This is a genomic window from Pseudomonas sp. MDT1-17 (assembly GCF_054898105.1).
This window is the reverse complement of record NZ_JBUBVM010000001.1, coordinates 4117432-4232774: the sequence shown is the minus strand read 5'-3', so window position 1 is coordinate 4232774 and position 115343 is coordinate 4117432. Positions and strand designations below refer to the sequence as shown.

Genomic DNA, 115343 nt, shown 5'->3' with positions numbered 1-115343 from the left:
AAGGTTCTTTCGCCAGGTCGCGAAGGCTGATCGGCCCGGCCAGTAATGGGTGGCCGGCGGGCAGGGCGGCGACCAGCCGATCTTCGGTCAACACCGTCTGAATGATGGCCGGGTCGTCAATGCGGATTCGACCGAAACCGATATCGATGCGCCCGGCCTTGAGCGCCTGAACTTGCTGCAACGTGGTCATTTCCGAGAGCCCCAGTTCAAGTTCCAGGGGCTCGCCGCTGCGCAAACGGCGAATCAGTTCCGGTAGCACGCCGTAAAGCGTCGACGGTGCGAAACCGATGCCCAGCCAGGTCTTTTCACCCAGACCGATCCGTCGCGTGTTGTCGCACACCTTGCTCAGTTGCTCGAGCAGCGCGGTGGAGTGTTCATGGAAAAACCGACCGGCGTCGGTCAGCTTCAGCGGCCGCCCGCGTTCCAGCAACAACACCCCGAGTTCATCCTCCAGTTGCTGCATCTGCCGGCTCAGGGGCGGTTGGGCGATGTGCAGCAGTTCGGCGGCACGGGTGAAGTTGAGGGTTTGAGCCAACACCTGAAAATAACGCAGGTGACGCAGTTCCATGGAACCTCCAGACACAAGTCGTTTGCATACCTTAAAGGTATCAAGTCAGACCAATTCTATATTGGCTTCCGGAAAAAAGCCGTACCAGAATCGGTTCCAGAACTCCAAGAACCTGACGGGTATCGACATGCTTGCAACAGCCATTGAATCGATCGAGACGATCATCGTCGATCTGCCGACCATCCGCCCGCACAAACTGGCGATGCACACCATGCAGAACCAGACGCTGGTGATCATTCGTGTGCGCTGCGCCGACGGCATCGAGGGCATTGGTGAGTCCACTACCATCGGCGGCCTGGCTTATGGCAACGAAAGCCCTGACAGCATCAAGACCAACATCGACCGACACTTCGCGCCGCTGCTGCTGGGCCAGGACTGCACCAACGTGAATGCCGCGATGTTGCGCCTGGAGCGCAGCATCCGTGGCAACACCTTCGCTAAATCAGGTATCGAAACCGCCTTGCTCGACGCTCAGGGTAAACGCCTTGGGCTGCCGGTCAGCGAGCTGCTGGGCGGCCGCGTTCGCGACGCCTTGCCGGTGGCGTGGACCCTGGCCAGCGGCGACACCGACAAGGACATCGCCGAAGCGGAAAAAATGCTCGACCTGCGCCGTCATCGGATCTTTAAACTGAAAATCGGTGCCGGTGAGGTCAACCGCGACCTGGCCCATGTCATCGCGATCAAAAAAGCGCTGGGCGATCGCGCCAGCGTGCGGGTCGATGTCAATCAGGCCTGGGACGAAGCGGTCGCGCTGCGCGCCTGCCGGATCCTGGGAACCAACGGCATCGACCTGATCGAACAGCCGATCTCGCGCAATAATCGCGCCGGCATGGTGCGCCTGAATGCGATGAGCCCGGCGCCGATCATGGCCGATGAATCCATCGAATGCGTGGAAGATGCCTTCAACCTGGCGCGGGAGGGCGCAGCGTCGGTGTTCGCCCTGAAAATCGCCAAGAACGGTGGCCCGCGCGCCGTGCTGAGAACCGCTGCCATCGCCGAAGCCGCCGGTATCGGCCTGTATGGCGGCACTATGCTCGAAGGCGGCATCGGCACCTTGGCCTCGGCCCATGCCTTTATCACGCTGAATAAACTGGCCTGGGATACCGAGCTGTTCGGCCCGTTGCTGCTGACTGAAGACATTCTCAGCGAGCCCTTGGTCTATAGCGATTTTGAGCTGCACGTTCCGAAAACACCGGGCCTGGGTTTGAGCCTGGATGAAGAGCGCTTGGCGTATTTCCGTCGCGACAAGTCATCCACTGTCGTTCATCAAGTCTGAGGAGTGCATCATGCTATTCCACGTAAAAATGACCGTGAATCTGCCGGTCGACATGAATCCGGAAACGGCCACAAAGCTTAAGACCGACGAGAAAGCCCTGGCCCAGCGCCTGCAAGAGCAGGGCAAGTGGCGTCACCTGTGGCGCATCGCCGGGCACTATGCCAATTACAGCATTTTCGACGTCGACAGCGTTCAGGAATTGCACGACCTGCTCATGCAACTGCCGCTGTTTCCGTACATGGCGATCGAGGTCGACGCGATGTGCCGGCATCCTTCTTCCATCCGCGAGGATGACCGCTGAACCCCGCCTGTTCAGTTCGCTACGCTAATAATTACAAGATGAGGAACCCCCCAAAATGAACGTCAAGATTTCCCACACTGCCAGTGTCCCGAAGTTTCTCGAAGAGGCCAGCGGCCTGCATAACGAGGCCGGCGATGCGCGGACCAAGGCACTGATCTACCGCATCCTGCGTGATTCGGTGAACATCATCGAAGACCTGGCCGTGACCCCGGAAGAGTTCTGGAAAGCCGTCAACTACCTCAACGTGCTGGGTGCGCGTCAAGAGGCCGGGTTGGTGGTGGCCGGGCTCGGCCTGGAACATTACCTCGACTTGCTGATGGACGCCGAAGACGAGCAGGCCGGCAAGGCTGGCGGCACGCCACGGACGATTGAAGGCCCGCTGTATGTGGCGGGTGCACCGTTGTCGGAGGGTGAGGCGCGACTGGATGACGGTGTCGATCCAGGTGTGGTGCTGTTCATGCAGGGCCAGGTCAAGAACACCGCCGGCGAACCTTTGGCCGGCGCGGTGGTGGATGTCTGGCACGCCAACACCGGCGGAACTTACTCCTACTTTGATAGCACCCAGTCGGAATTCAACCTGCGTCGTCGTATCGTCACCGATGCCGAAGGTCGCTATCGCTTTCGCAGTATCGTGCCGTCGGGCTACGGCTGCCCGCCGGACGGCCCGACCCAGCAATTGCTGGATCAACTGGGCCGTCATGGCCAGCGGCCGGCGCACGTTCACTTCTTTATTTCCGCGCCGGATCATCGTCACCTGACCACCCAGATCAACCTCGACGGCGATCAATACCTGCACGACGATTTCGCTTATGCCACACGGGATGAGCTGATCGCGAAAATCACGTTCAGCGACGATCAACAGCGTGCCGCGGCCCATGGTGTGAGCGGTCGTTTTGCCGAAATCGACTTCGATTTCACCTTGCAGACCTCCGCGCAACCCGACGAGCAGCAGCGCCACGAACGAGTCCGCGCGCTCGAGGACTGATATTCTCGAAAAGTGGAGCCGGGCCACGAGATAACCTGTGGGAGCGAGCCTGCTCGCGAAAGGGCCATCAGCTTCAATATTAACGTTGACTGACACTGCGCTTTCGCGAGCAGGCTCGCTCCCACATGTCACTCCACTGACACACCCTTGCAAGCACTGCCTCGGAATGCCCAGACGCAACCTATAACAACAACGAGAGTGACCCGATGATGCAAACGCAATTATTGAGTCAGCGCAGCACCGTATTCGACCACGCCGATCCTTACGCGGTGTCGGGCTACGTCAATCAGCATGTCGGTAACCATTGCATTCTGATGCCCCGGGCCGGGCGACCGCTGGCCAGCCTCAATCACCGCAAGTTTGCCAGCCTCGACCTGTGCCGCATCAGCTATGGCGGCAGCGTACGGGTTACCTCCGGTGCGCTGGAAAGCATCTATCACCTGCAAGTGCTGCTGCGCGGCCACTGCCTGTGGCGCGGCCACGGCCAGGAACACTACTTCGCGCCCGGCGAGTTGCTGCTGATCAATCCCGACGATCCGGTGGACCTGACCTACTCCGACGATTGCGAAAAATTCATCCTCAAAGTCCCCACGCCGTTGCTGGAGTCCGTGTGCGATGAGCAGCGCTGGCGGTATCCGGGGCAGGGCGTGCGGTTTCTGGAGAACCGTTATCAGCTCGATGAGCTGGAAGGCTTTGTCGGTCTGTTGGCGATGATGTGCCAGGAAGCCGAGGCCACCGAGCAGATTCCCAAGGTGCAGGAGCACTACGCACAGATCATCGTCAGCAAGATGCTCAGCCTGATGAAGACCAATGTCAGCCGTATCAGTCTCGGCTCACAAGCGGCTACGTTCGAGGTGATTGCCGACTACATCGCGGGCCACCTCAAACAGGACATCGACAGCGAAGAACTGGCACGCCAGGCGCGGATGAGTCTGCGCTCACTGTACGGATTGTTTGAACGCAATGCCGGCACCACGCCGAAAAGCTACATCCGGCAAAAACGTCTTGAACGCGTCAACGCCTGCCTGAGCGACCCGACCTGCAACGTGCGCAACGTTACGGAAGTCGCCATGGATTACGGCTTCCTGCACTTGGGCCGGTTCTCCGACAGCTACCGCAAACAGTTTGGCGAACTACCGTCCGACACCCTCAAACGCCGCCACTGAAACTCGCACCCCGTAGGAGCTGGCGAAGCCTGCGATCTTTTGACTTTGCTTTTTAAAGGCAAGATCAAAAGATCGCAGGCTTCGCCGGCTCCTACGGGGTTTTTGCGTTCTGCACAAAACGGATACAGGTCTGCACCCAGCGGATAGTCCGCCACATCCCCCCGTCCTAGCATGGCCCTGCCTGAATAAAAACAATGGAGGCGGCGGCCATGACCCTGCGACCCGAATACCTTCACTCCCTGCTCGAAGATGACAAAGAGCAGGGCATCTATCGCTGCAAGCGCGAGATGTTCACCGACCCGCGGCTGTTCGATCTCGAGATGCAGCACATCTTCGAAGGCAACTGGCTGTACCTGGCCCACGAAAGCCAGATCCCCAACAAAAACGACTTCTACACCACCACCATGGGGCGCCAGTCGATCTTCATTGCGCGCAACAAGGACGGTGAGCTGAATGCGTTCCTCAACGCCTGCAGCCATCGTGGCGCGACGCTGTGCCGGCACAAGTCCGGCAACAAGAGTTCGTACACCTGCCCATTCCACGGCTGGACCTTCAACAACTCCGGCAAGCTGCTCAAGGTCAAGGATCCGGCCGAAGCGGGCTACCCGGCGAGCTTCAACTGCGAAGGCTCCCACGACCTGACCAAAGTCGCGCGGTTCGAATCCTATCGCGGCTTCCTGTTTGGCAGCCTGAAGGCTGATGTTGTGCCGTTGGTTGAACACCTGGGCGAGTCGGCAAAGATTATCGACATGATCGTCGACCAGTCCGCTGATGGCCTGGAAGTGCTGCGCGGCTCGTCCAGCTACATCTACGAAGGCAACTGGAAGCTCACTGCCGAAAACGGCGCCGACGGCTATCACGTCAGCTCCGTGCACTGGAACTACGCCGCCACCCAGAATCAGCGCAAGCAGCGCGAGGCCGGCGATTGCAATCCGACCATGAGTGCCGGCAGTTGGGCCAAGCAGGGCGGCGGTTTCTATTCCTTCGACAAGGGCCACATGCTGCTCTGGACCCGCTGGTCCAACCCCGAGGATCGTCCGCTGTACGAGCGTCGCGATGAATTGGCTCAGGATTTCGGCAAGGCTCGCGCCGACTGGATGATCGAGAACTCGCGCAACCTGTGCCTGTATCCGAACGTGTACCTGATGGACCAGTTCAGTTCGCAGATCCGTATCGCCCGGCCGATCTCGGTCGACCGCACGGAAATCACCATTTACTGCATCGCCCCAAAAGGCGAAAGCGACCACGCCCGTTCGAGCCGGATTCGTCAGTACGAGGATTTCTTCAATGTCAGCGGCATGGCCACCCCGGATGATCTGGAAGAGTTTCGTTCCTGCCAGACCAGTTATCAGGGCAGCGTGACCGCCTGGAATGACATGTCCCGTGGCGCCGAACACTGGATCGAAGGCGCCGATGAGGCGGCCAAAGAAATCGACCTGCATCCGTTGCTCAGTGGCGTGCGCACTGAAGACGAAGGCCTGTTCGTACTGCAACACAAGTATTGGCAGCAGACCATGCTCAAGGCCTTGGCCGCCGAGCAGTCCGAACTGATTCCTGTGGAGGCCGTGTAATGACCATCACTTATGACACCGTGCGCGATTTTCTCTTCCGCGAAGCGCGCTACCTCGATGACCGGCAATGGGACGAATGGCTGGAGTTGTACGCCCCTGACGCGACGTTCTGGATGCCGTCCTGGGACGACAACGACGAGCTGACCGAAGACCCGCAGCGGGAAATCTCGCTGATCTGGTACGGCAACCGCACCGGTCTGGAAGACCGCATCTTCCGCATCAAGACCGAACGCTCCAGTGCAAGCATTCCGGACACCCGCACCTCGCACAACATCAGCAACATCGAGCTGCTCGAACAGGCCGACGGACTGTGCAAGGTGCGCTTCAACTGGCACACCCTGAGCTTTCGCTACAAGACCGTCGACAGCTATTTCGGCAGCAGTTTCTACACCCTCGATGTGCGCGGTGAAAACACGCAGATCTTGGCCAAGAAAGTGATCCTGAAGAACGACTATGTTCGTCAGGTCATCGATGTCTACCACCTCTGAGGCGGCCGTCATGACTCATTCCATTGCATTCAATTTCGAAGACGGCGTCACCCGATTCATCGACGCCAACGCTGGCGAAACCGTGGCCGATGCCGCGTACCGCCAGGGCATCAACATTCCGCTGGATTGCCGTGACGGCGCTTGCGGTACCTGCAAATGCTTCGCCGAGGCCGGCCGTTATGATTTGGGCGAGGAGTACATCGAAGACGCCCTCAGCCCGGAAGAAGCCGAGCAAGGTTTCGTTCTGACCTGCCAGATGCGCGCCCAGAGTGATTGCGTGATTCGCGTGCCGACGTCCTCGCAGGTTTGCCGTACCCGTCAGGCCAGCTATGACGCCACCATCAGCGCCGTGCGCCAGCTGTCCGACAGCACCATTGCGCTGTCGATCAAGGGCGAGGCGCTGAGCAAACTGGCGTTCCTGCCGGGGCAATACGTGAACCTCGGGATACCCGGCAGCGAGCAGACCCGCGCTTATTCGTTCAGCTCGTTGCAGCGCGACGGCGAGGTCAGTTTTCTGATTCGCAACGTGCCCGGCGGCTTGATGAGCAGCTTCCTCACCGGTATGGCCAAGGCCGGCGACAGCATGAGCCTGGCCGGGCCGTTGGGCAGTTTCTATCTGCGCGATATCCGTCGTCCGTTGCTGCTGCTGGCCGGTGGTACGGGGCTGGCACCGTTCACGGCGATGCTGGAAAAAATCGTCGAGCAGGGCAGTGAGCATCCGCTGCATTTGATCTACGGCGTGACCAACGATTTCGATCTGGTGGAACTCGATCGCCTCGAAGCTTTTGCCGCACGAATCCCGAACTTCAGCTTCAGTGCGTGCGTGGCCAACCCGGACAGTCAGCACCCGCTCAAGGGCTACGTGACTCAACACATCGAGCCGCAGCATTTGAACGAAGGCGATGTCGATGTCTACCTGTGCGGTCCGCCGCCGATGGTCGAAGCGGTCAGCCAGTTCATCCGTGAAAAAGGCATTGCGCCGACAAACTTTTACTACGAGAAATTTGCCGCCAGCGCGGCCTGAACCGTGCTGTTGTGGGAGAGAGACATGAACAGATTTCATGAAAAAGTCGCGCTGATTACCGGCGCCGCCCAAGGCATCGGTCGGCGTGTTGCTGAACGCATGGCGGCGGAAGGTGCGCGGTTGATTCTGGTCGACCGCTCCGAGCTGGTGTTCGACGTACAAAAGCAATTGGGGCAGGGCAGCCAGGTGCTGGCGCTGACCGCTGATCTTGAGCAATACCGTGAATGCCGCCGCGTCATGCAAACCGCCGTCGAGCGTTTCGGGCGTCTGGATGTGCTGATCAACAACGTCGGCGGGACGATCTGGGCCAAGCCTTTTGAGCATTACGAAGCGCAGCAGATCGAGGCTGAAGTTCGCCGTTCGCTGTTCCCGACACTGTGGTGCTGTCATGCCGCGCTGCCGTTCATGCTTGAACAGGGGAGCGGCGCCATCGTCAACGTTTCGTCCATTGCCACGCGCAGTGTCAATCGCGTGCCGTACGGTGCGGCGAAGGGTGGGGTCAACGCGCTGACCGCTTGCCTGGCCTTTGAAACCGCCGGTCGTGGGGTTCGGGTCAATGCCACCGCGCCCGGTGGCACCGAAGCGCCGCCGCGAGCCATTCCGCGCAATAGCGCCGAACAGAGCGCGCAAGAGAAGGTCTGGTATCAGCAGATTGTCGACCAGACGCTCGACAGCAGTCTGATGAAACGCTACGGCACGCTGGATGAACAGGCGAGCGCTATTCTGTTTCTGGCCAGCGACGAAGCGTCGTATATCACCGGCATGATCATGCCCGTCGGTGGCGGCGATCAGGGCTGATCAGCTTACAGGCGACGCTGAAACGCTTTGATGATTCTGAGCGTGGCGTCGCTTGCGTTCAGGTTGTGTACCGCGTCCAGCGGATACCAGATGCAATCGAAAATTTCGTTTTGCGGGCGGGCCTCCTCCGGGTTCCCCACTGAAGCTTCGTAAACATGGTGTCGGGTGCTGCCCGTTTGCAACTCCATCAGATACAGCAACCCGTCGACCCCAAGCCCTGTCTCTTCCTCAAGCTCTCGCGTGGCGGCCTCAGCAATGGTTTCACCGCGCTCAACCTTTCCGCCGGGCAACGTCCAGCGACACCTTGGCTTGCGCACCAGGAGAATGTGCCGGTCCTGCTCGCAAATGACGGTTGCGCGTACTTTCATGTGTTACCTGATCATCGCGTGTCATAAAACGGTCATAAAAATGCGATATTTGAGCCGAGCCGTCTGTCTTAAAGGTTGGAGGGTTCGTCGAGGTTGAAAGTGCAACCGGTGGCCCAAATCCTGGCGCGACGTCTGGTCGGCACTTCAATGAATGTCGGGTGTAAGGTATTGAGGTGAATCCAGGATCATCACTGCCAAAATGGAGGTGACTATGAGCGTTCCGATGCTGACCAAAATGCACATGAACGGTTATGACGTACTCAGCGTGAACAACGGCCCGTGGCGGGTGTGCACCAAAGGTGACCGGCTTGGAGCCTTTGGCAGCAGAGAGGAAGCACTGGCCTTTGCGGCCTCTCTTCCCGGCTACAAGGCCAGGTCAAGTCGGCCTGCACGCAGCCAGAAGTCAGATTGATAGTGTTGCAGCCCCGGTTCGCCGGGGCTTTTCTTTGGTTCGTGGCCGCGCTCCTGCTAATGATCTTTCGTTCGCGTGATCATCTTGGCTTTCACTTCCTCGGCATAACCCTTCAGTCGTGCTTCATCTCCCTGAAACAAATCGCACAGCTTTTGGGCTGCTTGCGCATCCACATCATTGCCGGCCAGGCGTAGCTGCTCGGCGATGCGCAAAAGCTCTACCGCTGACCATCTCAAATCCGACGCAACGCCTTGCAGGTCACGCCGAAGTTCGTTTTCAGATTCGTTGAGCCACATGATGATCTCCTGAGAATCTCTGCTAAGAAATTTTAGTCCTATTTCCCAAGTCAGGGCGTTTTGTTCGTCTGGGCCGTTGGCGTAGCCTTCTGTCGGGAAAATGAACGGGAACGAGCAGATCCGATGTCGTAGTGAGGTAGTGAATTTTCGCTAGGGCGAGGCAACCTCAAATGACGACCACCGATGACTTTCGATTTCACGCTCATGAGCTGATCGTTGACATGGACGCGGCTACCACGGAAATGATGAAACTGATTTCCGCACATCAGCTGAGCGGCCCGGAGTGGGAGCGGGTCATTCAATGGCAGCATGAAGCGTACGAAAGATGGATGACTTATCTCAACGAGAGGTCATACCCGGATCCTGGCGAAAACAATGCCCCTCGCTGAGTGCTGTTCAGCGGATGGATGTCTGGGCAGCGACGCGCTACATTCCTCTTTTCGGAAAAAGGAAGCGTCATGCGCATGTTGATTGGGGGAGTAGGGCTGGCGATGCTGGCGGGCTGTTCGTTGCCTGCTTCTTTGGTGCCAGGTGAGCCAAATGTCAGCAAGTACAGCAACAAGGCGCCTAAAGACTACGCCGCGTGCGTTCTGCCGGCGTGGCAGCAGGAGATACCCAATGCAACCCAGTCGGCGATTTCCAACGGCTACAGGATCACGGCACCGAGCATCATCACGGCCGACGAGATCGTGGATATCGTGAAATCGAAGGATGGCAGTCACGTATCGCTTTATCAGGGGCCGCCGTGGGCGAAATCAGGGGCGCTGCGCAAGGCAGTGCGTGATTGCCTGTAAGGTTTAGTCGGTGATATCGGTCACCTGGATGATCGGGTCGTCGCTGGGCTGAGTGCTCGGACTGATTTTCTTTTCCCGACGTTCGTTCATCCAGTTGTCCACTTGAGCATTGAATTGCGCCGGCGCTTTTCGTCCGACCTTCCTTGCGAGATCAAGAATGGTCTGCTGGGCGAGAGCGTCTTCCATGCGTTTCTGCGCGGTCATCATGGCGGCATGAACTGCGCAGGGACCTGCCAGCGCCCACGCCGGCGCGGAACCTTCGAACAAAGCGCAACGCCCCCGAATCTCCCGGCAATCGAAGATGAGCTTCTGGCCGTCGATGGCATTGACGATATCCAGAATGCTGATTTCGTCAGAAGGCCGGGCCAGCTTGAACCCGCCGCGCACGCCTTCAGTGGCGACCACCAGTTTTGCCTTGGCCAGTTTGGTAAAGATTTTTGCCAGATAGTCCGGAGGTACGCCTTGCAGCTCAGCAAGGTCGCGCACGCTCGCCTCACGGGTGTCGCCGCCATTTCCCACCAAAAAAATCAGGCAATGAATGCCGTACTCAACGCCTGCGCTGTAAAGAGACATGTAGATCTCCGACTAAAGTAGTCGTAAATGTTAGCAGCGGAGACTGACCTAAGCAACGGATCAGATCCCGTGTCTAGTCTTTCCTATCTCTATAGTTATTCGTCAGCCTGTTGGTTTTCTGCCTTTACATGGACAAATCGAAGTTTTCGATAGTAACCATCAGTAAATTCGTATTGTGCCGATTAACTAGGATCAATAGAGTCGTAGTTATTCGCTCGGCAGCCGCTACCGAAGAGCGTGACCTTTTAACGAACTCATCCTTGGTCTTCTCCCCCGGAGTTAAAAATGAAACAGCACATCTTGGTTATCGGCGCAGGTTTCGGTGGCATGTGGACGGCTTTGAGCGCCACGCGCCTGTTCGACATTCATGGTCACAACGACGTTGAAGTGACTGTTCTGGCCCCTCAGGCCGAGTTGCGTGTGCGTCCGCGTTTCTACGAGCCGAATGCGCACCAACTGGCCGCGCCGATTGGCGAACTGTTTGATGCGGTCGGTGTGAAGTTCATCAAGGGCGCCGCAGAGACCATCGACGTTGCGCAAAAGCGCGTCGGCTACGTCGATGCATCGGGCAACCAGCACGTGTGCAGCTACGACAAACTCGTTCTGGCGACCGGCAGCCGCCTGGCATTGCCGAACACCCCAGGTGTGGCCGAACACGCCTTCGACGTCGACCAGATCGAACAGGCCGTACGCCTGGAAAATCACCTCAAATCCCTGGTCAACCTGCCAGAAAGCACAGCCCGCAACACGGTAGTAGTGGCCGGTGGTGGCTTCACCGGGATTGAAACGGCGACTGAAATGCCTGCGCGTCTGCGTGCCATCCTGGGTGATCGCACTGACATCGAAGTGATTATTGTTGATCGTGGCGAGAAAGTTGGCGGGTCCATGGGTGCCGAGATCGCCAAGTCGATCGCTGAAGCCAGTATTGAAACCGGCGTGAAATGGCGCTTGAAGTCTTCGGTGGTTGCAGTCGACGAAAACGGCGTGGCCTTGGCCGATGGTCAGCGCATTGATGCAAAAACCGTGGTCTGGACCACCGGTGTGCGCGCCAGCTCACTGACCGAGCAGATTCCGGCCGAACGCGATCACCTGGGCCGTCTGCACGTCGACGCGCACCTGAAAGTCATTGGCCAGGAAGACATCTTTGCCACCGGAGACGTCGCCTACGCCGCCAGCGATGACATTGGCAACTTCGCACTGATGACCTGCCAGCACGCTATCTCGCTGGGTCGTCATGCCGGCAACAACGTTGCCGCACAGATCCTGGGCGTGGAACCGACTCCGTATAGCCAGCCTAAATACGTGACCTGTCTGGATCTGGGTGCCTGGGGAGCGGTCTACTCCGAAGGTTGGGACCGCCAGGTGAAGTTGATCAAGGAGGAAGCCAAGGCGCTGAAAACCCAGATCAACACGATGTGGATCTACCCACCCGCAGCTGACCGTGTCACCGCGCTGGCTTCAGCGGATCCGATGATTCCTGTCGCCTGATACGTCGGTAGCGTCACTGTAATAACGCTGTCTGCTTAGAAAAAATCCCGCCCGGGTTCTCTTGGGCGGGATTTTTTTTGCGTCTTGAACGGTTGCGGTCGTGAAATTTAACCTGTACTTTTTCATGAAAATAAAAGTACAAAATTTCACGAGGCCTGCATGTTTCAGCAATCTACCCAGCACGTCGCCAGCTATTACGCCCACACCTGCGCAGATCGTTTGTTGGATCGAAGCCCTTTGCAGGGCGAGCAGGACACCGAGGTGTTGATCATCGGGGCCGGCTTCAGTGGATTGCATACAGCGTTGCGTCTGGCCCTGTCCGGCAAACGCGTGACCTTGCTGGAAGCCAGTCGCGTGGCCTGGGCAGCCTCGGGCCGCAATGGTGGTCAGGCCATTCTCGGTTGGTCGTGTGACATGCCGCCGTTGGAGGCGGCGCTGGGTTATGAGCGCGCGCGGCAGTTATGGGACAGCATGCGCTGGGCTGCACGGGAGTTGCGAGCGTTGCCCGCACGTCATGATTTCGATTGTGACTATAGGCCCGGTCACCTCTGGACATCGGTGATGCCGCGACGGGTGAGTCTGCTGACAGAATGGCAACACGAGGCCAGCCACAAGTGGGGCCACGATGGTTTGCAGTTCATTGCGCGCGAGGCATTGCCGGAATGGGTCGCCAGTGAACGCTACCAGGCGGGCCTGTTTGATCCTGAAGGCGGGCATTTGAATCCACTGAAACTGGCGCTCGGGTTGGCCGCCGCGATTGAACGTGCCGGTGGATGCATTCATGAACACAGCAAGGCGCTGAGTTATCGCGAAGAAGGCGATCGTTACGTGGTCACCACTGAGCACGGGCGCATTCAGGCGGACGTGTTGGTGCTGGCGTGCAACGCCTATCTGGATCGGCTTGATCCGAAACTGTCGAGTTGCGTGTTGCCTGTCGGCACCTATCAGGTGGCCACCGCACCACTTTCAGAGGAACAGGCAAGCGCGTTACTACCGAGCAATGTGTGCGTCACCGACAATCAGTTTGTCCTCGATTATTTCCGTCGTACGCCGGACAACCGCCTGCTGTTCGGCGGTGGCTGCACCTATCTGGGTGGCATGCCGAAGGACATCGCGGCCGCGACGCGGCCTTTTCTGGAGCGCGTATTTCCCCAGCTCAAGGGCGTCGAGCTGGATTTTGCCTGGGGAGGGCATATCGACCTCACCCTCAAGCGCACGCCTGACATCGGTCGACGTGGCGATCTCTATTGGCTGCAGGGTTACTCCGGGCACGGCGTGCTGCCGACATTGGCCGGGGCCCGCGCGGTGTCCGACGCGATACTTGGCCAGCCGGATGAGCTGGCGTTGTACCAGGGTTTGATCAACGGCAGTTTCCCCGGTGGAAAGTATTTGGCAGCACCGCTGGAAGCCATCGGCAAGGCCTGGTATCGGCTGCGCGACAGCCTTTGAAGCATCAATTTCTGGAAGCCTTTAGATGGACATGCAAGAAGAAATCTCGGCGCTGGCGATCCTGATCCAGGACCTGCGCAAACACAAAAAATACACGCTGAAAGAGCTGGCGGACAAAATCGGTCGTTCGGTGGGCTTTCTCTCGCAAGTCGAGCGGGGGCTGTCACGTCCCACCGTGGCGGACTTGACCGCCATCAGCGAAACCCTTGGCGTGCCGACCACTTATTTCTACAGCTTGCCCAAACCCATGGCATTGCCTTGGGTAACCCGACCGGATGAGCGACGCACGCTGTATTACGCCGACGGGATTACCGACATCCTCGTTTCTCCAAAGATGAGGGCGTCCTTTTCAATGCTTGAAAGCCAACTGGAGCCCGGCGCCAGCAGTGGTGATCGGCACATGAATGACAGCTCGGAGCAGGGTGGCTATGTCCTCGAGGGGGAGCTGACGCTGTGGCTGGATGATGATCGACCGGTGACATTACGTGCCGGCGACAGTTTTCAGCTGGCCAGTCACACGCATTGTCGCTACGGCAACCTCACGGACCAGCTCACCCGAGTGCTTTGGGTTTACACCTGATAAAAACAACAAGGAACACTAACGATGGATGCTGTCTGCTCTGATCTGGTTGCTGAGGTTCGCGCGTTTCGTCAGCGCTTTCCGCAGGTGCGTTACGTTGACCTGATTTCCCTGGATATTCCCGGGCATTTTTACGGTAAGCGCTACCCGATAGAAATGCTCGAGAAGGTCGCCGCTGGCAGCGTGCTCAAGCTGCCGCAAAACTGTGTGTTGCTGGGCACGCAGGGCGGTCTGTTCAAAATCGGCGACTACTGTTTTAACGACGGTGATCCGGATGCTCCCCGCCGACTGGTGCCCGGTACGCTCAAGCCAGTGAGTTGGGAAAACCAACCGCTGGGGCAGATGCTGATTACCTCAAGCGGTACTGAAAAGCCTATCGTCTTCGAGCCGCGCGAAGTGTTGGCGCAGGTGCTCGAGCGTCTCGGCCGAAAAGGGATTTTTCCCGTGGTCGCGTTCGAGCTGGAGTTCTATCTGTTCGATCGCCAGCTGCGTGACGGCTTGCCACAGTTCCCTCGCGATCAGCTGACGGACGATGCCGATGATCAGCCGAATATGCACATCGAACGGCTGTCGAGATTTTCACCGGTACTCGATGAAATGGTCGAGACCGCGCGGGCGCAAGGCATCGATACCACGGTGATCACTGCGGAGCTGGGCCCGGGTCAATTCGAGATCAATTTTGGTCACCTTGACGACGGTCTGCGTGCGGCCGACTGGGCGGCCCTGTTTTGCCGCAGTACACGGGGGGTGGCGCTCAAACACAACCACCGCGCCAGCTTCATGGCTAAACCCTACTTGCAGCACCCCGGTAGCGGCATGCATGTGCATGTGAGCCTTTACGACGGGGCGGGAAACAACCTGTTGGCGGCTGACAATCAGCAGGCGCTGCGCCATGCGGTGGCCGGTTGCCTTGAAGTATTGCCGCATTGCATGCCGATCTTTGCACCGAATCACAACGCAATGCGCCGCTTGAGCGGCACGGTGAACGTCGCGACGCGCGCCAGTTGGGGCTTTGAAGATCGTGACGCTTGCCTGCGGGTGCCTGAGTCGGACGCTAAAAATCTGCGCATCGAACATCGCCTGGCGGGCGCGGATGCCAATCCATATCTCGTGTTGGCGGCGATTTTGGTAGGGCTGGAGCAAGGACTTGAAAGGGGTCGTGAACCCATTGCATCCCTCAACGAAGATCGTGGCAGCGGCATCGACTTCCCGCTGGAGATGCTGGAGGCCGTGCGTTCGATGCAAAACAATGCGCAGTTGCGCGAGGGTTTGGGGGCGGAATTTGTGGATGTCTACTGCGAAAACAAGCGCCAGGACCATTTGGCATTCCTGCAGGACATCAGCGCGCGGGAGTATCGCTGGTACCTCTAAATCAGTACTTGTCGACGCTCACCCATAAAAATTGTGTGGATATTTAATGGGTTAGAGTTTTTAGTAACTAGATAGTGAATCAAGATATCTTGTTGCAGGCAGAAATATTAAGTAATATTCGCCCCGCGTTCACCACCACGGTTTATGCATTTTGAGTCCCAGGCGTCCATCAGCTGCCTGGGATTTTTTTTGCCTGAAATTCGGCACTTGCTCAATGTCAGTGGACCGCTGAGGACCTCGGAACAGGTACGCGCTCATACCTGGAAACCTCTTTGATCCAGAAACGCCGATAAGTTGTTTTATCCGGGGCCAACGGCTTGTGACTGGACCATACATGCTCGGCTTTTAAGCTGGCGCGATACACCTCCCACTCCTTCTCCTCGGCGACTTCCTTAGCCTTGCGTTCATCATCGAACCAGCCCAGTACATACACTTCGCCCTGATCGATGCCGTGCTCGATCAGTAGATAAATATCGTTCATCAGCTTTAACCCGCTGCTACTCATTCCAGGATCCCCAGACGATGGGGCATTGTCCTGACTATCGGCAAGCATTTCCGATTGTTGAGCTTTATCGATGAATGGCAAAAGCAGCGAAGCCTTTCTGCAGACGATGATCCGGCGATAAACCCAGCCGTCATAACCTAACTGGTCGAAAAGTTCGAGGAGTGCCTGCTACCGAGAGATGATCCCGTGATCAATCGCGTATTTGACCAGGGCCGCCGGTTTGTCGATGTTGAGTTTGCGACGGATGCTCAGGCGATGGGTTTCTACCGTCCGTACGCTAATGTCCAGTTCACGGGCCATCTCCTTGTTGTTCAGCCCCTGAGCCATCTTGTACAACACCTGGCTTTCGCGCGGTGTCAGCTCGTTATCGTTACTTTTATCAGCGATGAGCCGCTGGGCGATCTCGGCGCTGTAGAACGTACCGCCACTGGCAATGGCTTCGATCGCCGCAATGATTTCCCGCGACGGTGAGTTCTTCAGAACATAGCCGCTGGCACCCGCGCGAACGGACTCGCTCACGTATTCATTATTGTCGTACATGCTGAGCACCAAGACCTTCAGCGACGGGTACTGGCTGCGTAACACCCGGGTCAGCTCAAGCCCGTTCATGTCCTTGAGGCTAATGTCGACCAGCAACAGGTCCGGCTGGCAGCGCCCAACCATTTCAATGGCATCCGCGCCATTCTCGGCTTCGCCCACCACTTCCAGGGGGGCCATGACCGCCAGCAGCGCTTTGATGCCGTCGCGGACCAGGGCGTGATCGTCGACCAGGGCGACGCGGATCGGGTAGGGCAGGTTCATCGCGGGCATTCACTCATGTTGTTGTGGGGCCAGTCAGCGTTTTGCGCCGGGTACTTTCATCGGCAGCAGAACGTCCAGCTCACTTCTTCCGGGCATCGAGATCAGGTCGAAGCGTCCACCAAAATGCTCGACACGCTCACGGATATTACGCAGGCCAATGCCCGCATGACGACGTTCGACCTGGGCGACGTTGAAACCGATACCGTCATCGACCACCGTCAACCGTACGCACTCTTCAGACCCGTGCAAGGTAATGGAGACGTTTTTAGCCTGGGCGTGTCGTTCAATATTAGTCAGGCCTTCTTGCACGATGCGAAACAGCGCGACCGCTGCCCCATCGACCCAATGACAGTCGAATTCATTATCGTTGTAAGTCACCACCAGGCCGCTGCGTTGCTCGAATTCTGCGGCGAGTTGACCGATCGCCGCCGGCAGGCCCAGGGTGTCGAGCAGCGACGAGCGCAGGTCGTGAGAGAGGCTGCGAACCTCGCCAATCGCTTCCCCCAGGCGTTCCGTGGCGTCCCTCAGCGTGCTCAAGCCCTTGTCGTGTGCTTGCCCGTTATCGAGCAGATGGCTGGCCAATTCGAACTGAAATTTGATCGAGACGAGCAGCTGGCTGATGCCGTCGTGCAGTTCACGGGAAACCCGCGATCGCTCTTCCTCCTGCAAACTGACGATACGCTGAGTCAGGCGCTGAAGTTTTTTGTCGGCCAGACGATGCTCGCTGACGTTGAGCGTCATGCCGCTGGCGAAGACAAACAGCACCGCCACGAGGGCCACTGCGGCAATCGCCAGCATGGTTTTACGAATGCCTTGGGCCACTTCGTCACGCGCCTGTTGGGTCGCGCGCTCAACGTCTTCAAGGTAGATGCCGGTGCCGAGCATCCAGCCCCAACGATCCAACATCACCACATAGGCGAGCTTGTCGGTCACTTGGCCGGAAGAGGGTTTGTTCCAGGCGTAGCGTTGAAAGCCTTCGCCTGATTGCGCACTTTTGAGCAACGCCTGGATCACTGGCAAACCGTGAGGGTCCTTCATGTCCCACAGGTATTTGCCCACCAGATCTGACTGGCGCGCGTGCATCAGGCTGCGACCTTCGTGGTCGTAGACGAAGAAGTAGCCATTGATGCCAAAGCTGAGTTTGCGCAGTTCTTCCAGCACTTGTTGCTGTGCGTGTTCGTCACCGTGGCCGTCGTCGTACAGCGGTTCGATCAGGCTTTGCGCCATTTCGACGTAGTTCTTAAGTTCTGCGCGCTTGCTCGCCAGAATGCTGTCTTCGATCAGTTGCGCCTGTTGTTCACCCAGTTGCCGGTTCATCGAAATCACCAGCGCGCAGATGACGGCGATGGCCAACACCAGCGGCAGAATCCCGAGCGCGACGATTTTGTGTTTGAGCTGCATCTCTGCTCCTGTCCGGACCGAGGGAAGGCGAAGGCCCGGCATCATATGCCAAAGATACGCGTGTCCAGTAGCGGTGCTGGACGGGATGACCTGCGGCGGTGATGCCTGTCAGATGAAATGCAAAACCTGTGGGAGCGGGCTTGCTCGCGAAGAGGCCATCACATCCAACATCGATGTTGGCTGTTACACCGCCTTCGCGAGCAAGCCCGCTCCCACAGGTTTTGCATTTCAGCTGAAAGATCTGACTTGTCTACGTAGAACTACGTAGACGCCGCGTACGTAGTAACGCGGATTTATTTGTAGACGGCATGCGGGGATATTGGGCCAGCTCCGCACAGCGGACACAATTATAAAAATTACCGCCGCAGTCCACTGGCTGTGGCAGGAGACACGCTATGCCCCGTCTGGCTAAACACCTCGCCTGGTTTGCCGTGGCTGTCCTGGGAGCGTTTGCGCTAAGTGTCGTGGCCCTGCGCCGCGGCGAAGCGATCAATGCCCTCTGGATCGTAGTCGCAGCAGTCGCTATCTATCTCGTCGCTTATCGCTACTACAGCCTGTTCATCGCCAACAAAGTGATGCAACTCGACCCCAATCGTGCCACGCCCGCTGTTGTCAACAACGACGGTCTGGACTACGTACCGACCAACAAACACGTACTCTTCGGTCACCACTTCGCAGCCATCGCTGGCGCGGGGCCGCTGGTCGGTCCGGTATTGGCGGCGCAGATGGGCTATTTGCCCGGTACGTTGTGGCTGATTGCCGGCGTGGTGCTGGCCGGTGCCGTTCAGGACTTTATGGTTCTGTTCTTGTCCACCCGCCGCAACGGTCGTTCCCTCGGTGACATGGTCCGCGAAGAAATGGGCCGCGTCCCGGGCACCATCGCGCTGTTTGGCTGCTTCCTGATCATGATCATCATCCTCGCGGTGCTGGCGCTGATCGTGGTCAAGGCCCTGGCCGAGAGCCCGTGGGGCATGTTCACGGTGATGGCGACCATCCCGATCGCGATGTTCATGGGCATCTACATGCGCTACATCCGTCCGGGCCGCATCGGGGAAATCTCGGTGATCGGTGTGGCGCTGTTGCTGGGTTCGATCTGGCTGGGCGGGCAGATCGCTGCCGATCCGGTCTGGGCCAAAGCCTTCAGCTTCACCGGTGTGCAGATCACCTGGATGCTGATTGGTTACGGGTTTGTCGCTGCGGTGTTGCCGGTGTGGCTGATCCTGGCGCCGCGCGATTACCTGTCGACCTTCCTGAAAATCGGCACCATCGTGGCGTTGGCGATCGGCATCCTGATCACCATGCCCGACCTGAAAATGCCGGCGTTGACCCAGTTCATCGACGGTACCGGGCCGGTGTGGAAGGGCGGTCTGTTCCCGTTCCTGTTCATCACCATCGCCTGTGGCGCGGTCTCGGGTTTCCACGCGCTGATTGCGTCCGGGACCACACCGAAACTGTTGGCTAACGAAGGTCATGCCCGTTACATCGGTTACGGCGGCATGCTGATGGAGTCCTTCGTCGCCATCATGGCCATGGTTGCCGCGTCGGTGATCGAGCCAGGCGTGTACTTCGCCATGAACAGCCCGGCGGCGATTGTCGGTTCCGACGCTGTTTCGGTGGCTCAGACCGTCAGCAGCTGGGGTTTCGCAATTACCCCGGAAGCCCTGCAAGCGGTGGCCAAGGACATCGGTGAAACCACCATCCTCGCCCGTGCCGGTGGTGCGCCGACCCTGGCGGTCGGTATCGCGCAGATCCTGCACAGTGTCCTGCCCGGTGAAAACACCATGGCGTTTTGGTACCACTTCGCGATCCTGTTTGAGGCGCTGTTTATCCTGACCGCGGTGGACGCCGGTACGCGTGCCGGACGGTTCATGCTCCAGGATTTGCTTGGCTCCTTCGTGCCCTCCCTGAAGCGCACCGAATCCTGGACCGCCAACCTGATCGCGACTGCTGGTTGTGTGGCGATGTGGGGTTATCTGCTGTACCAGGGCGTGATCGATCCGCTGGGTGGCATCAACACCTTGTGGCCGCTGTTCGGTATCTCCAACCAGATGCTGGCGGGTATCGCGCTGATGTTGGCGACCGTCGTGCTGATCAAAATGAAGCGCCAGCGTTACGTTTGGGTCACCATGCTGCCAGCGGTGTGGCTGCTGATCTGCACCACCACTGCCGGTTTCATCAAGCTGTTCGACGCCAACCCGGCGATCGGTTTCCTGGCCCTGGCCAAGAAATACAGCGATGCCCTGGCCAACGGTCAGATCCTCGCGCCGGCCAAGAGCATCGACCAGATGCATCACGTGATCTACAACGCCTACACCAATGCAACGTTGACGGCGCTGTTCTTGCTGGTGGTCTTCAGCATCCTGTTCTTTGCACTCAAGGTCGGTATCGCCGCCTGGGGTACTAAAGAACGTACGGATAAAGAAGCGCCATTCCAGGCTATTCCGGATGCGTAATCGAGGATTGCAGCATGTTCAATGACCTCAGTCGCCTCGGTAAATACCTCGGACAGGCCGCGCACCTGATGGTCGGGATGCCCGACTACGACACCTACGTCGAGCATATGCAAAGCAAGCACCCGGACAAACCAGTGATGAGTTATGAGGTGTTCTTTCGGGAACGCCAGGAAGCTCGCTACGGAAGCAAGGCCGGGCCGAAGTGCTGTTGAGGGTCGGTGGCAGTGATGCCACCTGAATAACGAATAAAAAACCCGGCTGATGAGGCCGGGTTTTTTATTAAGTGAATTCTGTCGGACGAGCCGTTTGAGTCAGGTTGCGGGGATGGTTTCGAGCGTTTCGAGATTCAGCAGGGTGAAATAGCCACGGTCCGGCCTCCAGCCAGCCGTATCGATGTGAATCACATTGCCAAGGCTGACTGGCATAAGAAGCGGCGTATGCCCTACGACAAGCGCGCGTAGGCCATCAACGCCATGCTTTTGCATCTGATCGATCCGATTTCGAGACCACATGCAGTAGTGCTGGACCACCTGCAGCTGCCCGTTGCTTTCTGGCGATTCCAGTTCCCTGCGAAACTGTTCCCATGATGGAAATGGACAATCGGCGTGCACGATGCCGATCAGGCCTTGTGCTGTTTCGACTTCGATCGCGATAGGGAGCTTGGCGAACTGCGCCGCTAATGCTTGCTTCTCGAACAGCGGCAGATCCATGAACCATGTGCCGCCGTTGCCGATCCAGCTGTCGAGGTCGCAAGTGTCGAAACACACCACGTAATCGTCATGGTTGCCCCGCACCGGGTGGAACCATGGCTTGTCCAGCCAATCGAGGACGTCACGGCACTCTGGCCCGCGGTCAATCAGATCGCCAACACTGAACAGGCGATCTACTGAGGGGTTGAGCCCGACTGCATCCAGAGCGGCCTGCAACCGCGTGAAATGGCCATGAATGTCACCGACCGCGAAATCTCGGCCGGCAACGTTTGCGGCAAAGTGCTTCACGCGCGGCATCTCGATAGCTTCGAGCATGGGAATACCTCTCCCGCAGCTCCCCAACGGGCTGGTAGTCAGTTGAGTTTAGGCCAGGAAGTGCTGGTCGACGATTACCTAGGCGGTCAGTAGCCAGTCGTTTGCCCGAAGTGGTTGTCCTGCACTCCGGTGATGAGGTGCAGGGGCACGTGTTGCGCATCAATGGATGAGACTTCGAAGGTCTCCACTATTTGGGTGTGACGCTCACTCAGCCCGGGCGACTCTTCTACAAGAGCCTTAGCCATTCTCGCGTGGTTCGCTGCGATTTCATTGAGAGTTGACACGTTACATCTCCCGGTGACTGACCAAGCGCTTCGCTGGAGTCCTTAAACGTTAATTAAAGTGCCGCCGCGTCAGAATTATGTCGTTCTGGGGCCGCTACGAGCGTCTGTGCAATCCTTAAGCCAGGAATTGTCAATAAATTCGCGCCTCGTTTCTCATGCGACGAATGGTTGCGCGAGGTCGGCGATCCTTTTCGCATCCGCTACACCCTGTCGCCGAGGTGCAGCAGTGACACTTCCTTGCAACTGTGTGGTTAGTCAGGGGCCAAGCCGCATCGGAGGAAGGCGAGTACGCGGCGGTGTATCGGCGCGCAGGTGAAAGTCAGTTGGTGACCAACAGTTCCGGGCCGAGGTAGTCGTTGATGTGGTCGATATCGTCGTCGCCCAGACTGCCCACCGAAGAGGCCAGGCGCAGGCGCGACATCAAGTAGCGCAGCTTGGCCTCGAACAGATCGTGGCGGGCAACGAAGAGCAGCTCTTCGGCATTGAGGACGTCCGAGTTGGTGCTGGTGCCACCTTCCTTGAAGCCCTTGCGTGACGAAGTCAGTGAGCGTTCGTTGGACTCCACGGCCCGCTCCAGCGCTTGAATACGTGTGGCGCCGCTCTGTACGCCGCGATACTCACGGGTGGTGCCGGAGATGACTTCCTGGCGCGTGGCGTCGAGTTCGTCCAGGGCCTTATAGCTATTGGCACTCGCCTGGCGTGTCAACGCGCTGGTGCCACCACCGTTGTACAACGGGAAGTTTACTTCCAGCCCGATTGAGGTGTAGCGGTTGCGTTGATTGAGCTCGGAGATTGATTGGCTATCGCCCGCGGTGTAGCCGGCAACGAAATCCAGTGTCGGCCAGTGGCCTGCCTTGGCGCGCTTCACTTCTTCTTCGGCGAGGTCGCTGCTATGACGGCGCGCATGGATCAGCGGGCTATCGGTCTGAGCCTTGATCAGCCAGTCCTGCAGGTTGCTCGGTAGCAGCGGTTGCGTATTGAAGTTCGGACGCAAGGTGGTCAGGGATTCGGGGGTTTCTCCGATGTGCTCCTCAAGCTTGCGGCGCGCATTGACCAGGTTGTCCTGCGCTTCGATCAGCTCCACCGCGGCGAGGTCGCGGCGAGCGACCGACTCGTCGATGTCGGTGACGGTGCCGGCCCCCAGCTCCATGCGCCGTTTCGCCGAGGCGAGTTGCTCATCGAAGGCGCTCAGCTTGGACTTGGCGAGGACGATGGTTTCGCTGGCCAAAAGCACGTCGAAATAGCTTTCGGCGAGGCGCACCGCGGCGTCCTGGCTCTTGGCATCGAACACTGCGACGCTGTAGTCGGCACGCTGTTTACCTTGGCGGTACTCGGCCATTTTCTGTTTGTTGAACAGCGGCTGGCGCAAGCGCACGTTAGCGCCCTTGGAGTCGTAGTCGAGATCCCTTTCGACGCCGCTCTGGCGCTGGGTGCCATTGACCTTGTTGTCGTAGGCCGAGGCACTGATCTGCGGTAGCAAACCCGCCATGCCGATGGCGCGGTTTTCCACACCGGCCTCCTTTTCATGCACGGCGGCGCGATAGACGGGGCCCTGGTACTGCAACAGATCCCAGGCTTGTTTGAGGTCCATGGCGCTGGCCGGGAGGGACACCGCTAGCAGGCAGAAGAACAGGCAATGACGGTCCATTTCATTGTTCCTTGAAGGAGCTGTCGACACGTTCGAGCATCGGTTTGAGAAGATAGCTCATCATGTTGCGCTCGCCAGTCTTGATGGTGACGCTGGCGGGCATGCCGGGGCGAATGTGATTGCTGCCAAGCAGGCTCATGCCATCGGGCGTGACTTCTACCTGAGCCAGGTAGAACGGTTGCTTGCTTTCCTCGTCGAGCAGGCGGTCGGCGGAAACGGTTTTCACGCGGCCGGGTATGTTGGGCGTCTGGGCATGGTTGAAGGCGGGGAAGGCAATGTCTACGGCCAGGCCGGGGAACATCTTGTCGATCGCCTGCACGGGAATCATCGCGTCGACCTGCAGCGGTTCGTTGTCCGGAACGATTTCCATGATCTTGAAGCCGGGCTGAATGATCCCGCCGATGGTCGCAATGCTCAGGGACTGGACTATGCCATCGATCGGCGAGCGAATTATCGTGTGGGTCACTTCATAGTCCAGCGCACGCAAGCGGTCGGCCAGGGTGGTGTTTTCCTTGGCGGTGTCGGTGAGCAGCGATTCGACTTCCTTCTGGTAATCGTGCTGGCGCTGCAGGATGCGCAGCTTGATTTCGGTGGTCTGGCTACGTATGCGAGCGATGTTATTGAGGTTCTCGGCCTGGCCGGCGGAGAGGTCGGCGTTGCTGCGTTCCAGCTCAAGCAGACGGTTGCGCGGCACATAGCCTTCGGTCGCCAGCACGCGGGTGCCTTTCAGTTCCTGGTTGAGGAAGTTGATCTGCGAGGCGCGGGCGCCATAGACCTGCTGCAGTCCCTTGAGCTGCACCGCCGACGCCGCGAGGTTTTCCTGCAAGATGCTGATTTCGCCAGCGAGGCCGGCGCGCCGGGTGTCCAGCAGACGTTGTTGCAGATTCATGGCGGCCACCAAGCGGTGGTCATTCCCGAAGCGCTTGAGCAATTCGGGATCGTAGTTCACCACATCGCGGTCGTCACGTTCCGCTTCCAGGCGGTTTTCCACCGTCTTGCTGACGATGTACTGGGCGCTGACCGCACCCTGTTCGGCAGCTGCGCGCAGGGAGTCGAGGCGGACCACCTCCTGGCCTTTTTTCACTGCATCGCCTTCGCGAACAAGAATGGCCTCCACGGTGCCGCCGCTCAGATGCTGCACGGCTTTGCGATTGCTGGTGACTTTGACCGTGCCTGTCGCTACCACGCCGGCATCCAGCGGCGCCAGCCAGGACCACAGGAGGAAGCCGCCGAAGCCGGCGAGCACCAGCCATATGCCCCAGCGCATGGGTTTGCCGACGTCCAGATCCACCGGGTGCCTGGGGTCGGATTGAATCATGTCGGTGTGTTGGCTCATTTGCATGATCGGTTACTCCCGTGCTTTGACGGAGGCCAGCGGAGTTGACGCGCCTGCAGGCATCACACTGGCCTTGCGCAGTGCTGCGAATACTTCGTCGCGCGTGCCGAGCATCTGCACGCCGCCGTCGCGCAGCATCAGCACCTTATCGACGGCGCAGAGCACATTGGGACGGTGGGAAATCAGAATGACGGTGGCGCCGCGGTTTTTGAGTTGGGCCAGCGCATCGACCAAGGCCTTTTCCCCGACGTCGTCGAGGTTGGCGTTCGGCTCATCCAGCACAATCAGATTGGGTTCTCCATACAGCGCGCGGGCCAAGGCGATGCGTTGCTTCTGGCCACCGGAAAGCGGGCTGCCATCGGTGCCCAGACGGGTCTCATAACCCTGCGCTAAACGCAGGATCATCTCGTGCACTCCAGTCGTCCTGGCGGCGCGGATGACCGCGTCGCTGTCCACTTCGCCAAAGCGCGCAATGTTGTCGGCGATGGTGCCCTCGAACAGCTCCACGTCCTGTGGCAGGTAACCGAGCCAGGGGCCAAGTTCGCCCTTGTTCCAAGTGAATATGTCCGCGCCGTCCAGGCGCACCTTGCCGGCCTGTGCCGGCCAGACGCCGACCAACAGGCGGGCGAGGGTGGATTTGCCCGAGGCGGATGGACCGATAATGCCAAGGCTTTCGCCGGGGGAAAGATTGAAGCTCACCCCGCGCAGAATCGTGTTGCTGGTGCCGGGGGCACCGGCATACACATTCTCCACTGCCACCATGCCCAGCGGCCGCTGCAGCGACATGCTCGGTGGCCGGCGCGGATACTCGTTCAGCATCTCGTTCAACCGACCCCAGGCCGAGCGGCAGCCAAGCAGCTGCTTCCACGACGCGATGACTTGTTCCACCGGCCCCAGCGCGCGGCCGGTGAGGATCGAACAAGCAATCATCATCCCGGGAGTGATCTTGCCTTCGATCGCCAGCAGCGCGCCGGCGCCGAGGATCAGCGACTGCAACGTGATACGCACGAAGCGCCCGGTGCTGCTGATCAGGGCGGCACGGTCGGAGGCCAGGGTCTGCATTTCCAGAATGCGCAAATGGCTTTGGTACCAGCGCTTGCCGATCGACGGCAACATGCCCATGGCTTCGATGACCTCGGCGTTGCGCAGGTTGTTGTTGGCGTAGCTGGCGGAGGAGAGGGCGGCCTGATTGGCTTCGGCCAGCGGCTTTTGCGTCGCCTTCTCGGTGAGATAAGCCAGGCCCACCAGAATCAGCGAGCCGATCAGCGTGATCAGTCCGAGCAGCGGGTGGATCAGATAGGCGACCAGCAGGTAGATCGGCGTCCATGGCGCATCAAAGAAAGCGAACAGGCCATTGCCGGTGAGGAACTGACGCACCTGCGCGAGATCCTGCAGGGCCTGGGCCGGATTACCTCCGGCGCGGCTCAGGTTGCGCTCGAATGCTGCGGTGAAAATGCGTCGATTGAGGTCCATGTCGAGGCAGTTGCCGACCCGGATCAGCACACGGGTGCGGAACATTTCCAGCGTGGACATCAGCAAGAACAGGCCTATCACCAGAATGGTCAACATCGTCAACGTTGTGACGTTTTGACTGACCAAGGCCCGATCATAGACCTGCAGCATATAAATGGCTGGCGTCAACATCATGACGTTGATGACGCCACTGAATCCTGCTAACGAGTAAAAACTGCGGCGAAGTCGAAAAAGCGCGTCAGCCAGTTCGGATCGAATGCTCGATTGTTTGTGCATTTGATTGACCCCTCTTCGAAAAAGCCGTTTGCCCTTGCGGCGCAACAGCTAACAAACAGCAAAAAATGTAGTTCCGCAGGCAGCTGATCGATACGCAGGGTGGTCGCTCTAGGGCGAATCTCCTGCAAATCTCTGCGTTGCTTCCATAGCCAGCAGCGTAGGTGGCGTCGACACAATCTGAAATAACATTTCGCTCTAATGCTGCGACGAACTGCCTATAAGTTTTTTAAAAACAGCCAGTTGAGAGGTCAATTACCAATCGTCTGTTTTCTGCGTCGTAAAATTGACAATTTTTTGCTATGCACCTTTAGTCTTACTCATTGAGGGAACCGCCCGCCTGAAGCCTGTCAACTTTTTGGCAGCACAAGGCGCGATGATGTTCCCGAAGGAGCACACCATGTCGATTATTTCGTTCTTCTGCAGAGTGAAGGGGCTGTTCCGGAAATTCGCCTTTTCTTCAAGTTTCCATGGCCCACCCAGGGCTCGGATTCGCTCTGCCTAATCGCTCAGCGAGCCATTCTTTTCGCGAATTCCAGGCGCGCATCCCGGGGGGGGCCGTGTATTGGCTCTGCCATCCCGTGCCAACTCTCGCCAAAAAATCAACCAACACACTGCGCAAGCCAGCACCTGGCTGGGCGCGGGAGGATTTTTATCGTCCCGTGTCCTTCCCCCAAAGACATCGAGGGCAATCAAAATGGCCAATTTCAACCAGTCGGACCTGGAATTCATCCTCAAACAAATCTTCATCGCAGAGGCGCATGCCGACGGCGCCAGCCTCAGTGATTTGCTACCCAACAGTCAGGTGCCATTCGGCCTGCGTACCGTCGATGGCAGCTACAACAACCTGGTCGCCGGACAAACCGAATTTGGCGCCGCGGACAATTCTTTCCTGCGCCTGCTTGATGCTTCTTATAGAGCGGCCTATGCCGGGACCGGGTCGGTGATCGACCCGCAGCCACGGATCATCAGCAACCTGATCAATGATCAGACCGCCAACAACCCGGCCGCTGTCGCGGCGAACGGCGGTGCCGATTCGGTGATCAGCCCAGGTTTCGATGGTGTGTTTGGCACGGAAGACGACAAGCAAGTGTTCTTCATCCCCAATGAGTCGCCGGACGCCGGTCTCACCGCCGGCTTCAACTCGTGGATGACCTTCTTTGGCCAGTTCTTCGACCACGGCCTCGACCTGCTCAGCAAGAGCAGTACCGACATCGTGTTTATTCCGTTGCAGCCGGACGATCCGTTGTTCGTGCCGGGCAGCCCGACCAATTTCATGGTGCTGTCACGGGCAGTGCGTACAGCCGGCGCGGACGGAATTGTCGGCACTGCCGATGATGGCCAGCCCAACACCACCTCGCCGTTCGTAGACCAGAGCCAGACTTACAGCTCGCACCCCTCGCATCAGGTGTTCCTGCGCGAGTACGTCCTCAACGCGGCAGGTGACCCTGTTGCAACGGGGCGCTTGATTACCAACCGCGATCTGGGCGCCGATGGCAAGTTCGGCACTGCCGATGATGGCGGCGCCGAGAACGGTGGCATGGCGACCTGGGCAGTGGTCAAGGCCCAGGCCCGTGACATTCTCGGCATCAACCTGACCGACGCCGATGTGCACAACGTGCCGCTGCTGGCAACCGATGCGTATGGCAACTTCATGCGGGGCTCGAGCGGTATGCCGCAGGTGGTGATGCGCATCAGTAACGGCGCCGACGGTATCGCCGGGACGGCTGATGACGTCACGCAACTGGTCGAAGGCAACCGGGATGCTCCGATCAGTCTGGCCAGCGCCGTGAGCACCGGGCATGGCTTCCTCGACGACATCGCCCACAATGCCGCGCCGGTAGCCGTCGGCGGGGTTCTGCAGGCGGATGCTGACGCCGATATCGGCAATGCGCAGCCCGTTGGCGCGGGCGGCAAAAACCTGACCTACGACAACGAACTGCTCGACGCTCACTACATTGCCGGCGATGGCCGGGCGAACGAGAACATCGGCCTGACCGCCGTGCACCATGTGTTCCACTCCGAGCACAACCGCCTGGTCCAGCAATCCAAGGAAACCATCCTGGCCGCTGGCGATCTGGCGTTTCTCAATGAGTGGCTGGTGGACGATGTGGTCGCGATACCGACTACACTCGCCGAAATCGCAGCTTTGGTGTGGGACGGCGAACGCCTGTTCCAGGCCGCCAAGTTCGGCACCGAGATGCAGTACCAGCACCTGGTGTTCGAGGAGTTCGCGCGGACCGTTCAGCCGCAGGTCGACGCATTCCTTGCCCCCAACGGCTATGACACCTCGATCAACCCGGCCATCCTCGCAGAGTTCGCCCACGTGGTGTACCGCTTCGGTCACTCGATGTTGACCGAGACCGTCGATCGCTTCGACCCCGAATTCAATCCGCTCCTCACGGACCCGAACAACCCGGACTCGCAACTCGGTCTGATCGCGGCCTTCCTCAACCCGCTGGCGTTCGCCGGCAGCGGGGCTACCGCGGACGAAGCGGCAGGAGCGATCATTCGCGGTGTGACCCGCCAGCTCGGCAACGAGATCGACGAGTTCGTCACCGAAGCGTTGCGCAACAATCTGCTCGGTCTGCCGCTCGATTTGCCGGCCCTGAACCTGGCGCGTGGTCGCGACACTGGCATCCCCACGTTGAATGAGGCGCGGCGTGAGTTCTACGAATCAACCGGTGACAGCCAACTCAAGCCGTACATCAGTTGGGCTGACTGGGCGGACAACCTCAAGCACCCCGAGTCGTTGGTCAACTTCATCGCGGCCTATGGCACGCACGACACCATTACGGCCGCGACTACGCTGGCAGGCAAACGCGATGCTGCCCTGGCGCTGGTGTTCGGTGGTGCCGGTTCGCCGGCTGACCGCCTGGACTTCCTCAACGGCAGCGGTGCCTGGGCCAACGTAACGAAGGCCGGCAGGGATGGGGTACTGGGTACCGCAGACGACCTGACGGGTGTAACGATCACGGGCGTCGACGACATCGACTTCTGGGTCGGTGGCCTCGCCGAGCAGAAGATGCCGTTCGGCGGGATGCTCGGCTCGTCGTTCAACTTTGTGTTTGAAACCCAGATGGAGGCGTTGCAGGACGGCGACCGCTTCTACTATCTGTCGCGCGTCGCGGGCCTGAACTTCGGCACCGAGTTGGAAAACAACTCTTTGGCCAAGCTGATCATGCTCAACACCGATGTCACTCACCTGTCGAACACGGTGTTCCTGACGCCGACGTACACCTTGGAAGTGAATCAGGCTAATCAGTTCACCGGCCTTGGCGCAAACGGCGGCGCCGACCCGACGGGCGGCCTCATGATCAACGGCGTGGAAATCGTGCCGCTGGTGATCCGCGACAACCCCAACACTGTTGGCGCGGACAGTAATTATCTGCAATACACCGGTGAAGATCATGTCGTCCTCGGTGGCACCGCCGGCGATGACATCATTGTCTCCGGTGATGGCGATGACACCCTTTACGGCGACGGCGGCAACGACCGCCTCGAAGGTGGCGCCGGGAACGATGCGGTACTGGGCGGCGCGGGCGATGACATCATTACCGACTCGTTCGGCGACAACCGTCTGGAAGGCAATGCCGGTAACGATGTGATCGTGGCTGGCAGCATGCTGGCTGGAGGCAACCTGATCCTGGGGGGCGATGGCCAGGACTTCATCATCACCACCGAAGACGTCAGCACCACCTTCGGCGGTCAGGGTGACGATTTCATTCTCGGTGCCAAGACCAACCTGCCAGCCACCGGCAACGAAGGCGATGACTGGATCGAGAAAGGCACCCAGGACGGCGCGCCTGGCGATAACGCCTCGCCGTTGCTCAATGACGATGTGATCGGCAACGACATCTTTGTCGGTGGTGCTGGCTTCGACGAAATGATCGGCGAGGGTGGCGATGACATCTTTGTCGGCAGCGATGCCCAGGACAATATGGACGGCATGTCCGGTTTCGACTGGGTGACCCACAAAAATGACAGGGTCGGCGTGACCGTTGACCTGACCATGGCTACGCTGGCGCAGCCACACGGCAACGCACCCAACCAGAATAACGGGGCGTTCAATCCGGTCGGCGCCTCGCCGGCCTCGATCCTCGACCGTTTTGCCGAGGTCGAAGGTTTGTCCGGTTCGCAATTCGGCGATGTGCTCAAGGGCGATAATGTTAATGCGGTCACTATCGTCGACCACGGTGGCACCACGGGCAGTGCGCTGACCAATGTGGCGCTGATCCGTGGACTGGAGCAGTTTCTGGCCGACGCCGGTTTGCCGACCACCGGCTTTGCCACAGGCAACATCATCCTGGGTGGCAATGGCAGTGACCTGATCGAGGGCCGCGGTGGTGATGATCTGATCGATGGCGACAAATGGCTCAACGTCAGGATTGCGGTCTATGACGCCGGTGACGTCAATCATACCGGCCCCGAGATCGCCACCTTCGACAGCATGGTCGATATGATCCCGTTCATGCTCGACGGCACCTATAACCCGGGTCAGCTCAAGGCCGTGCGGGAAATCCTGCCCGGCACCTCGACAGGCGGGGCGGCTTTCGACACCGCCATTTTTTCCGGGCTTCAGTCCGAGTATGTGGTCACGCGTGACACCCGCGGCACGGACAATGTGGCGGACGATGTCTGGACGGTGACCGATACCGAAGTGGGTCGCGACGGCACCGATACCTTGCTGCATATCGAACGCCTGCAGTTCGCCGATACCCAGCGAGTGCTGGTGTCGGGGCTGAATGCACAACCAACGGGCAGGCCGACCGTCGCGGGTGGAAACGGCGGCGAGATAACAGTGGGCGACACACTGACCGTTAGCATGGCCGGTGTGCGCGATGGCAACAACATCACGGTGGGTAACCTGCAGGGTTTCGTCAACAACGCCTCGGTGTCCTACTATTGGCAGTTCGAAGCCGACCCGGGCACCGGCGTTTTCGAAGACATCATTCTGCTGCCTGCCGGTAACCTGGCATTCCAGAGCGCCGACGGCACCACCTTCAAGGTCTCGCCTGATCTTGCCGGGCTGTCACTGAGGGTCAAGGCGGTCTACCAGGATGGTCATGGCACGACTGAAGTAGTGTTCTCGCAACCGACTGCCGTGGTGGAACCCGGCGAGCTGGTTGTGCCGACGGCGCCGACACCCGTCGTCAATGCCACCGAGGGTGGCGAGGGCCTTCACATGGTCCGCTCCGACCTCAACTTCATCCTTGATCAGATCAAGATTGCCGAGGCGGACGCGGCGGGTCAGGACATTCTTTCGCTGATCCCGAATATCCGCGCCCCGTTGGGCCTGCGTGCTGTCGATGGCTCGAACAACAACCTGATGAACCTCAACGGCATCAACAACACCGAGTTTGGTGCCGCGGATAACACCTTCCCGCGCTTGACCGATCCAGTCTTCAATCCCGCGGAAGGTGTGCCTGCCGGCTTCTTCGGCCCCGGCTCGCCGGCCATTGCGGGATCGTCGTATCAGCAGACCAGCGGCTTCGTGTTTGACTCGCAACCGCGCACCATCAGTAATCTGATCGTCGACCAGACGTCGAACAACCCGGCGGCCTATGCCACGGCTTACGACCCGGGTGCGGACGGTGTGCTCAATTTCGGCGCGGAGGATAACGACGACGTGCTCAAGGATGGCACACGGATAGTCGCCAGCCCCGGCATGGATGGTCAGTTCGGTACTGCCGACGACCACGATGTGTACCTGTTCGAGAACACCACGGCGGATGCGGGGTTGTCCGCGCCGTTCAACGCCTGGATGACCTTCTTCGGGCAATTCTTCGATCATGGTCTGGACCTGCTGACCAAAGGCGGTTCGGGCACCATCTTCATCCCGCTGCAACCGGATGATCCGCTGTATGTGCCAGGCGGCAACACTAACTTCATGGTGCTGACCCGCGCGACCAACCTGCCAGGGGCGGATGGCGTTCTCGGCACGGCCGACGATATCCATGAGCACACCAACACCACGTCGCCATTCGTGGACCAAAACCAGACCTACAGCTCGCACCCGTCGCACCAGGTTTTCCTGCGCGGTTATGAGCTGACCGACAACGGCCCCATCGCGACCGGCAGACTGATCACTAACCGTGACCTGGGGGCGGACGGCAAGTTTGGGACTGCAGACGACATCGAAATCGGTGGTATGGCGACCTGGAAGGTGGTCAAGGCGCAGGCCAACGACATCCTGGGTATCCGCCTGACCGATGCCGACGTCGATAACTCGCCGCTGTTGGCGACCGACGCCTATGGCAATTTCATCAAGGGGCCGAACGGCTTCCCGATGGTCGTGATGAAGGGGGTTGACGGTCTGGGCGGCACGGCTGATGACGTCCTGGTCGAAGGCAATCCGCTTTCCCCCATTAGCCTGACCAATGCGGTGCGCACCGGTCACCAGTTCCTCGCCGACATTGCCCACAATGCAGCGCCGGTGTTCAGCAGTGGCGTGCTCGTGCCTGACGCGGATTCCGCTATTGGCAACGCAGTGCCGGCCAATCCGCACACCGGGGCCAACCTGGCCTACGACAACGAGTTGCTCGATGCGCATTACATCGCTGGCGACGGCCGGGTCAACGAGAACATCGGCCTGACCGCGGTGCATGCGATCTTCCACGCCGAGCACAATCGGCTGGTCGCGCAGACCATGGACACCGTGCTCGATTCGGGTGACCTGGCCTTCCTCAACGAGTGGCTGCTGACTCCGGTGTACGGGTTGCCCGCCAACCAGGCCGAGATCGATGCGCTGGTGTGGAATGGCGAGCGCTTGTTCCAGGCTGCCAAGTTCGGCACCGAGATGCAGTATCAGCACCTGGTGTTCGAGGAGTTTGCCCGGACCATCCAGCCCAGGGTCGACCTGTTCTTCGCACCGACCCAGGTCTATGACGTTGACCTCGATGCCTCGATCGTCGCCGAGTTCGCCCACACCGTGTACCGGTTTGGCCACTCGATGCTGACCGAGACCGTCGATCGCTTCGATGTTGATTTCAACGTGGTCGGCGATCCGAACAGTGCTGATCCTGATCAGCAACTCGGCCTGATCGCGGCGTTCCTCAACCCGTTGGCGTACGCCGCCAGTGGCGTAACGCCCGAGGATGCGACCAGTGCGATCGTGCGTGGGATGACTCGGCAAGCCGGTAACGAAATCGACGAGTTCGTCACCGAGGCGCTGCGCAGTAACCTGCTCGGCCTGCCGCTGGACCTGCCGGCGATCAATATCGCCCGAGGCCGCGACGTGGGGATTCCTTCGCTCAATGCGGTCCGCCGCGACATCTACAGCCAAACCGGTGATACCCAACTCAAGCCGTACACCAGCTGGGTCGACCTGGTGCAGCACCTCAAACATCCAGAGTCGTTGATCAACTTCATCGCGGCCTATGGCACTCATGACACGATCACGGCGGCGACCACGCTGGAAGGCAAACGCGCTGCAGCCCTGGCGCTGGTATTCGGTGGTACGGGTGCGCCGGCCGACCGTCTGGACTTCCTCAACGGCACGGGCACTTGGGCCAACGTGACGCGGGCCGGCAAGGATGGGCTGCTGGGGACTGCCGACGATCTGAAGGGTGTGACTGTCACGGGCGTCGATGCCATCGACCTCTGGATCGGCGGCCTGGCCGAAGAGAAAACTCCGTTCGGCGGCATGCTCGGCTCGACGTTCAACTTCGTGTTCGAGAACCAGTTGGAAAAACTGCAGGACGGTGACCGCTTCTACTATCTGGAGCGTACCGCTGGCCTGTCGATGAATGCCGAACTGGAAAGCAACTCGTTCGCCAAGCTGATCATGGCCAACACCTCGGCCACGCACTTGCCGGGCCTGGTGTTCTCGGACCCGGCGTTCTATCTGGAAAGGGACCAGAGCAAGCAGTACAACGATGGCCTGGGCAACGCCGATCCGCTTGGCGAGAATGGCGAACAGGTGGTGTTCCGCGACAACCCGCTGACCGCGGGGCCGGACGCCAACTACATCAAATACACAGGTGAAGAGCACATCGTGCTGGGCGGCACCAACAATGCAGACATCCTCATCGCGAGTGAAGGTGATGACACGGTGTGGGGTGACGGCGGCAACGATCGCATCGAAGGCGGTGACGGCAACGACCAACTGCGCGGTGGCGCCGGTGACGACATCATCAGCGACCGCGGCGGCGACGATAACATCCAGGGTGGCGACGGTAACGACGTGCTGCACGGTGGCAACGGCGTCAACCTGATCATTGGCGGGTTCGGTAATGACTTCATCGTGACCGGTGAAGACGCTTCCGAGGCCATTGGTGGCCACGGCAACGACTTCATCCTGGGTAGCAAAGCCAACGAACAGGACATGGGCAACGAAGGCGACGACTGGATCGAGAAGGGCACCTCGGACGGTGCACCTGGCGACAACTTCGACCCGCTCGGCAACGACCCTGTCATCGGCCACGATGTGTTCATCGGCGGTAGCGAGAACGATAAGTTCAACGGCGAAGGCGGCGACGACATCATGGTCGGCAGTCTCGGCTTCGGTGACCGTTATATCGGCGGCTCCGGCTATGACTGGGCAACCTTCAAGGGGCTCGCCCAGGGCGTGACTATCGATTTTACCGACCGTTTTTTCAATGTTCCGCCGGTGCCGGGTTCGGGTGCTTCGACGCAGGTGCGTTTCGACATCATGGAAGGTCTGTCGGGTTCGTCCCACGGTGACTTCCTGCGCGGTGACAACGAAGATGCCACCTCGCTGCCCACTGCGGGTGCAAACGGCAGTGTGTTAACCAACATTGACCTGATCGACGGCCTCGCTGATCTGCTGCCCGCCGGAGCGACGTACTTCGACGGCGGCAACATCATCCTCGGCGGTAGCGGCAGCGACCTGATCGAAGGTCGCGGGGGTGACGACATCATCGACGGTGACAAGTGGCTGAACGTACGCATCAGCGTACGGGCGAACGCTGATGGCACTGGCGCGGAAATCGCCACCTTCAACAGCATGGAGCCACTGGTGCCGTTTATGATGAACGGTACTTACAACTCGGGCCAGTTGGTCATCGTGCGGGAGATTCTGACCGGCAATAACAGCTTCGACACCGCGTTGTTCTCCGGCAGTTTGGGGGAATACGGCATCGAGATCGATGGCGACACGGTCATTGTGACCGACTCGGTGGCAGGGCGTGATGGCGTCGATCGCCTGACGGGCATCGAGCGTCTGCAGTTCGCTGACGTTGCGCAGTTGTCTGGAGTGGGCGCCGCGCAAAACAACGACCCATCGGGTCATCTGGCAATCCTCGATGCCGCCAGCGGTGTGCGTGACGAAACGCCGGTTGCTGGCCAGTTGTTGCGCGTCAGTGATCGGGCGGTACACGACGCGGACAACCAAAGCGTGACCAATCCGACCGGCGCGGTGACCGGTGGGGTGGCTTACTACTGGCAGGTCGAAACCATTGCCGGCTCGGGCGTTTATGACGACATCATCTTCGTCGCCGCTGGCGAGGCATCTCGGGCGAGTGGCACCACCTACCGGGTGACGGACGATGTGGCGGGTCTGAACATCCGCGTCCGGGCGGTCTACCAGGATGCCAAGGGCACGCTGGAGATCGTCGACTCGTCCGGGAACAGTACACCGACCGAAGGGCCGACCGTCACCGGGCTTGCAGTGCAGTACCAGCTGTTGACCGCTGACCCGGCGAGCATCATCGACCTCGATGGCCTGAGCAATCCGCACTTCACCTATCAGTGGCAGGCGAACGACGGGCTTGGCTTCGTCAACATCGCCGGCGCTACCGGTAGCACGTTCGCGCTTGGTCAGGCTCAGGTCGACAAGGAAGTGCGCGTGGTGATGGGTTACGTGGATGACTTCGGTGTGGCCGAAAGCGTTTCGTCCAACATCCTTGGGCCGGTGGCCAACGTCAACGATGCACCGACTGCAGGGCCAACCGTCACCGGGCTTGCAGTGCAGAACCAGCTGTTGACCGCTGATCCGGCGAGCATCATCGACGTTGATGGCCTGAGCAATCCGCAGTTCACCTACCAATGGCAGGCGAACAACGGGCCTGGCTTCGTCAACATCGCCGGCGCTACCGGTAGCACGTTCGCGCTTGGCCAGGCTCAGGTCGGCCAGGCAGTGCGCGTGGTGATCGGATACGATGATGACTTCGGTGTGGCCGAAAGCGTTTCGTCCAACATCCTGGGGCCGGTGGCCAACGTCAACGATGCACCGACAGGCGCGTTGCTGATCAGCGACACGACACCGGATCAAGGGCAAGTGCTGACCGCGCTGACGGGCGGGATTGCCGATGTGGACGGGCTGGGCACCTTCAGCTACCAATGGCAGCAAGGTGTCGGCACGTCCTTCACCGACATCAGCGGCGCGACGGCCGCGACCTTCACCCCTGGTGTGGCGCAGGGCAACCTGCAACTGCGGGTGATCGTGCGCTACACCGATAGCTTCGGCACGCTGGAGTCGGTGACCTCTGCTGCGACGGCGGCGGTTGCGGTACTGAGTGGCGTGGTGCTGCTGGGCGATGCTTTTGCGAACACCCTCACCGGCACCGCAGGTAACGATGTGCTGCTTGGCCTGGGCGGGAACGATACGCTGAATGGCCTGGCCGGTATCGACCAGTTGTTTGGCGGCACTGACAACGACATCCTCAATGGCGGAGACGACAACGACGTCCTCAATGGCGAGGACGGCAACGACACCCTCAACGGTGGGCTCGGCGCGGATGCCATGACCGGCGGTGCCGGCAACGACACGTTTGTGGTCGACAACGTCGGTGACCTTGTCACCGAGGCGCTGGGTGGTGGTACCGATCTGGTGCAAACCAGCCTGACGAGCTACCAGCTCGGTGCCAACGTCGAGAACCTGACCTATACGGGCGCCGGTAGCTTCACCGGTACCGGTAATGCGCAAGCCAACACCATCACCGGCGGGGTGGGTAACGACTTCCTCAATGGCGGTGCAGGTGCTGACCGGATGGTGGGGGGCGCCGGCAACGATACCTACGTCGTCGATGCAGCCGCAGACGTGGCGGTCGAGGTGGCGGGTGGCGGTACGGACACCGTGCAGACTTCGCTGGCCAGCAACACGCTGGGCGCTAATGTCGAAAATCTGACCTACATCGGAGTCGGCAACTTCGTTGGCAACGGTAACGGGTTGAACAACGTCATCACCGCCGGGGTGGGTAATGACACGCTCAATGGTGGCGGCGGTAACGACCAACTGTTCGGCGGCATTGGCTCGGATACCCTGAACGGCGGCACTGGCAATGACTTTATCGATGGCGGTACTGGCAACGATACGGTCACTGGCGGTGCCGGCAACGACATGATGGTTGCCAGCAGTGGCAACGATATCTTCATGTTCGCAGCGGGCTTCGGGACCGATCAGATCATCGGCTTCGATGCCGACGCGGTGGGAGGCCAGGACCGGCTCGATATTTCCGCGTTCGGCGTCACTGCTGCGACCTTTGCCGGCAACGTCATCATCACCGATGTCGGTGCGGATACCTTGCTCAGCTACGCAGGACCTGACTCCATCCGCCTGGTCGGTGTAGCCGATGCGACAACCGTCACTGCCGCAGACTTCATTCTCGCCACTTGAGGTCCTGATCAGTACGGTCGCAGACGCGTGGAAAGCGGAAGGGAGGGCATGGTTGCCCTCCCTTTTCTATAAAAAACTGGATCACACAGCCTGATGGGACAGTTATCGAGTGGGCAGGAGTGACTGTGGGCTGGACGGTGGGCTGTGAGGTTTTGCCCAAAGCCAGAAACGAAAAAGCCCTGAATAATCAGGGCTCTAACGTACAAATATGGCGGAGGCGATGGGATTCGAACTCATGGACCTGTTACAGTCGACGGTTTTCAAGACCGTTGCCTTAAACCACTCGGCCACACCTCCGTTTGCGTTGCGGGCGCCATAATACCTGAATGAAACACACTGTCAAACTCTCTCCATAGCTTGTTACAGAGCGTCTGTTATGATCTTTGCGACTGAACGTTTCAAACCAACAGGAGTGTCGCCATGCGCGAACAGGATTACGCAGTTAATAACAGCGTGCAGGCTGAGCAGCTAGAGGTTAGCCGCGTCCTGCGCAACACTTACGGCTTACTCGCTCTCACCCTCGCATTCAGCGGCGTGATGGCGTTTGTCGCTCAGCAGATGCGTGTCGGCTACCCGAACATTTTCGTGGTGCTGATCGGTTTCTACGGCCTTTTCTTCCTCACCAACAAACTCCGTGATTCTGCCTGGGGCCTGGTGTCGGCATTTGCCCTGACCGGTTTCATGGGTTTCCTGCTCGGCCCGATCCTCAACCGTTATCTGGGTATGCAGGGCGGCGCCGAGGTAGTCAGTTCGGCCTTCGCGATGACTGCGCTGGTGTTCGGTGGCCTTTCGGCCTATGTGCTGATCTCCCGCAAGGACATGAGTTTCCTCAGTGGTTTCATCACTGCGGGTTTCTTTGTGTTGCTGGGTGCGGTAGTTGCCAGCTTCTTCTTCCAGATCAGCGGTCTGCAACTGGCGATCAGCGCAGGTTTCGTGCTGTTTTCCTCGGTCTGCATTCTGTTCCAGACCAGCGCCATCATTCACGGCGGCGAGCGCAACTACATCATGGCGACCATCAGCCTGTATGTATCGATCTACAACCTGTTCGTCAGCTTGTTGCAGCTGTTCGGCATCATGAGCCGCGATGATTAATCGTCAGCCTTGAGGAAAAAACCCGCTTCGGCGGGTTTTTTCTAGCCTGCGATTTGACTAAAGGCTCACGCCATCGGTGGCAACCGACGCTTGACCGGGGTTTTCTTGACGATCGCCGTGTTGGTTTCGGCGTGGGTGTTGAGGCGGTCGAGCAGGGTGTCCAGTTGTTCCATCGAACGTACATGCAGACGGGCGATGAAACAGTCGTCGCCGGTGACCTTGTCGCACTCGGTGAATTCAGGGATGGCCTGGATCTGCCGCTCCACTTCCTGCAACTGGCCTGGCAGCGGGCGAATGCGGACGATGGCTTGTAGTTGATAACCGAAGCATTTTGGGTCGATTTCGACGGTATAGCCTTTAAGAACGCCACGTTCTTCGAGGCGGCGCAAGCGCTCGGCGACGCTGGGCGAGGACAGGCCACTAATTTGCGCCAGGGCCTTGAGCGAGCGGCGTGAATCTTCCATCAATGCCGTGATCAGCACTTGGTCGATATCGTCGGTCATGGCGAAACCCCTATTAGGCAATTAATTCAAACCACCTTGATAAAAAAGGCAGATGCCGAGTTTAGCCTGCTTTTTGCGCTGGAGAAGCCCCCCGGCGGATTGGCATACTTTGGGCTCAAACACAGGAGTCTGATGATGGACAAAACAATACGTCGCGGGTCATTTGAAATGACTGCCGCCATGCTGATTTCCGGGACCATCGGCTGGTTCGTGCTGGTGTCCGGGCAACCAGTGCTGGACGTGGTGTTCTGGCGTTGCGTGTTCGGCGCCGGCACGTTGTTGCTGATCTGCGCAGCATTCGGCTTCCTGCGCCCTGGCATTTTGACCCGCACCACGTTCTTGCTGGCCGTGCTCAGCGGCGTGGCGATTGTTGGCAACTGGGTGCTGTTGTTTGCTTCTTACTCCCGTGCCTCGATTGCCATCGGCACTGCGGTATACAACGTTCAGCCGTTCATGCTGGTGGGGCTGGCCGCATTGTTCCTCAACGAGAAAATCACCCTGCAGAAACTGTTCTGGCTGGGTATCTCGTTTCTCGGGATGCTGGCGATTGTCAGCGCTCATGGCGGGCAGGGCGAGAGCGGCAATGATTATCTGGTGGGCATCGCTCTGGCGCTGGGAGCGGCATTCCTATACGCGATTGCTGCGTTGATCATTAAACGCCTGACCGGCACACCGCCGCATCTGATCGCGTTGATTCAGGTTCTCACCGGCGTGCTGTTACTCGCGCCATTCGCGCACTTTTCGGCGCTGCCGCAAGCACCGAGCGCGTGGGCCAGCCTGGTGACCCTGGGCATCGTCCACACCGGTGTGATGTATGTGCTGCTTTACGGCGCGATTCAAAAACTGCCGACGGCACTGACCGGTGCGTTGTCATTCATCTACCCGATTGCGGCGATTTTCGTCGACTGGTTCGCGTTCGGCCATCGCCTGGAGCCGCTGCAATGGGTCGGTGTCGCCGCGATTCTGTTGGCCGCTGCCGGCATGCAACAGGGTTGGAGTTTGAAGTTTCGTCGAGCGGTAACGCCATAAACAGTCGTCAGATGTTCCAGCGCGGTGCAGTCTTGGTCAGGTGCTGGCGCATCTCGCCGATGTTGGCGGCTAACTGCCGGACCAGTAACCGGTAGCCGTCCAGCGGACTGTAAACCGGTGCGGCCAGGCTTGAGTCCGACGGCAGTTCGACAGGCCGACTCAGCCGCTGGGACGCACCGGATTTGAGCGCCCGGGCCATACCGATCAGTTGCACCCGAATCAACCGATGTTCGGCTTTCAAGGCCGATTGCAGATGGGCCATGGCGTCCGGGTCACTGGCATCCGGTCGGGTGTTGCCGAGGATTTCCAGGGTGCTGATACACATCCGCAAGTGGCGCTGAATGGCATCGAGTTCAGTCATGGAGACCCGCACTTCCTTGGACACCGATGGCATCAACGAGCGCAGTTGCACCATCACCGTGTTCAGGCGGCCCACGAGTTTGTGGTGTTCGTCATCGGTGACCGACTGGCCATTCATAATGCGCCCATAGAGTGTCGCGCAGTCGCGCAAGGCGTCGGCCAGGTTATAGCGCCAGGAATAAACCGCGTAGAGCGGCAGGGCGAAAGAAAATGCCAGGGCCAGGGCGATGCCGATCAGGATATCCACCCCACGCCACAATCCGTCGGTGATCGGATTGTCGCCATGCCCCGCAACGATAAACACGGTAATCGCCGAGAGCAACGCGGTGTAACCGCCTTTGCCGATGGCGTGGTACGAGAAGAAACCGCAGATCACCACCATCGCGAAATAGGTCAGCCACGGCATCCCGAGCCAGGCCTGTTGCGCCACCAGCAGCAAGCCGACGCCGGCTCCGATCAAGGTGCCGATGGCGCGTTCGGCGGCTTTTTTGCCGATGTTGCCGTGGTGCTGCAAACCGCCAATCACCACCAGCATCGTCACCGATGCCCACTCACCGTGGGGCAGGTTGATACCGGTGGTCAGCAGGATTGTTGCCAGCAACCCCAGCGACACGCGCACCGCGTGGATCACTCTGGCGTGGCGATAGCGCCGATACGGGTCCAGCAACGGACGCAGCAGTCGGCGCAACAGCGGTGGCAGACGATTGGCTCTGAATGTGCTCAGGCTCTGTCTCCTCAGAAGATGTAATCGGTGGTGAGGAAACTCGAACTGCGTCCGCTGATGATCTCGCTGATGAGTTCTTTGTTGGTTTCCTGGAACTTGGTCGCCACCAGTGTGCGGATCGAAAACACCCGCAGCGCATCATGTACCGACAGCGTGCCTTCAGCGGAGTTCTTGCGGCCGTTGAACGGGAAGGTGTCCGGGCCGCGCTGGCACTGGGCGTTGAGGTTGATCCGGCCGACCTGGTTGGCGAAGGTGTCCACCAGTCGACCGACCGCCACCGGGTTCGTGCCGAAGATACTCAGCTGCTGGCCGAAGTCCGATTCCAGGACGTAATCGATCACCGTGTCCAGATGCCGGTAAGGCACGATCGGGACGACCGGACCGAACTGTTCTTCCTGATAGACGCGCATCTGCGGCGTCACCGGGTACAGCACGGCAGGGTAGAAGAACGAAGCACGGGCTTCACCGCCATTGGGGTTGACCACGGTGGCGCCTTTGTCGACGGCATCCGCGACCAGCGAGTGCAGGTAATCGACTTTGCTCGCTTCCGGCAACGGCGTCAGCGCCACGCCGCTGTCCCACGGCATGCCAGGTTTGAGACTGGAGAGTTTGGCGTTGAATTTCTCGATGAAAGCGTCGACCACGTCTTCATGGACGAAGAGGATTTTCAGCGCGGTGCAGCGCTGCCCATTGAACGACAGCGAGCCGGTGAGTGCTTCGCTGACCGCGTTGTCCAGATCCACCTCAGGCAGCACGATGCCGGGGTTTTTCGCGTCCAGGCCCAACGCCGCGCGCAAGCGGTGCGGTTTTGGATGGAGTTTTTTCAGGTCGCTGGCGGCCTTGTTGGTGCCAATGAACGCAAAGATATCAATCTTGCCGCTGGCCATCAGCGCGCTGACGGTCTCGCGGCCGCTGCCGTAGATCACGTTGATCACCCCGGCCGGGAAGCTGTCGCGGAATGCTTCCAGCAGCGGACGAATTAACAGCACGCCCAGCTTGGCCGGTTTGAACACCACGGTGTTGCCCATGATCAGCGCCGGGATCAGCGTGGTGAAGGTTTCGTTCAGCGGGTAGTTGTAAGGACCCATGCACAACGCCACACCCAGCGGTACGCGGCGGATCTGGCCGAGGGTGTCCTGTTCCAGTTCGAAGCGGCTGGAGCGACGATCGAGTTCCTTGAGCGCGTTGATGGTGTCGACGATGTAGTCGCAGGTGCGGTCGAACTCTTTCTCCGAATCCTTGAGGTTCTTGCCGATTTCCCACATCAGCAACTTGACCACGGCTTCGCGCTGTTCACGCATGCGCCCCAGGAAAGCTTCGACGTGCTGGATGCGCTCGGCCACGCGCATCGTCGGCCACAAACCCTGGCCCCGGTCATAGGCACGGACGGCGGCGTCGAGGGCGGTCAATGCCGTGTCGGCATCGAGCAGTGGCGTGCTGCCAAGGATCACCTGTTCATCGCCATTTTCACCCGTCAGGTACACCGGGCTGCGGACTTGGGCGAGGGGCCCGGACCAGGTTTTCAGCTCACCGTCGACCAGGTATTCTCGCTGTTCGGTCTGGCCGTCGAGGCGGTATTTTTCCGGTATGTCGGTGGAGTCGGGAAACAGGTTGCCCAGGATGTGTGCTGTGGTCATGTCGCTACCCCGTGGGTGGTGGAAGCCATGCGCTGGCGGCTTGCAGTTCGCAATTCACTTCAAAGGTTATACGCCTTAATGACTCGATCTTTTAACTGCAATCAAGCGCAGATGGGCACAGCAGAGGGGTGATGGGCTGGATCTTGTGTTCCAACGCTGGCTCTGCTTGAGGTACTTGAGGCCTCAATTGAGCCGCGTCTGATCTCGCAACTGGAATGACCTTTTCCTGAAATGGTTCGGAGCAACGGCAGGCCGGCTCTGACAGGAAACATTTCGTCATAAAATATACGACTGACCCCCGCCCTACGTCGCTTGCAATGCCTCTACCCCGTATCTTTACTGTTACCAAACATTGAAGCATCGCCTCATCAAATATGTCTTTCATATCAAGGCTTAAGCACGCCTCTTGAAGTTTCGCCTGGATCTTTTTCTGATCTATCACCAGAAAATTCATAGGATGACGAAGAAATGAAAGGGAACTTGGCGGCCGTTATTCGAAAGCTCATATCTCCTTCGATGCGGCACGAAATAAGAACGGCTTCAAGTTGGTTGCGAGATATCCTTGGACGTGCGTGTTTCTGGCGCTGGGAGATTGCCAGGTTCAGACTGCAGAGCGAAAGTCCTTACGAAATCCTCTATATCGGAAGGAAAAAACAGCGGGAAATGGCCAAGCTTCTCATAGGGGGGAAGTCCCCGGGGAATATCCCTATGGCCGACGGCGAAGCGCAAACTTGCGCGTCGAATCATGTGGTAGTGGTCAGTGAAATGCCGACCTCGGGGGCCTTGTATGTACCCTTGTATCTGAGTGCCGTCGTACCACTGGGGCGATCCATTGAGGAGATCACCACAAAATACGATAGCGAGTTGCGTCGCAATATACGCAAGAACCGACCGCGCTACCGAATGATCCAGACGCTGTTGGATGAGGAAATTGAAAAGGCAGACAGGGAAATGCTTCGACCTTATGCCTCGGCAAGGCAAGGCATCCACGCTGCGCAATTTGCCACGCAGGAGGTTTTTAGGATAGCCAAGACGGTGGGCCGGCTCGACTTGATAATGCTGGAGGACGAAGTTGTTGCATGCCACCTTGGCTGCGTAATAACTCGGGGCGGAAAGCGCTACTGGAGCACACTACGTTTCGGCTATACCGAGGCGATTTTTTCAGATGCCAAAAGACTGCGCGAAGTCAATTCGATCACCACTTTCATGGCGCTTGAATGGGCGATCGATAATGGCTTCGATTATTACGACATCGGTCTTTGCCTGGCACGGCCAGATGACGGACTTCTGAAGTGGAAAAGAAGGCGCGGCGGTGATATTGATTCCTTGGGAAACCACGCTTATATGTTTGTCCGACTGCCCAAGACAGGTACAGCCAAATTCCTCTGGGACACGCCGCTATTCGCTGTCGAAGGGAAGGAAATGACCCTCCACCTTGGCTTACCGGACGGGCCAAGCGATGAGGAGGTCGCCAGCCGCTATCATGAGATGGTCTTTGGCGGGCTGCACAAAATTTATCTCCATTGCGCCCAGAGCTCGGGCGAACAGTTCATCGAGACCATGCGCAGTCGCTATGCCAGTCTGCAGACTCCACCCATCATGCAAAGGATTGTATCCAGCTGAGCCATTTCCAGTACTGAAATTACAGCGTTTCGCGCCTGACTACTGACCCTGTCCCGCGGGGAGGACTTTTCATGGAAAGCGATGTCTCGGAACTAAGCACGTCGACCGCTGGTAATCGAAAAAAATGGAGCCTTGCCGCCTACAGGTATATGGCGAGAAAAAGGCTGGCACGCAAGGCGGAGATCAACTTGAAAAGCCTGGCGGTGAAAAGCTGGGATATTGCACCGGGTGGGGTATTGCATTCACCGCCGGCTATCTTCCTGCCCGGTCAAATGGATCGTGTGACAGGATGGGAGGCGAAGCGCTTTTATCCTTTCGAGCATCCCGCTCGCACCATGGAAGGGTTGGGTGACGTGGTTCAAGGCCCGACACGGGGCTACTTGATCAAGGATGTCTGGCTGATCGATGGCGCGCTCTACAAGGACAATGCAAGTCTGTGGTTGTCTCTCAAACCGGGTATGTTTCCGCGAATTCTCGTAGAAAACGAGATCGAGCGCGGTGCCGTCTACTGCACGCAAAATGGAAATACCTGGTTTGGCACATGGTTGATGGAAGATTGCCCGACCTATGCGTTGGCCTGCGACGAAGGTGTCCCGGTCACCACCGCGCCATCCGCCAGGTTTCCCATATTTACCCAGGCCCCCGCGTACGAGGACTGGTTTGGCATGAAACCGGTTCGCTTGAACGGTGCGTTTTTTCGTGAGCTCGTGCTATTCGACGATGTGAGCAACAATCGAAGCAGGCATTTACGTTTCCGTGCCATGGGTGAAAAGCTACTGTCGCACGTGAACTATGAGTCTCACCCTGGCGTATTCATTCTCCGGGGTGGCGACGGTGACTTGCGCTTTTTGCGCAATGAAATTGAGCTCGCTGAACATCTGCGCAAGAGTAGGGGGTTTCGCATAATCAATCCGTTGAAAACCGATGTCCCGACCATAGTGGCGACCTGTGCCGGGGCGCGGACGGTGGTGGGGGTCGAAGGGAGCCAGCTCGTACACGGCGTCAATGTACTGCAGCCGGGTGGTTCGTTGCTGGCACTGCAGCCACCGAACCGTTTCGTCAGCTACTTCAAGTACCTGACGGATCGCGACAACCAGAATTTTGGCTTTGTGGTCGGAACGCCAGAGGGCGATGGCTTCAAAATCGACATTCAAGAGGTTGAGCGCACACTGGACCTGTTCCCGTCATGACGGCTGCCCAGGGAACGTTGGCCCAGGGGCGTGAATAACCAGGTGTGGGGCTCACCCCCGATGCTCGGCCACCAACAGCAACGACTGCGGCACCGGACTTTGCGGGTGCTGCGGCTCTTGCAGGCCGGCCAGCCGAAAACCGGCCATGTCCAGCGCATTGAGCCAACTGGACAAGGTGCGAAAGTACCACGGCATGGGTTGCCACTGCCCCGTGAACCCAGCGAAAGTCTCTTCCCGCCAGCCATCCTGATAGTCGCCCGCCGCCGCGATCCACGGATGCAGCGTCTGGATCACCAGCGCACCGCCAGGGTTGAGCAGGGCGTTCATGGCGGCGAGCAGAGGGATGATGTCCTGGTGCAGCAGGGCGAAGTTGGCGCAGATCAGGTCGTAGTCGCTGCCGATGTCCACCTTCGCCTGCACCAACGCTTCATAGCTCGCCAAATGCACTTGCGAAGAGCCCGCCGCTCGCGCCGCCTCGACCAGCGTCGCATCGCCATCCACACCGACCGCCTTGATGGCCCGTTCAGCCAGCGTACGCAGCAGCCAGCCCTCGCCGCAGCCCAGGTCGAACACGCGCTCGGGCTGGCGGCCTAGCACCGCCAGCAGGATTGCCTGGTCGGTGACCTTGAGGCGGCTTTCAATCGAGCCAGTGCGAATGGCTTCGATCCAGGATTGGGCATTGTGGTGCCAGCTTTGAAGGAGGGTAGATTCGGAGGCGGGCATTTCGATCTCCGCAGTGGTGGGTTGGATGGAAGGATAGGACAAGTGCAGGTGGATCGGACCCATTCCGACCGCTTGATTTTAGAGGAGACGCAGCATGGAACGATTCACCGGCGGTTGCCTGTGCGGCAACGTCCGAATTGAGGCTTCGGGACGCCCATACCGAGTCGGCCTTTGTCACTGTCTCGACTGCCGCAAGCATCATGGGGCGCTTTTTCACGCTTCCGCCGTGTTCCCTCAGAGTGCGGTGACGATCACTGGCGAAACACGCGACTACGCCGGGCGGTTCTTCTGTCCCCGCTGCGGCTCGTCCGTTTTCGCACGCACCGCCGACGAAATCGAAGTGAACCTGGGATCCCTGGATGCCCCTGACCAACTGACGCCAACCTACGAAAGCTGGATCGTCCGTCGCGAGTCCTGGTTGCCGCCGTTTCCGCTCACGCGACGATACGAGCGTGATCGAGACGCGACGGGTCGCTTTGAGGAGTAGGCCGCGCATTAAAAAAAAGCCCGCTGATCCAGTGACGGTCAGCGGACTTTTGCTTGGGCGGGTTTTGTTCTGATCCGTATTTTCCTTCGCTATCTGCATCTGTAATGCGATCGGACGCCGGCTCAAAATGACGGCACATAGCAAACTCATAACGTAGGAGGCCCCATGGGCAAGATGGCAATTTTCCTGGGTGGGTTTCTGGTGTTGACCATTTTGATTGGTGCCCTTGCCACGATTTCTCCCGTTTAGTCACTTCCTCCCATCAGCAAAAAGCACAACGCCTCCACATCGGGAGGCGCTGCAGTTTCAACACTACCGCTCGCTACTTAAGATCGAAGCGATCCAGGTTCATCACCTTGGTCCAGGCAGCCACGAAGTCTTTAACAAACTTTTCCTTCGCATCAGCGGTTGCATAGACTTCAGCCAACGCTCGCAACTGTGCATGAGAGCCGAAGACGAGGTCGACACGGGTGCCTGTCCACTTCACTTCGCCGGTTTTGCGGTCGCGGCCTTCAAACTCCTCGTTAGCCTCCGAGACCGGTTTCCATTCCACGCCCATATCCAGCAGGTTCTTGAAGAAGTCGTTGGTCAACGCCTCCGGCTGCTGAGTGAACACACCGTGTCTGGTTTGCCCGACGTTGGTGTTCAGCACGCGCAAACCGCCAATGAGCGCGGTCATTTCTGGCGCGGTGAGTGTCAGCAGTTGCGCCTTGTCGATCAACAGGTGCTCGGCCGATACGCTGTATCTGCCTTTGAGGTAGTTACGGAAACCATCGGCGATGGGTTCGAGGAAGCCGAACGACTCCACGTCTGTCTGTTCCTGGGAGGCGTCCATCCGTCCCGGTGTGAACGCAACCGTCACGCTGTGGCCGGCATTTTTCGCCGCCTGTTCGACGCCAGCGCTACCGGCCAGCACGATCAGGTCTGCCAGCGAGATCTTCTTGCCGCTGTTGTTGAACTCGCTCTGAATGCTCTCGAGTTTCGCCAGCACGCTAGCCAGTTGCTCAGGCTGGTTGGCTTGCCAGAACTTCTGCGGGGCCAGACGCAGTCGTCCACCGTTGGCGCCGCCGCGTTTGTCGGAACAACGGAAGGTGGAAGCCGCCGCCCAGGCAGTTGATACAAGCTGCGAGATTGTCAGGCCCGAGGCCAGGAGTTTGCTCTTGAGTGCGGCGACGTCACTGTCGTTGACCAGGGCATGGTCGACCGTTGGAATCGGGTCTTGCCACAGCAGTTCTTCGCTCGGCATTTCCGGGCCGAGGTAGCGGGAAGTGGGCCCCATGTCGCGGTGGATCAGCTTGAACCAGGCGCGGGCGAACGCGTCGGCCAATTGGTCCGGATTTTCCAGGAAGCGCCGCGAAATCGGTTCATAGATCGGGTCGAATCGCAGCGCCAGGTCGGTGGTCAGCATGGTCGGATTACGACGCTTGGACGGGTCGTGAGCATCCGGAATAATGCCAGCGCCGGCGCCATTTTTCGGTATCCACTGGTTCGCACCGGCCGGGCTTTTGCTCAGTTCCCATTCGAAGCCGAACAGGTTCTCCAGGTAGTTGTTGCTCCACCGGGTGGGCGTTGTGGTCCAGGTGACTTCCAGTCCGCTGGTAATGGTGTCCGGCCCTTTGCCGGTGCCGAAGCTGTTCTTCCAGCCAAAGCCCTGCGCTTCGAGGCCAGCGGCTTCGGGCTCGGCGCCGACGTTGTCGGCAGGTCCAGCGCCGTGGGTCTTGCCGAAGGCGTGGCCGCCGGCAATCAGTGCCACGGTTTCTTCGTCATTCATGGCCATGCGGCCGAAGGTCTCGCGGATGTCCTTCCCGGCAGCGACGGGATCCGGGTTGCCTTCCGGTCCTTCAGGGTTCACGTAAATCAGGCCCATCTGCACGGCAGCGAGCGGGTTCTCCAGGTTGCGCCCCTGTTCGGTACGGCTCTCCTCATTTTCCCCCGGCTCGGCAACGAGTGGGCCTTCGCCGGGTTCTTGCATGGGCTCATTTTCTTTCCCATAGCGCGTGTCGCCACCCAGCCACTTGTTTTCCGAGCCCCAGTAAACATCCTCATCCGGTTCCCAGACGTCCGGACGACCGCCGGAATAGCCAAAGGTCTTGAAGCCCATGGACTCCAGCGCGACGTTACCGGTGAGGACGATCAGGTCAGCCCAGGAGATGTTACGGCCATATTTCTGCTTGATCGGCCAGAGCAACCGTCGGGCCTTGTCGAGGCTGACGTTGTCCGGCCAACTGTTGAGTGGCGCGAAGCGTTGCTGGCCGGAACCGGCGCCTCCACGACCGTCACCGGTGCGATACGTGCCGGCGGCGTGCCAGGCCATGCGAATGAAGAGTGGCCCGTAGTGACCGAAGTCCGCCGGCCACCAGTCTTGCGAATCGGTCATCAACGCCGTCAGGTCTCTTTTGACCGCTTCAAAGTCCAGGGTTTTGAATGCTTCGGTGTAGTTGAAACCTTCGTCCATGGGGTCGGACAGAGACGAGTGCTGATGGAGGATCTTCAGATTCAGTTGGTTCGGCCACCAGTCGCGGTTCGTCGTGCCACCGCCAGCGGCGTGATTGAACGGGCATTGCGATTCATTTGCCATGTGTGAGCTACCTTTGGTCGTGTTCATCCGGCTATCCGGCCCAGCGTGGGCGTTAAATAGCAACGAGCGAAACCAATGACACAGGCTGCAGGGCCAGCAGTTTGATCAACTGATTGTTTTGATCACACGGGAATTCTGAACAGCGGCAATCGAGTTGCCTGCACGGCGGCCCACGGCAGGTTTAGTCAGGCTTCTGACCCATTCCTATCTCCTTATCAGCTTTTGACCGGCCGGCTAGGGTGCCAGCGCTCGACTAAGGTTAGACCCCAGTTGGGAAGTCAGCTAATAGGTGGAGTATTGGGTGGCGATAGGCAGAGTCTTTTACCGGCATCAGGGTAGGCCCGCGTCTATTTGAGGCATAGACGCGGGACAGCGTTTACTTGCGCACGTTCTGGTACAGCATCAGCCGTGAGGTTTCATGCATGGCGCGGGTCAGCTGCGACAGGCGTTTGAACTCTTCAGGGTTTTTCTCGGCGACGTTGTCCAGCGGCGTGGGTGACGCCAGGTCATGGAGACTTGGCGAGCTGCCGTCGTGCTCCATCTGCACCATATAGTGCTGAGTAACGCCAGCAATCAGCGGGAACGTGCCCTCGCGTAATACCAGCGGTACCACGCGTTCACCCTCGGGCGCTGGCTGCTGGATATCACGGCCCATGCCGCTGTTGCGAAACTCAAGGCCGGCCATGCCCGCCACGGTCGGCAGCAAGTCCACCAGGCCGACTGCTTCCTGGACCTTGCGCGTCCCGAGCAAGCCCGGCGCATGGATGATCATCGGCACCGCGTTGCTTTCCAGGCCCAGTTGCTCGTAGGCCGGTGCCAGGAAAGGGATCTGGGCGATACGAGTGTTATGGTCGCCAAACAGCACGAAAATGGTGTTTTCGTAGTAGCCGCCGGCTTTGGCGATTTCCATCAAGCGTCCGATGTTGAAGTCCAGCAAGCGCACGGCGTTGTACTGCTCGACACTGCGCGACCCTGCGGCCTGGACTTCGGCCAGGGTAGGGTGCTTGACCTCGAATCCATCGTTGCTCTTGGGAATCGTGAAAGGACGGTGATTGCCGGCCGTCTGCACATACGCAAAGAACGGTTTGTCCTTGGGCAGTGCTTGCAGGATCTGGTCGGTTTCCTTGAACAGATCCAGATCTGAAATCCCCCAGACATCCACCACCGGGGATTTCCAGTCCCGCTCTTCGAACAAGCGAACGCCGTCGATGCTTTGCCGAATCAAGGCATTCATGTTGGCCCAACCGGAGTTGCCGCCGATGGTGTAGATCTTCTCGTAATCGGTGAAGGCGTTGATCAGTGTGTTTTGCTTGGTGATCAGCGGATTACGCGTTGCGGTTTCCTGTCGAGTGACGTCAGGCACCCCGCTGATGCTGGCCCAGACGGTTTTTGCAGTGCCCGTCACCGGCACATAAAAGTGCTCGAAGAACCAGCTTTGAGTGGCCAGGCGATCGATATTGGGCGTCGGATTGATCGGGTTGCCATAGGCCCCGACGGCGCTGGTGCCCAGCGATTCAAGCATGACAAACATCACGTTCGGCGGCCGGGAGCCCGGAACTTTGTAGGGTTGTGGCGCCTGGTGACGGACGAAATCAAGGGTTTGCGGATCGGGCTTGTCTACGCCCAGGTAGTTGGCCATCACCGGGTAGAGTTCGCGCACCTGCGCTTCGTCATAGCGCGACTGGCCGACCTTGACTGTGTCATAGAGGAAAATCACAGGGTTCAGGCCCAATGCGGCAACCTGGTTATTGCCCGAGAAGAACGCATCGCTCCAGCGCAACGGGACGGGGTTTTCAAGGTTCATGTTTTCGACACGACCTAAAATGCCCAGCAGCACCAACACCACCATCAACGCGCCACCCCAGGTCGCGGCGAGCGGGTGGATGCGTTTGCGAGGGCGGTCCAGCGTTACGCGTTCCAGACGCACCAGGGTCAGTGTCACCAGCGCGACCGTTACCAGCCAACCCAGTGAAATCCAGATAACCGGGTAGGTTTGCCAGACCATATCGCGGGATATTTGCGCATCCTCGATGAAGCGCAGCACGGTGGCGTTGATTCGCACGCCCAGATAGGCGTAATGGCCAAAGTCGATGATGTAAATCAGCAGCAGGACGCTCAGGGCGACGAGCAGATACACGCGTGCGATCAGGCGAAGCAGGCGGCTGCCGATCAAATTCCAACGAGGAATCCAGGCCAGCAACGCCAACGGCAACATGACCAGGATGGCCAGGCGCAGATCGAAGCGAAAGCCAATGCCCAGGGTTTCCAGGACAGCATTTTGGTCGATCAGGGCTCTGGCGTCGAAACCGGAAAAGCCGAAGAAAAACACCACCCTGAGCAATGCAAACAGCGCAAACGTAATCGCTGTCGCGCCCAGCCAGTAATGCAAACGTCTCGAGTGCAGCCAACCCATCCATGTTCCCCTGTTATTGAAGTCGTTAAATCTCAAACGGATTTGGGCACGTCGCCCACTGCACTGCGGCGCTTGGTTGCCCAGCGATACGTCCAGCGCATGGCAAGCATCAGCAGTGCCACGCAGCAATACACACCCAGCAGCGGATCAACCAGGTAATCCCAATAGTTTTGCGAAGGTTTTATCCCGGCGATGAACGCCAGGGTCGCGCTGGCCAGCATCACGACTGCCAAGCCGTTGCGCAGGTAAAACAGGCCCAGTGTGATCACGGCGAAAACAATCAACATGGGGCGCGGGCTGTAGCCAAACCGATAGGGGTCCAGATCACTCATGCCCAGGGTTGCCGGGTACAGCACCACGGCCAGCGCGGCGAAGAGGATCAATACGCTGGTTTTACCCCGCGCAGGTGGCAGGATGTCCAGCCGACGCAAACAGCCCCACGCCATGAATACCAGGGAGGTGATCGCCAGGTCATCAATGTAGCTGCGCAAGTAGGCGGCCAACGACAACCCGCCCAGCGGTATGAAGCTGGCGGCCAACAACGCGGCCAACAGTGCGATCCGCCAGGTCCTGGGCAAGCCGAAAGCAGGCAGCAGCAGGAAGAGGATCATTGCGAAGCTGGCATGGGCTTGCCACAGGCTGATCATTTGAGACGCTCGTTGAGCCACGCATCGTTAAACGTGACGTGCTTGATGAAGGTGTTGTTCCAGGAATAAACCAAGTGATACATACCGTCGGGACTGCGGATGAAGTAGGGGTATTCATATTCGAATTCACACCCTTGGCTTTTACAGACACGGTTGTCGAGGTTGTCCAGGAACTGCGCCTCCAGCGCTTGGCGAAGTGCGCCACTGGAACCGCGGAACTCTTTGCCGATGATTTCCTTGTAGGCCTCGGGTGAAAACGGTGCGCCCGCTGGATCGGGTGACTTGTCGAGGTCGCGCAACGAGCGCCAATCGTCCATTTTTGCATCGGTCCCATACAGACTCAACTTGAAGCGCCCCTCCTGCAGGTCGTTGAGCGCCACCAGCAACCCGTGTTCGGGCGTCGCGACGGCCGCCAGCGAGGAATTGGGATTCGAAGGGTCGAGCGGATAAGGCTCACTCCAGGTTTGTCCGGCGTCTTCGGTGCGGGTCGCCAGAACACGGTGGTGGGTGTTGCCGGCATAGCGCAGCAAGGCGATGCCGCGCTGCCCGTCCAACGGAACCACTGTGGGTTGCAATGAGTTCTTGCCGTGGCTGATGCGGAATTTGTCGATCACATCGCCGTCTGCGCTCAAGTAGAGGTACTCGGCGAACTTGCCCAGGAATTCGTGGTAGACCGGTAAGCCGATGGAGCCGTCGGCATGAAATACCGGTGCTGACCGGACCAGGGTGCTGATGTTCAGAAAGGGTGAAGTGATCAGCTGGCGCGGAGCGGACCAATGTCCACCGAAGTCATCTGAAACCATCACATTGACCGCGCTACCGGCCCAGCCACCCATGGACACAGACACGTAGAACAACCACAGGCGATTATCCGGCGCGAGGGCAACCACCGGGTTGCCCAGCTTGCGAATGTATTTTCGAGTGCCCTGTTGAGTCGAATCCCGGGTCGCCAATACCTGTTCAGCCCCCCATTCGCCGGTTTTCGAGTCGAAACGGGCGGAGCGCACCTGCACATCGGCTGCGCCTTCGCGGGAGCCAGCGAACCAGACCGTCATCAGACTACCGTCGGGCAACGCGGTAACCGCCGAGGAATGCACGAAGTCAACCAGCCCGGACGAGGCGAAACGGCTGGTATAAATGGGCTTGGCCACTTGGCCGGCCACTGCCATGACTGGACTTATCAGGGCAAAGGAGGAATGCGGATTGGCAGGATTGACGAACCACGCGGTCGCAAACAGGCAAGAAAGTGCAAGGTAAGCACCGAGGGCAGGAAAGTTGGAAAGTTTGATGCGCATAATTAAGGCTTTGGCATCTCATGGCCAGATAAAGCGCTCAAACTAACACTCGGTAGTACATGATCGGGTTTAATGATTTTCTAATTTGTAATAAATTGTTTGTAGTGCGCTGCCATGTCGATCAGCAACACTCAATGGACAGGCTGAAACTGCCGGATTAGAGGGATGCCGATTCGAGCCAGCGGAGTTGACGGGCCATTCTCGCCGTTGGTCGTAAAAGTCGGACATGAACAGTGACGAGACTGAAAAGGAAGCTGATTTCACGCTTCTCTCCATCATCCGCAAAAAATAATCTGTCACACCGACACTTGGATGGATCCAAACCATGCACCTGACCCACCGTCCCGTCAGCGCTGAAGATATTCCGACCCTTTGCGCCTTTCCGCAAAATCCCCAAGAGCTGTTCTTTATGTTCCCGAAGGCGCAATACCCGCTGACGGAAGATCAACTGCAGGCATCGATTGCTCAACGTTCTGACTCAACGGTGGTTGAGAGCGACGATTCTGTTATGGGCTTCGCGAACTTTTATACGTTTGATCGCGATGGCGTCTGCGCGATCGGCAATGTGATCGTGTCACCCAAAGCTCGGGGGCAAGGTATCGCGAAGTTTTTGGTGCAGACGATGGTGGGACTGGCGTTGGAACGCCATCGGGCACGCGAGGTGCAGCTGTCGTGCTTCAACGAGAATACCGCGGGGCTGCTTCTTTATCCGCAGCTTGGGTTTGTGCCGTATGGGGTTGAGGAGCGCTTGGCGCCGGACGGGCGCCGGGTAGCGCTGATAAACATGCGGTTACTCACCGAAGCCAAAAGCATGGAAATCCCCTGCGCGTAGATAAAGCTTGCCCCGTTGTGCTGCGAAACGAGAGTTGCGAGCGCTTCTGGAAAAGCCTGGTGGAGGATCGTGAATTAGACTCAACACCGAACATCCGACGGTGGGAGTGACAACGGTGGCGGGATTCCTATGGATTCGCTGATCACAGCCGCAGCACAGGCGCTGGCAACAGGTGATCCGCTCGGCGCGCTGAACCGGGTCGCGTTGCGCGATGATGCGCCGGCGCTGGCGTTGCGCGGTATTGCGATGGCGCAACTCGGCGATCTGGTCCGGGCCAAGGCGCTGGTGCAGAAAGCAGCACGGGCCTTCGGTCCGAAGGAGCCCTTGGCTCGGGCGCGGTGTGTGGTCGCTGAAGCCGAGATCGCGCTGGCCTCCCGGGAGTTGGGCTGGCCGGTGAAGGCACTCGGGTCGGCGCGGGTGACGCTTGAGGCACACGGCGATCGAGTGAACGCCGCTCATGCGCGGTACCTGCAGATTCGGCGTTTGCTGCTGATCGGGCATCTCGATGAGGCCGACGTGCTGCTCGACGAGCTTGACCCCGCACCGTTACCGCCGGCATTGCGCGCCGCCCACGAACTGGTCGTGGCGGGGATCGCGATGCGGCGACTCGAGACGCAGAAGGCGCGATCAGCACTCACCAGGGCCGAACACGCCGCACGCGATGCCGGCATTCCTGCGCTGACGGCGGAGGTGGAAAACGCGGTCCTTGCCCTGAACACGCCTGTCGCGCGGCTGATTGCCCGTGGTGAAGAACGGCCTCTGGTGCTGGATGAGGTTGAAGCGCTGCTCGGGTCAACGTCGTTGGTCGTGGACGCGTGTCGCTACGTCGTGCGTGGCGCCGGCATGTCGGTTTCCCTCGCCACACGCCCGGTTTTGTTTGCCCTCGCACGGGCACTTGCCGAAGCCTGGCCGGCTGACGTGTCGAGGGAAACGCTGATTGCCCAGGCCTTTCGTTTGAAGCTCGCCGATGAGTCCCTTCGCGCACGGTTGAGAGTTGAAGTCGGACGGCTGCGCACGGCGCTCAGACCCTTGGCCGGCGTCATTGCAACTAAACGTGGTTTTGCGTTGGTGTCGCTGGTTGCCTCCGACGTTGTGGTGCTGGCGCAACCCGTCGAAGAGAAACACGCGGGGGTGTTCGCCTTCCTCGCCGACGGAGAATCGTGGTCGAGCTCGGCCCTGGCACTGGCCCTTGGCGTCAGCCAGCGGACGGTGCAACGGGCACTCGACGAACTGGCTTGCGCGGGCAAGGTGCAGTCGTTCGGTCGCGGCCGGGCACGTCGCTGGATGACCCCGCCGGTACTGGGTTTCGCGACGACCTTGTTACTCCCGGTGCCACTGCCGGGTGACTAGGATGAACGCCACCCACCCGTAACGAGGAAAGCCAACATGAAACAGTCAGCCGCTCAAATCCTTCGTGAATATGGACCCTTTTCCGGTGTCGACAAGGTGCATGGCGTCACCTGGGACGGCCAGCACGTCTGGTTCGCAACCGGCGAAAAACTCAACGCCCTGGACCCCGCGAGCGGCAAGACACTGCGCTCTATCGACATCGCCGCCCATGCCGGCACCGCCTTCGACGGCCAGCACCTGTTCCAGATCGCCGAGGATCGCATCCAGAAAATTGACCCGCAGACCGGCCGCGTACTCGCGACGATCCCGGCACCTGGCGGCAGTGATTCAGGGCTGACGTGGGCGGAAGGGACGCTGTGGGTCGGCGAGTATCAGGATCGCAAGATTCATCAGATCGATCCCGAGACCGGCGCGATTCTTCGCACGATCGAATCCAACCGCTTCGTCACCGGGGTGACTTGGGTCGACGGGCAACTTTGGCATGGCACGTGGGAAGAGGACGAGAGTGAGTTACGCCATGTTGATGCGAAGACCGGCGAGGTGCTGGAGAGCGTGAAGTTTCCGGCGGGCATCGGGGTGTCGGGGCTTGAATCGGACGGTGGCGATCAGTTTTTCTGCGGCGGCGGAGGCAGTGGAAAGGTGAGGGCGGTGCGGCGCCCCAAATAAGGCGCCGCTCAATCACTCAAGGCGCGCCAAACAACATCGTCCAGTAAACCCCCTCATCACTGCGCGCGTCCGCTGCATAGGCTGCACCCATCTGGGTAAACATCGGGTTCATCATGTTGGCGCAATGCCCCGGACTGGCCAGCCAGCCCGACATTGCCTTACTGGGTGAACCCTGACCGGCAGCGATGTTCTCGCCGATCTGCCGGCCACGGAAACCAGCGGCTCGCGCCCGGTCTGCGGGCATCTCACCGTCGGGATCCTGGTGTGCGAAATAGTTGCCGTAGGCCATCGCTTTACTGTGCCCTTGCGCCGCAGCGCCCAAGGCTGCGTTCCAGGCCAATGGCCGTGCAGCAGCGAAGCGCTGACGACCGCAGAGGCGTGGTTTTGAGCGTGCCGCATTGACCTGTGCCAGCAACGCCTTGCTGACCGCTCGCGTATCGCCCAGCTGACTGTCGAGCACCGGCCGTGCCAGCACTATCTGCCACTCACTCCGGGCCCGACTGACGCCAATGTCGGCGAACTGGGTATCGAGCAACGCCGCGCAGTGATCGCTCTGAAGCATGTCGAAGGCTTCATCGGCATCGTGCGCACCGACCACACGTAGCGTGCGCACCGTCACCGCCTGATAGCCGGACGCTTTCAATCTATCGCGCAATCCGCCGCCATAGCCGATCGGCAAGGCCAGGTTCGACTTCAACGACAGCGGCGATAACGCCCGACCCGCGCGCCCCGAGCAGCGATCGGGGTGAGCGCGGTAGTCGTTGATGGCTTCCACCAACTGCCTTTCGGCACCGGCGTGGGCGGGGTTGGCGAACAGCGAAAACAGAGGAATGAAACAGAGCGAGGCAACGCGAAAGGACAGGAGGGTTTGGCGCATGGATGGACAGCTCTGAGCGGGCAAGTGGATTTCACGGCTCGGCTATGACTGGCGCTTCAACACAAGGTTCACGAGCGAAAGAGATCTATTTGTCGCGCCCGCTCACTTCGAAAACTTTCGCGCCCCGGCGACGCAAAGGATCACCGCGACGGTAACCCCCAGCATGCCAAGGCTGACCTGCTCGTGAAGCAGCGTGGCCGCCAGCGCCAATCCAAAAAACGGCTGCAGCAGTTGAAGCTGGCCGACAGCAGCAATTCCCCCTTGGGCAAGCCCGCGGTACCAGAAGACGAAACCGATCAGCATGCTGAAGATCGATACGTACGCCAGGCTGATCCACGCGGGTGTGGTAATTCCCGAGAACGAAGCAGGGGCCATGAACCCGGTCAGCGGGACCATGACGGGCAGCGACAGCACCAATGCCCAAGAGATCACCTGCCAGCCGCCCAGGGTTCTGGAAAGCTTCGCACCTTCCGCATAACCCAGCCCGCAGGCGAGGATGGCCAGCAGCATGAGCATGTCGCCTGTCGCAGAAGCGTTCAGGCCTTGCGAGACCGCAAACCTCACGACCAGCGCGCTTCCCAGCACCGAGAAGAACCAGAACACCGGCCGTGGACGCTCCCCTGCGCGCAACACGCCGAACACCGCTGTAGCGAGCGGCAACAGGCCAACGAAGACGATGGAATGCGCCGACGTCACGTACTGAAGCGCCAGCGCCGTCAGCAGTGGAAACCCGACTACAACGCCCATTGCCACGATCACCAGGGGCAGTAGCTGATGCTTGGCAGGGCGTTTTTCTTTAAACAGCCACAGCATGCAAAGTGCCAGAAGTCCGGCAATGGCGGCTCGGGCAACCGTCAGGAAAACCGGGTCGAATTCCTGCACGGCCAACCGTGTGGCAGGCAGCGAGCCGCTGAAAATCAGCACGCCGATAAACCCGTTGAGCCATCCGCTCGCGGTCTTTTCCGTGGTTGGGTTTTGCAGGGTCCGTTCCATGTGAGGTCACTCTCAATTTGCAGAGATCCATCGTATGATCGACGCTCACTACAATCAAAAAATTGTCATGGATACATCTCGACATGCCTCGCTCACGGTACAAGTCATTAGTGGATGCTTTTGCGGCTGACATCCGGTCCGGACGATTGTTGCCGGGCACAAGATTGCCGACGCACCGTCAACTCGCGGCGACAGAAGGGCTGGCGCTGGTGACCGCCACGCGGGTCTATGCAGAGCTCGAAGCCATGGGCCTGGTCAGTGGGGAGACGGGGAGAGGCACGTACGTGCGGGAGACCTCGTTGCCGCCTGGCTTGGGTATCGACCAGAAAAACGTTGCCGTTGGAATGACCGACCTCAACTTCAACTATCCCTCGCTGCCAGGACAGGCGGAACTCTTGCGAAATGCGTTACGCCAGCTCGCGTCCGGCGGTGATCTGGAGTCCCTGTTGCGCTACCAGCCACACGCCGGGCGTCTGCATGAGCGGGCGTCTGTGGCGCGCCATTTGCTCGCCCGAGGACTGACGGTAGATGCCGAGCAAGTGTTAGTGGTCAGTGGTGCCCAGCATGGGCTGGCCGTGACAATGATGGCGCTGCTGCAACCCGGTGATGTGATTGCAGCGGATGCGCTGACCTATTCAGGCTTCATCGTGCTGGCTGAAGCCTTGCACCTTGAAATCGTGCCCATTCCCGTGACCGAACAGGGGCCTGATCTGGAGGCGCTGGACAGCCTGTGCCTTCGTCGCCGCGTGCGCGCGGTGTACACGATGCCGACGCTGCACAATCCGTTGGGATGGGTGATGAGTGCCGATCAGCGCGAGTCGCTGGTGACGATTGCGCGCAGGCATGACTTGCTCATCATCGAGGACGCCGCTTATGCCTTCCTCGCAGAGGACCCGCCTGCACCGTTAGCGCAACTCGCTCCCGAGAGGACCGTTTACGTTTCAGGGCTCTCCAAGAGTGTGGCCACCGGATTGCGCGTAGGTTTCGTCGCAGCCCCCGCCGAAAAAGTGCCTGCGTTGGAGCGAACGATCAGGGCGACCACCTGGAATACCCCAGGCGTATTGACGGCGATAGCGAGCACTTGGCTCGACGATGGCACGGTCATGCAACTGGAAGCTGAAAAACGCCGGGATGCGCAGGACAGGCAAGCCATGGCCCGTGAAGTGTTGGCAGGACTTCCGTGCGTAGGTCACCCTTCGTCCTATTTTCTTTGGCTGCCCTTGTCTGAAGATGCAAGGGCTGACCAGATTGCCGCGGCGCTGCTGCGTGAAAATGTGGCGGTTTCAACCGCTGAGCCGTTTGCCACTTCTGCTCATGTACCGCATGCGATCCGCTTGGCGCTGGGCTCAGCAGAGTTGGACGCACTTCGCGAAGCGCTTGAAAAAGTTAAGTGGGTGATTGGTGCTTATTCATAGCCCGGAGTCGCCCACCCGCCATTATTTTTTGTTCCCCGCTTGCGCGGCGTACGAGGGTCACCAACGGCGTCTGTATTGAAAGGTCCAGTCCGCTGCAGGTGACGCAAGCGCCGTGACGAGTGGCGAATTCATCAAGCGAGAAGGACTGGTCGATACGCTCACGGAGGGCACTCTTTTTAATCCAGCATTTTCAATCAGGAGATCATCATGACCCAGATCGAAAAAGTACTGTACACCGCCAAAGTCCACACCACGGGTGGGCGGGACGGCGCATCACGCAGTTATGATGGACGTCTCGAAGTCAAGCTTTCGTCCCCTGGTGCCAAGGGCGAAGGCACCAATCCGGAGCAGTTGTTCGCCACGGGGTGGTCAGCGTGCTTCATCGGTGCGATGCAGGTCGCTGCCGGCAAAATGAAGGTCACGCTCCCGCCTGACCTGGCCATTGACGCCGAAGTTGACCTGGGCACCAACGCAGGCGGTTACCTCCTGCAGGCTCGCCTCAACATCAGCCTGCCGGGAATGGACCGCGAAACAGCCCGGGCGCTGGTGGATGAAGGGCACAAGCTGTGTCCGTACTCCAAAGCCACCCGGGGCAACATCAACGTCGAAATCAACCTGATCTGAGCCAGGCCTGTAACGCAATTCGGGCAAGGCATCGCAAGGGTGAAACTCAACGCTTCGCCCTTGCGAGATGGCTCACGTGCCCGATGCCGCCTCTGACCGGCTGGTAAAGCGTCTTCGGTGACCGATAAGCGCAAATTCGTAACTCATCGTGACCCTCAACTGAGGCAATGAAGATGAAGCCCACATTCGCGGTTGCTATCGCTACCCTCGCGCTTTGCATCTCGGCCCTCGCCAGCGCCGCTCCCGCCGCCGATACCCAGGCCATACAACCTTTCCACGTCAATGTTGCGGACAAGGATCTCGCCGATCTGCGCAACCGTATCGCGGCGACTCGTTGGCCGGACAAAGAGACGGTTTCCGATCGATCACAGGGCGCACAGCGGGCACAGCTGCAGGAGTTGATTCGCTACTGGGGCACGAACTACGACTGGCGCAAGGCCGAGGCGCAGCTCAATGGCCTGACGCAGTACATGACCACCCTCGACGGTGTCGATATCCACTTTATCTGGGTGCGCTCCCCCCACCCGAACGCTTTACCGATGATCATGACCCACGGTTGGCCAGGCTCCGTGCTCGAGTTCATCAAGGTCGTCGGTCCGCTCACCGACCCGACCGCGCACGGGGGTAACGCCGCGGATGCATTCGATGTGGTGATTCCGTCCATTCCTGGCTACGGCTTCTCCGGCAAGCCGAGTGGCACCGGTTGGGATCCAGACCACATCGCGCAGGTCTGGGCGCAGCTGATGCAGCGCCTCGACTACACCCACTACGTCGCCCAAGGTGGCGACTGGGGTGCCCCCATTACCAGCGCGATGGCGCGTCAGACGCCGGCCGGATTGCGCGGCATTCACCTTAACCTGCCCGCCACGATACCGGCGGAAGCGAGCGCGGCGCTGGCCGTCGGTGGACCGGCGCCGGCGGGATTTTCCGAGGAAGAACGCGCGACCTATGACGCCGTCGCCGCACTCATCAAACAGGGGAACCTGGCGTACAGCGCGATGATGGCCGCGCGGCCGCAGATGATCGGTTACGGCTCGACGGATTCACCGGCCTTCCTCGCGGCGCTGATGCTCGTGCATCCGGGCTTCTCCCGCTGGACATACGGCGCCGACCCGCAACAGTCGCCGACGAAGGATGAAGTGCTGGACGACATCACGCTCTACTGGCTGACGAATAGCGGCGCCTCGGCAGCAAGGCTCTACTGGGAGAACATGGGGCGAAGCCCTCTTTCTTCGGTCGCACAGAAGACCACCGAGATTTCGCTGCCGGTGGCCGTCACCGTGTTTCCAGAGGATGTCTACTTCCCCCCGGAGACGTGGGCCCGGCGCGCCTATCGCAACCTGATTTACTTCCACCAGGCCGACAAGGGCGGCCACTTCGCAGCTTGGGAGCAGCCGCAGCTTTTTACCGAGGAACTTCGCACGGCGTTCCGCTCGCTGCGCTAAGTCGCAAGGCGCGCACTTGCGTTTTTCACTCGCGTGGCCGAAAAGCGGCCACTTATAAACCATCACCCAAGACCTTGAGGTATTCGGGGCTCTCGGATATTGAGTTGTGCCCCGTACCCGGTATGACCTTCAGCGACGCCACCCCGTTGGCAAAATGCGTGTAGAGCCGCTCCGTGCTGGAGCGTGGTATCACTTCGTCGTGCTCAGCGGCGATCAAGAGTGTCGGCACCGTGATGTGGGCGGCGTACTTCCAGGATTCAAAGGTGTCCTTGAGCAACCACTTCACCGGGAAGATGGGGAACTGCCGGGCGGCAAGTTCTTCAAGACTGTTGTAGGGCGTGATCAGCACCAGACGCGTCGCCGGGCGTTGGCTGGCGAGGCGCACCGCGACGCCCGAGCCCAGGCTGCGACCGACCACCGTAATGCGTGGATGGGTGGCGTAGACCTGGTCAAACAAGGTCATGGCGTCGCGGGAAATCATTTCCTCGGAGGGCGATCCGGAGCTGCCACCGTAGCCTCTGTAGTGCAGCAAGTAGAGGGCGTGATTGGTAAAGGCTTCGGAAAACGAAGGCAGGCTCCGGGAGACGTCCTCGGCATTTCCACCGAAATAGATCAATGCATTGGGCCCCTCGTGCGGTCTGACGGACACCAGCACCTGAGCGTCGTCGACAGACAGTGTGAGCAGCGTTGCCGAGGCGCCGACAGCGCGGGGTTGCGGGAAGTAGATGAGGGCGCGCTGGAAGATGAACAGCGCAGCGCACAACGCCAAATACGCGACGGCAACGATGACGACGAGAGACACCAGGGTGCGTGACATTCGGCTAACTTTAGTGGGCGGCATTGACGGCTCTGGCCGGAACACGGCTATCGCTTGATCGCTGTCAGAGTGTAGTAGACCGATAGCGCGACGCACCGGGAGGGCACCCATGCCCAACGTTGTCAAATGGCTCAACGTTCTGCCGTCCGAAAGAGCGGCCCTGAAGTTGGGCTTCGCCTTCCATTTCTGCGTGCTGGCCAGCTACTACCTGGTACGACCGCTGCGCGATGCCTTGGGCCTTGAAGGCGGCGCCGACAAGTTGCAGTGGCTGTTCACGGCCACCTTCGTGGTGATGCTGCTGATGGTGCCGCTATTCGGTGCGCTGGTTTCGCGGCTGCCGGCGACCCGTTTCGTGCCGTTGATCTATCGTTTGATCGCCTTGTCGATGCTGGTGTTTGGTGTGTTGATCGCCAATCACGTTGCGCCAGTGGCAGTAGGCCGCGTGTTTTTCGTCTGGATCAGTATCTACAACCTGTTCATTGTCTCCATCTTCTGGAGCGTGCTGGTGGACCGGTTTTCCAGCGACCAAGGGCGGCGGCTGTTCGGCTTCATCGCCGCCGGTGGAACGTTGGGCACGTTCATCGGGCCGTTGCTGGCCGCCACCATGGCTACCCGGTTTGGCCCGGTGGCGTTGACTGTCGCGGCGGCGCTGCTGCTGGAAGTCGCGGTGCGCTGCTACCGGGCGCTGTTGTCCCGTACCGCGTCGCAGGCAGGCATCCTGTCGCTGGATGATCGGCGCGTGGGCGGCAGCCTGCTCGCCGGCATCACGCTGATTTTGCGCTCGCCTTATCTGCTGGGGCTGGTGTTGTTCATGCTGTTGCACACCAGCGCGGCGACCTTGTTGTATTTTGAACAGGGTCGAATTGTCGCCGGTAGCTATGCTGATGTGGCCAGCCGGACGCAATTCTTCGCCGTCGTCGATTTGATCGTGTCGGCACTGACCTTGATGTTTCAGCTCATGCTGACGGCGCCGTTGATCCGTCTGATTGGCATTGGCGGGGCGCTTGCAGCCTTGCCGTTGGCGACGATCGTGGCGTTCGCCGCCATGGCCCTGGCGCCCGTGCCTGCAACCGTGGCGCTGGCACAGGGGCTGCGCCGTGCGGTCGAGTTCGCCATCGTACGTCCGGCGCGAGAAGTGTTGTGGACGGTGGTCAGTCGGGAAGAAAAGTACAAGGCCAAGAATGTGATCGAAACCCTGGTGTATCGCGGCGGAGATGCCGCCAGTGGCTGGCTGTCCGCCGGGTTGACGGCGCTGGGAGCAGGTTTCGGCCTGGTGGCGCTGATGATCGTGCCGGTTGCCGGGCTGTGGGGCGGGTTATGCCTGTGGCTGGCCAGGCAGCAGGCGCAAAGGGCTGACAGCAAAAATGTGGAAGGACAATTCCATGAGCCACACTGATGGATACTCGCGTCGAAAAATACTCACGCTGGCTGCCGGAGTCTCGGCGGTTTTCACCTTCGATCCGGCCTTTGCAGCATCCACGCCGTCGACGGAAACAGGAGGCAAGAACATGCTGACCCGTGCCATTCCATCCAGCGCCGAGCCATTGCCGATCGTCGGGCTGGGCACGTATCGCGGCTTTGATGTCGAGCCTTCAAGCCCCGCCTACAAGCAGCTGCCAGCCGTTCTACGTGCGCTGTTCGAGAAGGGCGGGACGCTGATCGACAGCTCACCCATGTACGGTCGCGCCGAACAGACGACCGGTGAGCTGCTGTCGATTCATGAACCGCGTTCGCCGGCCTTCCTGGCCACCAAGGTGTGGACCCGCGGCCGCGAAGAAGGCATCGCGCAGATGGAGCAGTCCTTCAAACTGCTGCAGACCGACCGCATCGATTTGATGCAGATTCACAACCTGCTGGACTGGAAAACCCATTTGCCGACCTTGCGCCAATGGAAGGAAGAAGGGCGCATTCGCTACATCGGCATCACCCATTACACGGCGTCGGCGTATGACGAGGTGGAAGCGGTGCTCAAGGCCGAGCCGTTGGACTTTTTGCAGATCAACTATGCGCTGGACGATCGCGGCGTCGAGAAACGAATTCTGCCGCTGTGTCGCGAGCGCGGCGTGGCGGTGATCTGCAATCGGCCATTCGGCGGCGGTGATTTGCTCGCCCGCTTGAAGGACAAACCGTTACCGCGTTGGGCCGCCGATGTGCGGGTCAATAGCTGGGCGCAACTGGCGCTCAAGTTCCTGCTCACGCATTCGGCGGTGACCTGCGTCATCCCCGGCACCGGCAATCCGCGTTACATGGCGGAAAATGCCGGTGCCGGTTTTGGTCCGATGCTGACAGGGGCGCAGCGCGAGCAGTTGATTGACATTGTGGGTTAGTTGCGTTGGCGAAACCGGTACGGGATAGCTTCGGCAAACGCGATCAGCGCCGATCCAGCCACACCGTCTGGGCATTGCAGAATTCGCGCACACCGAAATGCGACAGCTCACGGCCAAAACCGCTTTTCTTCACGCCGCCGAAGGTGACACGCGGGTCGGATGCGCAATAACCATTGATGAACACGCCACCGGTTTCCAGCTCACCGGCCATCTGTTGGGCAAGCTCGACGTTGCGTGTGTAAATGGTTGAGGCGAGGCCGAATTCACTGTCATTCGCCAGTTCCAGTGCATGCGCTGCATCTCGCGCCGTGATGATCGACGCCACGGGGCCAAACAGTTCCTGTTTGAACGAAGTCATCTGCTCGGTGACATCAGCGAAGACAGTTGGCTCGTAGAAGTTGCCGGGGCCTTCAGCCTTCTTCCCGCCCATCAACAACGTCGCGCCTTCTTCCAGGGTGTCGCGCACCTGTTGATCCAGTTCATCACGAAGATCAAAGCGAGCCATCGGACCGATGTAAGTGTCGGCGGCCAGTGGATCACCGACCACCAGTTTTTGCGTGGCTTCGACGAATTTGCGCGTGAATTCCTCGACGATGCCTTGTTCGATGATCAAGCGTTTGGCCGCCGCGCAGACTTGCCCGGTGTTCTGATAACGGCCAATCACGGCGGCTTTGACCGCTTCGTCGAGGTCGGCATCGTTAAGCACAATGAAGGGGTCGGAGCCGCCCAGTTCCAGTACACACTTCTTCAACGCCGCACCGGCTTGAGCGCCGATGGCCATGCCGGCTCGCACGCTGCCGGTCAGGGTCACTGCAGCGATGCGTGGGTCGGCGATCGCGGTGGAGACGCCGTCCGGCGTGACATTGATGACCTCAAAGACACCTTCGGGAAAGTCGGCACGCGTGAAGGCTTCCCGCAACAGATAAGCGCTGCCCATCACGTTGGGTGCATGTTTGAGTACGTAGGTGTTGCCGGCGATCAGCGCTGGAACGGCGCCGCGCACGACCTGCCAGATCGGAAAGTTCCACGGCATGACGGCAAGTATCGGTCCGAGCGGGCGATATTCAATGCGCGCTTTGCCACCTTCAACCAGCGTCGGTTCAGCGCTCAGCATCGCCGGGCCGTGCTCGGCGTACCACTCGCAGAGCTGCGCACACTTTTCGATTTCGCCGCGCGCCTGAGTGATCGGCTTGCCTATCTCCAGGGTGATCATGTTCGCCATTGCTGCCGCGTTGTCGCGCAATGCCTGAGCCAGGGCGATCAACAACTGCGAGCGTTGATCAACGGGTTTGCTGCGCCAGACGCGGAACCCGGCAGCGGCGCGGGCTAGGGCGGTGTCCAGTGCCAATGTGGATTCGAAAGGGTAGTGGCCGATCTGCTCGCCGGTGGCGGGGTTGATCGAAATGGCATGGGTGAGGCTGGAAACTTGGGTCATGGCACCGTCCTGCGAGGTGGGGATGCGCTCAGGTTACGGTGGCGTTTGTTTTCTGGAAACTGAATAATACTGAGCATATCGTTCACGTTTGGAGAATGACTTGGATCTGGTTCAGCTTGAAATTTTCAAAGCCGTCGCCGAGCACGGCAGCATCAGCGCGGCCGCTCAGCACATCCACCGGGTGCCCTCGAACCTGACGACGCGGATCAAGCAGCTGGAGCTGGATCTGGGCGTGGACCTGTTTATCCGCGAGAAGAGCCGCTTGCGCCTTTCGCCGGCCGGCTGGAGTTTTCTGGACTATGCCCGGCGCATCCTCGACCTGGTCCAGGAGGCCCGCGCCACCGTGGCGGGCGAAGAACCGCAGGGATCGTTTCCCCTGGGATCACTGGAGAGCACCGCTGCAGTGCGTATCCCTGAGCTGCTGGCCGCCTATAACCAGAAGCACGCCAAGGTCGAGCTGGATCTGTCCACCGGCCCGTCGGGGACCATGATCGACGGCGTGTTGTCTGGCCGATTGGCGGCAGCGTTTGTCGATGGACCGGTGCTGCACCCGGCACTGGAAGGCGTGCCGGCGTTTGAGGAAGAAATGGTGGTGATCGCACCGATCAACCATTCCCCCATCCATCGCGCACGAGATGTTAACGGTGAAAACATCTATGCCTTCCGCTCCAATTGTTCCTACCGACACCACTTCGAAAGCTGGTTTGCCAAGGACGCGGCGGTGCCCGGCAAGATTTTCGAAATGGAGTCCTATCACGGCATGCTGGCGTGCGTCAGCGCTGGTGCAGGCCTGGCGCTGATGCCCCGCAGCATGCTCGAGAGCATGCCCGGATGCACCACGGTGAGCGTCTGGCCGATGTCGGAATCGTTCCGCTATTTGCGCACCTGGCTGGTGTGGCGCAGGGGGACGGTGTCACAAAGTCTGACCATGTTTGTGCGCTTGCTTGAGGAGCGCGGGGTGGTGCGGGATGAGGCTAACTGATGGTTGTGACCGGTTCGACGGCGAAAGTCGAACCGGTCGAATGGTGCATCACGCCGTCAGGGCGTGGATGACCACGTCGATATTGCCTCGCGTCGCCTTCGAGTAAGGGCAGATCTGGTCGGCGGCGTGCGCCAGCTCCGTCGCGACATCTTGCGTCAAGCCTGGCACGCGAAGAGTCAGCCGGGCCTGGAGGAAGTAGGCCTGGCCGGTCTGGCCCAGATCGACCTCAATATCAATGGCCAGATTGGGCGGCAGCGTCACCTTCATATTTTTCGCCGCCAGCTCGACGGCGGCGGTGTAGCAGGCCGACCATGCGCCGGCGAAAAACTGCTCTGCCGTTGGGTGCGGCACAATGGCTGCGAACTCGTGTGCCAGTCTAGGGTTTCCAGGCGACGAGAGCTGGATGGCGAGGCCGCGGGAAGAGTTGTCACCGTCGCTGAAGGTCGTGTGGGTTTTGCCTGTGGCCAGGACTTTTTCGATTTTGTTCATGGATGAGTCCTCAACGTTTTGATGGGGTTATGATTCGTATGCGCTTTGGGCGCATGCGATATATAAGGCGTATCGGCAAGGCCAATCGATATCAACGCCGCGCGGTGCGTCAAGCCGTGAGGACGTTCAGGGCCACGTCAATGTTACCTCGCGTCGCTTTCGAGTACGGGCAGATTTGATCGGCGGTGTGCGCCAGTGTTGTTGCGATATCGTGCGACAAACCCGGCACGCGCAGGGTCAATCGAGCCTGAAGGAAGTAGGCCGGACCGGTCTTACCCAGATCGACTTCGATGTCGACGGACAGATCCGACGGCAGCACCACGTTCATCTCAGCGCGGCCCAGCCGACGAATGGTCGTATTGCCGGGATATGCCGAATTCGTCGTCGACCGCGCCTAAAGCGATCAAGCCGTGGCGTCTGGGATGGGCCAGTCTGGACAGTCTGTCCAAGGAGCTGATCATGATCCGACTGTCCCTGGCCGAAGCTTGCGAGCTGGCCGAATCAATCTTGCTGCACAACGGTTTCAACCTTGCCCATGCACAGGCGGTGACCGCCACGGTGATTGCCGGCGAGCGCGATGGCTGTGCCTCCCACGGTTTGTACCGGGTATTGGGGTGCGTGAATTCGCTCCGGGCCGGCAAGGTGGTGGCCGATGCCGAGCCGCGGGTAATCGACCAGGCACCTTCGATCGTGCGGGTCGACGCGGCGGGAGGTTTCTCCCAGTTGGCGTTCCAGGCGGGTCTGCCATTGCTGGAAGAGAAAACCCGGGCAAATGGGATTGCGGCGTTAGCAATCAATCGCTGTGTGCATTTTTCCGCCCTGTGGGTCGAGATCGAGCAGCTGACCGCTGCCGGTCTGGTGGCGCTGGCGTGTAATCCCAGCCATGCCTGGGTCGCGCCGGCGGGAGGCAGTCAGCCGGTGTTCGGGACTAATCCGATCGCTTTCGGTTGGCCGCGTTCGGGCACGGATCCTTTTGTGTTCGACTTCGCCACCAGCGCGATTGCCCGTGGCGAAATCGAGTTGCATCGACGTGCCGGCAAAGCGATTCCCGAGGGTTGGGGTGTGGACGCCGACGGGCAGCCCAGTACCGATGCGAACGTGGTGCTCGATGCGGGTGCGATGCTGACGTTCGGCGGGCACAAGGGCTCGGCGTTGGCCGCCATGGTGGAGTTGATCGCCGGGCCGTTGATCGGTGATCTGACCAGTGCCGAATCGCTGGCCTATGACGCGGGCAGCAAGTCGTCGCCGTACCACGGCGAGCTGATCATCGCGCTCGATCCGCGGCGCTTTCTTGGCGAGGGCACCGAGCAGCACTTGGCCCGTGCCGAAGTGATGTTCCAGAGCATACAAGGGCAGGGCGCGCGCTTGCCGTCGCAACGGCGTTACGAGGCGCGAGCACGCAGTCTGGTGGAAGGTGTGCAGATTCCTGAAGCCTTGTACAACGACTTGAAGGCACTGCTGGATTGAAGGGGGAGGCGGCCAACCCTGTGGGAGCAAGCCTGCTCCGGGCGGCGTTCCGACGAAGGGGCCATAACATTCAACATTTCTGTCGACTGTTACACCGCTTTCGCGAGCAGGCTCGCTCCCACACTGCTCAATTGAGTGTCTTTAAATCGGTTGGCGATGGCTATCGCCGTCGACCAGACGGGTGATGCCCAGCGGATTGGCGTTTTTCAACGCGTCGGGCAAGAGCGCATCCGGGCAATTCTGGTAACACACCGGGCGCAGGAAACGCTCGATGGCCAGGCTGCCGACCGAGGTGCCACGGGCATCGGAGGTGGCCGGGTAAGGCCCGCCATGCACCATCGCATCGCAGACTTCGACGCCGGTCGGGTAGCCGTTGAACAGTACTCGGCCGACTTTCTGTTCAAGCAGCGAGAGCAATTCACCATGGGTTTGCAGGTCACCGGCTTCGGCAATCAGCGTGGCCGTGAGTTGACCGTGCAAGTTCTGCAATGCCCGTTGCAGTTCAGCCTTGTCGGCCACTTCCACCAGCACCGTGGTCGGCCCGAACACTTCTTCCTGCAACAGCGGGTCGCCGTTGAGCAGCAGGCTGACGTCGGCCTTGAACAGCTGCGGCTGGGCCTGCTTGCCCTGTTGTTCGCGGCCCGCCAGGTGGCTGATTTGCGCATGCGCGTGCAGCGCCTGCAGGCCTTTTTCGTAGCTGGCGAGTGTGCCGCGATTGAGCATGGTTTGCCCCGGCTGTTCAGCCATTACCGCGCCGAGTGTTTCAATGAATGCGCTGAACTCGGGGGAGCGAATGCCGATCACCAATCCGGGGTTGGTGCAGAACTGGCCGCAGCCGAGCACCACTGACGCGGCAAGTTCACTGGCGATTTTCTCGCCCCGCAGCTGCAGTGCTTCAGGCAGTATCAGCACCGGATTGATGCTGCTCATTTCGGCGAATACCGGAATCGGTTGTGGCCGTGCGGCGGCCATGTCGCAGAGGGCGCGGCCACCCTTGAGCGAACCGGTAAAGCCGACCGCCTGGATCGCCGGATGCTTGACCAGCGCTTCACCGACACCCGCACCGTAGATCATGTTGAACACACCCTTGGGCATGCCGGTTTGCTCGGCGGCGCGAAGGATCGCATCGGCCACGTGCTCGGCAGTCGCCATATGCCCGCTGTGGGCCTTGAACACCACCGGGCAACCGGCGGCCAGGGCGGCTGCGGTGTCGCCACCGGCAGTGGAAAACGCCAGCGGGAAATTACTCGCGCCAAACACCGCGACCGGGCCGACGCCGATCCGGTACTGACGCAGATCGACCCTTGGCAGCGGTTGGCGCTCGGGCAAGGCCCGGTCGATGCGCGCGCCATAGAAATCGCCACGGCGCAGGACTTGGGCGAACAGCCGCATCTGGCCGCTGGTGCGACCGCGCTCACCCTGAATACGCCCGGTCGGCAGCGCCGTCTCGCGGGTGACCAGGGCGACGAACTCATCGTCCAGCGCATCCAGTTGCGCGGCGATGGCCTCGAGGAATTCCGCACGGCGGCTCGCCCGCAAGTTTCGAAAGGCCGGGTAGGCTGCCGCGGCGGCCTGAGCAGCGGCGTCGACTTCTTCAACGGTGGCTTGCATGAACGACCAGGGCAGCGCTTCGCCAGTGCTGGCGTCATGGCTTTGCACGGTGATGATGCCGGCAGCGCTGCGCGCACCGCCGATGTAGTGGTGGCCGATGATTTTGGGCATGAAAAACTCCTGTCGGAAAAGGGGGGCAGGCAAGTCTTTTTCTGTTTGTCAGATCGCCAAGATCGCAGCCTGCGGCAGCTCCTACAAAAGCTGCGTACACCCAATAATTCGTGGATATACGCGATCCCTGTAGGAGCTGCCGCAGGCTGCGATCTTTTGGCGGCTTCAAGCCAACGAATCGCCCTGGCGAGGGATGGCGGGTTCGGCGTTGTCCAGGGCAGCGATGCGCGCAGCGGATTCAGCATCCACCACGTGCAACGACTTGCCACGGGTTTCTCGGGTCAGGCCGACGGCGACGATGGAGATCAGCGCGGCGCCGACCAGGTACCAGGCGATCGGTGTCGAGCTGTGGTACTTGTTGAGCAAGGTGAGAGCAATCAGCGGCGCCAACGAGCCGGCGAAGATCGGAGCCACCTGGTAGCACAGGGACAACGCGGTGTAGCGCACGTGGGTCGGGAACATTTCGGCCATCAGCGCCGAGTAGGGCGCGTAGGTCATCGACTCGATCGCCAGGCCCAGGGTGATGGCCGCGATGATCAGCCAGTTGTTGCCGGTGTCCATCATCGGAAAGCCGATGAAGCCCCAAAACGCGGTGAGGATTGCACCCGTCAGGTACACCGGTTTGCGCCCGACCAGGTCGGACAGATAACCCATCAGCGGGATCATGAAGAAGTGCAGCAGGTGCGCGCCGAACATCAGAAACAGAATCTCTGAGGTGTCCTTGTGCACCACCAGCTTCAGGTAGGTAATCGAGAAGGTCACGACGGTGTAGTAGAGGATGTTTTCGGCAAACCGCGCACCGATGCCGATCAGCACTGCACGCCAGTGATGACGCAGCACTTCGACTACGCCCAATTGTTGTTGCTTGTTCTGCGCCTGACGGGCCTGGGCTTCCTTGAAAATCGGCGCGTCATCGACGCTGGTGCGAATCCAGTAGCCAATCAGCACCACCACGGCCGAGAACCAGAACGCGACACGCCAGCCCCAGGCAAGGAATTGCTCCTCGGAAAGGTTCGACGACAGCAGCAGTAACGCGACGGTCGCCACCAGGTTGCCGGCCGGGACACCGGCTTGCGGCCAGCTGGCCCAGAAGCCCCGGCGATTGTCCGGGCAGTGTTCGGACACCAGCAGAATCGCACCGCCCCATTCACCGCCGAAGGCGAAACCCTGGATCAGCCGCAGCAACACCAGCAACACTGGCGCGGCGTAGCCGATTTGGTCGAAACCGGGCAAACAACCCATCAGGAACGTGGTGATGCCGACCACCACCAGGCTCAATTGCAGCAGGCGTTTGCGGCCGAATTTGTCACCGTAATGACCGAACACCAGACCACCCAGCGGGCGGGCGAGGAAGCCGACGGCGTACAGGGCGAAGGCGGCGAGGATGCCGTCGATCGGGCTGTCGGTCTGGCGAAAGAACAGCTGGCCGAAGACCAGTGCCGAGGCGGTGCCGTAGAGGAAGAATTCATACCATTCGGCGACGGTGCCGGCCATGGCGGCGGCCACGACACGTTTGAGTCCCGAGGGTGTGGTTGCGCGGGCGGTGCTGTGAGGATTGGACATGCTGACGTTTCCTGTAGAGGCGCAAAAAACAGGCAGCCGGGCCGGGTCCGCAAGGGGCCCGCCCGGCAATCACTCAGAGACCGACGTCCGGCAGTTCCGGACGGTTGGCTAAGGCCTTGGCCATGATCTGCTCGACGAAAACCCGATCGGCTTCCGGCAGGGCCAGACGGGGTGGACGGGTCAGGGCGCTGCCGCGACCGGCGATGGCTTCGCACAGTTTGATGCACTGCACCAGGTCGGCCCGGGCGTCGAGGTGCAGGATCGGCATCAGCCATTCGTAGATCGGCATGGCTTCGGCGAAGCGACCGGCCTTGGCCAGGCGGAAGATGGTTTCGCCTTCTTTCGGGAACACGTTGGACATGCCCGAGACCCAGCCTTCGGCCCCCACGGCGATGCTTTCCAGCACCACGTCGTCGAGACCGGCGAACAGCACAAAGCGGTCACCGACTTCATTACGCACGTCGATGAAACGCCGGGTGTCGCCGGAGGAATCCTTGAAGCACACCACGTTGTCGCAGTCGGCCAGGGAAATCAGGATGTCCGGGGTGACGTCGTTTTTGTAGATCGGCGGGTTGTTGTAAACCATCAGCGGGACATCGGCATTCTTGGCCACGTAGCGGTAGTGCTCGGCGGTCTCGAACGGCTTGGAACCGTAGACCAGCGCTGGCATCAGCATGACCCCGTCGACACCGACCCGGCGCACAGCGTTGGCGACCTTGGCCGCTGCGATGCTGGTGAATTCGGCCACGCCGCAGATCACTGGCACGCGGCCGCGGGAGGCGTCGACCGCGACTTCGGTCACGGCGATTTTTTCTTCGGCGGTCAGTGAGGTGTTTTCCCCCACCGAACCGCACACCACCAGGCCCGACACGCCGTCACGGATCACGTTGGAAATCACCTGGTGGGTTTTTTCCAGGTTGATGGTGAAGTCTTCGTTGAATTGAGTGGTCACCGCGGGGAAGACGCCACTCCAGTTAATGCGCTTGCTCATTGTTGCCTCCGGTTCAGTAATTGTATTTCGTATACGATATTGCAAGTGACAACGCTCGGCCAGTGCTTTTTGCGGTTACGTAGGGTTTTTTCCTAGCCGTTTGTCAGAGTTTTTGGTGAGGGTTTGTAAGACTGTGATCAGGCCCCAGGCCAGGTGTCAGACAGTCGATAGCCTTGCGGCCAGGGATCGCTCGGATCGAGCAGCAATTGATGAGTGCCGGTGATCCAGGCCCGGCCGGAAATGCACGGGTAGATCGCCGGGCGTCCCGCTACTTCGGTCAGCGAATCGATGCGGCAGTGGAACTCGGAGCCGATGATCGAGCGGCCGATAAAACGCTCGCCGACCTGCATCAAGCCCTTGGCCTGCAGCACCGCCATACGCGCCGAGCAACCGGTGCCGGTCGGTGAACGGTCGATCTTGCCGGGTTGAATCACCACCGCGTTGGCCCCGGTGGCGATGCCCTTTTCAACGACGATGGGTGCGGCAATCTGGCAGAAAGAAATATGCGACCACTCGGGGTTCAACGGATGCACGAAGCCCAGTTGTTCATTGGCCGCGCGGGTAATTTTCAGCCCGACCTCGACCAGTTCCGCCGCCTCATCAGGACGAATGGAGAAGCCCAGGTGCTTGGCGTCGGCGATCACGAAACTGTCGCCACCGTACGCGGTGTCGACCTGCAATGAACCGAGGCCTTCGACTTCGATCCAGGCGTCGAGACGGTCAGCGAAGGAGGGCACGTTCTTGATTTCCACCCGTTCGACCTTGCCGTCACGGCAATCGGCAACCGCTTCGATCAGCCCGCCCGGCGCTTCGAGCACCAGCCGGGTTTGCGGTTCAGTCATCGGCAGGATGCCGCTGTCGAGCAACACGGTGGCCACGCACAGCGAGTTGGAGCCGGACATCGGCGGGGTGTCGGCCGGCTCCATGATGATCCAGGCCATTTGCGCCCTAGGATCCTTGGCCGGCACCAGCAGGTTGACGTGGCGGAACACACCGCCGCGAGGTTCGTTGAGGACGAAGTTGCGCAGTGTCTGATCCTTGGCGATCCAGCGTGACTGTTCCCACACGGTGGCCCCGGGCGGTGGCGCGACGCCGCCGACGATCACGTCGCCGACTTCACCTTCGGCGTGACAGCTGACTACATGAATCACTTTCGATGAGCGCATGGTTTGCTCCTTGTTTTGTCTGTCAGGGCCCCTTCGCGAGCAAGCCCGCTCCCACATGGTTTGGGGGTGTACACCAGGCCAATGTGGGAGCGAGCCTGCTCGCGAAGGGGCCATTGGCTATTTGACCGATTTCAGAAAGGCCGCAGTCTCCGCATGCACCGGATTACCAATAACCTGATCCGGCGAACCGATCTCGTGCACCAGGCCATTGCGAAAGAACGCCACGCGGTCGGACACATCGCGGGCGAAGCGGATTTCGTGGGTCACCAGGACCATGGTCATGCCGTCTTCGGCGAGCATGCGCATGGTGTCGAGTACCTCGCCGACCAATTGCGGATCGAGGGCTGAAGTGGCTTCGTCGAACAGCATGTAGTCCGGCGACATGGCCAGGGCGCGGGCGATCGCCATGCGCTGCTGCTGGCCGCCGGAGAGCTTGCCGGGAAAGGCCTTGAGCTTGTCGCCCAGGCCGACGTGGGTCAGTTGTTTCACCGCCAGTTCCTCGGCGTCGCACTTGCTCTTGCCCAGCACTTTGCGGGGCGCCAGCATCACGTTTTCCAGCACGGTCAGGTGCGGGAACGCGTTCCATTGCTGGAAGACGATGCCGATCTTTTGCCGCAGACGGTTAAGGTCGGTGGCGCTGTGGTGGACCTCGACACCGTCGACGCGGATGTTGCCTTTCTGAATCGGCTCCAGGCCGTTGATGCACATCAGCAGGGTCGACTTGCCCGAGCCGGAGCCGCCGATGATCGACACCACTTCGCCCTTGCTCACCGTCAGGTTGACGCCCTTGACCACTTCGAGGTCGCCGAAGGATTTGTGTACGTTGTCGATCTCAATCATTTTCTTGCCACCTTCTTTCCAGACGAGCGCCCAGGCGAGCGACCACCAGGCTCATGACGTAGTAGATGAGGCCCGCGATGCACAGCACCAGCAGCGGTTCCTGAATGCGGGTTACGATGGTTTGCGAGGCGCGCAGCAGTTCGACGATGCCGATCCACATCACCAGCGCGGTGTCTTTCATCACGCTGAGCACCAGGTTCAGCCAGCCGGGAAAGGCCACCCGGGTGGCCATCGGCAGGACGATCCAGCGCAAGTCCTGCAGGAAACTCAGGCCCAGCGAGCGACTGGCCCGACGCACAGTGAACGGCACCGAGAGCACGCCGCTGCGCACGATCTCGGTGAAGTACGCGGCGGCGTAGACCCCGAGCACAATGCAGCCAACGCTGAAGGCGCTGATGTTCAAGCCGACAATGCTCTTGAGCGAGTTGAACAAGACAAACTGGATCAGCAACGGCACGCTGCGAAACACGTCCAGCACCCAGGCCAATGGCAGGCTGGCGCGCGGCCACAGCGCCCGCAGCAAACCGAACAGCAGCCCGGCGAATGAGCCGAGGATGATCGACCAAAACGTGAGTTTCAGAGTGACCCAGGCGCCATCAAGCAAAAACAACAGGTCATTCCAGGAAAAACTGGTGGTCAACATGATCACCTCCTCAGTAACGGAACAGCCGCCAGGCCATCAGCCGGGCGACGGCGACGATTGCCTTGGCAATCAGGTAATAAAGCACCGCGGCGATGGCGAAGTATTCGAAGGTGCGGAACGTCTTGACGTTGTAATCCTGGGTCACGCCGGTGAGGTCATTGTTCAGCCCGACAATCACCCCCAGCGACGTCATCAGCACCGCCCAGACCATCTGGTTACTCAACGGGTAGAACACGATCCGCAACAGCTGCGGGACGATGATCATCCGGTAGGCCTGGAAGGCACTCATGCCCAGCGAACGCGCGGCGCGCACTTGCGTGCCGGGCACAGCCTTGAGGCCGCCGCGAAAGTTTTCCGCCAGGTAGCCGGCATTGTTGAAGGTGATCCCGGCCAACAGCGCAAACCATGAGCTGACATGCAAATCCAGCGAGCCGAGGCCGAAGTAGAGGACGTAGATCTGGAACAGCGACGGGGTGTTGCGCGCGATCGACACCCAGCCATTGCCAATGCCGCGCAACAACGGTTGTTTGGTTTCGCGCATCACCGTCAGGGCCAGGGCGATCAATACGCCGAAGATCATCGACAGTGCAGCGGTCTCGAAGGTGACCCAGGCGCCGGCAAGCATGTCCGGCAGGGCGCGCAGGGTTGCGCGCCATTGGAAGGTGTAATCAAACATGCGCGTGGCTCTCCAGAGAGGCGGCCGATTGCAGCCAGGCCGGCAAACGACCGCTGGCCGTGGCGCTGCAGGCGGCGTCGACGCATTCGGCGAGGTTGGCGAAGTGCACCTTGCGGCCCACCAGGCCGGGTGCGTAATGGGCGTACTTGCCCGAGTTGGTCATCAAGGTTTTGGCGGCCAGCGGGATCACCGGTTCGCCGAGCATGCACCAGCAGGTATCGGTGACCAGAGTCGCGCCGAAGGCTTCGATCACCGCGATATGTCCGGCCTCTCGGGCCTGCTCCAGCACCGCGCGACCGCAGGTGATGGCGAGCACCACCTCAGGGTGTTTGTGCCGACCCCGACACAGCCGCGCCAGATGCGCGAATTCGCTAAGAGAGAAATGCGGGTTGCCCAACGAGACCACATCCACCCGGTTGTCGCGGGCACTGTTGAGCTCACGCCAACTGAGCAGCAACTCCTTCAGGCGGATTTTTTCCACCGGCACATCGGCATCCGCCTCCAGTACCTGCGTCGGGTCGAGTGCTTCCGGCGTCACCCCGGCGATATGGAACAGCGGCGCGGCGGAGGTGGTGGCGAAAGCGGCGCCGAAGGCTTTCAAATCGTCCAGGCTCGGCTTGCTCTGTTCCAACCCCAGCACCAGAGGAATTCGACTGCCGGCCAGGGCACCGATGTGGTACCCGAGCAGAGGGTAGAAGGCATCATCCAACTCGCGCAAAACCGGCAATTCGATTTGCAGGCGAGCTTTACGTTGCGCGTCCAGATGGCAGCCGATCAGGGGCGCGCGGCCGGTCAGGGCGATGCAGATATCCAGGTAGTCCGGGTATTTCAGGGTGCGTGCGCCGAGCACGCTGTTGGCATAGACCACCGCATTGGATTCGGCCCAGACAATCTGCTCGCCGGCCTTCGGTGCGCTGTCGAGCAGGTAGGGTGCGCAGGTAAAACTCAGCTGTGCGCCCATCGCCATGTACGCATCGCCCAAGGCGCTGGCCGGTACGCCAAGTGCCGGGTCGATCCCCAACTCACGCCAACGACGCTGGTCGACGGAAATCGAATTGAGCGTGGTCGGCACCCGTACTTTGGCTCCCCACTGCACCAGTTGTTCGGCGAAGCGCAGGCTCGCAGGTCCGGTATAGATGCAGCCGTCGATGTGTGCCTGGGTGACATCCACCAGGTTGTGCGCGCCTTGCAATTGCGCCATGCGCAGGACGATCTGCATGGCGACCTGAGCGGCCTTGCCATGCTCGCCATCGAGCAGCGCCCGATCGTGTTCGGTGAGTTCAATAGAGGTGATTTTTTCTTCTGTCTGCAACGGACTGTCGAGTGCCTGCCAGGCATCACCCGGCAGGCGTTCGAACACGGTCACCGTTGATGCTTCGACCCGAGCAAAGGCCTTGCCGCGCAAGGCGGCGAAGGTCTCCCGGCCGATGCACAGCACCGGCAGGGAACGTTCGAAAATGGTCTGTGCCACGAGCACGCCCAGGGTCAGGATCTCATCGGGTTCGGCCAGCACCAGTGCGGCCGGCGCATGACCGTTGCTGATCAATTCCATCAGCACACTGCTGCCGGTGCACGAGCCGCGGCCGCTGGGAATGGCCAGCACCCGGCCGACCAGGTATTCGCCGCTCAGCGGGTGGTGACGGTCAATGACCTCGCCGCTGTACGGGTCGACCCCGCCCCAGAAACTCAGCCCGACATCGGCGAACAGTAAAGCGCCCTGGGCGGCGCCCGCGACCAGGCTGCGACCGGTCAGAGAGGTTGGCCTAGGCATGCCGGACATCTCAGTAATAGACCTTAGGCACGGTCAGGTCAGAGGGTGAAATCTCGGTGCCGACCCATTTGGTGAACAGCTCGTTGTAACGGCCGCTGCGCACCTGCTGGTTGACGAACAGATTGAGGTAGTTGAGCAGGCCATACTCGTTGCGCTTGGCACCCAGGGACACGTAGTCGATGGTGTACGGCGCGTTACCGGCGACTTTCAGGTTCTTGTATTTGCCCGACTTGATCGTGGCGGCGGCCACTGTGTTGGTGACCACGGTAGCGTCAATGTGACCCTGGGCGACTGCCAGCAGCGTGTCGTTCTGTGACTGATAGGCGCGGAAGGTGCCGCTGCCCCAGCTCTTCACGTCTTTTTCCAGGGCGATGGCTTCATAGGTGCCGCTGGTGTTGCCCAAGGCCTTGCCTTTGATATCGGCGAAGCTGTTGATGCCGGTGTTGTCGCGGGTCAGCACCACCATCTGGAAGGCGAAGTACGGCACGGTGAGGCCGACGGTCTTGGCCCGTTCGAGGGTGTCGGAAGTGGAGGCGACGATCACGTCGGCGCGCCCGGAGACCAGCGCCGGAATTCGATCCGGGAAGGGTGTTTCAACCACTTCCGCGTCGACGCCGAGGATTTTCGCCAGGTCGCGGCAGTAGTCCACGTCGAAACCGGCCGGGTTGTTGCCTTCATCGCGAAAACCCATCGGTGGGAAGTCCAGGGTCACTGCGCAACGCAGCTTGCCCGAACCAATAATCTCGTCGAGCTTGTCGGCTTGGGCGGTGGCCATGAAGGAAGTACTGAGAACAGCGCTGAGGGCTACGGCAAATGCGGGGTTTTTCATAGAGGCCTCGTGGTCGGAAAGTGCTGTTAGATATCGTATTGGGAATTTCGTATACGATATTAGATTAGCAATGAGCGTGCCTGTTTCCGAACCAAGGCGAGAATTATTTGCCCAGCCTTGAGCTAAACGTCCTGCAAGATTGTGGGAACAGGTCGCCGGAGAAGAACGCCTCGATGGCCCGTATCAGGTGGTGTTACAGAAGGGAGCAGTGCGGACGCCGGGCGCCCCTTAAAGGAACACTCGCCCGGGTTCAGCGACGGCTTTCGCGATACTGACTCGGCGCCAGACTGGTCAGAGCGCGGAACTGCCGGCTGAAGGCGCTGTGATCGGTGTAACCGCAGCGCAGGGCGATCTCGGTGATGGGCAGGTCGGTGTGCAGCAACAGCCGGGAGCCTTCTTCCAGGCGCGCCTTGTGAATCATCTGCCGTGGGGTGAGTTGGAACACCCGTTTGCAATGGCGCTCCAGTTGCGCCACGGAAAACCCGGCGATCGCGGTCAATTCGGCGAGGCTGATCGGTCGGGCGAAATGGCTGCGGATATGCGCGTCCACCGCCGCGAGTTTCTGAAACGCCGGATGGCCGGACTGTGGCGTTTGCAGGTCGCGGGAGATGCCGGCCAGGCCGACGATCTGACCTTGCAGGTCGCGCAGCGCGAGTTTATGGGTCAGGCACCAGACTGGCTGGTTACCGTAATACAGGTGCAGTTCGAGTTGGTCGGCCAGTTCGCGCCCGGTGGACAGCACCCGCCGATCCTGCTCGGTATACAGCGGGCCGAAGCGCTCGGGAAAGACCATGTCGGCGGTGCGCCCGAGCAGCTCTTGAGTGTGTTTGAAGCCGCAGCGCCGGGCCAGGGTCTGGTTGACGAAGGCGTAGCGGGCCTCGCTGTCCTTGATGAAGAAAACCACGTCCGACAGGGTATCGAGCAGCGCCGCGATCGGCTGCAGACTGCTTAGCAGGGTCGGCAGGTCGCAGGGTTTGAAAGTGGTGAGCGAGGCATACATGGCGCTGGGCGTCTGGTGGCAATGCCCCGGATCATAGAGACTCGGCAGCGGACCCGAAAGCCCCGGGCCGGCATTCAGGCCGGCGGGGTGTCGTCCAGGCACAACAAAGTCTCGATCCGCGCCGGACTGAAGGGCGGGCGTGGCGCCGAGGGTTGCCAGCCGAACAGGTGCTGCAATGCGCCGCCACACACCCGGCCCTGGCACGCGCCCATGCCGCAGCGGCTGGCCAGTTTGGCCCCGCGCCAGTCAGTGTGCCCGGCAAGCAGCCCGTAAGCCACGTCTTCGCAACGGCACACCAGGGTATCGGGTTGCGCCAGCGACTTGAGTTGTGGGTCGAGGGTGAATGCCTTGTTCAGGGCGTTGGCGAAACCCTGCCAGCGCGTTCGACGAGGCCACAAAGCTCGGGCCGAATCAACGTCACCGACCGCGGCATGTCCAGCGATCGCCCCTTCGACCAACGCCAGTTCACTGCCACCGAAACCGGTGCATTCACCCGCCGCGAAGTGGTCAGCGCGGCTGCTGGTCTGCCAGGTATCGACCGCAAGCGCCTGGCCGTCGAGGTCGCAGCTCAGGGCCTGGCCGAGTTGGGTATTGGGGATCAGACCGAAACCGCAGGCCAGGCGATCACATTCCAGTTCGACGATTTTTCCTTGCTGTTGCAGGCGCACACCTTCCAGCCGCCCATTGCCCAGGGCGGCCAGTACATGGGTGCCGGTACGGTAATGGTGGTCGAACAAGGTGAACGACTGCATCAGCTTGTTGGGCCAGCGTGGCAGTTGCGCGGCGAAACCGGCGACGGCGGCCCCGCAGGCTTGCTCGGCAATGCGCAGCACGTGGGCGCCGTTGTGTTTCGCGGTGGCGGCGCTGGCCAGCAATAACGGTCCGCTGCCGGCAATCACAACGCGCTCGCCCTGCACCGGCACGCCGCCCTTGATCAATGCCTGGAGACCGCCAGCACCCGTCACGCCGGGCAGCGTCCAGCCGGGGAAGGGCAGGAGTAACTCGCTGGCACCGGTACACAAAATCAGTTTGTCGTAACCGATCAACCAGCCACGATCAGCGTCTTCCACCAGCAGTTGTTTCGGCCCGGCGCAGGCGATCACCCGCGTGCCGGAGTGACAGTGGATGTGGCTGCACGCCTCGAGTTGCTCACGCATCTGACGCGCCTGATTCGGCAGGTTGGCCTGAGGTCCGTCGCGCCAGATTTGCCCGCCCGGCAGCGGGTTGTCGTCGAGCAGGACAATGCGTGCACCGCTTGGCGCCGCCGCAAGCGCGGCGGCCATGCCGGCGGGGCCGGCGCCGATGATCAGCAGGTCGGCGTATTCGCTCATGCTTGAGTCTCCACGTGCATGCCGTCACGGCACAGCGTTTGGCAGGCCAGGCGCCGGCGACCGTCGATGGTCACCCGGCATTCCTGGCAAATGCCCATGCCGCACAGCGGGGCGCGACGTTGGCCACTGACCGAGGTGCGAGTGCAACCATCGCCACCAAGGGCCAGCGCGGCGGCGACGCTGGTGCCCTCGGCAACCTTCAAGGCACGCCCGTCCAGCATCAATTCAGGCATAAACGGGCTCTCCGAGAAAACGTTGCGGCAGATACGGTTGCGCGGCCAGCGGCGGCGCTTCGTCGAACAACTGCGCGACCAGCAGGTCGGCGGTGCCGGTGGCGGTCGTCACGCCGAGGCCCTCGTGACCGACCGCCAGCCACAAGCCTTTGCGTTGCGGGTGTTGACCCACCAGCGGCAGGCCGTCGGGGCTGGCGGCGCGAAAACCGGTCCAGGCGCGGATGCCATTGAGCTGAGCCAGCCCCGGCATGTACTCGGTGGCACGTCTGAGCATTTTCGCCAGCATCCAGCCTTCTACCTGCGGGTCGGTGGTGTCGAATTGTCGCGAGGCGCCGATGAACAACTGTCCGGTCGGCCGGGGCTGGATATTGCACGCCGTCGAAGGACCGCTGGCGTTGTGGGCGCTGGTGACGTAACCGAGTTCCACCAGGGTGTGGGTGACCTTGCCGGGGTAGCGGTCGGTGATCAGCAAGTGGCCTTTCTTCGCCTCGATCGGCAATTCGGGGCAGAGCGCGTTGGCCTGGATACCGTTAGCCAGAATCACCGCTTCGGCGCTGAGCCAGTGGCCGTCGTCGAGTCGCACGCGGTTGCCGTCGACTTCGCTGACTCGCGCCCGGCGTTGGCTGATGTTCGGTGTTTCGAGCATCCAGTTAGCCGTCGCCGGGGCATAAAGAATGCCGTCGCCATTGATCAGCAGTCCGCCTTCCAGACCCTCGCGCAATTGCGGTTCGCGCTGGCGCAAGTCGCTGCGGGTGATCAATTCGCAGGCCACGCCTTGGGCCTGCAAGTTCAGGTATTTGCTGTGGGCAACGGCCATTTCTTCGGCATTGGCCGCCAGCCAGAGGGTGCCGTTGCGGCGATACGCGCAGCCATCGGGAAGGGCCGGCGCCAGTTCGCGCCAGCGTTGCAGGGAATATTGACTGAGGGCCAGTTCGGCCGGATTGTCATCGAGGACCAGCAAATGGCCCATGCCTGCCGCCGTAGCGCCCGGCAGGCCTGCGTCCAGCACCAGCACGCGCAAGCCGCGACCCGCCAGCGCCTGGGCACAGGCAGCGCCAATAATGCCGGCGCCGATCACGATCACATCGGCCACGTGGCCCTCGCTCACGGGCGAATACCCCAGGCGAACGGGTCGTCCTGTTCGATGATCAGGCTGGCTTCGGCGCTGATAAAGGCGCGGCCGCGAATGGTCGGCACGATGCGCTCGCCCTGAAGTTCATAGGAACCCTCGAACTCGCTGCCGATGACACTCGCCTGACGCCAGATCTGTCCCGGCTGCAATTTGTCGTCGGCCGCCAGGCACGCCAGTTTGGCACTGGTGCCGGTGCCGCAGGGCGAGCGGTCGTAGGCCTTGCCGGGGCAGAGGACGAAGTTGCGGCTGTCAGCCTGCTCGTCATCGGCGAACAGCTCGACATGGTCGATCAAGCCGCCGTCTTCGCCACGGATCCCTTGAACATCCAGTGCTTGTTGCACGGCGAAGGTGTAGGCGGTCAGCGCCTCAAGGTTGTCGCCAGCGATGTCCAGGCCATGCTCGGCGATCAGGAAGAACCAGTTACCACCCCAGGCAACATCGCCGGTCACTTGACCGACACCCGGCACCTGCAACGCCAGCGCTTTGCGGTAACGGTACGCCGGCACATTGCGCACGCTGACCGAATGGTCTTCGTGCAGCGTCGCTTGCACCGTGCCCACCGGGGTTTCGATGCTGTGCACCCCAGGGCCGATCTTGCCCAGGTGCGCCAGCGAGGCCACCAGGCCAATGGTGCCGTGGCCGCACATGCCGAGGTAACCGCTGTTGTTGAAGAAAATCACGCCGGCACAAGCGCTTGGGTTCACCGGCTCACAGAGCAGGGCGCCGACCAGCACGTCACTGCCCCGTGGTTCGAGCACGCAGGCCGCGCGCCATTGATCATGCTGTTCGGCCAGCCGCTGTCGACGTTCGGCCATGCTGCCGTTGCCCAGGTCAGGAAAACCGGCGGTCACCAAACGGGTCGGTTCACCGCCGGTGTGGGAGTCGATCACGGTGATGCGTTTCATGGGATGGCCACGTCCGTTCAGATGAGTGAACGCAAGAGTGGCGTGTGCGGAGGCTTGCCGGCTTGATGGTTTTATCCAGTGCCGATGACGAAATCGGCACAGTAGATCGAGCGGTCAGTGGCTGTGAGGCAGGTGTTCGAACAGGGTCTTGCAGACGCCGGCAATGTGCTCGTCGAGCAACTTCACCGCGAGGTCCACATCACCGGCGCGGCAGGCCGCCAGGATTTCCCGGTGTTCGTGATCGGCGCGATCCTTGCCGGCCGAGAGGCTCATCTGCATGCGCAGGTAACGCTCCAGCTTGTCGTTGACCGAGCGGATCAGGCCGACCAGAAACGGCCGTTGCGCGGGCTCATAGAGGCAGGCGTGCAATTCCCAGTTGAGCTCGGCCCAGCGTCCCACGTCATCTTCGCCGATGAACTCCTGGCAGATGCGCTCGGCGCGGGCGAAGGTGTCTTCGGTCATGTTCGGAATGGCCAGGCGCAGCACCTTGTCTTCGAGCAACATGCGCACTTCGAACATCTGCGCCAGTTCCGCATCGGACACCCGCGTGACCATCGCCCCGCGATTGCGCTGGAACATCACCAGGCCTTCGGCCTCCAGGCGCTTGAGGGCTTCGCGCACCGGAATCTTGCTGACGTTGAACTGGCGGGCGATGTCGTCCTGGCGAATCGGCTCGTCCTCGGCGAAATGCCCGGCGACGATGGCGTCACGCAGATGACGGGTGATGATTTCCGACGTCGAAGGCGAATTGCCAAGGTCGGGAGCGTTGAGTTTTGTCAGGGCCACGGTCGTGATCGTTCGCAATGATTTGCAGATAGGGTATACGAAATTGCCTTGGCTGTTCCTTCGGCGATGGCCGGACCTCCCGCCACCGCCTGCCAGTCATCAACGTTCGGGCAGATTCCAGCGTTCGCGAAATTGCTCGTATTCCACCTCGGGCATTTGAACCAGCAGAGGGGACTGGCGAGGATCGAGCCAATTGAACAAGCGAGAAATATCCGCTTGATCCATGGCGGTGCAGCCAAGCGTCGGGGACGTGGGACCACGCCAGAGGTGGAAGAAAATGCACGAGCCCGAGACGGGAGACGCCGGCGTATTGTGCTCGATGAAAATGCCTTTTCGATACATCTCGTCATCGCGACGCATACGTTCCGAGCTGTTCCAGTCTTTCGATACTGTCGCGCCGTCGACAAGCTCGTTATAGCGTGCGGAGTGGCTGTCATCCACGCATTCGATGGTCGAAGTCAGCGCAAGGTACGGCAGTCTGGTGTCGGCCGTGCTGTCGTAGCCAAACGCCGTCCCCAGTTTGAATACCCCGGCGGGTGCTTTTCCATCGCCTTCACGTTTGACCGGACCTTCGCGTTGCTCAACGCCGCTTAGACCCTTGCCCCACGCCAGCCCGCTCTTGCCGACCACCACCGGAAACGGCGCTTCGTATTTTCGAAAGGTGTTCCCATGCCGTTCATAGCGCTGGGCAGTGCCCTGAATGTCAGTCCAGTTTTTTGTGGTGACCACAATAAGCTGATGGCTGGCGTCGAGAGCTTCGCTTGCACCCAACGGCGTCACAGGAAAGTCCATGACGTTCTTCGGCGAACCTTCCCCGCTGTATGTGAAGTGCCACCATTCCTTGGAGTACCCGGTAAATCCCTCTTTCTCCATGGCCCTGCTGAGCGTCTGGCGATTGTCCCGGGAGGCAGCGTTGATCATCGGACTGTCGGTATGCGCTCGCTCATCGAAGCAATCGAAACCGGTACCCATATCGAGTGCGCCGTCGCGCCATCGCTGGCCATAAGGGGCCGTGCAATCGACTTGCCCGGCTGACGGCGTCCAGCTATCGGCGGGCAGGGCATCCGGACCGGTCAGTGTCAAATCCACGGTTGAGCCTCTGGAGTGGTTCGACACCCGTGCCACGTAACCCAGGTGCCAGAAGTCCTGCTTGTCCACGCGCGGATAGAACTCGGCCTTGCGTGGGTCACCCGGCACCAAAGCGAAACGCCCCATATCGGCAACGGCACGGCTCGGCCGATAACAGTCAAATACCTTCAAACCGTAGCCCTGCGCCTGCAATGCCTTTTGTACCCGAGCGAGGGCCTTGGCAGCCTCCAGCGATAACAGACACTCCCCGGCGGCGTAACCGTCGAGTGGGTGCCCGGTGAAGTTGTGCGCGCTGGCATAGCGAATGTCTTGCTCAATGCGCGGATCAATCGTACGCAAATAAACCATGTTCTCGGGTCGTGTCTCTGCACCGGCCATGCAGGGCACGACAATGCTCAGACACAGAGCCATTTGCACCCAGTGCCGCGCGAGCAGGCTGAGTGAACGCAGCGAAAACAGTGTGGAGGCGGGCAGAAGCAGGATATTGCAGGGATAGCGCATGCGGTGCTCCAAAGAGGCCGGTTCTCAAGCCAGATCAGACGATGGATCGTGCCGGTGACAGTAGCAACGCACGAGCCGCGGCACCAGCCGAGCCTCCAGTTGACGTAGGCCGTAACGAGGCGAGACGTCACTCATCGTTTTTTCGGGTTCACTGTCAATCTGACAAGCATTCACCTCTCAACTACGCTCCGATACTTACCGGTTCATGGCGATGACAGGGATTGAACGTCATCAACATCGACGTTCTGATGCCTGCGGCGTAAGGAGTGAACGATGCGAAGCAGGGCGCTTGCACTAGGGGCATGGTCCGCGGATGTGCCCAACGCCAAAGACCACCCCGCCGAACTCAAAGTCGCTAACCGCAGCATCATGGTGTTTCGTGCCACTTTGCTGGGAGAGGTGCCGGCATCGAGGGAAGCCGCGTTCAGTCGCGCATTCAAACGCCAGTTCGGCACATCACCCGGCACTTGGCGCAGACAATCAGTATGAGCCCTGGAGCGCCCAATGCCACCCATCACCCCGCGCCTGGTGGCGCTGTTTGTTCTTTGCCTGACGCTTGAAGTGTCAGCCCAGACCAATGCCTGCCCAGCTGGCGAGAAACAAGTGTGTTTGGACGGCTGCATCTGCCTGCCAGACCTGGTGCCTGATGGCATCTACCAGATCGCGGCACCTGCCCTGGCACTGTGGCTGACCCAAGCCCGCGCTGAAGCAGCCAACGCCGGCGTCCAACCCATTCCACCGCACATCCGCGAGCGACTGCTGCGCTGGTACGACCCCAGCGTCCTCGATGCCGCGCGCTACAAAGTCAGCGACAACGGCCAATTCAACGCCGCCACTGCCATGCTGCAAAATCCCGATGTCAGTGCCGTGACGCTGATCGACATCATCCTCTTCCGGGACACTCAAACCGCAGAACAGGACATTGCGCTCTGGGCTCACGAACTAAAGCATGTGCAGCAGTATCAGGAGTGGGGGGTAGAAGGATTTGCCCAGCGGTATACACAGGATTTCAATGTTGTGGAGGCGCCGGCTTATGCCATACAGGCTGAGGTCAGGCGGACGGTGCGGGAAGGGACTTACTGAGGGGTAGCGAAGCGGCCTGTCATTACAGCGTTCTGACCACCTGTAGGAAGGGTGCCTACGATCAATCAACATGCGGGAGCGCGCGTGTTTAAACGCCCTCAAGGTTACTTCCTGAAAGCTACAAGACCTTGCGCCGTTGCCTACGGCTACGCCAGAATCCGCCGGCTTGTGCGCCTTGGGTCTGCTCGGTAACTTGATTCCCGTCACTGCTCATCAGTGATCGGGTTTCGCAGCCCAGGTAAATTCTAGGCGCACAACGTCTACCGCTTGTGATCAGACGCTTCATTAGGTCTGTCATTTATGTCATGGCGGCTGTGCGTGGGAGGCCTTTGGGCCTGCCGGGTTCCTAGAGTCCTGGTCTGCGAACCCGCGTACAGTTGCCACCTTATTTCGTTTCGCAGCGAATGGTGGCAGCTCCAAATCTCTAGGAGCTTCACCATGTTCAAGGTCACACCCAATCCACCGGACACCGATCCGGTTTCCCCGTACGAACCCGATTCAAACAAACTCAACGAGGCCGCCGAACGGGCCCTCGACTTCCACTTCCCGTCGACTGCCGACATCAAAGCCACCCCGCGAACACGCAGCACCCTGTTTTCCGTGGACCCAGAGGCCACGGCCGAAACCCTGGCGGTTTATTTGGTCGAGACGCTGGCCTCGATCGATGTGATGGTTCACCAATTGGTGGATCATCTAGAGGGTGAATCGCGCTACGCCCTGCTGGGCATTTCAAACAGCATCATGGTGGCGGAGATCACCGCGAATCGGGTGCTGGATCAAATCGATCTACCTGCGTAGACGCGGTCCGCTGTGGCGAGGGGAGCACGCACCCTCGCCACCATTTGCTCAGCGCAATCAACTTCCCTGTTTATTCAACGCCGCTTCAGCCGCGGCAATTTCAGCCTGACGCTTGACGATCATGTCGCCAATCGGCGGGCCCTGAAAGCGGCGGGCTTCAAAACCGAACCAGACAATGGCCGTCAGCACCAGAAACCCAATGGTGATGTACAGCGCCCAATCGTTCGGTGGCTGGATACCAATGACGAAAATAATCACCATCGAGAGGATCGAGAGGATGGCGAACACTGAGTACCAGAAACGCCCCATGTTCCACGGCCCCATGGTCGGCCACTTCGAAGTCCCGTAGGTAAACAGGCCCAGAATGATGGGAATGACGAAGGAGAAGAACAGAAAGATCACCGTGCAGGACACCACGATGGTATAGACCGGCGTTGCGCCGACCGAAATCACCGACGATCCCCAGACGAACAACACCGCGAGGGTGGCACCGGTCCAGATCGCCGCCACCGGGCTGCGACGGGTCGGCGAAACCGAGGCCAGTGCTTTGGAGAAGGGCAGGCCGCCGTCACGGGAGAACGCGAAGATCATGCGTGAGACCGAGGTCACGGTCGCCAGCCCGCAGAGAAACTGCGAGATGAAAATGGCCACGTACAGCGCCGTTTTTACCGTCGGGTTCACCTGAGTGTCCATGGCCCAGAAAAACACGGTCCAACCCTGCTTGGCCGCCTCGTCCATGCTCGGCAGCATCAATACAAACGAACTGAGCATGACCCAGCCGAACAACAACGACCAGACCACCGACATGACCATGCCGCGTGGCACTGACATGGCCGCATTTCGGGTCTCTTCCGAGGTATGCGCGGAGGCGTCATAGCCCGTGATGGTGTAGATCGGCAAGAGCAGGCCAAGCATGAAAATCCAGCCGTTCGACACCTCTGGCCAGACGCTGCCGCCGACCTCGCCGGAATAGTTGCTGAAGGTCCATAACCGGGCGAACTCATAACTGGGCGCCGAGATCAGGCAAACGATGGTCAGCGCCAGCGCCGTGGCGAAGATCAGATACCCCGAGAAGTCGGTGAGCTTCGCGGTCAGGCCGATACCCAGGTGGTTACACAAGGCCTGGAGGCCGGTCAGGATTGCCAGAAAAAACACCCGGGTCGTGGTGGTGTCCTCCATCCCCAGGGCCGGTCCGAAGGCACCGAAAAAGAAGTAATAGGTGCCGACGTTGATCGCGCCGAGCACGGTGACCAGCCCCAGCAGGTTGAACCACGCGGTCAGCCAGCCGGTAAAGCGGTTACCGAGAATCGAGCCCCAATGATAGAGACCGCCAGCGGTGGGGTAGGCCGAGGAAATCTGCGCCATGGCCATGGCGAAAACCCCTGAGATCAGGCAACCGATCGGCCAGCCGATGCCGATTGACGCACCGCCCGCACCCGAGGTGCCTTGGGCGAGTGAATTGATACCACCCGAGAGAATGCAGATGATCGAAAAGGAAATGGCAAAGTTGGAGAAAACGCCCATCCGTCGCGACAGCTGCTGGGCATAGCCCATGCTGTGCAGCACCTTGACGTCATCGTCTTGCGGCGCGGCTGTGCCGGGCTGGCTTGCTGGCTTCATGTTGTGTGCCCCTTAGGTTTTGATACGCATCCATCCGGGTTGTACGTGGCCGGATGGGCTGGCTTTCAACCCCTTGTCGTACTGCTCCTTTTTCCTACGGATAAACCCCGTCCATGCAGCGAGTTCGCACCTTGGCCATGGACAGACAACTGCTCTATAGGCGGCCGTGGTACGCCGCTGCGAAAATTTCTGCCGCGCCATCTCGGGTCAATGGCAGCGGGTTGCCGCCGGCGCAAGGGTCGACAACCGCCATGTCCGCGATCAGGTCGGCCTGCCGGTCATCCACCCCCAGCTCAACCAGCGTGTGCGGCACCCCGATGTCCTTGCGCAACTTGAGGACGAAGGCCAGAAAACTGTCGAATCCGGGAGAGGGCAAACGCAGATAAGCCGCGAGGCGGATGATGCGTTCCTCGATGGCCGGGCGATTGAATTTCAGCACATAGGGCATGAACGTGGCATTGGTCATGCCGTGATGGGTGTCGTACAGGGCACCCACCGGATGTGAGAGGGCGTGCATCCCGCCCAGGCCTTTCTGGAAAGCGGTAGCGCCCATCGCGGCGGCCGCGAGCATTTCCGCTCGCGCCTCCAGGTCCGAGGGTGTGTGTACGGCTCGCACCAGGGCATTGGCGACCAGGCGCATGCCTTCCACCGCAATGCCTTCGGCCATGGGATGAAAACCGGGGGCGCAATAGGATTCCAGGCAATGCGCAAACGCATCCATGCCGGTGCCCGCGGTGACCTTTGCCGGCATGCCGACGGTGAGGGCCGGGTCGCTGATGACCACGCGCGGCATCATTTTCGGGTGGAAGATGATGCGTTTGGTGTGCGTCCGCTCATCGATGATCACCGCCGCACGACCCACCTCGGAGCCGGTACCCGCCGTGGTCGGCACCGCAATGATGGGAGCGATGCTGCCTTCGTCGGCGCGTGTCCAGTAGTCGCCGATGTCTTCGAAATCCCAGACCGGGCGGGTCTGGCCACTCATGAAGGCGATGAGCTTGCCCATGTCCAGGCCACTGCCACCGCCAAAGGCGACCACGCCATCGTGTTTTCCGGCGCGCCAGGCCTCGAGCCCGCCCGCCAGGTTGGCTTCGACCGGATTCGGTTTAAGGTCGCAAAACAGCGCGACGCCAAGGCCGGCGGCGCGCAAGGCGTCCACTGCTGACGTGGTGATTGGGGCGCGGGCCAGGCCACTGTCGGTGACCAGCAACGGGCGCTGGATCCCTTGACTGCGGCAGACCTCGGCAAGCTCGGCAATGCGGCCGACACCGAAACGGATGCTGGTGGGGTAGTTCCAGTTCGCGGTCAGGCTCATGGCTCAGATCTCGTGGCGCAAATGGAAGGATTTCGCTCGGGTCAGGTTGTCATAACCCAGGCGTGACAGCGTCACGCCGCGCCCGCTGTTCTTCACCCCGGTCCAGGCCAGGGCCGGGTCGAGGTAATCGCAGCGGTTCATGAACACGGTGCCGGTGTCGATCTCGTTGCCCAGGTGTTCGGCGGCGGCAAGATCTTGCGTCCAGATCGAAGCGCTGAGCCCGAACTCACTGTCGTTCATCAGGGCGATGGCTTCGTCGTCGCTGACAACCGACATGATGCCGACCACCGGACCGAAGCTTTCCTCGCGCATCACCGACATTTGATGGGTGACATCCACTAATACCTGCGGCGCGAGGTAGGCGCTGCCCGGCGCATCGGCGGGAAAGGTCTGCGAATCGATCAGTGCCCTGGCGCCCTTGGACAGCGCTTCGGCGATCTGCCCGCGAACGAATTCAGCAGCGCCCGGTGTCACCAGCGGACCGAGCGTGGTGGTTTCGTCCAGCGGGTTGCCCAACACGTATTGGCGAGTCAGCGCGACGAAGCGTTCGACAAAGGCGGGGTAGATTTTTTCATCGACATAAATACGCTCGACCGCACAACAGCTCTGCCCGGAGTTGAAGAAGCTGCCGTCCACCAGGTTTTCCACCGCGTGTTCGAGGTTGGCGTCTGCCCGGACGTAGGCCGGGTCTTTGCCGCCAAGCTCCAGGCCCACGCCGAGGAAACCTCCGACAGCAGCGTGTTCCATGGTCTTGCCGGCTTCGACCGAGCCGGTGAAGTTCACCTGCTGCACCCGTCCAGAGGCAATGATCATCGCGGTATGGAGATGACTCAGCAGCAGGTTTTGGAACAATCCCTCGGGCAGATTGGCGCGGCGAAAGGCCTCGGCGAACCGCTCGCCGACCAGCAGCGTTTGCGACGCGTGTTTGAGGATGACGCTGTTGCCGGCCATCAGCGCCGGGATGATCGTATTTACGGCCGTCAGGTAGGGGTAATTCCAGGGCGCGACGACCAACACCGTACCCAGCGGCTCGCGTTTGATACAGCGTCGAAAACCGGCGACAGGCGTGGGTTCAAGCGCTGCCAACGCTTCAGGGGCAATGGCGATCATGTGGCGGGCACGCTCTTCGAACCCGCGCAGTTCGCCAGCGCCAAAGCGCACCGGGCGGCCCATTTGCCAGGCCAGTTCCGGCACGATGTCAGCCTTCATGGCCAGCATCGCGTCCACCGCGGCGCTGCAAAAGGCGGCGCGTTCGCTCAGTGGCCGGCGCTTCCATTGCGCCTGGGCAGTTTCGGCAGCCGCCAGCGCCTGGTCAATCTGCGCAGCATCGGCGCAGCGGCGTTCGGCGTAGACCCGGCCATCGACCGGTGAGATGAGTTGAATGGTCGAGGTCATGGTGGTCTCAATAGCGCTCGAAGCCGCGCTGCAATTCCCAGTCAGTAATCCGCCGGTCGTACTCTTTCTGCTCCCATTCGGCGGTGTGCACGTAGTGGTCGACCACTTCATCACCGAACGCCTCGCGCAACATCGTCGAGGCCTGGAGCGAGGCGCTGGCTTCGCGCAGGGTCTTGGAGACTTCAGGTAAATGTTCGTCGACGTAGGCATCGCCCTCGAAGGGCGGCGCGAGGGTGAGCTTCTCGTCGATACCGGCCAGTCCCGCAGCGATCAAGGCCGCGAAGGCCAGATAAGGGTTGAGGTCGGCGCCGCCGATGCGACATTCAATACGGATGGCTTTGCTGCCTTCTGCGCACAACCGAAAGCCTGCGGTGCGATTGTCCCGACTCCACACCGCCCGCGTCGGTGCAAAGGTGCCGGCCTGAAAGCGCTTGTAGGAATTGATGTAGGGCGCGAGAAAACAGGTGATGTCGTTGGCGTATTTGAGTTGCCCGGCCACCCAGGCGCGCATCAGCTTCGACATGCCGAACTCCGCCTTGGTGTCGAAGAACAGCGGCTTTTTGCCGTTCTTGTCCCACAGCGAATTATGGATGTGGCTGCTGGAACCGGCGGCGTCATAGCGCCACTTGGCCATGAACGTGATCGCCTTGCCCTGCAGTTGCGCGATCTCTTTGCAGGCGTGCTTGATGATGACGTGGTGGTCGGCCATGGTCAGGGCATCGGCATAACGGATGTTGATTTCTTCCTGGCCCGGCCCCCATTCACCCTTGGAGTTTTCCACGGGAATACCGCTGGCCTGCAGGTGTTTGCGAATCGCCCGCAGCACCGGTTCCTCGCGGGTGGTCTGCAGGATGTTGTAATCCTCGATGTAGTGACCGGCCGTTTTCGGCTTGTGGTAGTTGCGCTCGTGGATGGCTTCGTAGCTTTCGTCGAACAGGTAGAACTCCAGTTCCGAGGCGAACATGCCGGTGTAGCCGCGCTCGCGCAGTCGCTCGATCTGTTTTTTCAGGATCGCCCGCGGGCTGTGTGGCAGGTCGCGCCGATGGTGATGATCGAGCACATCGCAGAGCACCAGCGCCGTGCATTCAAGCCAGGGCACCCGTCGCAACGTGGCCATGTCGGGTTTGAGCACAAAGTCGCCGTAGCCTTTGCTCCAGCTGGCCGCGGCGTAACCCGGCACCGGTTCCATGTCGATGTCGTCGGCCAGCAGGTAATTGCAGCAGTGGGTTTCTTCGTGGCCGCTGTCGATGAAAAACTCGACCTGGAATCGCTTGCCGACCAGTCGGCCTTGCATGTCGACCATGCAGACAAGAACGGTATCGATCTCGCCAGAGGCAGCGGCACGTTTGAGTTGGTCAAAGCTGAGGAGGGGCTCGGTCATCACGTAGTCCTGCGTGAATTGTTTGGGCCAGTCTGAAATAGCTGTTGCAGGCGCTCTCCAGAACAAACCAAAACCTGCAGACGCGAGCATCGTGTGCAATAAGCTGCTGTAAGCGTAGCCTACTGCTGCAGTGTGCAAGTTTCGTAAATCGCAGCCTGATGACTCGGGCGCAAAGGCGCGAATTGATCGCCTCCAACGCGAGGAAACAAACATGACAAAGAAGAGAACGCATAACACCTACCAACGTCTCGAACAGCAGTACCCGGATTACTTGGCTGCCGTGGAGGCCTTGGGTACGGCGGTGCGTCATACCGGCCCACTGGAAGAGATCGTGGTCCAGCTGATCCAGCTCGGTGCCGCGGCGGCCATCCGTTCTGAGGGCGCGGTGCACAGTCATACCCGACGGGCACTGGAGGCGGGCGCTACACCCGAGCAGATCCGTCACACGCTGATCTCACTGACCAGCACGATCGGTTTCCCCACCGTCGTTGCGGCCATCAGTTGGGCGGATGATGTGATTGAGACATGAACGAGGGCCTATTGAGCCGCGTTTGAGCACCTGTCTCGTCAGCTTTTCGAAGCCCTCCATTCATGCGGAATCTGGCAACAGTGTCAAAGCCGACTTCAGCTTCACCATTACGCCAGATACCGTCGAAACCACCCGAGCGTCCGGTCCCAGGCCAGCCTGGCCGCGGCGTCATCGTATCGAGGCGTGGAGTCGTTATGGAAACCATGGTTGGCGCCGGGGTAGATGTACGCTTCATACGTCTTGCCCGCGGCTTTCAATGCCTTCTCATAGGCGGGCCAGCCTTCGTTGATGCGCGTATCCAGTTCGCCGAAGTGAAGCATCAGCGGCGCCTTGATTCTGGCCACATCTTTAGCTTCTGGCTGTCGGCCATAAAAGGACACGCCAGCCCCCAGTTCCGGATAGGCCACGGCCGCGGCATTGACGACGCCACCGCCGTAGCAGAACCCGGTGATCCCGACTTTTCCGCTGGTTGCGTCGTGCTTCATCAACCACTCGATGGCGGCGAAAAAGTCGTTCATGAGCTTTTCAGGGTCGACGGTCGCCTGCAACTCCCGGCCTTTGTCATCGTTGCCAGGATAGCCGCCCACCGACGTCAGGCCATCGGGGGCGAGGGCGATGAATCCTGCCTTTGCCACACGCCGCGCGACATCTTCGATGTAAGGGTTAAGCCCGCGGTTTTCATGCACGACCACCACGGTCGGCACCTTGCCGGTGGCTTTCGCCGGGCGCACCAAATAACCACGGACCTGCCCGTTGCCCTTGGGCGATGGATAGGTGATGTACTCGGCAACAATGTCCGGGTCGGTAAATTCAACCTGCTCGGCGAGTGCATAATTCGGACTCAGGGCGGAGAGAAGCGCGCCGGCGGTCAAACCACCCAAGGTGAACAACGCCGCCCGATCCAGAAACTCTCGCCGGTTGATCTTGCCGTGGGCGTAGTAGTCGTACAGTTCGAGCAGTTCCGGAGCAAAGTCTTTCGCAGTGAGACGGGTCATCTGTGCGCTTCCTCTTGGGCGGGTCGGGCGGGATCCTTGCCGGCCGTGATGTGAGCGTGAACGCGATCATGGGCGACGTGCTCAACGAGCGCACCATCACTTCGCAAGACAGCAATACGCGCTTCGGTACGCAACATCACGACTTCGCTGACAGCGCCGCGCGCATCGAAGCCGCCAATGATCTCAACATCTCGGCGGGGCGGGACATCAACAATATTGGGGGCGTGCTGCAAAGCGGCCGTGACATGGACCTGAATGCCGGACGGGATCTCAACGTGTCCTCGGCGCAGGTCACCAACAGTGTGTTCCGCGACAAAAGGCACAACAGCAGCGACATCACCCAATTGGGTGCCAGCGTCACCGCCGGCCGTGACCTGTCGGCCCAGGCTGGGCGTGATATCAGCGTGATCGCCAGCCAGATCGATGCCAAACGCGACATCGCGATGTCGGCAACCGATAACCTGATCATCAGTTCTGCGGCGGACGAAGAGCACTCCCTGTCCAAGAGCAAAAAGCTCACCCGGCAGGAAGATCATGTCAGCCAGGTCATGTCGGGTATTACGGCGGGCGGCGACGTGGCATTGGGTGCCGGTCAGAATCTCGCCGTGGTCTCCAGCCGCATTACCGCAGGCGACGAACCCTATCTGGTAGCGGGCGACAGCCTCGACATTCTCGCGGCGCAGGACACCGATTACTCGCTATACGACAAAAAGAAAAAAGGCTCCTTCGGCTCGAAAAAAACCAAGCGCGATGAAGTCACCGATGTGAAAAACATCGGCAGCGAAATCACCTCCGGCGGCAACATGGTGCTCGTCAGCGGCGGCGATCAACATTACCAGGCCGCCAAGCTCGACAGCGGCAATGACTTGACCATCAGCAGTGGCGGGGCCATCACGTTCGAGGGTGTGAAGGACCTGCATCAGGAGAGCCACGAGAAAAGTGATACCAGCCTGTCCTGGAACTCAATGTCGGGCAAAGGCAATACCGACGAGACCCTGCGGCAAAGTCAATTGGTGGCTCAGGGGCAATTGGTGATCAAGGCGGTTGATGGCCTGAACATCGATATCAAACAGATTAACCAGAAATCGGTCAGCCAGACCATTGATGTAATGGTGCAGGCAGATCCACAACTTGCGTGGCTTAAAGAGGCCGAGAAGCGTGGTGATGTGGATTGGCGTCTGATCAAGGAGACACACGAGTCCTTTAAATACAGCAACTCCAGCCTGGGCCAGGGTGCGATGTTGGCGATCATCATTATTGTCACCGTGCTGACGGCTGGAGCCGCGAGTGCGGCTGTGGGGGCCGCAGCCAGCGCGACGGCGGGTTCAGGGACTGCCTTGGCAGCAGCGGGTACGGCATCCGCCTCGGCAGTGGTCGGCGGCGCTGCAATCGGTTCAACCGTGGGGGCAGGGTTGGGGAACATGATGGCCTCCGCCGTGTTGACCTCCATGGCCAGTACTGCGGCCGTCAGCACTATCAACAATAAAGGCAACGTGGGAGCGGCCTTTAAAGACGTCTTCTCTTCTGAGAACCTCAAAGGTTATGTGCTCGCAGGTGTCACCGCGGGTATCGCCGCCCAATTCGGTTTTAACCCTACGGAGTTGACGTTCGACTCGGCGGGTATCAAGGCCGTAGCAATTAAGATTGCAGCCGACACGGTGGCCAAAACGGCAATTATGGGCGGTAGCCTGACGGATAATCTGGTCGATGCGACGGTAGGGGCCGGGATCAGTATTGGCGGGGCACTTGCGGCCAACAAAATTGGCGATGTAACCCTGTTTGAAAACGGCAAGTTGACGAAACTCGCGATGCACGCCGCTCTCGGCGGGCTGATGGCTGAGGCCATGGGCGGGGACTTCCGGACCGGCGCACTGGCGGCGGGGGCAAACGAAGCCGTTGTTGATTTCCTGGCCGATAAGTTGCTACCGGTTGGGGTGGACAGAAACAGTCCCGAGTACCTGCAAGGCGTGAGTAAGTTGCTTGCGGCGTCTCAACTGATCGGCGTGTTGACGGCGGCTGTTACGGGAGGCGATGCGTCATCCGCCGCTGCAGTGACGGCAAACGCAACGCAATACAACAACCTGAACCACAGCGACGCTCGTGATTTCGTTGAGGGCATGAGCGGTTGTGAGGGCAGTGAGAGTTGCCAAATAAAAACTTGGAAAGAACGGGGCTTTGGAGAGCTGAGTGATGAGCTTTTTGAGCAGGCTCTCCAGACAGGTGGTGCCGTCTATGCCAAAGATCAGATGGGGCAGATCGCAGCAGGCCTGAGGGTACTCAACTCGTTGGAATGCACAACTCAAGCATGTAGCGATTACAAATTCTTGCTGACGGATCGTGCTCTAAAAAGTATGGTCAGGCTGGGCGATGTAGTAGGGCAGTGGGAGCCGGTGCTGGGGGCAATTGCTGGTATGGCCGGTGGTATCGCAGGGTTACGCGGGCCTCGGCCTGCCGGGTCGGAACCCGTTACGGGTTCTGCACAAATCAATAAGGCCTATGCCTACTGGAAGGAAGTAAAAGCGAACACATTGCCCGGCAGCGTCCGCGGGAACTTTGATATGGTCACTAATCCTGGGCCGTTATCCGTATTGCCAGGGAATCCAGCCTCCAATTTTTCAGGCGGAAAGTACAAGGCTGTAACGCTGACGGATGACATCATTCTCTATCGTGGTGGCGACTCGAATGGAAAGGCTCTAGGTCAATGGTTTACCGCAGAGGCACCGACCTCGGTGGCGCAGGTTCGGATTGATACGGCAGTAAAACCTCAGTGGATTGATCCAACCACTGGTACGCTAACGGGGACTTCTCCAATAAATGCTGTTTACTCTGTTAAAATTCCGGCTGGCACTACTGTTTATCAAGGTCCTGTTGGTAACCAAGGCGGTATCTACGTAGGGGGACAAAATGTTAATCAGATTTTTGTTCATGAACCTTGGAAGATACCCGGTGTTGAAACTTTTGGGGTCCCTAAGCCATTGTATTGATAGGTGCGAGTGTGGATGAGAAGAAGGTTGTTGGTCTTTTGGTGGAGTTGCAGGAGATATATCGGAAGGAAGGAGAAAGAAATTATGATCATGGCTTTTCCGCTGCTTTGGCGGCTTTGTGTGATCAAGGGCTTCCGGAGTTAGAGCGTTGGTCCGAAGCTCGTTCTATTTATAGGACAATGGCAGGAGGTAAATCAGGCTTTTCAGATTTTTACATTGATAAAAATACTGTTGAGGAAAGGATTTTAGAGAATAAGCGACTTGATGAGATTAGGCAGCAACTTTGGTTATTGTTTGAGTAGCAACAAAAAGCAAAAAGGGGACGGATTCTGAGGGACTCGCCTGCCGGACGTGAAAGCGCCGGCCAACGGCCACAAATACCTGATCGAAATCCAACCCGGTTCTCACCAACCTCAAGCAGTTCATGAGTTCGGACTACCTGTTGGCGAACCTCGGCTACGACCCGGACACCAGCGCCAAACGCCTGGGTGACGGCCTCTACGAACAGCGCCTGATCCAGCAAGCGGTCGTCGCTCGCACCGGCCAGCGCTACATCGACGGCCAGACCACTGACGAAGGCCTGTTCAAGTACCTGATGAACAACGCCATCGCCAGCAAGGACCAACTCAAACTGTCCATGGGCGTGACGCTTACCGCCCAGCAAGTCGCAGCGCTGACCCACGACATCGTCTGGCTCGAAGAACATGAAGTGAACGGCGAAAAAGTCCTGGTGCCGGTGCTGTATCTGGCACAAGCCGAAGGCCGCCTCGGCCCGACCGGTGCGCTGATCGCCGGTAAAGACGTGACGCTGATCGCCGGTCAGAACCTCGATAACGTCGGCACGCTGCGCGCCACCAATAACCTGTCGGCGACGGCGGGCAAGGACTTGGTCAACAGCGGCCTGATTCAGGCGGGCAATCGTCTGGATGTGCTGGCGGGTAACGACGTCATCAACAAATCGGGCGGGATCCTTGCCGGTCGTGATGTGAGCGTGAATGCGATCATGGGCGACGTGCTCAACGAGCGCACCATCACTTCGCAAGACAGCAATACGCGCTTTGGTACGCAACATCACGACTTCGCTGACAGCGCCGCGCGCATTGAAGCCGCCAATGACCTCAACGTCTCGGCGGGGCGGGACATCAACAATATTGGTGGCGTGCTGCAAAGCGGCCGTGACATGGACCTGAATGCCGAACGGGACCTCAATGTGTCCTCGGCGCAGGTCACCAACAGTGTGTTCCGCGACAAAAGGCACAACAGTAGCGACATCACCCAATTGGGGGCCACCGTCACCGCCGGCCGTGACCTGACGGCCCAGGCTGGGCGTGATATCAGCGTGATCGCCAGCCAGATCGATGCCAAGCGCGACATCGCGATGTCGGCAACCGATAACCTGATCATCAGTTCTGCGGCGGACGAAGAGCATTCCCTGTCCAAGAGCAAAAAGCTCACCCGGCAGGAAGATCATGTCAGCCAGGTCATGTCGAGTATTACGGCGGGCGGCGACGTGGCATTGGGTGCCGGTGATAATCTCGCCGTGGTCTCCAGCCGCATTACCGCCGGCGACGAGGCGTATCTGGTAGCGGGCGACAGCCTCGACATCCTCGCGGCGCAGGACACCGATTACTCGCTATACGACAAAAAGAAAAAAGGCTCCTTCGGCTCGAAGAAAACCAAGCGCGATGAAGTGACCGATGTAAAGAACATCGGCAGCGAAATCACCTCCGGCGGCAACATGGTGCTCGCCAGCGGCGGCAATCAACATTACCAGGCTGCCAAGCTCGACAGCGGCAATGACTTGACCATCAGCAGTGGCGGGGCCATCACGTTCGAGGGCGTGAAGGACTTGCATCAGGAGAGCCACGAGAAAAGTGATACCAGCCTGTCCTGGAACTCAATGTCGGGCAAAGGCAATACCGATGAGACCTTGCAGCAAAGCCAAATCGTGGCTCAGGGACAATTAACGATCAACGCGGTTGATGGACTGAGCATTGATGTCAAACAGATCAATCAGAAATCGGTAAGCCAGGCTATCGATGCAATGGTACAGGCAGATCCAAAACTGGCGTGGCTCAAAGAAGCCGAGAAGCGCGGTGATGTGGATTGGCGTCTGATCAAGGAAACCCACGAATCATTCAAATACAGCAGCTCGAGTTTGGGCCAGGGCGCAATGCTTGCAATCATCATTGTTGTCACTGTGCTAACAGCCGGTGCGGCCAGCGCCGCCGTGGGCACTGCCGCCAGCGCGACGGCCGGTTCAGGCACCGCGATGGCTGCCGGGACGGCGACTGCAGCAGCAGGCTGGGGCAACGTCATGGCATCGAGCGTGCTCACGTCCATGGCCAGTTCCGCGGCTGTGAGCACGATTAATAATAAGGGGAACCTTGGCGCAGTCGTCAAGGATGTGACCAGTAGTGATAGCTTGAAGGGGTACGCTACTTCAGCCTTGACGGCTGGCGTCACGTCAGGTTTTTTGGATAAGGCCTTTGGTGTATCAGCTAACCCGACGACGGGTGTCACACGGGGCTTTGATCTCGGCAACCTCAGTGGTATCAGTGATTTTGCGGCCTATTCTCTCGCTCAAGGCGTGACCCAAGCGGGCGTGAGTACCCTGATAAATGGGGGAGGTTTCGGTGATAACCTGATGACCGCAATAGCCTCCCAAGCCAATAACGTCGCGATGGCAACGGGTTTCAATTTCGTGGGCGATTATGTGAAGTTCCCCTCAGGGAGTCTTGAGAAGGTATTGGCCCATACTTTGATGGGCGGATTATTGGCCCAACTGACCGGCAGCGATTTCAAAACGGGTGCCGCGGCGGCGGGTGCCAACGAGGCTATGAGAAATCTTCTTTCGGGTATGGTGGGCGACAACAAACAGCTCGAAATAATGGCGTCTCAACTGACAGGCATTCTGGCGGCTGCCGCTGTGGGCGGGGATGTTCAGGTAGGTGCCGATATTGCGAAGAACGCAACGGCGTATAACCGGCACGCCCATGAAGAGGAAGAGAACGCGAAAACGCAGGAGGCCGAAAAGGGCGATTTCACAAAGGAAAATCTGGATAAAGCGACGTGTTACATGATCAAGTGCTGGGCTCAGTACGATCGGGGGAGCGCTGAATATCGCGAGAACTATCTGACAGACGCCGACATGGTCGGGCTCAGCAATGAATTGACATGGGCTGACGCACAGCGAGATAAAGGATTGTTCGACTACAGCTACTTTGACACGCTAGCCGATTTCACTACTCGTGATGCAATCCCCTTGGGGGTAGACGCTGTGCAAGCGGGCTTGGGGAGTGCAGGGGTTATTTCAGGAGGAACGCTGTGTTCCACCGCAGTAGGCTGCATATTTGGTGGACCTATGGCCGTTTTCGGGGGCGCTAATGCATATGAGGGCGGGTCAGGCCTGTACAATCATCTCCGGTATGGTGAGGATGGAAGTTCCAATCCTGTAAAAGATGCCTTTTCCCAGCTTCCTGGAGGTTACGGTCCGTTGGTCTACAGTGGTGCTGATTTGGTGTTTTCGGCAGGAGCGGGTTTTGTGAAAGTGCCTTTGAAAATCGGCGCTGCGGACGGTCTTAACGCAAAATCAATATTTGGTGTGACCGTAAGAGGAATGGATAATAATCATTTTATTCCGCTCACTGGTATCAGTACTCCCTATGGTACCGCCTTGGGTATCTATATGAGTGGTGTGGGTGGTAAAGCATTTGATTTTTATAAGGAAGCGACAAGTGGGAAATAGAAATATCGTTGCTAAGCTGATGGTTTTTTCGGGGCTGGTTGGTCTGGTTTTGTCGACGTTCTGCCTGATGTCGCTAGTGGTGTCGCTAGTGGTCACAGCATTGATTTCTGTAGTTTATGCAGTGGAGTTTAATAGTGTTTTTGTCTGGTCGGGACTGCCGTTGACGGTGCTAATGACGGTGCGATGGTTTTATAAAAACACTGCTTATGTGAAATTGATTGTTGGTGGATGACATATAAAACAAACGGGGAAAACCACGTTTATCCTTAGGCTAGGACAGTGCTATTTCACTTAGTCGTAGTCTGTCCCTGATTTTTCATAATCATGTTCCCTGTGCGGACTAGGATGCTGCGAAAAACGGGGACAGACCACGTTTTTGTGCTCGGATCGAGTAACCGTAGATCGAGTCTGCGACCAGTACATAGTTGCCGTTGGTGCCATAGATCGTCAGGAAGTACGCACCGCTACCGTACCAGGCGCAGCGCAAACCGATCAGTCGGCCCATGTTGATCTGACTCTGGATGGCCGTCATCTGCAGCGAACCCTGGTTCATGCCGTTAAAATTGCAGGTAATCCTCAGAGCTGTATCCAGATAGCCATACACGTTGCACGGCCCCGGTTGATTGCAGCTGTTGCGGTCCAGCGCAGTAGTGGTCACGCCGCATTGGGGCCACGACCCGGTGCCGTAATAGTTGCCGACCGAGGCGGAAACCGCCGCCCAGCACCAGTTGGTCTGGGTTTGTTGCTGCATCGTGAAGTTGAGGCTAGCAGCGGCCAGTGCCTTGAGGGGGGCAGCGGATTCGACATCGGACAGTTGCAGATTCAGCAGATGACCGGTCAGGCACCTTGGCAGGGTTTCGCCGGTGAGTGACATTGCTTCAGTGGTTAACATTTTTCAATCCTCCATGAGTGAAAACAAGCGTCCAGCTTGTGGGTCTGTAGCGGTGTTGCTGAGCGATCGGCGTGTGCGATTTGCCATGTTTGATGGCTTGCTCCGTAACCGCTCCACGAACCCCACATTCAAAGCCTGCAGTTGATCCCCGAAGCTGTACTCCGATTTCTCTCTGGAGCCAGCACGTCATGATGCGACCCGACGCTAAAGTCGAAAGTAAGCGATCCACCGTGTACACATTCAAAGCTTCCAGTTGAAGCCTGATGCTGTGCTCCCGATTTCCATCAGAAGCCCGCACGTGCCTAACCCAGCATTGGCGTACCTCTCATATCACCTGAAAGGCGAACGCTTCAGCGTGTGGGATGCATCGTTCTGTCCAGAATGTGTACGAGAGGACCTAAAGGCCCGCGACTTCTCTTATTACCGCATCGAACTCAAAGGCGAATCGATGCGCAGGCGCTCGACGAAATTGACGGCGGCGGGCACTTCAAACTAACAATGCGAACCTGCGTCGCTGCGCTCCGACTGCCCGGCCGGATGAGCGTGGAATAGGTGGCCGGATGTTGGTGGAATGAGTGGCCGGATGGCGTGGAATACGCACCGGTTGATCCGTTCGCCCCGGCGCATACGAGGAATTTGCTGATGCACCCAAACGGCAAGCTTTTTCAGGTGCATCAATTTCGAATGGCTTTGAACAGGCTGCCTACGATCAGCAGACAGTCATTGAACATCAGTGAGGAAGCTGCTTGCTTCTCGTCATGCTATCCAGGTGATACGAGCTAGCAGCCGATGTCAGGAGTTCAGCCTGCTGGCGTAATTCCTCCAAACGATCTGCTGAGGCTTTGCGTTGAGCCTCGGCATGCCGTCGCTGCGCCGCAGCCTCCCACAATTCAAGCTGCTGCTGGATTGTCGCAGGATCAGTCTTGTTCATCGTGGAGGTTTCCGCATCGTGCTTAGATGGGGAATTGTAGAATGTCTGATGAATGACAGAGCTCTGATCGACGTTAATCAGTGGCCCTGGAGAACGGAACATCACTATCAGTATGAAAAACAGAGTTCGGGTCTTTGCAGGTGGCCAAGATAAATGCTTGGCTTTTGGAGCTGATTTTTTTGCTTTGGTAGGCATACGTACGATTCTCTTTGCACATTGCATGGCTCGCGCTGTTAACGCGATGGCAAAGCGGCGCTTTGCAAAGAGGATTTACAGTTTTGAAATTCAGTGGCTTTGGGCGTGCCATTAGGCGCTCTAAAACGACTATTTCAATCATCCAGCGACCGCAGTTGAGCCGCCTTAAACGGAAGCTAAGGAACCACCTTTGCTCCCGTTGCTCCTGGTAAATTTCATCCTCTGATCGTTTAGTCCTCCGTCTAAAATTGAGCTGTTCCTCACGCTCAATATGAAAAAAGCCCGGTGGGGCTCACCGGGCGTTTTCGATAATCAAGCCTTGCACTGGGGCAGCCCCAGCCATACCTGTAACGTAGCTACATCCTTCTGTGTCAATCTATGCAGCCATCCGGCATTTTTCAAGGTAGTTGTCGCGTCAACCGTTCAACTATGCCGCTCTTTTCTCGTCCTGCTGCTCCCGATCCGGATTCAGCATCACCGCTCCTATCGGCTCCCAGTTCCGCGTCTGGCCTGACCAACGTTCCGGGCTTTTCTTGCGCGCTCGCTGGTACAGTTCATGCCGCCGCGCCAGGATCTGGTGGTCCAGCCCTCGATGCCGCTCCGTCGGTGTCACGAAGCGGATCCGGCTATGCCGGTGCTCGTTGTTGTACCAACGCATAAAATCTCTCACCCAAGCGCGTGCGGCGTCCAAGCTGGCAAAACCCTCCTGCGGCCATTGCGGGCAATATTTCAGTGTTCTAAACAGCGACTCCGAGTACGGATTGTCGTTGCTCACTCGCGGTCGGCCACGGGACGGCGTGATGCCCAGGTCGTACATCTTGCTCAACAGCGTCAGCGATTTCATCGGCGCACCATTGTCCGAGTGCAGCACCAGCGGCTCGCGTAAACACTGCTCGCCGATCACGCTGCGTTGCAGCAGCGCAGCGGCTTTTTCGCCGCTTTCTTCTTCGTAAACTTCCCAGCCCACGGCCTTGCGGCTGTAAATATCTTCGATCAAATACAGGTAGTAGTACTTGCCACGTATCGGCGACGGCAAATACGTGATGTCCCACGACCACACCTGATTGGGCGCTTTGGCGACATGCGTCGTCGGTGCCGCATGCCGTCTGGGTCGCTGGCTACGGCCCCGATGATGTTGCTGGCCGGCTGCACGCAGGATGCGATAAAACGTCGCTTCCGACGCCAGATAACGCCCCTCGTCAGCCAGCCTCGGTACGATCTGACTCGGCGGCAAATGGGCATACGCCGGGCTGTTACACAGCGTCACGATCGCTTGTCGTTCGATCTCGCTCAACGCATTACGTGGCGTGGGCCGCACGGTGGTTGTGCGGGCATCGGCTTGAACATCCTCACTCTGCGTCCATCGCTGCAAGGTTCTGAGCGACAGCCCCACCTCCTGGCACGCTCTGATTTTTCGAGCACCGGCCACGATGGCTTCGATCAACCAAGCCACCAACAACTGCCGTTCCGGCAAAGAGGTCAGGTGTCCTCGTTGTCGATCCCCCAGTAATCGTTGAGCTTTTTTCGCAGCACCAACAACGCGGCGGTCTCGGCCAGCGCCTTGTCTTTACGCAGCAGTTCGCGCTCAAGTTGCTGAATACGTTTCTTGTCCTTGCGAGACTGTTCGCGGTCGACCTTTTGTTGGTTCTGAACACTCTGCTGCCCCGTGATACAGGCTTGGCGCCAGGCGCTGACGTGTTCGGGGTACAGACCTTTTCGTCGGCAGTACTCACCCAGTTCGAGCTGCGACAGACCGGCGGTTTCAAGGACGACAGCGAACCGGGCTTCAGCAGACCAGTTCTCGGGGAGTGGCTTGTCTTCAGGCACTGCGCTTCCTTCAGAACTGACCTTCTTGCGCCAGTTGGACAAAGACATTTCGCTAACCCCTTCACGCCGGGAAACCTCGGCCATCGTCAGGCTCAGCGGGGGAAGCAGCATCTTGAGTAATGCGGCTTTGCGTTCAGGTGAATAGTACGGCACGACCAGTCTCTTTCCGCCCCCGATATGCTTTTTCAGGAAAATTCGGAGAGGCGACAACTATCCTGACACCGGGGGCATCCACTCGTCAGTGCCGATTCTATTCACGATTTTTTTAACGCTAAATGGCTGGGCAAGTGAGTCACCGGTTAACACTGCAGCTTCATCTGAGGGATGAACGCTAAGAAGTTTATTTCCATTTTCAGAAAACATGCCCCAACACACCTGCCATCCGGGCGCATCTAAGCTGGCAGCGAAAACCTGGATTCGGTGACTTCTACCAAGGTCTACTGCGAATCCACTACCGGGAAGGTCCGACTCGGCCCGAATCGAGCGGCTGACGATACCAACGACTTCTCCTGCCCGATTGAAAACGGGGCCTCCGCTCATGCCTGGAGGCCAGTCGCTCTCTACCTCAAACACTGGACTTGGATTGGAAGTGGTGACGCCATGAGGGTGTACTGCCACAATTTTCCCATAGGCCCCGTACATGCCCTCTGACAGAAGTAATTTTTGCGAGTCCATATCCAGCTCCGACAGATCCAACTCGGGGAACCCCACGGCGAGCACGACATCACCGATAGTGGGCTGCCATCCCTCAACACGCACGGCCAGTGTCTGGGGGGAGCGCACACCTGGCCCGAGTTGAGAAGCCTTCAAAACGGCAAGGTCTATGGCGACTTTACGTTCGGATTTTCCCAGCAACGCGCCCATGGGATCATTCGCATCCATCATGGCGACATGAAAGCCCGTTACAGGTACGAAACAGTCATGAGGAACGGGGACGGAGCCATACCCTAGGACATGCATGCTAAGGAAAAGAATCGGTCGGCTTGGCCCGTTGTGCTCCGAAAAGTCGACAACATGATGGGCCGTCAAGAATGAGCCGAACTCATCAATGTTGAACGCCGTACCCAACCCATAGATGCGTCCCGCAGTGTCTTGACGAAACACAGGTACGATGGCGCTTCTCAGCCCAAAAGGATCCTGAATTCTGAAGGGATGAAAGGGTTTGCCAGGTTCGGGGGCTAGAGGGCAAAAACCATTTTTTGGGGCCCCAGCCATTTCACACGTTACAATTTCAAAGGGTTCGAACTCTTCCATGCCATCTCCATTACCCATGTGAAATATCCATATCCTCTAAAGTTTTTTTCAGTAGTTCACGCCGTTTTTTCGCGATTGCTGCCTGCAGCTCATCTGGAATGTCGTAGTTGAGACTCAGCCATTGCGACTGCAGTGGCTTTAGTCCCTCGAACAACGCCGGTTGCCCGTTCTGGATCTTTCTGTGTATCGCGGCAATGATTTTGAGCTCTGAGTATTCGCAATCCTGGCGGGGAGATGTGTCGGCCAGAGATCCGAGAGTACTGTTGGCGTATAGGCGCATCTGAAGTTTCAATGCCCGTTCGACGATAGTTCGCGGTTGCATCGCCTTGCGATATGCCGCTTCGCTTCCTTCGGCGCCAGCTTGAAGACCGAACTGGACTTCGAAAAATGACAGCATGCCTCTGATGCAGGTTGAAACCCGCTCGCTCGCTGACGGGTATTTGGGGGAGGTAATATTGAAATAGGAGCCGGACAGGTTGGCCAAGGCCGAGGCCAAAGCATCGAGGCGGCTTCCGGTATTTGTTGCACCCGAAAGATTGCCGAAGCACCTCAACGTCTTCTCGCCAAGAGTCATGACCACCATGGCCACCTTCGTGCCGAAGTAATCCGCCCAGACCTCCAACGCCCGGTACTCTAAGGCAGACTCATCGTAATGCTCGTTATGGCGATGAAGGTAATGAGCGGTTTCATGGCCAAGTACCAACAGGAGAAGTGCTACATCGGTGAAGGACTCGACGGAATGTCCCATCATTGTCTCGGGCAGTTGGATGCGTGCCGTTGGGCCGGATCCTCTGCAAGTTGGATCATCGCCTGCTGTTTCTATACGTAGTTCAAAACCGTGTCGGGCCTCGAAGAAGTTCTCGACATCAGATTTGAAAGCTTCAACTACATCTTGCCCGGTCAGGGCTGGTTCAATATTGCTCATGCGTCAGCTTATGTCGGGCGGGTTGTCAGGGGATAGGCGTCGAGGGCGCAGGCGCTCCTCGCCATAGCCACCATCAGCACATTGGACTGGTGAGGATCTTCTCACTTTGTGTCGGCGTGCTCTACCCCCCGGTGTCAGGATAGTTGTCGCCTCTCCGAATTTTCCTGAAAAAGCATATCGGGGGCGGAAAGAGACTGGTCGTGCCGTACTATTCACCTGAACGCAAAGCCGCATTACTCAAGATGCTGCTTCCCCCGCTGAACCTGACGATGGCCGAGGTTTCCCGGCGTGAAGGGGTTAGCGAAATGTCTTTGTCCAACTGGCGCAAGAAGGTCAGTTCTGAAGGAAGCGCAGTGCCTGAAGACAAGCCACTCCCCGAGAACTGGTCTGCTGAAGCCCGGTTCGCTGTCGTCCTTGAAACCGCCGGTCTGTCGCAGCTCGAACTGGGTGAGTACTGCCGACGAAAAGGTCTGTACCCCGAACACGTCAGCGCCTGGCGCCAAGCCTGTATCACGGGGCAGCAGAGTGTTCAGAACCAACAAAAGGTCGACCGCGAACAGTCTCGCAAGGACAAGAAACGTATTCAGCAACTTGAGCGCGAACTGCTGCGTAAAGACAAGGCGCTGGCCGAGACCGACGCGTTGTTGGTGCTGCGAAAAAAGCTCAACGATTACTGGGGGATCGACAACGAGGACACCTGACCTCTTTGCCGGAACGGCAGTTGTTGGTGGCTTGGTTGATCGAAGCCATCGTGGCCGGTGCTCGAAAAATCAGAGCGTGCCAGGAGGTGGGGCTGTCGCTCAGAACCTTGCAGCGATGGACGCAGAGTGAGGATGTTCAAGCCGATGCCCGCACAACCACCGTGCGGCCCACGCCGCGTAATGCGTTGAGCGAGATCGAACGACAAGCGATCGTGACGCTGTGTAACAGCCCGGCTTATGCCCATTTGCCGCCGAGTCAGATCGTACCGAGGCTGGCTGACGAGGGGCGTTATCTGGCGTCGGAAGCGACGTTTTATCGCATCCTGCGTGCAGCCGGTCAGCAACATCATCGGGGCCGTAGCCAGCGACCCAGACGGCATGCGGCACCGACGACGCATGTCGCCAAAGCGCCCAATCAGGTGTGGTCGTGGGACATCACGTATTTGCCGTCGCCGATACGCGGCAAGTACTACTACCTGTATTTGATCGAAGATATTTACAGCCGCAAGGCCGTGGGCTGGGAAGTTTACGAAGAAGAAAGCGGCGAAAAAGCGGCTGCGCTGCTGCAACGCAGCGTGATCGGCGAGCAGTGTTTACACGAGCCGCTGGTGCTGCACTCGGACAATGGTGCGCCGATGAAATCGCTGACGCTGTTGAGCAAGATGTACGACCTGGGCATCACGCCGTCCCGTGGCCGACCGCGAGTGAGCAACGACAATCCGTACTCGGAGTCGCTGTTTAGAACACTGAAATATTGCCCGCAATGGCCGCCGGAGGGTTTTGCCGGCTTGGACGCCGCACGCGCTTGGGTGAGAGATTTTATGCGTTGGTACAACAACGAGCACCGGCATAGCCGGATCCGCTTCGTGACACCGACGGAGCGGCATCGAGGGCTGGACCACCAGATCCTGGCGCGGCGGCATGAACTGTACCAGCGAGCGCGCAAGAAAAGCCCGGAACGTTGGTCAGGTCAGACGCGGAACTGGGAGCCGATAGGAGCGGTGATGCTGAATCCGGATCGGGAGCAGCAGGACGAGAAAAGAGCGGCATAGTTGAACGGTTGACGCGACAACTACCTTGAAAAATGCCGGCCGTGCAGTAACTGATCGACCTGTGTCACGTCCGCTACATTCGCTGCGGTGCCCACCAGGCTATGTACCAAGCCGGATTCGGCGTCGACGCCGATGTGCGCTTTCATCCCGAAGAAATATTGGTTTCCTTTCTTCGTCTGATGCATTTCAGGGTCGCGTTTACCGTCCTTGTTCTTGGTCGAACTCGGCGCATGAATGATCGTCGCATCGACAACCGTGCCGTGACGCAGCAGCAAACCACGATCATCCAGATAGCCATTGATAACCTGCAAAATCCCGCCCGCCAACACATGTTTCTCCAGTAGGCGCCGGAAGTTGAGGATCGTGGTTTCATCGGGAATCCGATCCAGATGCAGCCCCGAGAACTGGCGCAGGATCGTGGTTTCGTAAAGTGCTTCTTCCATCGCCGGATCGCTGTAACCGAACCAGTTCTGCATCAGATGAACCCGCAACATGGCCAGCAACGGATACGCCGGACGACCGCCTTCACCCTTTGGATAATACGGCTCGATCAAGGCAATCAAACCCTTCCAGGGCACCACCTGATCCATCTCCGGCGGGTCTGCTTACGCTTGCCGGCATACTCGGCATCGGCGAAGGACATCTGTTTCATCGGGGCTCAACCGTTCTGTTCATGTGAGGTGCGTATTTCACCAAATCTGGAAGTCTTTTTCAGAGTTTCCCTAAGTTTTCACACAATCGGTGATGGTCGATTTTTTTGGAGTATTTATTTTTACTAATTATGTAACTTTTACTAAGTTTTCATAGGCTGCTGTTTTTTAAAAGGTAACTGGATAGTCTGTGGCTTAAGCGCGGAGGTCCGGATTTTTAGCTTCGCTGCAATATGTGTAGAATTATTTCGAAGATACAATATGAAACAAATAGTCGGTTGAATCGTAATGTAACGAAATTATAGAAATGTTCCTGTTTTCCATCGAGAAAAATTGATTTTTCTTACGTTGCGGGTAATTGTCTGAGGTCAAAACATGGAGTTCGACGTCGTTGTTGTAGGTGCAGGAGCAGTTGGTGGATCAATCGCGTATGAGTTGTCCACGCGAGGTTTAAATGTCTGTCGAGTCGGTGAGACTGATCGTACAAATGCTGCGTCAAGGGCTGCCGGAGCGATGAATGGATGTTTCGGGGAGGTAACAAGCGGCCTGCTGGCAAGTGATTTTGGTCGATTGAAATTAGACATGGATCGACAAGCTCAACACCTGTGGTCAAGTTGGGCGGAGCGCTTGGCAATTTCTTCAGGTGATTCTAGTTCGTTGTTTACCGCGATTGGGACCCATGTGCTGCTCAACACCGCCGGCATGGATGAGGTGGACAGCGTTAACTTCGACACCATCGAGAGAACCCTTCGTGAGTATGGTGAGCCGTTTGAAATTGTTGATCCGCGCAAAATGGAGTGGCTGAAGCCCAACCATCTGGTTCGCCCTCTGCGTGGGTTGTACATACCAAACGAGCATTCCGTGAATTCTCATCTTTTGCTGGAGAAACTGGATGCTGCATTTGTCTCCGAGGGTGGCACTCTGAAAAATGAGAACGCCCAACGTGTGTTGGTTGAGGGTGAGGTAGTCACCGGCATTGAGTTATGCAGTGGAGAGGTTCTTTGGGCAAAAAAAGTTGTGATTGCGGCAGGCGTTCATTCTTTAGACCTGCTTAGTGATTTCGACGAGCTCGTAAAGAAGATTCCACCGTTGTTCAGTGGATATGGCGTTTCAATTCTCGTGAAAATGCCAGAAGGGGTTGAGTTGCCGAGTTCTGTCATACGGACGCCAAATCGTGCTTTTGCGTGCGGCTTGCACTGTGTCCCTCGTGGGGACGGAGTCTTGTATCTGGGAGCTACTAATATAATTTCGGAGCGGCCTAAACAACAGGCTCTCGTATCGGATGTTCAGTTTTTGCTTGACTGTGCTGTTGATCAACTGAACCTGGACCTTCATAGCGCTGAAATCATTTCCATACAGGTTGGCAACAGACCAATTCCGGCAGATGGTTTTCCACTGATTGGCGAGTGCGGCATCGAAGGTCTTTGGCTTGCAACAGGCACCTATCGAGACGGCCTGCACCAATCACCATTGTTGGCGCGGTATATAGCTGATTGCCTTACCGATATAGAAACTCCCGATTTAGATCTCAGCCCTTTCAAACCTGTACGTGCTCCGTTATCCGGATTTGCCCGCGAAAATACGGTCAGAGAAACGGTACAGCAGATGTTTGCCACAGGATATGAGTATCGTTGGGATATAAAACCTTACTGGTTTCCTTTGCTGGATGAAGGGCTGTCGCGCAATTACGAACAACTTATAAATGATTTGCACTCGTCATTTACGCCTCCGCCGGAGTTGGTCGCATTCTCCTATCTGTATGAGTCAATTTTGAAAAGACTTGCGCAGTATTACAAGGAGTGGTCATGAGTCTTACGGATCGTGAGTACCTTGCTATTAGTCAAGCGCGGGCCATGTTGCAAGCGTCTGGTGTCTGGGACTTGGAAGAAGATTTGAGTTGTCTTATAGATCGCTATATCGAACGGGTGGATAAAAGTCGTGCGCTCAATGAATTTATGTTAGCGGTTAAAGAGCGCTGTAACCGAATTCCTCTCGGGCATATTGTTGGCATGGTGGAGTTTGACGAAATGCCACTGGTGGTCGGTAGCGGAGTGTTTATCCCCCGCCCTCACAGCAAAATCATTCACAAGTGGCTGGAGACCAGTGCTGAGCTGCGACCGGGAACTAGTGTTCTCGATTTGTGTGCCGGAAGCGGCGCGATTGGCTTGGCGATCGCACGGCGCAGACCGGATCTGAAAGTGACATGTGTGGAGTTTGATGAGATAGCGATGCAGTACCTCAAACGCAACATCGACCGACTGGCCTGCAAGGCGGGACAGGTCAATCACTTGCAGGCAGACATTCGCGACAAACAGGCATTTACGCGATTCACAGATCAGGTTGGTTTGATTGTCGCTAATCCTCCGTACGTCCCACAATCCCAAGAGTTGTTGCCTGAGTGGAGCGATCACCATCCACGGGCGTCGGTCTATTCCGGGGTCGATGGGCTTGAACTGATACGGCAAATCATCTCGCTCGCGAACCAGTTACTTAGTCGTGAAGGTTGGCTAGTCATTGAGCATGGCGAGGAACAGGCCAAAGCAGTGCGCGAACTGTTCAAGCAGAGTCAGCTGACAAATACACGAACTGTAATCGATAAGGAAGCATCCGACGCGTCTGGCAGCTCAGTAATGACCATCGGATGCAAATCCAATTGATCTTTAAAAAGGAGTTCAGCAATGGATGCGCAAACTAAACAAGACTGGATGAGCATTCGTCGTGGCAACACCACTGGTGCGCTGGCGACTGCTTATGAGGAAGGACTGACAGGTTTTACCGTTGCCAGTCGTGTGGGTAAGCACATTACCTTGCAGGACGGAGGCACGTTCACAGAGTTTGTCTCCTGTTCGTACTTGGGCTTGGAAACCCACTCGGCATTGATCGACGCCGCACACCAGGCTATGGAAACTTCCGGGCTGCATCTATCTTCTTCACGAAGTGCAATGCGCCCGATTTACCTCCCTCAACTGGAAGAGTTGCTAGGTCAGGTTTATAGAGGAAGCGGCGTCGCGGTGTTCACTTCTACCAGCAGTGTCCATTTAGGTGTTTTACCGTTACTGGGCAGCGGATCATTGAGTGGTTATCCGGTCAAAAAACGAGTCCATTGGCTGATGGATAAAACCGCCCATGCTTCGATGCAGGTGCTTCGGGGGATTTTGGAGCAGTTCGGACCTGTTTCTAGAGTTGAGTCCACCAACCCAGAATCACTGACCACAGCGCTGAAAGACTGCACTGATAAAGGTGAAACTCCAGTGCTCTTGATCGATGGAATTGGCTCGATGAGCGGTCTTGTACCCATCGCCGAGCTCGCTCTGCAGCTAGAGTTGGCGCGGGGATACCTATACGTAGACGATGCTCATGGGATTTCGATCGTCGGACGTCATGGTGCGGGATACGCCTTTTCATCAGTTGATCATTCGTTGCCTGCAAATATTATTCTGGCGGGGTCTCTCTCCAAGGCCTTTGGTGGTGCGGGTGGTTTTGTCGTGGTTTCTGATCCACGGGAAATTGAAGTAATTCGAACCCTGGCGAATCCGCTGATATTTGGTCATTCCATTATGGTGCCCATGCTAGCCGCTAACGTTG

General features: G+C 59.2%; 94 protein-coding genes, 1 tRNA gene and 3 pseudogenes (2 of these 98 only partly in view). 44 read left to right on the top strand and 54 right to left on the bottom strand.

Going from position 1 to position 115343, the window contains the following annotated elements; genetic code table 11:
• On the bottom strand, positions 1 to 568 hold the 5' portion of the coding sequence (locus ACYZTX_RS19545; RefSeq protein WP_462035470.1) for a LysR family transcriptional regulator. It extends 317 nt beyond the left edge of the window; only the first 568 of its 885 coding nucleotides appear in the window; the start codon lies at positions 566 to 568; its stop codon lies off the left edge, out of view.
• 127 nt (positions 569 to 695) lie between these two features.
• Here ACYZTX_RS19545 and ACYZTX_RS19540 point away from each other — a divergent pair, with 127 nt between their 5' ends.
• The 8 genes from ACYZTX_RS19540 (at position 696) to ACYZTX_RS19505 (ending at position 8177) form a co-directional block, all read left to right on the top strand.
• Positions 696 to 1844, top strand: coding sequence for a muconate cycloisomerase family protein (locus ACYZTX_RS19540; RefSeq protein ID WP_462035469.1), 1149 nt, complete (start codon positions 696 to 698; stop codon positions 1842 to 1844).
• A gap of 10 nt (positions 1845 to 1854) precedes the next feature.
• Entirely contained in the window at positions 1855 to 2145 is a 291-nt protein-coding gene (gene catC, locus ACYZTX_RS19535; RefSeq protein ID WP_462035468.1) for a muconolactone Delta-isomerase, read from the top strand.
• Between the two features lie 55 nt (positions 2146 to 2200).
• Positions 2201 to 3130, top strand: coding sequence for a catechol 1,2-dioxygenase (gene catA, locus ACYZTX_RS19530; RefSeq protein ID WP_462035467.1), 930 nt, complete (start codon positions 2201 to 2203; stop codon positions 3128 to 3130).
• Positions 3131 to 3336: 206 nt separating this feature from the next.
• On the top strand, positions 3337 to 4296 hold the full coding sequence (locus tag ACYZTX_RS19525) for an AraC family transcriptional regulator (RefSeq protein ID WP_462035466.1): 960 nt from the start codon (positions 3337 to 3339) through the stop codon (positions 4294 to 4296).
• Between the two features lie 209 nt (positions 4297 to 4505).
• Entirely contained in the window at positions 4506 to 5867 is a 1362-nt protein-coding gene (gene benA, locus ACYZTX_RS19520; protein ID WP_462035465.1) for a benzoate 1,2-dioxygenase large subunit, read from the top strand.
• The gene (gene benB / locus ACYZTX_RS19515; RefSeq protein ID WP_462035464.1) at positions 5867 to 6355 is read left to right on the top strand and encodes a benzoate 1,2-dioxygenase small subunit; all 489 of its coding nucleotides are present in this window, start codon (positions 5867 to 5869) and stop codon (positions 6353 to 6355) included. Before benA ends, benB begins: the two co-directional genes overlap by 1 nt.
• Before the next feature lie 10 nt (positions 6356 to 6365).
• Positions 6366 to 7379 (top strand): benzoate 1,2-dioxygenase electron transfer component BenC, encoded by a 1014-nt coding sequence (gene benC, locus ACYZTX_RS19510; protein WP_462035463.1) that lies wholly within the window; start codon positions 6366 to 6368, stop codon positions 7377 to 7379.
• A 24-nt stretch (positions 7380 to 7403) separates the two neighbouring features.
• The gene (locus ACYZTX_RS19505) at positions 7404 to 8177 is read left to right on the top strand and encodes a 1,6-dihydroxycyclohexa-2,4-diene-1-carboxylate dehydrogenase (RefSeq protein WP_462035462.1); all 774 of its coding nucleotides are present in this window, start codon (positions 7404 to 7406) and stop codon (positions 8175 to 8177) included.
• 5 nt (positions 8178 to 8182) lie between these two features.
• On the opposite strand, the gene ACYZTX_RS19500 is transcribed toward ACYZTX_RS19505, so the two are convergent.
• Positions 8183 to 8545 (bottom strand): NUDIX hydrolase, encoded by a 363-nt coding sequence (locus tag ACYZTX_RS19500; RefSeq protein ID WP_462035461.1) that lies wholly within the window; start codon positions 8543 to 8545, stop codon positions 8183 to 8185.
• Positions 8546 to 8756: 211 nt separating this feature from the next.
• Here ACYZTX_RS19500 and ACYZTX_RS19495 point away from each other — a divergent pair, with 211 nt between their 5' ends.
• A complete protein-coding gene (locus ACYZTX_RS19495; RefSeq protein WP_282377869.1) occupies positions 8757 to 8957 on the top strand; it encodes an SPOR domain-containing protein in 201 nt (66 codons plus the stop codon).
• A gap of 56 nt (positions 8958 to 9013) precedes the next feature.
• Here ACYZTX_RS19495 and ACYZTX_RS19490 read toward each other — a convergent pair whose 3' ends face one another.
• Positions 9014 to 9253, bottom strand: a complete 240-nt coding sequence (locus ACYZTX_RS19490; protein ID WP_462035460.1) for a hypothetical protein — start codon at positions 9251 to 9253, stop codon at positions 9014 to 9016.
• Positions 9254 to 9423: 170 nt separating this feature from the next.
• Between ACYZTX_RS19490 and ACYZTX_RS19485 the strand changes: the two genes are divergently transcribed.
• Both ACYZTX_RS19485 and ACYZTX_RS19480 read left to right on the top strand, forming a co-directional pair.
• A complete protein-coding gene (locus tag ACYZTX_RS19485) occupies positions 9424 to 9642 on the top strand; it encodes a hypothetical protein (protein ID WP_462035459.1) in 219 nt (72 codons plus the stop codon).
• 69 nt (positions 9643 to 9711) lie between these two features.
• Complete coding sequence (locus tag ACYZTX_RS19480; protein WP_462035458.1) at positions 9712 to 10047, top strand: hypothetical protein; 336 nt, start codon at positions 9712 to 9714, stop codon at positions 10045 to 10047.
• Positions 10048 to 10050: 3 nt separating this feature from the next.
• Here ACYZTX_RS19480 and ACYZTX_RS19475 read toward each other — a convergent pair whose 3' ends face one another.
• Positions 10051 to 10620: an RrF2 family transcriptional regulator gene (locus ACYZTX_RS19475; RefSeq protein WP_462035457.1), complete on the bottom strand. Its 570-nt coding sequence runs from the start codon at positions 10618 to 10620 to the stop codon at positions 10051 to 10053.
• Between the two features lie 285 nt (positions 10621 to 10905).
• Between ACYZTX_RS19475 and ACYZTX_RS19470 the strand changes: the two genes are divergently transcribed.
• The 4 genes from ACYZTX_RS19470 (at position 10906) to ACYZTX_RS19455 (ending at position 15508) form a co-directional block, all read left to right on the top strand.
• Complete coding sequence (locus tag ACYZTX_RS19470; protein ID WP_462035456.1) at positions 10906 to 12108, top strand: NAD(P)/FAD-dependent oxidoreductase; 1203 nt, start codon at positions 10906 to 10908, stop codon at positions 12106 to 12108.
• A gap of 159 nt (positions 12109 to 12267) precedes the next feature.
• Complete coding sequence (locus tag ACYZTX_RS19465; RefSeq protein WP_462035455.1) at positions 12268 to 13557, top strand: NAD(P)/FAD-dependent oxidoreductase; 1290 nt, start codon at positions 12268 to 12270, stop codon at positions 13555 to 13557.
• Positions 13558 to 13582: 25 nt separating this feature from the next.
• The gene (locus ACYZTX_RS19460) at positions 13583 to 14137 is read left to right on the top strand and encodes a helix-turn-helix domain-containing protein (RefSeq protein ID WP_462035454.1); all 555 of its coding nucleotides are present in this window, start codon (positions 13583 to 13585) and stop codon (positions 14135 to 14137) included.
• 24 nt (positions 14138 to 14161) lie between these two features.
• Positions 14162 to 15508 carry a glutamine synthetase family protein gene (locus ACYZTX_RS19455; protein WP_462035453.1) on the top strand — a complete coding sequence of 449 codons (1347 nt, stop codon included), beginning with the start codon at positions 14162 to 14164 and terminating at the stop codon, positions 15506 to 15508.
• Positions 15509 to 15725: 217 nt separating this feature from the next.
• Here ACYZTX_RS19455 and ACYZTX_RS19450 read toward each other — a convergent pair whose 3' ends face one another.
• From ACYZTX_RS19450 to ACYZTX_RS19440, 3 genes are all read right to left on the bottom strand, one after another.
• On the bottom strand, positions 15726 to 15989 hold the full coding sequence (locus ACYZTX_RS19450; protein ID WP_462037075.1) for a hypothetical protein: 264 nt from the start codon (positions 15987 to 15989) through the stop codon (positions 15726 to 15728).
• Positions 15990 to 16181: 192 nt separating this feature from the next.
• Positions 16182 to 16814 (bottom strand): response regulator, encoded by a 633-nt coding sequence (locus ACYZTX_RS19445; protein WP_462035452.1) that lies wholly within the window; start codon positions 16812 to 16814, stop codon positions 16182 to 16184.
• A 33-nt stretch (positions 16815 to 16847) separates the two neighbouring features.
• Complete coding sequence (locus ACYZTX_RS19440; protein ID WP_462035451.1) at positions 16848 to 18215, bottom strand: cache domain-containing protein; 1368 nt, start codon at positions 18213 to 18215, stop codon at positions 16848 to 16850.
• Between the two features lie 395 nt (positions 18216 to 18610).
• On the opposite strand from ACYZTX_RS19440, the gene ACYZTX_RS19435 reads away from it, so the two are divergent.
• A complete protein-coding gene (locus ACYZTX_RS19435; protein WP_462035450.1) occupies positions 18611 to 20668 on the top strand; it encodes a carbon starvation CstA family protein in 2058 nt (685 codons plus the stop codon).
• Between the two features lie 14 nt (positions 20669 to 20682).
• Entirely contained in the window at positions 20683 to 20880 is a 198-nt protein-coding gene (locus tag ACYZTX_RS19430) for a YbdD/YjiX family protein (protein ID WP_462035449.1), read from the top strand.
• Between the two features lie 99 nt (positions 20881 to 20979).
• Here ACYZTX_RS19430 and ACYZTX_RS19425 read toward each other — a convergent pair whose 3' ends face one another.
• From ACYZTX_RS19425 to ACYZTX_RS19405, 5 genes are all read right to left on the bottom strand, one after another.
• The gene (locus tag ACYZTX_RS19425) at positions 20980 to 21693 is read right to left on the bottom strand and encodes a metallophosphoesterase (protein ID WP_462035448.1); all 714 of its coding nucleotides are present in this window, start codon (positions 21691 to 21693) and stop codon (positions 20980 to 20982) included.
• 86 nt (positions 21694 to 21779) lie between these two features.
• Positions 21780 to 21977, bottom strand: coding sequence for a hypothetical protein (locus tag ACYZTX_RS19420; protein ID WP_462035447.1), 198 nt, complete (start codon positions 21975 to 21977; stop codon positions 21780 to 21782).
• 319 nt (positions 21978 to 22296) lie between these two features.
• Entirely contained in the window at positions 22297 to 23625 is a 1329-nt protein-coding gene (locus ACYZTX_RS19415; protein ID WP_462035446.1) for a TolC family outer membrane protein, read from the bottom strand.
• A 1-nt stretch (position 23626) separates the two neighbouring features.
• The gene (locus ACYZTX_RS19410; protein ID WP_462035445.1) at positions 23627 to 24967 is read right to left on the bottom strand and encodes an HlyD family type I secretion periplasmic adaptor subunit; all 1341 of its coding nucleotides are present in this window, start codon (positions 24965 to 24967) and stop codon (positions 23627 to 23629) included.
• A gap of 6 nt (positions 24968 to 24973) precedes the next feature.
• Complete coding sequence (locus tag ACYZTX_RS19405) at positions 24974 to 26710, bottom strand: type I secretion system permease/ATPase (RefSeq protein ID WP_462037074.1); 1737 nt, start codon at positions 26708 to 26710, stop codon at positions 24974 to 24976.
• 694 nt (positions 26711 to 27404) lie between these two features.
• Here ACYZTX_RS19405 and ACYZTX_RS19400 point away from each other — a divergent pair.
• Positions 27405 to 38285, top strand: a complete 10881-nt coding sequence (locus ACYZTX_RS19400) for a peroxidase family protein (RefSeq protein WP_462035444.1) — start codon at positions 27405 to 27407, stop codon at positions 38283 to 38285.
• A 209-nt stretch (positions 38286 to 38494) separates the two neighbouring features.
• Here the strand turns inward: ACYZTX_RS19400 and ACYZTX_RS19395 are convergent.
• A tRNA-Ser gene (locus ACYZTX_RS19395) sits at positions 38495 to 38582 on the bottom strand.
• A gap of 123 nt (positions 38583 to 38705) precedes the next feature.
• Here ACYZTX_RS19395 and ACYZTX_RS19390 point away from each other — a divergent pair.
• The gene (locus tag ACYZTX_RS19390) at positions 38706 to 39377 is read left to right on the top strand and encodes a Bax inhibitor-1/YccA family protein (RefSeq protein WP_042609827.1); all 672 of its coding nucleotides are present in this window, start codon (positions 38706 to 38708) and stop codon (positions 39375 to 39377) included.
• Positions 39378 to 39442: 65 nt separating this feature from the next.
• Here ACYZTX_RS19390 and ACYZTX_RS19385 read toward each other — a convergent pair whose 3' ends face one another.
• On the bottom strand, positions 39443 to 39880 hold the full coding sequence (locus ACYZTX_RS19385; protein ID WP_008155029.1) for an Lrp/AsnC family transcriptional regulator: 438 nt from the start codon (positions 39878 to 39880) through the stop codon (positions 39443 to 39445).
• A gap of 135 nt (positions 39881 to 40015) precedes the next feature.
• Here ACYZTX_RS19385 and ACYZTX_RS19380 point away from each other — a divergent pair, with 135 nt between their 5' ends.
• Entirely contained in the window at positions 40016 to 40909 is an 894-nt protein-coding gene (locus ACYZTX_RS19380) for a DMT family transporter (protein ID WP_462035443.1), read from the top strand.
• A gap of 7 nt (positions 40910 to 40916) precedes the next feature.
• On the opposite strand, the gene ACYZTX_RS19375 is transcribed toward ACYZTX_RS19380, so the two are convergent.
• Both ACYZTX_RS19375 and ACYZTX_RS19370 read right to left on the bottom strand, forming a co-directional pair.
• Positions 40917 to 41936 (bottom strand): FUSC family protein, encoded by a 1020-nt coding sequence (locus ACYZTX_RS19375; RefSeq protein ID WP_462037073.1) that lies wholly within the window; start codon positions 41934 to 41936, stop codon positions 40917 to 40919.
• Between the two features lie 68 nt (positions 41937 to 42004).
• Positions 42005 to 43630: an NADP-dependent glyceraldehyde-3-phosphate dehydrogenase gene (locus tag ACYZTX_RS19370; protein WP_462035442.1), complete on the bottom strand. Its 1626-nt coding sequence runs from the start codon at positions 43628 to 43630 to the stop codon at positions 42005 to 42007.
• A gap of 468 nt (positions 43631 to 44098) precedes the next feature.
• Between ACYZTX_RS19370 and ACYZTX_RS19365 the strand changes: the two genes are divergently transcribed.
• Both ACYZTX_RS19365 and ACYZTX_RS19360 read left to right on the top strand, forming a co-directional pair.
• Complete coding sequence (locus ACYZTX_RS19365) at positions 44099 to 45253, top strand: hypothetical protein (protein WP_462035441.1); 1155 nt, start codon at positions 44099 to 44101, stop codon at positions 45251 to 45253.
• Positions 45254 to 45324: 71 nt separating this feature from the next.
• Positions 45325 to 46443 (top strand): glycosyltransferase 61 family protein, encoded by a 1119-nt coding sequence (locus ACYZTX_RS19360; protein WP_462035440.1) that lies wholly within the window; start codon positions 45325 to 45327, stop codon positions 46441 to 46443.
• Positions 46444 to 46494: 51 nt separating this feature from the next.
• On the opposite strand, the gene ACYZTX_RS19355 is transcribed toward ACYZTX_RS19360, so the two are convergent.
• Positions 46495 to 47166, bottom strand: coding sequence for a class I SAM-dependent methyltransferase (locus ACYZTX_RS19355; protein ID WP_462035439.1), 672 nt, complete (start codon positions 47164 to 47166; stop codon positions 46495 to 46497).
• A gap of 94 nt (positions 47167 to 47260) precedes the next feature.
• Here ACYZTX_RS19355 and ACYZTX_RS19350 point away from each other — a divergent pair, with 94 nt between their 5' ends.
• Positions 47261 to 47653: a GFA family protein gene (locus tag ACYZTX_RS19350; protein WP_462035438.1), complete on the top strand. Its 393-nt coding sequence runs from the start codon at positions 47261 to 47263 to the stop codon at positions 47651 to 47653.
• A gap of 322 nt (positions 47654 to 47975) precedes the next feature.
• Here ACYZTX_RS19350 and katG read toward each other — a convergent pair whose 3' ends face one another.
• The 4 genes from katG to ACYZTX_RS19330 all read right to left on the bottom strand — a co-directional run bounded on the left by katG (position 47976) and on the right by ACYZTX_RS19330 (position 54586).
• A complete protein-coding gene (katG, locus tag ACYZTX_RS19345; RefSeq protein ID WP_462035437.1) occupies positions 47976 to 50231 on the bottom strand; it encodes a catalase/peroxidase HPI in 2256 nt (751 codons plus the stop codon).
• A gap of 376 nt (positions 50232 to 50607) precedes the next feature.
• Positions 50608 to 52644 carry an LTA synthase family protein gene (locus ACYZTX_RS19340; RefSeq protein ID WP_462035436.1) on the bottom strand — a complete coding sequence of 679 codons (2037 nt, stop codon included), beginning with the start codon at positions 52642 to 52644 and terminating at the stop codon, positions 50608 to 50610.
• 32 nt (positions 52645 to 52676) lie between these two features.
• Positions 52677 to 53291 (bottom strand): hypothetical protein, encoded by a 615-nt coding sequence (locus ACYZTX_RS19335; protein ID WP_462035435.1) that lies wholly within the window; start codon positions 53289 to 53291, stop codon positions 52677 to 52679.
• A complete protein-coding gene (locus tag ACYZTX_RS19330) occupies positions 53288 to 54586 on the bottom strand; it encodes a sialidase family protein (RefSeq protein WP_462035434.1) in 1299 nt (432 codons plus the stop codon). Before ACYZTX_RS19330 ends, ACYZTX_RS19335 begins: the two co-directional genes overlap by 4 nt.
• A gap of 325 nt (positions 54587 to 54911) precedes the next feature.
• Here ACYZTX_RS19330 and ACYZTX_RS19325 point away from each other — a divergent pair, with 325 nt between their 5' ends.
• The 3 genes from ACYZTX_RS19325 to ACYZTX_RS19315 all read left to right on the top strand — a co-directional run bounded on the left by ACYZTX_RS19325 (position 54912) and on the right by ACYZTX_RS19315 (position 57434).
• The gene (locus ACYZTX_RS19325; RefSeq protein ID WP_462035433.1) at positions 54912 to 55418 is read left to right on the top strand and encodes a GNAT family N-acetyltransferase; all 507 of its coding nucleotides are present in this window, start codon (positions 54912 to 54914) and stop codon (positions 55416 to 55418) included.
• Between the two features lie 129 nt (positions 55419 to 55547).
• Positions 55548 to 56768 carry a helix-turn-helix domain-containing protein gene (locus tag ACYZTX_RS19320; RefSeq protein ID WP_462035432.1) on the top strand — a complete coding sequence of 407 codons (1221 nt, stop codon included), beginning with the start codon at positions 55548 to 55550 and terminating at the stop codon, positions 56766 to 56768.
• A gap of 36 nt (positions 56769 to 56804) precedes the next feature.
• A complete protein-coding gene (locus tag ACYZTX_RS19315; protein WP_462035431.1) occupies positions 56805 to 57434 on the top strand; it encodes a Vgb family protein in 630 nt (209 codons plus the stop codon).
• Positions 57435 to 57450: 16 nt separating this feature from the next.
• Here ACYZTX_RS19315 and ACYZTX_RS19310 read toward each other — a convergent pair whose 3' ends face one another.
• Both ACYZTX_RS19310 and ACYZTX_RS19305 read right to left on the bottom strand, forming a co-directional pair.
• The gene (locus tag ACYZTX_RS19310; RefSeq protein ID WP_462035430.1) at positions 57451 to 58311 is read right to left on the bottom strand and encodes a CAP domain-containing protein; all 861 of its coding nucleotides are present in this window, start codon (positions 58309 to 58311) and stop codon (positions 57451 to 57453) included.
• Between the two features lie 102 nt (positions 58312 to 58413).
• A complete protein-coding gene (locus ACYZTX_RS19305) occupies positions 58414 to 59304 on the bottom strand; it encodes a DMT family transporter (RefSeq protein WP_462035429.1) in 891 nt (296 codons plus the stop codon).
• An 83-nt stretch (positions 59305 to 59387) separates the two neighbouring features.
• On the opposite strand from ACYZTX_RS19305, the gene ACYZTX_RS19300 reads away from it, so the two are divergent.
• The 3 genes from ACYZTX_RS19300 (at position 59388) to ACYZTX_RS19290 (ending at position 62788) form a co-directional block, all read left to right on the top strand.
• Positions 59388 to 60719 (top strand): aminotransferase-like domain-containing protein, encoded by a 1332-nt coding sequence (locus ACYZTX_RS19300; RefSeq protein WP_462035428.1) that lies wholly within the window; start codon positions 59388 to 59390, stop codon positions 60717 to 60719.
• 207 nt (positions 60720 to 60926) lie between these two features.
• On the top strand, positions 60927 to 61343 hold the full coding sequence (locus tag ACYZTX_RS19295) for an organic hydroperoxide resistance protein (RefSeq protein ID WP_462035427.1): 417 nt from the start codon (positions 60927 to 60929) through the stop codon (positions 61341 to 61343).
• 173 nt (positions 61344 to 61516) lie between these two features.
• Positions 61517 to 62788 (top strand): epoxide hydrolase family protein, encoded by a 1272-nt coding sequence (locus ACYZTX_RS19290; RefSeq protein ID WP_462035426.1) that lies wholly within the window; start codon positions 61517 to 61519, stop codon positions 62786 to 62788.
• A gap of 52 nt (positions 62789 to 62840) precedes the next feature.
• On the opposite strand, the gene ACYZTX_RS19285 is transcribed toward ACYZTX_RS19290, so the two are convergent.
• On the bottom strand, positions 62841 to 63629 hold the full coding sequence (locus ACYZTX_RS19285) for an alpha/beta hydrolase (RefSeq protein ID WP_462035425.1): 789 nt from the start codon (positions 63627 to 63629) through the stop codon (positions 62841 to 62843).
• A gap of 85 nt (positions 63630 to 63714) precedes the next feature.
• Between ACYZTX_RS19285 and ACYZTX_RS19280 the strand changes: the two genes are divergently transcribed.
• Together ACYZTX_RS19280 and ACYZTX_RS19275 are read left to right on the top strand one after the other, a co-directional pair.
• Positions 63715 to 65001 (top strand): NTP/NDP exchange transporter, encoded by a 1287-nt coding sequence (locus ACYZTX_RS19280; RefSeq protein ID WP_462035424.1) that lies wholly within the window; start codon positions 63715 to 63717, stop codon positions 64999 to 65001.
• The gene (locus ACYZTX_RS19275; RefSeq protein ID WP_462035423.1) at positions 64988 to 65932 is read left to right on the top strand and encodes an aldo/keto reductase; all 945 of its coding nucleotides are present in this window, start codon (positions 64988 to 64990) and stop codon (positions 65930 to 65932) included. The genes ACYZTX_RS19280 and ACYZTX_RS19275 overlap by 14 nt, the downstream gene beginning before the upstream one ends.
• Positions 65933 to 65975: 43 nt before the next feature.
• On the opposite strand, the gene ACYZTX_RS19270 is transcribed toward ACYZTX_RS19275, so the two are convergent.
• Positions 65976 to 67367 carry an aldehyde dehydrogenase family protein gene (locus ACYZTX_RS19270; protein ID WP_462035422.1) on the bottom strand — a complete coding sequence of 464 codons (1392 nt, stop codon included), beginning with the start codon at positions 67365 to 67367 and terminating at the stop codon, positions 65976 to 65978.
• A gap of 100 nt (positions 67368 to 67467) precedes the next feature.
• Between ACYZTX_RS19270 and ptrR the strand changes: the two genes are divergently transcribed.
• Positions 67468 to 68349: a putrescine utilization regulator PtrR gene (gene ptrR, locus ACYZTX_RS19265; protein ID WP_462035421.1), complete on the top strand. Its 882-nt coding sequence runs from the start codon at positions 67468 to 67470 to the stop codon at positions 68347 to 68349.
• A gap of 48 nt (positions 68350 to 68397) precedes the next feature.
• Here ptrR and ACYZTX_RS19260 read toward each other — a convergent pair whose 3' ends face one another.
• Together ACYZTX_RS19260 and ACYZTX_RS19255 are read right to left on the bottom strand one after the other, a co-directional pair.
• A complete protein-coding gene (locus ACYZTX_RS19260) occupies positions 68398 to 68838 on the bottom strand; it encodes an Ohr family peroxiredoxin (protein WP_462035420.1) in 441 nt (146 codons plus the stop codon).
• 109 nt (positions 68839 to 68947) lie between these two features.
• Positions 68948 to 69169, bottom strand: a pseudogene (locus ACYZTX_RS19255) (OsmC family protein); the annotation flags it as partial.
• Between the two features lie 128 nt (positions 69170 to 69297).
• On the opposite strand from ACYZTX_RS19255, the gene ACYZTX_RS19250 reads away from it, so the two are divergent.
• Entirely contained in the window at positions 69298 to 70305 is a 1008-nt protein-coding gene (locus ACYZTX_RS19250) for an Ldh family oxidoreductase (RefSeq protein WP_462035419.1), read from the top strand.
• Between the two features lie 141 nt (positions 70306 to 70446).
• Here ACYZTX_RS19250 and ACYZTX_RS19245 read toward each other — a convergent pair whose 3' ends face one another.
• From ACYZTX_RS19245 to ACYZTX_RS19170, 16 genes are all read right to left on the bottom strand, one after another.
• Entirely contained in the window at positions 70447 to 72027 is a 1581-nt protein-coding gene (locus ACYZTX_RS19245) for an aldehyde dehydrogenase (NADP(+)) (RefSeq protein WP_462035418.1), read from the bottom strand.
• Between the two features lie 165 nt (positions 72028 to 72192).
• A complete protein-coding gene (gene abaF, locus ACYZTX_RS19240; protein WP_462035417.1) occupies positions 72193 to 73590 on the bottom strand; it encodes a fosfomycin efflux MFS transporter AbaF in 1398 nt (465 codons plus the stop codon).
• A 73-nt stretch (positions 73591 to 73663) separates the two neighbouring features.
• A complete protein-coding gene (locus ACYZTX_RS19235) occupies positions 73664 to 74581 on the bottom strand; it encodes a dihydrodipicolinate synthase family protein (RefSeq protein ID WP_462035416.1) in 918 nt (305 codons plus the stop codon).
• A gap of 137 nt (positions 74582 to 74718) precedes the next feature.
• The gene (locus tag ACYZTX_RS19230; protein WP_462035415.1) at positions 74719 to 75747 is read right to left on the bottom strand and encodes a trans-3-hydroxy-L-proline dehydratase; all 1029 of its coding nucleotides are present in this window, start codon (positions 75745 to 75747) and stop codon (positions 74719 to 74721) included.
• 117 nt (positions 75748 to 75864) lie between these two features.
• Entirely contained in the window at positions 75865 to 76587 is a 723-nt protein-coding gene (locus ACYZTX_RS19225) for an amino acid ABC transporter ATP-binding protein (RefSeq protein ID WP_461970621.1), read from the bottom strand.
• Positions 76580 to 77230 carry an amino acid ABC transporter permease gene (locus ACYZTX_RS19220; protein ID WP_462035414.1) on the bottom strand — a complete coding sequence of 217 codons (651 nt, stop codon included), beginning with the start codon at positions 77228 to 77230 and terminating at the stop codon, positions 76580 to 76582. Before ACYZTX_RS19220 ends, ACYZTX_RS19225 begins: the two co-directional genes overlap by 8 nt.
• 10 nt (positions 77231 to 77240) lie before the next feature.
• Complete coding sequence (locus tag ACYZTX_RS19215) at positions 77241 to 77906, bottom strand: amino acid ABC transporter permease (protein ID WP_283180624.1); 666 nt, start codon at positions 77904 to 77906, stop codon at positions 77241 to 77243.
• Positions 77899 to 79677, bottom strand: a complete 1779-nt coding sequence (lhpI, locus tag ACYZTX_RS19210; RefSeq protein WP_462035413.1) for a cis-3-hydroxy-L-proline dehydratase — start codon at positions 79675 to 79677, stop codon at positions 77899 to 77901. Before lhpI ends, ACYZTX_RS19215 begins: the two co-directional genes overlap by 8 nt.
• A gap of 10 nt (positions 79678 to 79687) precedes the next feature.
• Positions 79688 to 80506 carry an ABC transporter substrate-binding protein gene (locus tag ACYZTX_RS19205; RefSeq protein WP_462035412.1) on the bottom strand — a complete coding sequence of 273 codons (819 nt, stop codon included), beginning with the start codon at positions 80504 to 80506 and terminating at the stop codon, positions 79688 to 79690.
• A 250-nt stretch (positions 80507 to 80756) separates the two neighbouring features.
• Positions 80757 to 81506, bottom strand: a complete 750-nt coding sequence (locus tag ACYZTX_RS19200; RefSeq protein WP_462037072.1) for a PAS domain-containing protein — start codon at positions 81504 to 81506, stop codon at positions 80757 to 80759.
• Between the two features lie 74 nt (positions 81507 to 81580).
• The gene (locus ACYZTX_RS19195) at positions 81581 to 82837 is read right to left on the bottom strand and encodes an FAD-dependent oxidoreductase (protein ID WP_462035411.1); all 1257 of its coding nucleotides are present in this window, start codon (positions 82835 to 82837) and stop codon (positions 81581 to 81583) included.
• Positions 82834 to 83070, bottom strand: a complete 237-nt coding sequence (locus ACYZTX_RS19190) for a (2Fe-2S)-binding protein (RefSeq protein WP_462035410.1) — start codon at positions 83068 to 83070, stop codon at positions 82834 to 82836. The genes ACYZTX_RS19195 and ACYZTX_RS19190 overlap by 4 nt, the downstream gene beginning before the upstream one ends.
• Positions 83063 to 84178: an NAD(P)/FAD-dependent oxidoreductase gene (locus ACYZTX_RS19185; protein WP_462035408.1), complete on the bottom strand. Its 1116-nt coding sequence runs from the start codon at positions 84176 to 84178 to the stop codon at positions 83063 to 83065. Before ACYZTX_RS19185 ends, ACYZTX_RS19190 begins: the two co-directional genes overlap by 8 nt.
• A complete protein-coding gene (locus ACYZTX_RS19180; RefSeq protein WP_462035407.1) occupies positions 84175 to 85107 on the bottom strand; it encodes a 4-hydroxyproline epimerase in 933 nt (310 codons plus the stop codon). Before ACYZTX_RS19180 ends, ACYZTX_RS19185 begins: the two co-directional genes overlap by 4 nt.
• A gap of 114 nt (positions 85108 to 85221) precedes the next feature.
• Positions 85222 to 85893: a GntR family transcriptional regulator gene (locus ACYZTX_RS19175; protein WP_348123102.1), complete on the bottom strand. Its 672-nt coding sequence runs from the start codon at positions 85891 to 85893 to the stop codon at positions 85222 to 85224.
• Between the two features lie 99 nt (positions 85894 to 85992).
• Positions 85993 to 87483, bottom strand: coding sequence for a M15 family metallopeptidase (locus ACYZTX_RS19170; RefSeq protein WP_462035406.1), 1491 nt, complete (start codon positions 87481 to 87483; stop codon positions 85993 to 85995).
• Between the two features lie 504 nt (positions 87484 to 87987).
• On the opposite strand from ACYZTX_RS19170, the gene ACYZTX_RS19165 reads away from it, so the two are divergent.
• Positions 87988 to 88566: an eCIS core domain-containing protein gene (locus tag ACYZTX_RS19165; protein ID WP_462035405.1), complete on the top strand. Its 579-nt coding sequence runs from the start codon at positions 87988 to 87990 to the stop codon at positions 88564 to 88566.
• A gap of 438 nt (positions 88567 to 89004) precedes the next feature.
• Complete coding sequence (locus ACYZTX_RS19160; RefSeq protein ID WP_462035404.1) at positions 89005 to 89364, top strand: DUF6124 family protein; 360 nt, start codon at positions 89005 to 89007, stop codon at positions 89362 to 89364.
• A 57-nt stretch (positions 89365 to 89421) separates the two neighbouring features.
• Here the strand turns inward: ACYZTX_RS19160 and ACYZTX_RS19155 are convergent, their stop codons facing one another.
• The 4 genes from ACYZTX_RS19155 to ACYZTX_RS19140 all read right to left on the bottom strand — a co-directional run bounded on the left by ACYZTX_RS19155 (position 89422) and on the right by ACYZTX_RS19140 (position 95075).
• Entirely contained in the window at positions 89422 to 90984 is a 1563-nt protein-coding gene (locus ACYZTX_RS19155) for an amino acid permease (protein ID WP_462035403.1), read from the bottom strand.
• 154 nt (positions 90985 to 91138) lie between these two features.
• A complete protein-coding gene (locus ACYZTX_RS19150) occupies positions 91139 to 92299 on the bottom strand; it encodes an iron-containing alcohol dehydrogenase (RefSeq protein ID WP_462035402.1) in 1161 nt (386 codons plus the stop codon).
• A gap of 3 nt (positions 92300 to 92302) precedes the next feature.
• Positions 92303 to 93694 (bottom strand): aldehyde dehydrogenase family protein, encoded by a 1392-nt coding sequence (locus ACYZTX_RS19145; RefSeq protein ID WP_462035401.1) that lies wholly within the window; start codon positions 93692 to 93694, stop codon positions 92303 to 92305.
• A gap of 7 nt (positions 93695 to 93701) precedes the next feature.
• Complete coding sequence (locus tag ACYZTX_RS19140; RefSeq protein WP_462035400.1) at positions 93702 to 95075, bottom strand: glutamine synthetase family protein; 1374 nt, start codon at positions 95073 to 95075, stop codon at positions 93702 to 93704.
• 211 nt (positions 95076 to 95286) lie between these two features.
• Here ACYZTX_RS19140 and ACYZTX_RS19135 point away from each other — a divergent pair, with 211 nt between their 5' ends.
• Positions 95287 to 95604 carry a carboxymuconolactone decarboxylase family protein gene (locus ACYZTX_RS19135; RefSeq protein ID WP_462035399.1) on the top strand — a complete coding sequence of 106 codons (318 nt, stop codon included), beginning with the start codon at positions 95287 to 95289 and terminating at the stop codon, positions 95602 to 95604.
• A gap of 107 nt (positions 95605 to 95711) precedes the next feature.
• Here ACYZTX_RS19135 and yghX read toward each other — a convergent pair whose 3' ends face one another.
• Positions 95712 to 96599 carry a YghX family hydrolase gene (gene yghX, locus ACYZTX_RS19130; RefSeq protein ID WP_462035398.1) on the bottom strand — a complete coding sequence of 296 codons (888 nt, stop codon included), beginning with the start codon at positions 96597 to 96599 and terminating at the stop codon, positions 95712 to 95714.
• Positions 96600 to 96655: 56 nt separating this feature from the next.
• Here yghX and ACYZTX_RS19125 point away from each other — a divergent pair, with 56 nt between their 5' ends.
• The 4 genes and pseudogenes from ACYZTX_RS19125 (at position 96656) to ACYZTX_RS19110 (ending at position 103563) form a co-directional block, all read left to right on the top strand.
• The gene (locus ACYZTX_RS19125) at positions 96656 to 99583 is read left to right on the top strand and encodes a DUF637 domain-containing protein (RefSeq protein ID WP_462035397.1); all 2928 of its coding nucleotides are present in this window, start codon (positions 96656 to 96658) and stop codon (positions 99581 to 99583) included.
• A gap of 11 nt (positions 99584 to 99594) precedes the next feature.
• Positions 99595 to 99885 carry a hypothetical protein gene (locus tag ACYZTX_RS19120; protein ID WP_462035396.1) on the top strand — a complete coding sequence of 97 codons (291 nt, stop codon included), beginning with the start codon at positions 99595 to 99597 and terminating at the stop codon, positions 99883 to 99885.
• Positions 99886 to 99925: 40 nt separating this feature from the next.
• Positions 99926 to 102602: pseudogene (locus ACYZTX_RS19115) on the top strand (DUF637 domain-containing protein); the annotation flags it as partial.
• A 718-nt stretch (positions 102603 to 103320) separates the two neighbouring features.
• Complete coding sequence (locus ACYZTX_RS19110; protein WP_462035395.1) at positions 103321 to 103563, top strand: hypothetical protein; 243 nt, start codon at positions 103321 to 103323, stop codon at positions 103561 to 103563.
• A gap of 108 nt (positions 103564 to 103671) precedes the next feature.
• Here ACYZTX_RS19110 and ACYZTX_RS19105 read toward each other — a convergent pair whose 3' ends face one another.
• The 5 genes from ACYZTX_RS19105 to ACYZTX_RS19085 all read right to left on the bottom strand — a co-directional run bounded on the left by ACYZTX_RS19105 (position 103672) and on the right by ACYZTX_RS19085 (position 109355).
• Positions 103672 to 104223 (bottom strand): papain-like cysteine protease family protein, encoded by a 552-nt coding sequence (locus ACYZTX_RS19105; protein WP_462035394.1) that lies wholly within the window; start codon positions 104221 to 104223, stop codon positions 103672 to 103674.
• A 730-nt stretch (positions 104224 to 104953) separates the two neighbouring features.
• Positions 104954 to 105349, bottom strand: coding sequence for a hypothetical protein (locus tag ACYZTX_RS19100; RefSeq protein WP_462035393.1), 396 nt, complete (start codon positions 105347 to 105349; stop codon positions 104954 to 104956).
• A 427-nt stretch (positions 105350 to 105776) separates the two neighbouring features.
• Positions 105777 to 107329, bottom strand: a protein-coding gene (locus ACYZTX_RS19095) for an IS3 family transposase (protein ID WP_462035392.1) whose coding sequence is annotated in 2 segments (ribosomal slippage) — positions 105777 to 106867 and positions 106867 to 107329 — 1554 coding nt in all. Because the reading frame shifts where the segments join, the coding sequence is not laid out codon by codon here.
• Between the two features lie 57 nt (positions 107330 to 107386).
• Positions 107387 to 108430, bottom strand: a complete 1044-nt coding sequence (locus ACYZTX_RS19090; RefSeq protein ID WP_462035391.1) for a S1 family peptidase — start codon at positions 108428 to 108430, stop codon at positions 107387 to 107389.
• 10 nt (positions 108431 to 108440) lie between these two features.
• Positions 108441 to 109355 carry a hypothetical protein gene (locus ACYZTX_RS19085; protein ID WP_462035390.1) on the bottom strand — a complete coding sequence of 305 codons (915 nt, stop codon included), beginning with the start codon at positions 109353 to 109355 and terminating at the stop codon, positions 108441 to 108443.
• A gap of 200 nt (positions 109356 to 109555) precedes the next feature.
• Here ACYZTX_RS19085 and ACYZTX_RS19080 point away from each other — a divergent pair.
• A protein-coding gene (locus tag ACYZTX_RS19080) for an IS3 family transposase (protein ID WP_462035389.1) occupies positions 109556 to 111108 on the top strand; the annotation gives its coding sequence in 2 pieces (ribosomal slippage) (positions 109556 to 110018 and positions 110018 to 111108; 1554 coding nt in all).
• A 38-nt stretch (positions 111109 to 111146) separates the two neighbouring features.
• Here the strand turns inward: ACYZTX_RS19080 and ACYZTX_RS19075 are convergent.
• Positions 111147 to 111760: pseudogene (locus tag ACYZTX_RS19075) on the bottom strand (IS5 family transposase); the annotation flags it as partial.
• A 373-nt stretch (positions 111761 to 112133) separates the two neighbouring features.
• Here ACYZTX_RS19075 and ACYZTX_RS19070 point away from each other — a divergent pair.
• The 3 genes in view from ACYZTX_RS19070 to ACYZTX_RS19060 are tightly spaced (at most 21 nt apart) and all read left to right on the top strand, a layout consistent with a single transcriptional unit that may run on beyond the window.
• Positions 112134 to 113567 carry an NAD(P)/FAD-dependent oxidoreductase gene (locus tag ACYZTX_RS19070; protein ID WP_462035388.1) on the top strand — a complete coding sequence of 478 codons (1434 nt, stop codon included), beginning with the start codon at positions 112134 to 112136 and terminating at the stop codon, positions 113565 to 113567.
• Positions 113564 to 114415 (top strand): HemK/PrmC family methyltransferase, encoded by an 852-nt coding sequence (locus tag ACYZTX_RS19065; protein ID WP_462035387.1) that lies wholly within the window; start codon positions 113564 to 113566, stop codon positions 114413 to 114415. Before ACYZTX_RS19070 ends, ACYZTX_RS19065 begins: the two co-directional genes overlap by 4 nt.
• A gap of 21 nt (positions 114416 to 114436) precedes the next feature.
• Positions 114437 to 115343, top strand: the 5' portion of a protein-coding gene (locus ACYZTX_RS19060) for an aminotransferase class I/II-fold pyridoxal phosphate-dependent enzyme (protein ID WP_462035386.1). It continues 365 nt past the right edge of the window; 907 of the gene's 1272 nt are visible here — the first part of the coding sequence; the start codon lies at positions 114437 to 114439; the stop codon falls past the right edge of the window.

What these genes read in the sequence shown, in the direction of transcription:
- ACYZTX_RS19340 (WP_462035436.1), bottom strand. Translation starts at nt 52,644, where the DNA reads ATGGGTTGGCTGCACTCGAGACGTTTGCATTACTGGCTGGGCGCGACA.
- ACYZTX_RS19385 (WP_008155029.1), bottom strand. Translation starts at nt 39,880, where the DNA reads ATGACCGACGATATCGACCAAGTGCTGATCACGGCATTGATGGAAGAT.
- ACYZTX_RS19425 (WP_462035448.1), bottom strand. Translation starts at nt 21,693, where the DNA reads ATGCTCGAAGCTATCGAGATGCCGCGCGTGAAGCACTTTGCCGCAAAC.
- ACYZTX_RS19165 (WP_462035405.1), top strand. Translation starts at nt 87,988, where the DNA reads ATGCCACCCATCACCCCGCGCCTGGTGGCGCTGTTTGTTCTTTGCCTG.
- ACYZTX_RS19295 (WP_462035427.1), top strand. Translation starts at nt 60,927, where the DNA reads ATGACCCAGATCGAAAAAGTACTGTACACCGCCAAAGTCCACACCACG.
- ACYZTX_RS19100 (WP_462035393.1), bottom strand. Translation starts at nt 105,349, where the DNA reads ATGCCTACCAAAGCAAAAAAATCAGCTCCAAAAGCCAAGCATTTATCT.
- ACYZTX_RS19470 (WP_462035456.1), top strand. Translation starts at nt 10,906, where the DNA reads ATGAAACAGCACATCTTGGTTATCGGCGCAGGTTTCGGTGGCATGTGG.
- ACYZTX_RS19400 (WP_462035444.1), top strand. Translation starts at nt 27,405, where the DNA reads ATGGCCAATTTCAACCAGTCGGACCTGGAATTCATCCTCAAACAAATC.
- ACYZTX_RS19170 (WP_462035406.1), bottom strand. Translation starts at nt 87,483, where the DNA reads ATGCGCTATCCCTGCAATATCCTGCTTCTGCCCGCCTCCACACTGTTT.
- ACYZTX_RS19525 (WP_462035466.1), top strand. Translation starts at nt 3,337, where the DNA reads ATGATGCAAACGCAATTATTGAGTCAGCGCAGCACCGTATTCGACCAC.
- ACYZTX_RS19145 (WP_462035401.1), bottom strand. Translation starts at nt 93,694, where the DNA reads ATGACCTCGACCATTCAACTCATCTCACCGGTCGATGGCCGGGTCTAC.
- ACYZTX_RS19460 (WP_462035454.1), top strand. Translation starts at nt 13,583, where the DNA reads ATGGACATGCAAGAAGAAATCTCGGCGCTGGCGATCCTGATCCAGGAC.
- ACYZTX_RS19215 (WP_283180624.1), bottom strand. Translation starts at nt 77,906, where the DNA reads ATGTTTGATTACACCTTCCAATGGCGCGCAACCCTGCGCGCCCTGCCG.
- ACYZTX_RS19220 (WP_462035414.1), bottom strand. Translation starts at nt 77,230, where the DNA reads ATGTTGACCACCAGTTTTTCCTGGAATGACCTGTTGTTTTTGCTTGAT.
- ACYZTX_RS19490 (WP_462035460.1), bottom strand. Translation starts at nt 9,253, where the DNA reads ATGTGGCTCAACGAATCTGAAAACGAACTTCGGCGTGACCTGCAAGGC.
- ACYZTX_RS19285 (WP_462035425.1), bottom strand. Translation starts at nt 63,629, where the DNA reads ATGCCGCCCACTAAAGTTAGCCGAATGTCACGCACCCTGGTGTCTCTC.
- ACYZTX_RS19440 (WP_462035451.1), bottom strand. Translation starts at nt 18,215, where the DNA reads ATGCAGCTCAAACACAAAATCGTCGCGCTCGGGATTCTGCCGCTGGTG.
- ACYZTX_RS19230 (WP_462035415.1), bottom strand. Translation starts at nt 75,747, where the DNA reads ATGCGCTCATCGAAAGTGATTCATGTAGTCAGCTGTCACGCCGAAGGT.
- ACYZTX_RS19275 (WP_462035423.1), top strand. Translation starts at nt 64,988, where the DNA reads ATGAGCCACACTGATGGATACTCGCGTCGAAAAATACTCACGCTGGCT.
- ACYZTX_RS19485 (WP_462035459.1), top strand. Translation starts at nt 9,424, where the DNA reads ATGACGACCACCGATGACTTTCGATTTCACGCTCATGAGCTGATCGTT.
- ACYZTX_RS19315 (WP_462035431.1), top strand. Translation starts at nt 56,805, where the DNA reads ATGAAACAGTCAGCCGCTCAAATCCTTCGTGAATATGGACCCTTTTCC.
- ACYZTX_RS19540 (WP_462035469.1), top strand. Translation starts at nt 696, where the DNA reads ATGCTTGCAACAGCCATTGAATCGATCGAGACGATCATCGTCGATCTG.
- ACYZTX_RS19455 (WP_462035453.1), top strand. Translation starts at nt 14,162, where the DNA reads ATGGATGCTGTCTGCTCTGATCTGGTTGCTGAGGTTCGCGCGTTTCGT.
- ACYZTX_RS19280 (WP_462035424.1), top strand. Translation starts at nt 63,715, where the DNA reads ATGCCCAACGTTGTCAAATGGCTCAACGTTCTGCCGTCCGAAAGAGCG.
- ACYZTX_RS19140 (WP_462035400.1), bottom strand. Translation starts at nt 95,075, where the DNA reads ATGACCGAGCCCCTCCTCAGCTTTGACCAACTCAAACGTGCCGCTGCC.
- ACYZTX_RS19465 (WP_462035455.1), top strand. Translation starts at nt 12,268, where the DNA reads ATGTTTCAGCAATCTACCCAGCACGTCGCCAGCTATTACGCCCACACC.
- ACYZTX_RS19225 (WP_461970621.1), bottom strand. Translation starts at nt 76,587, where the DNA reads ATGATTGAGATCGACAACGTACACAAATCCTTCGGCGACCTCGAAGTG.
- ACYZTX_RS19260 (WP_462035420.1), bottom strand. Translation starts at nt 68,838, where the DNA reads ATGAACAAAATCGAAAAAGTCCTGGCCACAGGCAAAACCCACACGACC.
- ACYZTX_RS19370 (WP_462035442.1), bottom strand. Translation starts at nt 43,630, where the DNA reads ATGACCACAGCACACATCCTGGGCAACCTGTTTCCCGACTCCACCGAC.
- benB (WP_462035464.1), top strand. Translation starts at nt 5,867, where the DNA reads ATGACCATCACTTATGACACCGTGCGCGATTTTCTCTTCCGCGAAGCG.
- ACYZTX_RS19090 (WP_462035391.1), bottom strand. Translation starts at nt 108,430, where the DNA reads ATGGAAGAGTTCGAACCCTTTGAAATTGTAACGTGTGAAATGGCTGGG.
- ACYZTX_RS19235 (WP_462035416.1), bottom strand. Translation starts at nt 74,581, where the DNA reads ATGAGCAAGCGCATTAACTGGAGTGGCGTCTTCCCCGCGGTGACCACT.
- ACYZTX_RS19405 (WP_462037074.1), bottom strand. Translation starts at nt 26,710, where the DNA reads ATGCACAAACAATCGAGCATTCGATCCGAACTGGCTGACGCGCTTTTT.
- katG (WP_462035437.1), bottom strand. Translation starts at nt 50,231, where the DNA reads ATGGCAAATGAATCGCAATGCCCGTTCAATCACGCCGCTGGCGGTGGC.
- ACYZTX_RS19085 (WP_462035390.1), bottom strand. Translation starts at nt 109,355, where the DNA reads ATGAGCAATATTGAACCAGCCCTGACCGGGCAAGATGTAGTTGAAGCT.
- yghX (WP_462035398.1), bottom strand. Translation starts at nt 96,599, where the DNA reads ATGACCCGTCTCACTGCGAAAGACTTTGCTCCGGAACTGCTCGAACTG.
- ACYZTX_RS19390 (WP_042609827.1), top strand. Translation starts at nt 38,706, where the DNA reads ATGCGCGAACAGGATTACGCAGTTAATAACAGCGTGCAGGCTGAGCAG.
- catC (WP_462035468.1), top strand. Translation starts at nt 1,855, where the DNA reads ATGCTATTCCACGTAAAAATGACCGTGAATCTGCCGGTCGACATGAAT.
- lhpI (WP_462035413.1), bottom strand. Translation starts at nt 79,677, where the DNA reads ATGCCTAGGCCAACCTCTCTGACCGGTCGCAGCCTGGTCGCGGGCGCC.
- ACYZTX_RS19180 (WP_462035407.1), bottom strand. Translation starts at nt 85,107, where the DNA reads ATGAAACGCATCACCGTGATCGACTCCCACACCGGCGGTGAACCGACC.
- ACYZTX_RS19350 (WP_462035438.1), top strand. Translation starts at nt 47,261, where the DNA reads ATGGAACGATTCACCGGCGGTTGCCTGTGCGGCAACGTCCGAATTGAG.
- ACYZTX_RS19410 (WP_462035445.1), bottom strand. Translation starts at nt 24,967, where the DNA reads ATGCAAATGAGCCAACACACCGACATGATTCAATCCGACCCCAGGCAC.
- ACYZTX_RS19505 (WP_462035462.1), top strand. Translation starts at nt 7,404, where the DNA reads ATGAACAGATTTCATGAAAAAGTCGCGCTGATTACCGGCGCCGCCCAA.
- ACYZTX_RS19105 (WP_462035394.1), bottom strand. Translation starts at nt 104,223, where the DNA reads ATGTTAACCACTGAAGCAATGTCACTCACCGGCGAAACCCTGCCAAGG.
- ACYZTX_RS19070 (WP_462035388.1), top strand. Translation starts at nt 112,134, where the DNA reads ATGGAGTTCGACGTCGTTGTTGTAGGTGCAGGAGCAGTTGGTGGATCA.
- benC (WP_462035463.1), top strand. Translation starts at nt 6,366, where the DNA reads ATGACTCATTCCATTGCATTCAATTTCGAAGACGGCGTCACCCGATTC.
- ACYZTX_RS19320 (WP_462035432.1), top strand. Translation starts at nt 55,548, where the DNA reads ATGGATTCGCTGATCACAGCCGCAGCACAGGCGCTGGCAACAGGTGAT.
- ACYZTX_RS19500 (WP_462035461.1), bottom strand. Translation starts at nt 8,545, where the DNA reads ATGAAAGTACGCGCAACCGTCATTTGCGAGCAGGACCGGCACATTCTC.
- ACYZTX_RS19300 (WP_462035428.1), top strand. Translation starts at nt 59,388, where the DNA reads ATGCCTCGCTCACGGTACAAGTCATTAGTGGATGCTTTTGCGGCTGAC.
- ACYZTX_RS19135 (WP_462035399.1), top strand. Translation starts at nt 95,287, where the DNA reads ATGACAAAGAAGAGAACGCATAACACCTACCAACGTCTCGAACAGCAG.
- ACYZTX_RS19495 (WP_282377869.1), top strand. Translation starts at nt 8,757, where the DNA reads ATGAGCGTTCCGATGCTGACCAAAATGCACATGAACGGTTATGACGTA.
- ACYZTX_RS19150 (WP_462035402.1), bottom strand. Translation starts at nt 92,299, where the DNA reads ATGAGCCTGACCGCGAACTGGAACTACCCCACCAGCATCCGTTTCGGT.
- ACYZTX_RS19160 (WP_462035404.1), top strand. Translation starts at nt 89,005, where the DNA reads ATGTTCAAGGTCACACCCAATCCACCGGACACCGATCCGGTTTCCCCG.
- ACYZTX_RS19155 (WP_462035403.1), bottom strand. Translation starts at nt 90,984, where the DNA reads ATGAAGCCAGCAAGCCAGCCCGGCACAGCCGCGCCGCAAGACGATGAC.
- ACYZTX_RS19365 (WP_462035441.1), top strand. Translation starts at nt 44,099, where the DNA reads ATGAAAGGGAACTTGGCGGCCGTTATTCGAAAGCTCATATCTCCTTCG.
- ACYZTX_RS19480 (WP_462035458.1), top strand. Translation starts at nt 9,712, where the DNA reads ATGCGCATGTTGATTGGGGGAGTAGGGCTGGCGATGCTGGCGGGCTGT.
- ACYZTX_RS19335 (WP_462035435.1), bottom strand. Translation starts at nt 53,291, where the DNA reads ATGATCAGCCTGTGGCAAGCCCATGCCAGCTTCGCAATGATCCTCTTC.
- ACYZTX_RS19195 (WP_462035411.1), bottom strand. Translation starts at nt 82,837, where the DNA reads ATGAGCGAATACGCCGACCTGCTGATCATCGGCGCCGGCCCCGCCGGC.
- ACYZTX_RS19190 (WP_462035410.1), bottom strand. Translation starts at nt 83,070, where the DNA reads ATGCCTGAATTGATGCTGGACGGGCGTGCCTTGAAGGTTGCCGAGGGC.
- ACYZTX_RS19360 (WP_462035440.1), top strand. Translation starts at nt 45,325, where the DNA reads ATGGAAAGCGATGTCTCGGAACTAAGCACGTCGACCGCTGGTAATCGA.
- abaF (WP_462035417.1), bottom strand. Translation starts at nt 73,590, where the DNA reads ATGTCCAATCCTCACAGCACCGCCCGCGCAACCACACCCTCGGGACTC.
- ACYZTX_RS19310 (WP_462035430.1), bottom strand. Translation starts at nt 58,311, where the DNA reads ATGCGCCAAACCCTCCTGTCCTTTCGCGTTGCCTCGCTCTGTTTCATT.
- ACYZTX_RS19445 (WP_462035452.1), bottom strand. Translation starts at nt 16,814, where the DNA reads ATGAACCTGCCCTACCCGATCCGCGTCGCCCTGGTCGACGATCACGCC.
- ACYZTX_RS19250 (WP_462035419.1), top strand. Translation starts at nt 69,298, where the DNA reads ATGATCCGACTGTCCCTGGCCGAAGCTTGCGAGCTGGCCGAATCAATC.
- benA (WP_462035465.1), top strand. Translation starts at nt 4,506, where the DNA reads ATGACCCTGCGACCCGAATACCTTCACTCCCTGCTCGAAGATGACAAA.
- ACYZTX_RS19380 (WP_462035443.1), top strand. Translation starts at nt 40,016, where the DNA reads ATGGACAAAACAATACGTCGCGGGTCATTTGAAATGACTGCCGCCATG.
- ACYZTX_RS19430 (WP_462035449.1), top strand. Translation starts at nt 20,683, where the DNA reads ATGTTCAATGACCTCAGTCGCCTCGGTAAATACCTCGGACAGGCCGCG.
- ACYZTX_RS19475 (WP_462035457.1), bottom strand. Translation starts at nt 10,620, where the DNA reads ATGTCTCTTTACAGCGCAGGCGTTGAGTACGGCATTCATTGCCTGATT.
- ACYZTX_RS19245 (WP_462035418.1), bottom strand. Translation starts at nt 72,027, where the DNA reads ATGCCCAAAATCATCGGCCACCACTACATCGGCGGTGCGCGCAGCGCT.
- ACYZTX_RS19305 (WP_462035429.1), bottom strand. Translation starts at nt 59,304, where the DNA reads ATGGAACGGACCCTGCAAAACCCAACCACGGAAAAGACCGCGAGCGGA.
- ACYZTX_RS19205 (WP_462035412.1), bottom strand. Translation starts at nt 80,506, where the DNA reads ATGAAAAACCCCGCATTTGCCGTAGCCCTCAGCGCTGTTCTCAGTACT.
- ACYZTX_RS19330 (WP_462035434.1), bottom strand. Translation starts at nt 54,586, where the DNA reads ATGCGCATCAAACTTTCCAACTTTCCTGCCCTCGGTGCTTACCTTGCA.
- ACYZTX_RS19435 (WP_462035450.1), top strand. Translation starts at nt 18,611, where the DNA reads ATGCCCCGTCTGGCTAAACACCTCGCCTGGTTTGCCGTGGCTGTCCTG.
- ACYZTX_RS19200 (WP_462037072.1), bottom strand. Translation starts at nt 81,506, where the DNA reads ATGTATGCCTCGCTCACCACTTTCAAACCCTGCGACCTGCCGACCCTG.
- ACYZTX_RS19065 (WP_462035387.1), top strand. Translation starts at nt 113,564, where the DNA reads ATGAGTCTTACGGATCGTGAGTACCTTGCTATTAGTCAAGCGCGGGCC.
- ACYZTX_RS19290 (WP_462035426.1), top strand. Translation starts at nt 61,517, where the DNA reads ATGAAGCCCACATTCGCGGTTGCTATCGCTACCCTCGCGCTTTGCATC.
- ACYZTX_RS19325 (WP_462035433.1), top strand. Translation starts at nt 54,912, where the DNA reads ATGCACCTGACCCACCGTCCCGTCAGCGCTGAAGATATTCCGACCCTT.
- ACYZTX_RS19270 (WP_462035422.1), bottom strand. Translation starts at nt 67,367, where the DNA reads ATGACCCAAGTTTCCAGCCTCACCCATGCCATTTCGATCAACCCCGCC.
- catA (WP_462035467.1), top strand. Translation starts at nt 2,201, where the DNA reads ATGAACGTCAAGATTTCCCACACTGCCAGTGTCCCGAAGTTTCTCGAA.
- ACYZTX_RS19415 (WP_462035446.1), bottom strand. Translation starts at nt 23,625, where the DNA reads ATGGACCGTCATTGCCTGTTCTTCTGCCTGCTAGCGGTGTCCCTCCCG.
- ACYZTX_RS19355 (WP_462035439.1), bottom strand. Translation starts at nt 47,166, where the DNA reads ATGCCCGCCTCCGAATCTACCCTCCTTCAAAGCTGGCACCACAATGCC.
- ACYZTX_RS19450 (WP_462037075.1), bottom strand. Translation starts at nt 15,989, where the DNA reads ATGAACGATATTTATCTACTGATCGAGCACGGCATCGATCAGGGCGAA.